The 114107-nt window shown below is 60.6% G+C and carries 106 protein-coding genes (2 of these 106 only partly in view); 42 read left to right on the plus strand and 64 right to left on the minus strand.

Annotated elements, in window-relative coordinates; genetic code table 11:
* From H0I86_RS21480 to H0I86_RS21500, 5 genes are all read left to right on the plus strand, one after another.
* Positions 1-430 carry the 3' portion of a ShlB/FhaC/HecB family hemolysin secretion/activation protein gene (locus H0I86_RS21480; RefSeq protein WP_180922111.1) on the plus strand. Its footprint begins 1295 nt before the window's first position, so 430 of the gene's 1725 nt are visible here — the last part of the coding sequence; the start codon falls outside the window, past its left edge; it ends in the stop codon at positions 428-430.
* A 111-nt stretch (positions 431-541) separates the two neighbouring features.
* Positions 542-5500 (plus strand): hemagglutinin repeat-containing protein, encoded by a 4959-nt coding sequence (locus H0I86_RS21485; protein WP_180922112.1) that lies wholly within the window; start codon positions 542-544, stop codon positions 5498-5500.
* 296 nt (positions 5501-5796) lie between these two features.
* The gene (locus H0I86_RS21490; RefSeq protein ID WP_180922113.1) at positions 5797-6423 is read left to right on the plus strand and encodes a response regulator transcription factor; all 627 of its coding nucleotides are present in this window, start codon (positions 5797-5799) and stop codon (positions 6421-6423) included.
* Between the two features lie 221 nt (positions 6424-6644).
* Positions 6645-8636: an ATP-binding protein gene (locus H0I86_RS21495; RefSeq protein ID WP_258019356.1), complete on the plus strand. Its 1992-nt coding sequence runs from the start codon at positions 6645-6647 to the stop codon at positions 8634-8636.
* Positions 8637-8854: 218 nt separating this feature from the next.
* On the plus strand, positions 8855-11803 hold the full coding sequence (locus tag H0I86_RS21500; protein WP_180922115.1) for an HD domain-containing phosphohydrolase: 2949 nt from the start codon (positions 8855-8857) through the stop codon (positions 11801-11803).
* A gap of 6 nt (positions 11804-11809) precedes the next feature.
* Here H0I86_RS21500 and msrC read toward each other — a convergent pair whose 3' ends face one another.
* Positions 11810-12292, minus strand: coding sequence for a free L-methionine (R)-S-oxide reductase MsrC (gene msrC, locus H0I86_RS21505; protein WP_007931444.1), 483 nt, complete (start codon positions 12290-12292; stop codon positions 11810-11812).
* A complete protein-coding gene (locus H0I86_RS21510; RefSeq protein ID WP_023966250.1) occupies positions 12289-13179 on the minus strand; it encodes an ATP-binding protein in 891 nt (296 codons plus the stop codon). The genes msrC and H0I86_RS21510 overlap by 4 nt, the downstream gene beginning before the upstream one ends.
* Positions 13180-13343: 164 nt before the next feature.
* Here H0I86_RS21510 and H0I86_RS21515 point away from each other — a divergent pair, with 164 nt between their 5' ends.
* The gene (locus tag H0I86_RS21515; protein WP_180922116.1) at positions 13344-15665 is read left to right on the plus strand and encodes a hybrid sensor histidine kinase/response regulator; all 2322 of its coding nucleotides are present in this window, start codon (positions 13344-13346) and stop codon (positions 15663-15665) included.
* Here H0I86_RS21515 and H0I86_RS21520 read toward each other — a convergent pair.
* From H0I86_RS21520 to msrB, 3 genes are all read right to left on the minus strand, one after another.
* Entirely contained in the window at positions 15649-16110 is a 462-nt protein-coding gene (locus H0I86_RS21520) for a MarR family winged helix-turn-helix transcriptional regulator (protein WP_180922117.1), read from the minus strand. The genes H0I86_RS21515 and H0I86_RS21520 overlap by 17 nt on opposite strands.
* Positions 16107-16592: a glutathione peroxidase gene (locus H0I86_RS21525; protein WP_009050113.1), complete on the minus strand. Its 486-nt coding sequence runs from the start codon at positions 16590-16592 to the stop codon at positions 16107-16109. Before H0I86_RS21525 ends, H0I86_RS21520 begins: the two co-directional genes overlap by 4 nt.
* 112 nt (positions 16593-16704) lie before the next feature.
* A complete protein-coding gene (msrB, locus tag H0I86_RS21530) occupies positions 16705-17097 on the minus strand; it encodes a peptide-methionine (R)-S-oxide reductase MsrB (RefSeq protein WP_180922118.1) in 393 nt (130 codons plus the stop codon).
* Positions 17098-17321: 224 nt separating this feature from the next.
* On the opposite strand from msrB, the gene H0I86_RS21535 reads away from it, so the two are divergent.
* On the plus strand, positions 17322-18533 hold the full coding sequence (locus H0I86_RS21535) for a pyridoxal phosphate-dependent aminotransferase (protein ID WP_009050115.1): 1212 nt from the start codon (positions 17322-17324) through the stop codon (positions 18531-18533).
* Between the two features lie 302 nt (positions 18534-18835).
* Positions 18836-19726 (plus strand): protease HtpX, encoded by an 891-nt coding sequence (gene htpX / locus H0I86_RS21540; RefSeq protein ID WP_007931437.1) that lies wholly within the window; start codon positions 18836-18838, stop codon positions 19724-19726.
* A 66-nt stretch (positions 19727-19792) separates the two neighbouring features.
* Here the strand turns inward: htpX and H0I86_RS21545 are convergent, their stop codons facing one another.
* Positions 19793-20449, minus strand: a complete 657-nt coding sequence (locus H0I86_RS21545; RefSeq protein WP_180922119.1) for a thiopurine S-methyltransferase — start codon at positions 20447-20449, stop codon at positions 19793-19795.
* Positions 20450-20550: 101 nt separating this feature from the next.
* Here H0I86_RS21545 and H0I86_RS21550 point away from each other — a divergent pair, with 101 nt between their 5' ends.
* On the plus strand, positions 20551-21318 hold the full coding sequence (locus H0I86_RS21550) for a DODA-type extradiol aromatic ring-opening family dioxygenase (protein WP_180922120.1): 768 nt from the start codon (positions 20551-20553) through the stop codon (positions 21316-21318).
* A 111-nt stretch (positions 21319-21429) separates the two neighbouring features.
* Here H0I86_RS21550 and H0I86_RS21555 read toward each other — a convergent pair whose 3' ends face one another.
* Entirely contained in the window at positions 21430-23103 is a 1674-nt protein-coding gene (locus H0I86_RS21555; RefSeq protein WP_007931434.1) for a DEAD/DEAH box helicase, read from the minus strand.
* Between the two features lie 119 nt (positions 23104-23222).
* Here H0I86_RS21555 and H0I86_RS21560 point away from each other — a divergent pair, with 119 nt between their 5' ends.
* Entirely contained in the window at positions 23223-23558 is a 336-nt protein-coding gene (locus H0I86_RS21560) for a hypothetical protein (protein WP_180922121.1), read from the plus strand.
* A complete protein-coding gene (locus H0I86_RS21565; protein ID WP_180922122.1) occupies positions 23524-24315 on the plus strand; it encodes a crotonase/enoyl-CoA hydratase family protein in 792 nt (263 codons plus the stop codon). Before H0I86_RS21560 ends, H0I86_RS21565 begins: the two co-directional genes overlap by 35 nt.
* A gap of 77 nt (positions 24316-24392) precedes the next feature.
* Here H0I86_RS21565 and H0I86_RS21570 read toward each other — a convergent pair whose 3' ends face one another.
* Positions 24393-25148 (minus strand): spermidine synthase, encoded by a 756-nt coding sequence (locus H0I86_RS21570; protein WP_009050119.1) that lies wholly within the window; start codon positions 25146-25148, stop codon positions 24393-24395.
* Positions 25149-25310: 162 nt separating this feature from the next.
* Between H0I86_RS21570 and H0I86_RS21575 the strand changes: the two genes are divergently transcribed.
* Positions 25311-26657, plus strand: a complete 1347-nt coding sequence (locus tag H0I86_RS21575; RefSeq protein ID WP_097304555.1) for a class II 3-deoxy-7-phosphoheptulonate synthase — start codon at positions 25311-25313, stop codon at positions 26655-26657.
* Positions 26658-26707: 50 nt separating this feature from the next.
* Here H0I86_RS21575 and H0I86_RS21580 read toward each other — a convergent pair whose 3' ends face one another.
* Together H0I86_RS21580 and H0I86_RS21585 are read right to left on the minus strand one after the other, a co-directional pair.
* A complete protein-coding gene (locus H0I86_RS21580; RefSeq protein ID WP_180922123.1) occupies positions 26708-27919 on the minus strand; it encodes a winged helix-turn-helix domain-containing protein in 1212 nt (403 codons plus the stop codon).
* A 64-nt stretch (positions 27920-27983) separates the two neighbouring features.
* Positions 27984-28205 (minus strand): DUF1127 domain-containing protein, encoded by a 222-nt coding sequence (locus H0I86_RS21585; RefSeq protein ID WP_180922124.1) that lies wholly within the window; start codon positions 28203-28205, stop codon positions 27984-27986.
* Positions 28206-28302: 97 nt separating this feature from the next.
* On the opposite strand from H0I86_RS21585, the gene H0I86_RS21590 reads away from it, so the two are divergent.
* Positions 28303-29157 carry a LysR substrate-binding domain-containing protein gene (locus tag H0I86_RS21590; RefSeq protein WP_162136185.1) on the plus strand — a complete coding sequence of 285 codons (855 nt, stop codon included), beginning with the start codon at positions 28303-28305 and terminating at the stop codon, positions 29155-29157.
* On the opposite strand, the gene H0I86_RS21595 is transcribed toward H0I86_RS21590, so the two are convergent.
* Positions 29147-29896 (minus strand): sulfite exporter TauE/SafE family protein, encoded by a 750-nt coding sequence (locus H0I86_RS21595; protein WP_180922125.1) that lies wholly within the window; start codon positions 29894-29896, stop codon positions 29147-29149. The genes H0I86_RS21590 and H0I86_RS21595 overlap by 11 nt on opposite strands.
* Before the next feature lie 108 nt (positions 29897-30004).
* On the opposite strand from H0I86_RS21595, the gene H0I86_RS21600 reads away from it, so the two are divergent.
* From H0I86_RS21600 to H0I86_RS21615, 4 genes are all read left to right on the plus strand, one after another.
* The gene (locus tag H0I86_RS21600) at positions 30005-30955 is read left to right on the plus strand and encodes a LysR family transcriptional regulator (protein ID WP_180922126.1); all 951 of its coding nucleotides are present in this window, start codon (positions 30005-30007) and stop codon (positions 30953-30955) included.
* Between the two features lie 75 nt (positions 30956-31030).
* A complete protein-coding gene (locus H0I86_RS21605) occupies positions 31031-31495 on the plus strand; it encodes a MarR family winged helix-turn-helix transcriptional regulator (protein WP_180922127.1) in 465 nt (154 codons plus the stop codon).
* A 280-nt stretch (positions 31496-31775) separates the two neighbouring features.
* Positions 31776-32195, plus strand: coding sequence for an organic hydroperoxide resistance protein (locus tag H0I86_RS21610; RefSeq protein ID WP_180922128.1), 420 nt, complete (start codon positions 31776-31778; stop codon positions 32193-32195).
* A 41-nt stretch (positions 32196-32236) separates the two neighbouring features.
* On the plus strand, positions 32237-33250 hold the full coding sequence (locus H0I86_RS21615; protein ID WP_180922129.1) for an alpha/beta hydrolase: 1014 nt from the start codon (positions 32237-32239) through the stop codon (positions 33248-33250).
* Between the two features lie 79 nt (positions 33251-33329).
* Here the strand turns inward: H0I86_RS21615 and H0I86_RS21620 are convergent, their stop codons facing one another.
* Complete coding sequence (locus H0I86_RS21620) at positions 33330-33902, minus strand: elongation factor P (RefSeq protein ID WP_023966275.1); 573 nt, start codon at positions 33900-33902, stop codon at positions 33330-33332.
* A gap of 397 nt (positions 33903-34299) precedes the next feature.
* On the opposite strand from H0I86_RS21620, the gene H0I86_RS21625 reads away from it, so the two are divergent.
* The 4 genes from H0I86_RS21625 to H0I86_RS21640 all read left to right on the plus strand — a co-directional run bounded on the left by H0I86_RS21625 (position 34300) and on the right by H0I86_RS21640 (position 37105).
* On the plus strand, positions 34300-35568 hold the full coding sequence (locus tag H0I86_RS21625; RefSeq protein ID WP_180922130.1) for a PAAR domain-containing protein: 1269 nt from the start codon (positions 34300-34302) through the stop codon (positions 35566-35568).
* Entirely contained in the window at positions 35549-36130 is a 582-nt protein-coding gene (locus tag H0I86_RS21630) for a hypothetical protein (RefSeq protein WP_124340573.1), read from the plus strand. The genes H0I86_RS21625 and H0I86_RS21630 overlap by 20 nt, the downstream gene beginning before the upstream one ends.
* A 133-nt stretch (positions 36131-36263) precedes the next feature.
* A complete protein-coding gene (locus H0I86_RS21635; RefSeq protein ID WP_180922131.1) occupies positions 36264-36614 on the plus strand; it encodes a hypothetical protein in 351 nt (116 codons plus the stop codon).
* A 110-nt stretch (positions 36615-36724) separates the two neighbouring features.
* Complete coding sequence (locus H0I86_RS21640) at positions 36725-37105, plus strand: hypothetical protein (RefSeq protein ID WP_180922132.1); 381 nt, start codon at positions 36725-36727, stop codon at positions 37103-37105.
* Between the two features lie 633 nt (positions 37106-37738).
* Here H0I86_RS21640 and earP read toward each other — a convergent pair.
* Positions 37739-38878: an elongation factor P maturation arginine rhamnosyltransferase EarP gene (gene earP, locus H0I86_RS21645; RefSeq protein ID WP_180925891.1), complete on the minus strand. Its 1140-nt coding sequence runs from the start codon at positions 38876-38878 to the stop codon at positions 37739-37741.
* 122 nt (positions 38879-39000) lie between these two features.
* Here earP and H0I86_RS21650 point away from each other — a divergent pair, with 122 nt between their 5' ends.
* Together H0I86_RS21650 and H0I86_RS21655 are read left to right on the plus strand one after the other, a co-directional pair.
* Complete coding sequence (locus tag H0I86_RS21650; protein ID WP_180922133.1) at positions 39001-39396, plus strand: hypothetical protein; 396 nt, start codon at positions 39001-39003, stop codon at positions 39394-39396.
* Between the two features lie 14 nt (positions 39397-39410).
* Entirely contained in the window at positions 39411-39893 is a 483-nt protein-coding gene (locus H0I86_RS21655) for a GreA/GreB family elongation factor (RefSeq protein WP_180922134.1), read from the plus strand.
* Between the two features lie 7 nt (positions 39894-39900).
* Here the strand turns inward: H0I86_RS21655 and cysB are convergent, their stop codons facing one another.
* The 5 genes from cysB to H0I86_RS21680 all read right to left on the minus strand — a co-directional run bounded on the left by cysB (position 39901) and on the right by H0I86_RS21680 (position 43853).
* Positions 39901-40875, minus strand: a complete 975-nt coding sequence (gene cysB, locus H0I86_RS21660; RefSeq protein ID WP_007931387.1) for an HTH-type transcriptional regulator CysB — start codon at positions 40873-40875, stop codon at positions 39901-39903.
* A gap of 112 nt (positions 40876-40987) precedes the next feature.
* Complete coding sequence (locus H0I86_RS21665) at positions 40988-41488, minus strand: universal stress protein (RefSeq protein WP_023966282.1); 501 nt, start codon at positions 41486-41488, stop codon at positions 40988-40990.
* Between the two features lie 93 nt (positions 41489-41581).
* Positions 41582-42487, minus strand: coding sequence for a 5'-nucleotidase (locus H0I86_RS21670; RefSeq protein WP_180922135.1), 906 nt, complete (start codon positions 42485-42487; stop codon positions 41582-41584).
* A 23-nt stretch (positions 42488-42510) separates the two neighbouring features.
* Positions 42511-43467: a putative 2-dehydropantoate 2-reductase gene (locus H0I86_RS21675; protein WP_180922136.1), complete on the minus strand. Its 957-nt coding sequence runs from the start codon at positions 43465-43467 to the stop codon at positions 42511-42513.
* The gene (locus H0I86_RS21680; RefSeq protein ID WP_180925892.1) at positions 43467-43853 is read right to left on the minus strand and encodes a thioredoxin family protein; all 387 of its coding nucleotides are present in this window, start codon (positions 43851-43853) and stop codon (positions 43467-43469) included. Before H0I86_RS21680 ends, H0I86_RS21675 begins: the two co-directional genes overlap by 1 nt.
* Here H0I86_RS21680 and H0I86_RS21685 point away from each other — a divergent pair.
* Complete coding sequence (locus H0I86_RS21685; protein ID WP_180922137.1) at positions 43852-44295, plus strand: PilZ domain-containing protein; 444 nt, start codon at positions 43852-43854, stop codon at positions 44293-44295. The genes H0I86_RS21680 and H0I86_RS21685 overlap by 2 nt on opposite strands.
* Positions 44296-44426: 131 nt before the next feature.
* Entirely contained in the window at positions 44427-45503 is a 1077-nt protein-coding gene (locus tag H0I86_RS21690) for a 3-deoxy-7-phosphoheptulonate synthase (RefSeq protein WP_009044963.1), read from the plus strand.
* A gap of 59 nt (positions 45504-45562) precedes the next feature.
* Here the strand turns inward: H0I86_RS21690 and H0I86_RS21695 are convergent, their stop codons facing one another.
* Positions 45563-45844, minus strand: a complete 282-nt coding sequence (locus H0I86_RS21695) for a GNAT family N-acetyltransferase (RefSeq protein WP_007931380.1) — start codon at positions 45842-45844, stop codon at positions 45563-45565.
* Positions 45845-46519: 675 nt separating this feature from the next.
* Here H0I86_RS21695 and oprI point away from each other — a divergent pair.
* On the plus strand, positions 46520-46771 hold the full coding sequence (oprI, locus tag H0I86_RS21700; RefSeq protein ID WP_003448337.1) for an outer membrane lipoprotei OprI: 252 nt from the start codon (positions 46520-46522) through the stop codon (positions 46769-46771).
* A 126-nt stretch (positions 46772-46897) separates the two neighbouring features.
* Here the strand turns inward: oprI and H0I86_RS21705 are convergent, their stop codons facing one another.
* From H0I86_RS21705 to H0I86_RS21715, 3 genes are all read right to left on the minus strand, one after another.
* Positions 46898-47866 carry a L,D-transpeptidase family protein gene (locus H0I86_RS21705; protein ID WP_009044964.1) on the minus strand — a complete coding sequence of 323 codons (969 nt, stop codon included), beginning with the start codon at positions 47864-47866 and terminating at the stop codon, positions 46898-46900.
* Between the two features lie 116 nt (positions 47867-47982).
* Positions 47983-48276 (minus strand): hypothetical protein, encoded by a 294-nt coding sequence (locus tag H0I86_RS21710; RefSeq protein ID WP_007931378.1) that lies wholly within the window; start codon positions 48274-48276, stop codon positions 47983-47985.
* A 56-nt stretch (positions 48277-48332) separates the two neighbouring features.
* A complete protein-coding gene (locus tag H0I86_RS21715; RefSeq protein WP_180922138.1) occupies positions 48333-48938 on the minus strand; it encodes an arylesterase in 606 nt (201 codons plus the stop codon).
* 10 nt (positions 48939-48948) lie between these two features.
* Between H0I86_RS21715 and H0I86_RS21720 the strand changes: the two genes are divergently transcribed.
* Positions 48949-49632, plus strand: coding sequence for an ABC transporter ATP-binding protein (locus H0I86_RS21720; RefSeq protein ID WP_007931376.1), 684 nt, complete (start codon positions 48949-48951; stop codon positions 49630-49632).
* Positions 49632-52136, plus strand: a complete 2505-nt coding sequence (locus H0I86_RS21725; RefSeq protein ID WP_180922139.1) for an ABC transporter permease — start codon at positions 49632-49634, stop codon at positions 52134-52136. The genes H0I86_RS21720 and H0I86_RS21725 overlap by 1 nt, the downstream gene beginning before the upstream one ends.
* A 16-nt stretch (positions 52137-52152) precedes the next feature.
* On the opposite strand, the gene greB is transcribed toward H0I86_RS21725, so the two are convergent.
* The 3 genes from greB to H0I86_RS21740 form a co-directional block, all read right to left on the minus strand.
* Complete coding sequence (gene greB / locus H0I86_RS21730; protein WP_180922140.1) at positions 52153-52626, minus strand: transcription elongation factor GreB; 474 nt, start codon at positions 52624-52626, stop codon at positions 52153-52155.
* Between the two features lie 372 nt (positions 52627-52998).
* Positions 52999-54729: a coiled-coil domain-containing protein gene (locus H0I86_RS21735; RefSeq protein WP_180922141.1), complete on the minus strand. Its 1731-nt coding sequence runs from the start codon at positions 54727-54729 to the stop codon at positions 52999-53001.
* Positions 54730-54944: 215 nt separating this feature from the next.
* Positions 54945-55235, minus strand: a complete 291-nt coding sequence (locus H0I86_RS21740) for a hypothetical protein (RefSeq protein ID WP_180922142.1) — start codon at positions 55233-55235, stop codon at positions 54945-54947.
* A 146-nt stretch (positions 55236-55381) separates the two neighbouring features.
* On the opposite strand from H0I86_RS21740, the gene H0I86_RS21745 reads away from it, so the two are divergent.
* Positions 55382-56011: a response regulator transcription factor gene (locus tag H0I86_RS21745; RefSeq protein WP_180922143.1), complete on the plus strand. Its 630-nt coding sequence runs from the start codon at positions 55382-55384 to the stop codon at positions 56009-56011.
* An 80-nt stretch (positions 56012-56091) separates the two neighbouring features.
* On the opposite strand, the gene H0I86_RS21750 is transcribed toward H0I86_RS21745, so the two are convergent.
* The 3 genes from H0I86_RS21750 to H0I86_RS21760 form a co-directional block, all read right to left on the minus strand.
* Positions 56092-56400 carry a class I SAM-dependent methyltransferase gene (locus H0I86_RS21750; RefSeq protein ID WP_180925893.1) on the minus strand — a complete coding sequence of 103 codons (309 nt, stop codon included), beginning with the start codon at positions 56398-56400 and terminating at the stop codon, positions 56092-56094.
* A gap of 258 nt (positions 56401-56658) precedes the next feature.
* A complete protein-coding gene (locus H0I86_RS21755; RefSeq protein ID WP_038577146.1) occupies positions 56659-57093 on the minus strand; it encodes a DoxX family protein in 435 nt (144 codons plus the stop codon).
* 101 nt (positions 57094-57194) lie between these two features.
* Positions 57195-58616, minus strand: coding sequence for an MltF family protein (locus tag H0I86_RS21760; protein WP_180922144.1), 1422 nt, complete (start codon positions 58614-58616; stop codon positions 57195-57197).
* Positions 58617-58852: 236 nt separating this feature from the next.
* Between H0I86_RS21760 and H0I86_RS21765 the strand changes: the two genes are divergently transcribed.
* From H0I86_RS21765 to H0I86_RS21775, 3 genes are all read left to right on the plus strand, one after another.
* A complete protein-coding gene (locus H0I86_RS21765; RefSeq protein ID WP_180922145.1) occupies positions 58853-59659 on the plus strand; it encodes a TatD family hydrolase in 807 nt (268 codons plus the stop codon).
* Positions 59660-59744: 85 nt separating this feature from the next.
* Entirely contained in the window at positions 59745-61226 is a 1482-nt protein-coding gene (locus H0I86_RS21770) for a methyl-accepting chemotaxis protein (RefSeq protein ID WP_180922146.1), read from the plus strand.
* Positions 61227-61376: 150 nt separating this feature from the next.
* Positions 61377-61739: an Mpo1-like protein gene (locus tag H0I86_RS21775; protein WP_009050145.1), complete on the plus strand. Its 363-nt coding sequence runs from the start codon at positions 61377-61379 to the stop codon at positions 61737-61739.
* 7 nt (positions 61740-61746) lie between these two features.
* On the opposite strand, the gene H0I86_RS21780 is transcribed toward H0I86_RS21775, so the two are convergent.
* The 3 genes from H0I86_RS21780 to H0I86_RS21790 all read right to left on the minus strand — a co-directional run bounded on the left by H0I86_RS21780 (position 61747) and on the right by H0I86_RS21790 (position 63841).
* Positions 61747-62544: an acyl-CoA thioesterase gene (locus tag H0I86_RS21780; protein WP_180922147.1), complete on the minus strand. Its 798-nt coding sequence runs from the start codon at positions 62542-62544 to the stop codon at positions 61747-61749.
* A 107-nt stretch (positions 62545-62651) separates the two neighbouring features.
* Positions 62652-63419, minus strand: a complete 768-nt coding sequence (locus H0I86_RS21785) for a CHAD domain-containing protein (RefSeq protein ID WP_180922148.1) — start codon at positions 63417-63419, stop codon at positions 62652-62654.
* Between the two features lie 143 nt (positions 63420-63562).
* Positions 63563-63841 (minus strand): hypothetical protein, encoded by a 279-nt coding sequence (locus H0I86_RS21790; RefSeq protein WP_062826262.1) that lies wholly within the window; start codon positions 63839-63841, stop codon positions 63563-63565.
* Positions 63842-64082: 241 nt separating this feature from the next.
* Here H0I86_RS21790 and H0I86_RS21795 point away from each other — a divergent pair, with 241 nt between their 5' ends.
* Positions 64083-65123, plus strand: a complete 1041-nt coding sequence (locus H0I86_RS21795; RefSeq protein ID WP_062825069.1) for a patatin-like phospholipase family protein — start codon at positions 64083-64085, stop codon at positions 65121-65123.
* A gap of 19 nt (positions 65124-65142) precedes the next feature.
* On the opposite strand, the gene H0I86_RS21800 is transcribed toward H0I86_RS21795, so the two are convergent.
* The 6 genes from H0I86_RS21800 to kdpF all read right to left on the minus strand — a co-directional run bounded on the left by H0I86_RS21800 (position 65143) and on the right by kdpF (position 73242).
* Complete coding sequence (locus H0I86_RS21800) at positions 65143-65838, minus strand: response regulator (RefSeq protein WP_180922149.1); 696 nt, start codon at positions 65836-65838, stop codon at positions 65143-65145.
* 113 nt (positions 65839-65951) lie between these two features.
* Complete coding sequence (locus H0I86_RS21805; protein ID WP_180922150.1) at positions 65952-68603, minus strand: DUF4118 domain-containing protein; 2652 nt, start codon at positions 68601-68603, stop codon at positions 65952-65954.
* A 52-nt stretch (positions 68604-68655) separates the two neighbouring features.
* Complete coding sequence (gene kdpC / locus H0I86_RS21810) at positions 68656-69207, minus strand: potassium-transporting ATPase subunit KdpC (protein WP_180922151.1); 552 nt, start codon at positions 69205-69207, stop codon at positions 68656-68658.
* Between the two features lie 114 nt (positions 69208-69321).
* Positions 69322-71379, minus strand: coding sequence for a potassium-transporting ATPase subunit KdpB (kdpB, locus tag H0I86_RS21815; RefSeq protein ID WP_373369436.1), 2058 nt, complete (start codon positions 71377-71379; stop codon positions 69322-69324).
* 55 nt (positions 71380-71434) lie between these two features.
* Entirely contained in the window at positions 71435-73144 is a 1710-nt protein-coding gene (kdpA, locus tag H0I86_RS21820; RefSeq protein ID WP_180922153.1) for a potassium-transporting ATPase subunit KdpA, read from the minus strand.
* A gap of 8 nt (positions 73145-73152) precedes the next feature.
* Positions 73153-73242: a K(+)-transporting ATPase subunit F gene (gene kdpF / locus H0I86_RS21825; RefSeq protein ID WP_007899818.1), complete on the minus strand. Its 90-nt coding sequence runs from the start codon at positions 73240-73242 to the stop codon at positions 73153-73155.
* 394 nt (positions 73243-73636) lie between these two features.
* Here kdpF and eat point away from each other — a divergent pair, with 394 nt between their 5' ends.
* Positions 73637-75001 carry an ethanolamine permease gene (gene eat, locus H0I86_RS21830; protein ID WP_180922154.1) on the plus strand — a complete coding sequence of 455 codons (1365 nt, stop codon included), beginning with the start codon at positions 73637-73639 and terminating at the stop codon, positions 74999-75001.
* Between the two features lie 178 nt (positions 75002-75179).
* Positions 75180-75347, plus strand: a complete 168-nt coding sequence (locus H0I86_RS21835; protein ID WP_009050155.1) for a DUF2897 family protein — start codon at positions 75180-75182, stop codon at positions 75345-75347.
* Between the two features lie 67 nt (positions 75348-75414).
* Here the strand turns inward: H0I86_RS21835 and H0I86_RS21840 are convergent, their stop codons facing one another.
* From H0I86_RS21840 to H0I86_RS21850, 3 genes are all read right to left on the minus strand, one after another.
* Positions 75415-76266, minus strand: a complete 852-nt coding sequence (locus H0I86_RS21840; RefSeq protein WP_081360182.1) for an urea carboxylase-associated family protein — start codon at positions 76264-76266, stop codon at positions 75415-75417.
* Between the two features lie 15 nt (positions 76267-76281).
* Positions 76282-76935 (minus strand): GntR family transcriptional regulator, encoded by a 654-nt coding sequence (locus H0I86_RS21845; protein ID WP_180922155.1) that lies wholly within the window; start codon positions 76933-76935, stop codon positions 76282-76284.
* A gap of 126 nt (positions 76936-77061) precedes the next feature.
* Positions 77062-78281, minus strand: a protein-coding gene (locus tag H0I86_RS21850) for an IS3 family transposase (RefSeq protein ID WP_373369362.1) whose coding sequence is annotated in 2 segments (ribosomal slippage) — positions 77062-77936 and positions 77936-78281 — 1221 coding nt in all. Because the reading frame shifts where the segments join, the coding sequence is not laid out codon by codon here.
* A 182-nt stretch (positions 78282-78463) separates the two neighbouring features.
* On the opposite strand from H0I86_RS21850, the gene H0I86_RS21855 reads away from it, so the two are divergent.
* Positions 78464-79030, plus strand: coding sequence for a TetR/AcrR family transcriptional regulator (locus tag H0I86_RS21855; RefSeq protein WP_180922156.1), 567 nt, complete (start codon positions 78464-78466; stop codon positions 79028-79030).
* A gap of 28 nt (positions 79031-79058) precedes the next feature.
* Here H0I86_RS21855 and H0I86_RS21860 read toward each other — a convergent pair whose 3' ends face one another.
* The 17 genes from H0I86_RS21860 to mtnA all read right to left on the minus strand — a co-directional run bounded on the left by H0I86_RS21860 (position 79059) and on the right by mtnA (position 100164).
* Positions 79059-79853 carry an SDR family NAD(P)-dependent oxidoreductase gene (locus H0I86_RS21860; protein WP_023966338.1) on the minus strand — a complete coding sequence of 265 codons (795 nt, stop codon included), beginning with the start codon at positions 79851-79853 and terminating at the stop codon, positions 79059-79061.
* Positions 79854-80077: 224 nt separating this feature from the next.
* A complete protein-coding gene (locus H0I86_RS21865) occupies positions 80078-80410 on the minus strand; it encodes a ComEA family DNA-binding protein (protein ID WP_180922157.1) in 333 nt (110 codons plus the stop codon).
* Positions 80411-80522: 112 nt separating this feature from the next.
* Positions 80523-82517, minus strand: coding sequence for a polysaccharide biosynthesis protein (locus H0I86_RS21870; protein WP_180922158.1), 1995 nt, complete (start codon positions 82515-82517; stop codon positions 80523-80525).
* Between the two features lie 960 nt (positions 82518-83477).
* Entirely contained in the window at positions 83478-84503 is a 1026-nt protein-coding gene (locus tag H0I86_RS21875) for an MraY family glycosyltransferase (RefSeq protein ID WP_180922159.1), read from the minus strand.
* Entirely contained in the window at positions 84500-85462 is a 963-nt protein-coding gene (locus H0I86_RS21880) for a UDP-glucose 4-epimerase family protein (RefSeq protein ID WP_180922160.1), read from the minus strand. Before H0I86_RS21880 ends, H0I86_RS21875 begins: the two co-directional genes overlap by 4 nt.
* Positions 85459-86382, minus strand: a complete 924-nt coding sequence (locus H0I86_RS21885; protein ID WP_180922161.1) for a glycosyltransferase — start codon at positions 86380-86382, stop codon at positions 85459-85461. The genes H0I86_RS21880 and H0I86_RS21885 overlap by 4 nt, the downstream gene beginning before the upstream one ends.
* A 347-nt stretch (positions 86383-86729) precedes the next feature.
* Positions 86730-86969 carry a LapA family protein gene (locus tag H0I86_RS21890; RefSeq protein ID WP_016704362.1) on the minus strand — a complete coding sequence of 80 codons (240 nt, stop codon included), beginning with the start codon at positions 86967-86969 and terminating at the stop codon, positions 86730-86732.
* 24 nt (positions 86970-86993) lie between these two features.
* The gene (ihfB, locus tag H0I86_RS21895; RefSeq protein WP_003369729.1) at positions 86994-87290 is read right to left on the minus strand and encodes an integration host factor subunit beta; all 297 of its coding nucleotides are present in this window, start codon (positions 87288-87290) and stop codon (positions 86994-86996) included.
* 183 nt (positions 87291-87473) lie between these two features.
* Positions 87474-87755 carry a hypothetical protein gene (locus H0I86_RS21900; RefSeq protein ID WP_180922162.1) on the minus strand — a complete coding sequence of 94 codons (282 nt, stop codon included), beginning with the start codon at positions 87753-87755 and terminating at the stop codon, positions 87474-87476.
* 203 nt (positions 87756-87958) lie between these two features.
* Entirely contained in the window at positions 87959-89653 is a 1695-nt protein-coding gene (gene rpsA, locus H0I86_RS21905) for a 30S ribosomal protein S1 (protein ID WP_007931318.1), read from the minus strand.
* 121 nt (positions 89654-89774) lie between these two features.
* Positions 89775-90464, minus strand: coding sequence for a (d)CMP kinase (cmk, locus tag H0I86_RS21910; protein WP_007931317.1), 690 nt, complete (start codon positions 90462-90464; stop codon positions 89775-89777).
* Complete coding sequence (locus tag H0I86_RS21915) at positions 90461-92668, minus strand: bifunctional prephenate dehydrogenase/3-phosphoshikimate 1-carboxyvinyltransferase (RefSeq protein ID WP_180925894.1); 2208 nt, start codon at positions 92666-92668, stop codon at positions 90461-90463. Before H0I86_RS21915 ends, cmk begins: the two co-directional genes overlap by 4 nt.
* Before the next feature lie 28 nt (positions 92669-92696).
* Positions 92697-93809 (minus strand): histidinol-phosphate transaminase, encoded by a 1113-nt coding sequence (gene hisC, locus H0I86_RS21920; protein WP_180922163.1) that lies wholly within the window; start codon positions 93807-93809, stop codon positions 92697-92699.
* A gap of 10 nt (positions 93810-93819) precedes the next feature.
* Positions 93820-94914, minus strand: coding sequence for a prephenate dehydratase (pheA, locus tag H0I86_RS21925; protein ID WP_009045010.1), 1095 nt, complete (start codon positions 94912-94914; stop codon positions 93820-93822).
* Positions 94914-95999: a 3-phosphoserine/phosphohydroxythreonine transaminase gene (gene serC / locus H0I86_RS21930; RefSeq protein ID WP_180922164.1), complete on the minus strand. Its 1086-nt coding sequence runs from the start codon at positions 95997-95999 to the stop codon at positions 94914-94916. Before serC ends, pheA begins: the two co-directional genes overlap by 1 nt.
* 64 nt (positions 96000-96063) lie before the next feature.
* Entirely contained in the window at positions 96064-98733 is a 2670-nt protein-coding gene (gyrA, locus tag H0I86_RS21935; RefSeq protein ID WP_009050168.1) for a DNA gyrase subunit A, read from the minus strand.
* A gap of 354 nt (positions 98734-99087) precedes the next feature.
* Positions 99088-100164 (minus strand): S-methyl-5-thioribose-1-phosphate isomerase, encoded by a 1077-nt coding sequence (mtnA, locus tag H0I86_RS21940; RefSeq protein ID WP_180922165.1) that lies wholly within the window; start codon positions 100162-100164, stop codon positions 99088-99090.
* Positions 100165-100272: 108 nt separating this feature from the next.
* On the opposite strand from mtnA, the gene H0I86_RS21945 reads away from it, so the two are divergent.
* The 5 genes from H0I86_RS21945 (at position 100273) to H0I86_RS21965 (ending at position 105116) form a co-directional block, all read left to right on the plus strand.
* Positions 100273-101604 carry a TRZ/ATZ family hydrolase gene (locus H0I86_RS21945; RefSeq protein WP_180922166.1) on the plus strand — a complete coding sequence of 444 codons (1332 nt, stop codon included), beginning with the start codon at positions 100273-100275 and terminating at the stop codon, positions 101602-101604.
* Positions 101605-101668: 64 nt separating this feature from the next.
* The gene (gene ubiG / locus H0I86_RS21950; RefSeq protein ID WP_007932212.1) at positions 101669-102367 is read left to right on the plus strand and encodes a bifunctional 2-polyprenyl-6-hydroxyphenol methylase/3-demethylubiquinol 3-O-methyltransferase UbiG; all 699 of its coding nucleotides are present in this window, start codon (positions 101669-101671) and stop codon (positions 102365-102367) included.
* A 4-nt stretch (positions 102368-102371) separates the two neighbouring features.
* The gene (gene mupP, locus H0I86_RS21955; RefSeq protein WP_009045015.1) at positions 102372-103043 is read left to right on the plus strand and encodes an N-acetylmuramic acid 6-phosphate phosphatase MupP; all 672 of its coding nucleotides are present in this window, start codon (positions 102372-102374) and stop codon (positions 103041-103043) included.
* Positions 103044-103080: 37 nt separating this feature from the next.
* Positions 103081-103821, plus strand: coding sequence for a YciK family oxidoreductase (locus H0I86_RS21960; protein ID WP_180922167.1), 741 nt, complete (start codon positions 103081-103083; stop codon positions 103819-103821).
* A gap of 368 nt (positions 103822-104189) precedes the next feature.
* Positions 104190-105116: a GGDEF domain-containing protein gene (locus H0I86_RS21965; protein WP_009050172.1), complete on the plus strand. Its 927-nt coding sequence runs from the start codon at positions 104190-104192 to the stop codon at positions 105114-105116.
* 36 nt (positions 105117-105152) lie between these two features.
* Here the strand turns inward: H0I86_RS21965 and H0I86_RS21970 are convergent, their stop codons facing one another.
* From H0I86_RS21970 to H0I86_RS22000, 7 genes are all read right to left on the minus strand, one after another.
* Positions 105153-105905, minus strand: a complete 753-nt coding sequence (locus H0I86_RS21970) for an iron-containing redox enzyme family protein (RefSeq protein WP_219733907.1) — start codon at positions 105903-105905, stop codon at positions 105153-105155.
* Positions 105906-105983: 78 nt separating this feature from the next.
* Positions 105984-108443, minus strand: coding sequence for an EAL domain-containing protein (locus tag H0I86_RS21975; RefSeq protein WP_180922168.1), 2460 nt, complete (start codon positions 108441-108443; stop codon positions 105984-105986).
* Positions 108444-108647: 204 nt separating this feature from the next.
* A complete protein-coding gene (locus tag H0I86_RS21980) occupies positions 108648-110474 on the minus strand; it encodes an ABC transporter ATP-binding protein (RefSeq protein ID WP_150085776.1) in 1827 nt (608 codons plus the stop codon).
* Positions 110467-111069, minus strand: a complete 603-nt coding sequence (locus H0I86_RS21985) for a DsbA family protein (RefSeq protein WP_180925895.1) — start codon at positions 111067-111069, stop codon at positions 110467-110469. The genes H0I86_RS21980 and H0I86_RS21985 overlap by 8 nt, the downstream gene beginning before the upstream one ends.
* Positions 111070-111105: 36 nt before the next feature.
* On the minus strand, positions 111106-112047 hold the full coding sequence (gene trhO / locus H0I86_RS21990; protein WP_180922169.1) for an oxygen-dependent tRNA uridine(34) hydroxylase TrhO: 942 nt from the start codon (positions 112045-112047) through the stop codon (positions 111106-111108).
* Between the two features lie 101 nt (positions 112048-112148).
* Positions 112149-112448 (minus strand): BolA family protein, encoded by a 300-nt coding sequence (locus H0I86_RS21995; RefSeq protein ID WP_016704374.1) that lies wholly within the window; start codon positions 112446-112448, stop codon positions 112149-112151.
* Positions 112449-112460: 12 nt separating this feature from the next.
* On the minus strand, positions 112461-112976 hold the full coding sequence (locus H0I86_RS22000) for a DUF2059 domain-containing protein (protein WP_009045024.1): 516 nt from the start codon (positions 112974-112976) through the stop codon (positions 112461-112463).
* Between the two features lie 192 nt (positions 112977-113168).
* Between H0I86_RS22000 and H0I86_RS22005 the strand changes: the two genes are divergently transcribed.
* Positions 113169-114107 carry the 5' portion of a class II fumarate hydratase gene (locus tag H0I86_RS22005; RefSeq protein ID WP_096375109.1) on the plus strand. 456 nt of this gene lie beyond the right edge of the window, so 939 of the gene's 1395 nt are visible here — the first part of the coding sequence; its start codon is at positions 113169-113171; its stop codon lies beyond the right edge, outside the window.

Genomic DNA, 114107 nt, shown 5'->3' on the forward strand with positions numbered 1-114107 from the left:
CCTCAGCCAATGGCGCAATGGCCACTTCGGCAGCCAGCCCTGGCAGTGGCAGAGCCAGCTGTCGCTGCAGTACAGCCCCGACCCGCTGCCGGCCATCGAACAACTGCTGGGTACCGACGACTCCGCCGTGCGCGGCTATCGCGAGAACAGCGCCTCGGGCGCCATCGGCGGGATCTGGCGCAACACCCTGCGCCTGCCGTTGCAGAACGATGCGCCCGTCAAGCTGACCCCGCGCCTGGCCTTCGACCACGGCCGGATCAAGGCGCAAGAAGGCGCCAGCAGCGAGCGCCTGAGCAGCGCCAGCATCGGCCTGAACCTGAGCTGGAAGAACGTGCAAGTCGATGTCGACTACCAGCACAGCCTGGAAACACCCCAGCGTTTTCACCATGAATCGCCCGCCTGGCTGACCCGCCTGAGCGTGCAGATCTGAGGTCCCGCGAACCGTGCATCAGCCTGAAAAAAACAGCCGAGCCTGAACACCACAGCAGCGTTGCAACGAACAGCGCGCACCGCCACTCGGCCCACACATAGAGAGCTTCTTATGCCCGACAACACATCTGTGTTTCACCTGTCCCCCAGGGGCAAACTGCGCCTGGCCATCGCCAGCCTGCTCCTGGTCTCCCATCTGCCGCAGGCACTGGCCGGCGGTATCACCGTGGCCCCGGGGCCGGGTGGTATCCCGCAGCTGCAAAACCAGAACGGCGTGCCGATCGTCAACATCGTCGCGCCCAACGGCGCCGGGCTCTCCCATAACCAGTTCCTCGACTACAACGTCGATCGCCAGGGCGTGGTGCTGAACAACTCCCTGCAATCCGGCGCCTCGCAACTGGCCGGGCAGCTGGCCGCCAACCCGCAGTTCCACGGCCAGGACGCCAGCGTGATTCTCAACGAGGTGATCAGCCGCAACGCCTCGGCGCTCAACGGCACCCAGGAGATCTTCGGCCGCGCCGCCGACTATGTGCTGGCCAACCCCAACGGCATCTCGGTCAACGGCGGCAGCTTCATCAACACGCCGAACGCCAGCCTGCTGGTCGGTCGCCCCGAGCTCAACGACGGCAAGCTGCAAGCCCTGAGCACCGGTGACGCCAAAGGCCAGTTGACGGTCGAGGGCCGAGGCCTGAGTAACGACAAAGGCAGCATCAACCTGATCGCCCCGCGCATCGACAGCCAGGGCGACATCACCGCCGGCAACCAGCTCAACCTCACTGTCGGACGCAACCGCGTGGACCCGGCCAGCGGCAAGGTGCTCAGCACCGACCCGGCCGGTAATACCCAGGAGCAGCGCATCGACGCCAGCCTGTTCGGCGCCATGCAGGCCGGGCGCATCAACATTGTCAGCACCGCCGAAGGCGCCGGAGTGCGGGTCGGCGCGGTGCAGGTCAAAGGTCGCGACGGGGTGGATATCGCGTCCGCCGGCGACCTGCACATCAGCGGCCAGGCCAGGCCCGACAGCCTTGACGCCATCCGTGCCGGCGTGCACAGCAGCCAGGGCGACGTGCAGTTGCGAAGTGGCCAGGACCTGACCCTCGCCGCCACCGATGTCAGCGCCCGCGATATCAAGCTCGATGCCGGACGCAACCTCACCCTGAGCGCCATCGAAAGCCGCAAGCTCCAGGAAAAACGCGAGCAGTGGAGCAACAGCACCATCGGCATCACCTGGGAAACCTACGACCGCACCCTGACCGACAGCGACAGCCGCCAGCACGGCAACCAGCTGACCGCCCGCCGCGATGCCGAGCTCAAGGCCCGCGCCAACACCGAACTCAAGGCCAGCCAGATCAAGGCCGGCAACAACCTGACGGTCGACAGCGGCGCCGACCTGCGCCTGACCGCCGCCACCGAAACCCACGAACAACGCGACCAGGGCCACCACCGCAAGCACCTGTGGAAAGCCGACTGGGACAAGTCCAGCAGCGAGCAACGCAGCATCACCAGCCAGCTGCAGGCGGGCAACGACCTGCAACTGACCAGCAGCAAGCAGCTGCAACTGCAGGGAGCCGAACTGGCCAGCAACAACATCAAGCTGACCGGGCGCCAGGTGGAGATCACCAGTGCCAGCCGCACCCAGAGCAACAGCGACAAGTCCTACTCCGGCGACCTGGTCGGCGGCAGCTTCTTCGGCAAGAACGGCGACGGCGACAAGGGCAAGACCCTGAACAAGGGCAGCAAGGTCAACGCCAAGGACAACCTGATCGTCCAGGCCGACGAAGTCCGCATCAGCGGCAGCCAGGCCCGTGGCGGCAAACAGGCCAGCGTGATCAGCGAAAACGGTTCGCTGACCATCGATGGCGTGCAGGACCGCTCCCACGACAACAGCTACAGCAAGGACAGCAAGTTCTTCGGCATCACCAAGGACGAAAGCCGGCAGAACCGCAAGGACAGCACCACCGTCACCAGCGACCTGCGCTCGGACAGCAACCTCAAGCTGCAAAGCGCCAAGGACATCGCCATCAGCGGCGCGCACGTGGCCGCGACCGGCGAGCTCAAGGCCGAGGCCAGCGGTGATATCAAGATCGACTCGGCGCAAAACACCTCGCAGAGCGAAAGCACCACCCACACCCGTGGCTTCGACGCCTATGCCAAGGAGAATGCCCCGGGCACCCGGCAATACCGCGCCGGCGTGCGCTACGAAGACCAGCAGAAGGCGGCCAAGACCGACGACACCCGGCAACAGGGTTCGAGCCTCAGCGGCGGCAGCCTGCAAGTCGCCGCGGGCGGCGACCTGAGCATCAAGGGCAGCGACCTGAAAGCCACCCACGGCGATGCCAGCCTCAGCGGCAAGCAGGTCGAACTGCTGGCCGATCATGACCAAAAGAGCAGCAGCACCGACACCCGTACCACCGGCGGCGGCTTCTACTACACCGGCGGCCTGGACCGCGCGGGCAACGGTGTGGAGTTCGCCCACAGCAGCACCCAGGACACCCATGACACCCGCACAGCCAACACCACCGGCATCACCGCCAGCGGCAACCTGACCATCAAGGCCGGCAACACCCTGGTGACCGAGGGCGCCCAGGTCAAGGCCGGCGACAAGCTGCTGGTGAATGCCGAACAGGTCGACAACCGCGCGGCGCACAACAGCGAGTCCACTAGCCACAAGGAAAACACCTGGAGCGCCGATGTCGGCGCCAACGTCGAATACAAGGGCCTGACCCGCCCCGTGGAAAAAGCCATCGAAGGCGTGGCCCAGCGCAAGTTCCATCAACCGGGCCTGCTCGATGCCCTGGAACAACCCAATGTCGGCCTGGACGTGGAAGTCGGCCACCAGAACAAACAGCACACCGAGCAAGGCAGCAGCGCCGTGGTCAGCCAGTTCCAGGGTGGCCAGGTCGAGGTCAAGGTAGCCGGCCAGTTGCAGGATGAAGGCAGCCGCTACGAGGCCACCCAAGGCGCACTGAAGATCGACGCGGGCAGCCAGGTGACCAAGGCCGCCAGCGATACCCACAGCAGCAGCGAACAGGCGCTGGACGCCAAGGCCGGCGTGCGGGTCTACACCACCACCGGCGAAGACCTGAACCTGCGTGGTAGCGGCGCCGGCGGCAGCAGCGACAAGCGCAGCGACAGCAGCAAGGCGGTGGTCGGCAGCTATGTCGGCAAACAGGGCGTGGACATCGCGCTGAGCGGCGATGGCCAGTATGAAGGCAGCCGCTTCGATGGCGGCGAAGCCGGCGTCAAACTGCACGCTGGCGGCGAACTGGCGCTGAACCAGGCCAATGACCGCCAGAACAGCAGCGACTCCAGCCTGCGCGGCGATGCCTCGCTCACCGTCGGCAGCGCCCCGGGCGCCAATGGCAATAACCTCAACCTCGGTGCCGGCGTACAACTGGACCACAAGCGCCTGGACCAGCAGGACAGCCAGGCGCGGGTTGCGACCATCCAGAGCAAGGGCCCGGTCGAGCTGTCCAGCGGCGGCGATCTGATCCTCCAGGGCACCACCATCGGCAGCAACACCGCCAAGACTGGCGACATCAGCCTGAACGCCGGCGGCAAACTCGACCTGCAGGCCGCGGTCGACACCCACAGCAGCCAGGGCAGCAACCTCGGTGGCGGCCTGACGGGCGGCGCCAGCAAGACCAGCAGCGAGCAGAGCAGCGGCAAGAGCGCCAACCTGAGCGCCAACTTCAACATCGGCCGGGTCTCGGAGCAGGACCAGAGCCAGACCGGCGGGCAACTGCACAGCAATGGCCAGGTAACACTCGCCAGCGGCTCCGACAGCAACACCGCGCTGCACTTGCAGGGTACCCAGGTCGAGGCCAAAAACGTCATCCTCAGCGCTGACCGGGGCGGGATCTACCAGGAGTCGGCGCAATCCACCCAGGCCCACAACAACTGGGGCCTGACCCTGGGCGCCGGCGGCAATGGCGGCAAGACCACCCGCGCCGACGCTGGCGAACACGACTCGCCGAAAACCGATCGCGGTATCCATGCCCGGGCCAAGATCGACGTCGAGCAACTGCACAGCAACACCCAGCACAACAGCCTGATCAAGGCCGACCAGGTGACCCTCGTCAGCAACGGCGACACCCATCTGGCGGGGGCGCGCATCGACGCCAACCAGGTCGATGGGCGGATCGGTGGCGATCTCATGGTGGAGAGCCGCAAGGACCAGCTCAGCAGCACCACGGTCAACCTCGACGCCCGCCTGGACGCCGAGAAGAACCAGCCTGGCGTGGTCGACAAGCTGACCAAGCAGACCGGCCCGCTCAAGGACAAGCTGCAGGCCAAGGCCGAAGGCAGTTTCGACAAGCACCGCGAGAAGCTGGAAAGCGCCGTCGACAAGGGCACCGAGCGCCTGGTGGCGGCCAAGGACACCCTGGTGAACAAGGCCGAAATCGCCAAGGAACGCCTGGGCGAGAAATTCACCCGCAGCGGCAGCTATGACGTCAACCCGGAACCCAAGGGCGCCTTCGGTCGCGGCGTGGACAAAGCCAAGGGCTACCTCGCCGACAAGACCGAAGCCTTGGGCGATCGCTTCTCCAGCCTCAAGGAACGGGTCTGGCCGAAAACCAGCGACAGCTACGCCGTCAGCGAGAAAACCGGCACTGGCAGCAAGCTGACCAACACCGTGCAAGGCGTGCTGTTCGGTGACAAGAGCGGCAACACTTCCTACACGCCGACCCTGAACCTGAATGTCAGCCGTCAGAGCAAGGACAGCGTGGCAGAGGCTTCAGGCATTAGCGGTATCCGCGGGGTCAGCCTGCAGGTGTCGGGCGAGACCCACCTGAGCGGCGCGCGGATCGGCGCCAGCGAGGGCAAGGTCGACCTCGGCGGCTCGACCGTCAGCACCACCGCCCTGGCCGGTACGGATTACCGCGCCGACGTCGGGCTGAACCTGTCGAAGTCGCCGGTCAACCTGGCCCTCGGCGCCAAGGATGAGCTGACCCGCAAGCAGGACGAGGCCACCCAGAAGGATCAGGCGTTCAACCTGGGGCCGCTGCGCGTCGGCGGCCATAGTGACAGCCAGCTGCTGCAGGCCGGCATCGATCAGAAAGCGCCCTGAGGCAAGCGCTCCGTAATCGGCTGCCCCCCATGAACGGGGGGCAGCCTTGGCCAACACCCTCGCCTCCTCAGCGCCCTTTATTGCCCTGCGAAAAAGTGCACTAAACCTCCAACATCTCCTTACCTTTTACATGGCTGGATACTCATTCCTACTTTCAACTGAAAAACCGCTGTAATCCGAAACCGTCTTTCATGTAAGAACTGCCTTATTGTCCCCAACCCCGCCTTACCCCGCATATATCCACTGTCCTGCCTGCGCTAAGGTCCAGCCCTGTATTTATTCCCACGGGTTTGACCATGAGTTCTGTTTTCATCATCGACGACCATCCCGTTATCCGACTGGCCATCCGCATGTTGCTGGAACATGAGGGTTATAAAGTCGTCGGCGAAACCGATAACGGGGTCGATGCTCTGCAGATGGTCCGTGACAGCATGCCGGACCTGATCGTGCTCGATATCAGCATTCCCAAGCTCGACGGGCTGGAGCTGCTGTTGCGATTCGGCGCCCTGGACAAGTCGCTGCGGGTGCTGGTGCTGACGGCGCAGTCGCCGGCCCTGTTCGCCGGGCGCTGCATGCAGGCCGGGGCCTGCGGCTATGTGTGCAAGCAGGAAGACCTGAACGAAGTGCTCAGCGCCATGAAGGCCGTGCTATGCGGCTACAACTACTTTCCGAGTCATGCCCTGCAAACGCCAAGGCAGGATGAAACTTCGAACGACGAACTGAACCGCCTGATGTTGCTCAGTGATCGGGAACTCATGGTGTTGCAACTTTTTGCCAAGGGCAGCACCAGTACGCAAATAGCCAACAGCATATTTCTCAGTGGCAAGACCGTCAGCACCTATAAAAAAAGAATCATGCACAAACTTCGCGCGACTTCCATGGCGGAACTTATCGAGTTGGCACAACGTCACGAACTGGTGTGAGAAACAGGATGTTCAAACACATTTCTTATTATTTAACCCTGACGGCCACGACCGTTCTGGCGGTGCTGTTTCTTGGCCTGGTCGAGGCCGGGCAACGAGAGTCCGGAGTAACATCCGCCCCTCAGTGCACTGACACGGCACCTTGTCTTGAATCGGCTGCCGCCCCACCTCTCGATAACGGCCATCGCAGGCTGCTCCTGCTCATTGGCCTGGGGCTTGGCGTGCCGCTGCTGGCGTCCCTGGGCTGGAATGCCTGGCTACACCGGCGCCTGGCCCGCCAGCAACAGGCCGCGCATGATCTTGGGCAGCAGCTCGCATTCATGCAGGCCTGGATCGACGGCGTGCCGCATCCGACCTACGTGCGCGATCGCCAGGGCCTGCTGCAAAGCTGCAATGCCAGCTACCTGGAAAGTCTCGCCGCCCACCGCGAAGCGCTCATCGGCAAAACCCTGTTGCAGGGCGCCATGGACGATCCCGGGCAGGCCCGCGAATATCACGCCGACTACCAGCACGTCATGGCGCAAGACCGCCCACTGCTGCGTGACCGGCCACTGCGCCTGAACGGGCAGGAACTGACCGTCCAGCACTGGGTCCTGCCCTATCGGGACGCGAACGGCGAGGTCCGGGGTATCATCGGCGGCTGGGTCGATATCAGCGAACGCCATCGGCTCAGCGACAGCCTCGAGGCCGCCCGGCAACAGGCCGAAGCGGCCAGCCTGGCGAAAAGCACGTTCCTGGCCAGCACCAGCCACGAACTGCGCCGCTCGATGAATGCGCTGATCGGTGCGCTGGAACTGCTGCAACAGCGCTCCGCCAGCCAGTCCCAGGACCATCCGGTCATTGAAATGGCTTATCGCTCGGCCCGGACGATGCAGGCCCTGGTCGACGATACCCTCGATATCGCCCGCATCGAATCAGGCAGCCTGGCCCTGAACCCCGAATGGCTCGACCCGCGCCTGCTTGTCGAAGCCGTTGTCAGCGAGTTCGACAGCCAGGTCCGGGAGAAGCACCTCAAGCTGCTGCCGACCTTCCACTCCAGCCACGAGCCGGTCGATGTGCTGCTCGACCCACTGCGTTTCAAGCAGGTCCTGGGCAACCTGCTGCACAACGCGATCACGTTCACCGAACAGGGCCAGATCAGGGTCCATCTCGACCTGCAAGCGGCCACGCAGCCGCAACACGTGCAACTGATGCTGCAAGTGACGGACAGCGGCATCGGCATCGACGAGCAGGATCAGCACAGGCTGTTCGAACCCTTCTTCCAGGCCCAGGCTCGACCCCTTTCCCGGCCTGACGGCGCAGGGCTGGGCCTGACCCTTTGCCGTCACCTCTGCGAGCTCATGCAAGGCGCGCTGCAACTGGCCAGCCAGCCGGGCATAGGCACGGAAGTCCGGGTCCTGTTGCCGCTGGCCTGTCAGCCACGGCGAAAACCCGCAGCCATCGTCGAGCCGCTTATTGCCCCTGCCACCCGGGCCTTGAACGTACTGGTGATCGATGACCATGCGGCGGACCGCCTGCTGCTGAGCGAACAACTGCACTTTCTTGGGCACCGCTGCCGCACCGCCGAAGACGTCGAGCAAGGCTTCGAGATCTGGTGCAAGGGGTTCTTCGACCTGCTCATCGTCAATTGCCATATGCCAGGCATGAATGGCTACGAGCTGATCCGCGCCATCCGCGAGCGCGAACGCCTGGAGCCCTGCGCGGCCTGCCGGATATTGGGGATGACCGCCAGCCCCCGGTCGCAAGAGAGACAGCAGTGCGAACAGGCCGGCATCGATGACTGCCTGTTCAAGCCTGTCGGCCTGGCGACCCTGCGTCACAAACTGGCGGGCCTGCAACCGCGGCCCTGGAATGGCGTGTTCAGCCTGAAGGCCCTGCGCACCCTGTCCCGTGGCAAACCGCAGTTCGCCCTGCGCATCCTCACCGAACTGCTGCATTGCAGCTATCGGGATCGCCAGCAACTGATGGCCCTGCCCTGCGAGCCACCCCCCCGGGCACTGGCGGAACTCGCCCACAAGATCAAGGGCTCGGCGCTGATGGTGCAGGCCAAAGACCTTGAAGCGCAGTGCGAAGCCCTTGAGCAGGCCGCTCTGGAGGGCGCGGACAGGCAAACCCTGATGCAGCGCAGAACCGCCCTGGAACAGGCGATGCTCAAGCTCGAACGGGCCCTGCTGTGGCAAATCGATCAACAGCCCAGCGCGCCCCTGACCTGAGCCCCACCACCAGCGCAACAGCTTGTGTTGCCGCTAGTTGCCAGACAAATATCAAAAAGCCACTATCCTGTCAGTCGGCCACAAAAGACTCACGGCGAGTCTCCATCAGACTGCAATTCGCAACGCCCCCGGCGCCGGCTCCCCTGAGCACAATGCACCTGCCTTAACTATGCTGAAACGTTGAGTTGCGCATCACGCGCCCCCTGGAGAGAGCTGTAATGCCGAGCACGCTGTCGTTCGATAAACGCCGATTTCCTCTCCATGTGCATATCAGCGTGATGTTCACTTGCCTGCTTCTGCTGACCGGCGTGGTGCTGGGCGTTTTCAATTACCAGCAAACCACCCGCATCATCCTTTCCAGCAGCGAAAAACTGTTCCAGCGCATCGAACAGGACGTGCAGCTGGACCTGAAAGCGACCTACGAACCGATTCGCCATCTGCTCAGCCTGCTGGTGGGCAATCCGGCCGTCCAGGCCACCGACCTGGGGCAACGCCTGGCGCTGCTCGGGCCTTTCAGCCAATCGCTCAAGGACAATCCCGAGTTGGCTTCTCTCTATGTGGGTTATGCCGACGGGGATTTTTTCATGGTCCGGCCCCTGCGCAGCCAGGCCTTGAAGGAGGCCCGCCAGGCCCCCGAACCCGCGGCCTATGAAGTCTGGAGCATCGAGCGCGACCGCCATACCGGGCAACTGCATTCACAGTCGCTGTTCTACGACACCGACCTCGCCCTGGTCAGCCGCCGGGACAATTCCCAGGAAGCCTACGACCCGAGCAGCCGTAACTGGTTTGCCAACGCCAAGGACGACACCGATCAGATCACCACCGAGCCGTACGTCTTTTTCTCCACGCGCAACGTCGGTACCACCCTCGCCCGCCGCAGCGGCCATAACGCGGTGATGGGCGCCGACCTGACCCTGGAACAGCTCTCGGCCACCCTGGCCAAGCATCGGGTCACGCCCAGCACCGAAATCGCCCTGGTGGATGGCAATGGCCATGCCGTGGCTTATCCGGACAGCCGTCGCCTGATCGTCGAAGAACAGAGCGCCCGGCTGATCCGCGCCAACGACCTGAACCCGGCCCTCGATGCGCTGTTGCAGGGCAAGGCCCAGGGCAATCACCTGCGACTCAAGGATCGCCAGTGGATAGTGGCCAGCCGTCATCTGCAGGAAGGTGGGCCCCGTGGCTTGCAACTGGCGCTGCTGGTGCCCGAGGACGAGTTGCTGGCGGACGCCTATCGCATGCGCTGGCAAGGCGCGCTGATCACCCTGAGCATTCTGCTGCTGTGCCTGCCGCTCGGCTGGCTGACCTCACGAGTGCTGGTCAGGCCGTTGCGTGCCCTGGTGCAGGAAGCCGACGCCGTCCGCAGCTTCGACTTCAACTACCCACTGACCCGCCGCTCGCCGGTGCTGGAAGTCGACCAGTTGAGCGTGTCGATGGCTCGCATGAAAGACACCCTGGCCAGCTTTTTTGAAATCACCGCCAGCCTTTCCGCGGAAACCCGCTTCGACCCGCTGCTGCAACGGGTGCTGTTTGAAACCATGAAGATCGGCCAGGCCCAGGCCGGGCTGATCTACCTGCGGGAAAACCAAGGCATGAGCCTGGAGCCCCATGGCCTGATCATCGCCGGCAATGTCCAGGACCTGCAGGCGTTCGACATACAGAGCCAGGACGCCCAGCACGACGCAAGCCCGGTGTGGCTGCGGCAACTGGCGAACAGCGAGAACGTAGTCACGACCCTGGGGTTCGAGCAGGCGGCCGACCTGCAAAGCGTGCTGCTGGCCATGAACTGCCCCAGCGTCCATCTGATCGGTATCCGCCTGCACAATCGTCACAACGAAACCGTCGGCATCCTTGTCCTGCTGTTGGCCGACAGCGGCCAGGAAGCCGACCTGGAAAAGCTACGCCCGGACCGCATCGCTTTCCTGCAGGCGGTCTCCGGCGCCGCGGCGGTCAGCATCGACAGCCAGCGCCTGCAGAACCGGCAAAAGCAATTGCTCGACGCCTTCATCCAGCTACTGGCCGGGGCGATCGATGCCAAGAGCCCGTACACCGGCGGGCATTGCCAGCGGGTGCCGGCGCTGACCCTGATGCTGGCCCAGGCCGCCGCGGCCAGCCAGCAACCGGCGTTCAGCGCCTACCAACCCACCGAGGACGAATGGGAGGCGCTGCATATCGCGGCCTGGCTGCACGATTGCGGCAAGGTCACAACCCCCGAATACGTGGTGGACAAGGCCACCAAGCTGGAAACCCTGAACGACCGCATCCACGAGATCCGCACTCGCTTCGAGGTGCTCAAGCGCGATCTCTGGATCGACTACTGGCAGGCTCGCGCCCAGGGTGGCGATGAGGCTTCGCTGGTGGCGATCCGCGATGCCGGCCTGGCGGAGCTGGACGACGACTTTGCCTTTATCGCCCGCTGCAACCTCGGTAGCGAAGCCATGGCCGAGGCCGATCTGCAACGGCTGGAAAGGATTGCCCGGCGCACCTGGAGCCGCACCCTGGACGATCGCCTGGGTGTGTCCTGGGAAGAAAACCGCCGCCAGCAACGCACCCCGGCGGCGACCCTGCCGGTCACCGAACAACTGCTGGCCGACAAGCCCGAGCATCTGATCGAGCGCAACCCCGCCGAACTGATACCAGCGGACAATCCCTGGGGCTTCAAGCTCGATGTGCCGCCCTACAAGTACAACCGCGGCGAGCTGTACAACCTGAAAATAGGCAAAGGCACCCTGACCCGTGAAGAGCGCTACGTGATCAATCATCACATGGTGCAGACCATCCTGATGCTCAGCCACCTGCCCTTCCCCAGCCACTTGAACACCGTCACCGAGATCGCCGGCGGCCATCACGAGAAAATGGATGGCACCGGTTATCCCAAGCAGCTGAAACGGGAGCAGATGAGCCTGCCGGCGCGGATGATGGCGATCGCCGATATCTTCGAAGCGCTGACGGCGGCGGATCGCCCTTACAAGAAGGGCAAGACCCTGAGCGAAGCGCTGGGCATCATGGCGACCATGTGCCGTGATGCCCATATCGATCCGCAGCTGTTCGAGCTGTTCATCCAGACCGGAATCTACCAGCAGTACGCCGACCGTTTCATGGAACCGCAGCAGATCGATGGGGTAGACCCCGAGGGCGTGCTGGGCAAGGCCGGGCTCAGGGTCTGACGGGGTTCAGCAGTCGGTCAGGCGCAGGAAGATCGCCGCCAGACGCTCGATACCGGCCTGATCCTCGAGGGTGAAACGGGCGATTTTCGGGCTGTCCAGGTCCAGCACGCCGATCAGCCGTCCATCCTTGACCAGGGGCACCACCAGCTCACTGTTGGAAGCGCTGTCGCAGGCGATATGCCCGGGGAACGCGTGCACATCCTCGACCCTCTGGGTCTGCAGGCTCGCCGCGGCCGCACCGCACACGCCACGCCCGAAGGGAATGCGCACACAGGCGATCTGGCCCTGGAACGGGCCGAGCACCAGTTCCTCGTTGCGATTGAGGTAGAACCCGGCCCAGTTCAAGTCGTCCAGCTGGTTGAACAGAAACGCCGAGAACTGCGCGGCGTTGGCGATGAAATCGCGCTCGTCGGCCAGCAACGACTCCAGCTGGGCGCACAGCAAGGCATAGCCGTCCAGGCCTTTGCCGGTGTTCTGCAGATCGATCATGCTTTTTGCTCCAACAACTGCAAACCTACCCAGTAGCGCGCGAACTGATACGCGCAGCGACCATTGCGATTGCCCCGGCCGGTGGCCCAGCGCACGGCGAGGATGTCCAGGGCTTCGTCACGCTGCCATTGCAGGCCGGCCTTGCTTCCCAACTCGCCGATCCAGTGCTCGACCACGTTCAGGTAGTGCTCCTGGGTGAAGGGATAGAACGACAGCCACAGGCCGAAGCGGTCCGACAAGGCAATCTTGTCTTCCACTGCCTCACTCGGGTGCAGCTCGCCATCGACACGCTTCCAGTTCTCGTTGTCGCTTTCCTTCTCCGGCACCAGGTGCCGGCGGTTGGAGGTGGCGTACAGCAGCACGTTGTCCGGGGCCTGCTCCAACGAGCCGTCGAGTACGCTCTTGAGTACCCGGTAGTCGCCCTCGCCCGACTCGAACGACAGGTCATCGCAGAACAGCACGAAACGCTGCGGCAGCTTGACCAGTTGCTCCACCACCCGCGGCAGGTCGGCCAGGTGATCGCGCTCGATTTCGATCAGGCGCAGGCCATGTTGGGCATGCTCGGCCAGCAGTGCGCGGACCAGCGACGATTTACCGGTGCCGCGCGAGCCCCACAGCAAGGCGTGGTTGGCCGGCAAGCCATCGAGAAACTGCCGGGTATTGCGCCCCAACTGGTCACGCTGGTTGTCGACCCCGATCAGGTCGGACAAGCGCATGTCCAGGCTGACCTCCAGCGGCAGCAGAAAACCGCTGCGGCCTTCACGCTGCCAGCGCGCGGCCAGGCATTGGCTCCAGTCGATGGCTTGTCGCGGCGCGGGCAACAGCGGCTCGATACGCGCCAGAACCGCGTCGGCGCGCTCAAGAAAAGCATTCAATCGAGATTCCACGACTTCTCCTCGGGCAGGTTCCCAGTAATGATGTGGCGCGCAGACGAAACGACCTTCCGCCGGCCGGGTCTACCGCAGGCGAACGGCGCCGGGCCCTGCCGGCACACACTGACGATCAGCTATGCTTGCCCAGCGAAGGGAAACGGAAATTGGTTCAACACCCCATGGACATCAAGTTCACCAACCGCCTGTCTTACAAGCAAGCCAGGCTCACTGTGCTGGTCGGGCTTGTCCTGGGGACGGCGCTCAGTCTGCTGCAAATCGGCATCGATTATGCCAGCGAAGATGCCTCCATCAACCGGGAAATCAACGCCCTGCTGGAAATCAGCCACAATCCGGCCTCGCGTATCGCCTACAACATCGACTCCGAACTCGCCCAGGAGCTGACGCTCGGCCTGCTGCGCTCGCCGGCGATCATCCGCGCCCGGCTGATCGACAACAACGACACCTTGCTGGCCAACGTCACCCGGCCGGCCCAGCAAAGCCCCTACCGGATGCTCAGCGACTTCCTGTTCGGCGCCAAACGCGAGTTCCAGGACCGCCTGTACCTCGATCACCTGCCCTCGGAATCCCTCGGTGTCCTGCACCTGGAAGTCGACACCTACTCGTTCGGCAGCCGCTTCCTGCGCCGTGCGGAAATCACCCTGATCAACGGTTTCGTGCGCAGCCTGATCCTCACCGGGCTGCTTCTGGCGCTGTTCTACGTGATGCTGACCAAACCCCTGGTCGGCGTCATTCGCGAACTCAGCGGCCGCGATCCGCGCAACCCCGACCAGACGCGGCTGGACTTCCCCCCCAGCCACGAACAGGACGAGATCGGCGTGCTGGTCAAGGTCGCCAACCAGCAGTTCGACAACATGGCCACCGAGATCCAGCAACGGCGCAACGCCGAAAACCGCCTGACCGACTACCTCGGGCAGTTGGAAAACATCGTCTCGGCGCGCACCACCGAGCTCAAGGCGATCAACGACCGGCTGAGCCAGTCCAACGAAGAGCTGGAAATCGCCCGTAGCACTGCCCTCGACATGGCCCAGGCGCGTGCCGCTTTCCTGGCCAACATGAGCCATGAAATCCGCACTCCGCTCAATGGCTTGCTGGGCATGATCGCCTTGTCGCTGGACAGCCCGCTGAACGCCGAACAACGCCAGCAACTGTCGATCGCCCACGACTCCGGCAAAGTGCTGGTGGAGCTGCTCAACGATATCCTCGATATGTCCAAGTTCGACGCCGGCCAGCTGGAGCTGGAACGCATCCCATTCGACCTCGGGGTGCTGGTGGAGGACACCGCCAACCTGCTGTCGCAGAACGCCGCGCCGAGCGTCGAGCTGGCCTGCCTGATCGAGCCGGAGTTCCCGGCGCTGGTGCTCGGCGACCCCACGCGCGTGCGGCAGATCGTCAGCAACCTGCTGTCCAACGCCCTCAAGTTCACCCGCTTCGGCCGTGTCGATGTGCGCCTGCGTACGCTCGAAGACGGGGTCAGGATCGAAGTCTGCGACACCGGCATCGGCATCGCCCGCGAGGCCCAGGTGAAGATCTTCCAGCCCTACACCCAGGCCGGCGCCGGGATCACCCGGCAATACGGCGGCACCGGCCTGGGCCTGGCACTGACCTACAACCTCTGCGAAGCCATGCAGGGGCGCCTGAGCATCAGCTCGGAAGTGGGTTTTGGCAGCCAGTTCTGTGCCGACCTGCCGCTGCCCTGCCACACACCGGCCAGCCCACCACAGCCACTGCACGGCCAGGTCCTGGCCATTACCTCCGAAGGCAGCGGCCTGGCCGAACTGTTGAGCGTGCAGTTGCCGTTCTGGGGGTTGGAATATCGGCGCTGCGATCTCGATGAGTCACTGCTCGGGCAGAAGCCGGATCTGTTGATCACCGACTGCCCGGAATGCCTGTTCGGCCTGCGCCCGAGCATCAGCGCGCCGATTCTGCTGGTCACCGCCTACGGCAGTTTCCTGCCCAGCGAAGAAGCCAGCGCCCTGGCGCCGTTGCAGCAACAGGCGCGGCCATTGGCGCGCAACGCCCTGTATCAGACTCTGCGCCGGGCCCTGTTGGCCGAAACCGCGGTGATCAATGAAACCCAGTTGGAAACCCTGGCGCCCCTGCGCCGGGCCTTCATCCTCTTGGTGGAAGACAACCCGGTGAACCAGCTGGTGGCCAAAGGCATGCTGAGCAAGCTCGGTTGCGAAGTGACGGTCGCCTCCCAGGGCGCCGAAGCCCTGGACGTGCTGGAGCACCAGCATTTCGACCTGGTGCTGATGGACTGCAACATGCCGGTGATGGATGGCTACGAGGCCAGCCGGCAGATCCGCCGCAGCGGCCGCTGGCCGGACCTGCCGATCGTCGCCCTGACCGCCAACGCCATGCCCGAAGAACGCGAGCGCTGCCGGGCCGCGGGCATGAGCGACTACCTGGCCAAACCCTTCCGCCGTGAAGAGCTGATTGCCCTGCTGGACCTCTGGGTGCCGACTACGACAGCGCTTTGACCTGGGCCAGCAGACGGTCCAGGCCATTGCGCAACTCGCTCAGGCTGTCGAGATCGACACCGCTGTCGCATAACAACGCGGCCTTGAGCGGCGGCACCTGATCGCGCAGGGCCAGGCCGGCCTCGCTCAGGCTCAGGTGCACCTCGCGCTCGTCGCGGGACGAACGCTGGCGCTGCACCAGTTGCAGCTGTTCAAGGCGCTTGAGCAGCGGCGTCAGGGTCCCGGAATCCAGCGCCAGGCGTTCCCCCAGCGCCTTGACCGTCGGCAGCTCTGGCGGCATGGTCTGCCATTCCCAGAGCACAAGCATCACCAGGTACTGCGGGTAGGTCAGGCCCAACTGGTCGAGCATCGGCTTGTAGCCCCGCACCACGGCCCGCGAGGCGGCGTACAGCTTGAAGCACAGCTGGCTGTCGAGTTTCAGCGAATCGGCGGACAGGTCGGTCATTGGAGCAGGGCTTCGATCTCGCGGGTCAGGTCCTGGGGCTTGGTGGCCGGGGCGAAACGCTTGACCAGCGCGCCGTCCTTGCCGATCAGGAACTTGGTGAAGTTCCACTTGATGCCCTGGGAACCCAATACCCCCGGCGCGCGTTTTTTCAACTGCACGAACAGCGGGTGCGCCTCGGCGCCATTGACGTCGATCTTCTTGAACAGCGGAAAGCTGACGCCGTAGTTCAGCTCGCAGAACTCGGAAATCGCCCCTTCGTTGCCCGGCTCCTGCTTGCCGAACTGGTTGCAGGGAAAGCCCAGCACCACCAGGCCCCGGTCCTTGTAGGTCTGCCACAGTTCTTCCAGCCCCTTGTACTGCGGGGTGAAACCGCACTTGCTCGCGGTGTTGACCACCAGCACGGCCTTGCCGGCGAAGTCGGCCAGGGTCTTTTGCTCGCCCTTGATGGTGGTGCACGGAATGTTCAGCAATGTGTCACTCATGGCGCGGACTCCAGAAACGAAAGGTGCGATAAAAATAGCGCTCAATTAAATTGCATGCAATTTAATTAGCCGGAAAGCGATTCCGAAAAATCGCCTTGGGCGCCCACTACGATCAGCGTGGAACCAGGTCCAGGCACACCGAGTTGATGCAGTAGCGCAGGCCGGTCGGCGGCGGGCCGTCCGGAAATACATGCCCCAGGTGTGCATCGCATTTGGCGCAGACCACTTCGGTACGGATCATGCCGTGGCTCAGGTCACGGATCTCGACCATGGCGCTCTCGCCGATCGGCTCGTAGAAGCTCGGCCAGCCGCAACCGGAGTCGAATTTGGCCTTGGAGTCGAACAGCGGCGCATTGCAGCAGATGCAGTGATACACACCGTCGGTCTTGGTGGCGTTGTACTTGCCCGAGAACGGCCGCTCGGTGCCTTTGAGGCGACAGACGTTGTACTGCTCTGGATCGAGCATGGCACGCCATTCTTCAAGGGGTTTTTCCAGCTTTTCCATGGTCCTTCCTCTGCAACTGAAAAAGCCCGATCTGTATCTTTTCCACGGATCGGGCGGCACGTATGATTGCGCCTCGTTAGACGCCAGTCTGGCAGCCGTGTTACACGGGTTCAAACGGATTTTGCCGCCGCGAACCCAGGCTTCAGGCCTGTGTGCAAACGCAGGATTCCCAGTACGGTAGCTCACTCACCGTCTGGATCGTTCATTTTCGGGAACACATCGCCATGCAGGTCAGCAAATCGAACAAGCTCGCCAACGTCTGTTATGACATTCGCGGCCCAGTGCTCAAGCACGCCAAACGCCTGGAAGAGGAAGGCCATCGCATCCTCAAGCTGAACATCGGCAACCCGGCGCCTTTTGGTTTCGAAGCGCCGGACGAAATCCTCCAGGACGTGATCCGCAACCTGCCGACCGCACAGGGCTACAGCGACTCCAAGGGCCTGTTCAGCGCCCGCAAGGCGGTCATGCAGTACTACCAGCAAAAGCAGGTGGAAGGCGTCGGCATCGAAGACATCTACCTGGGCAACGGCGTTTCCGAACTGATCGTCATGGCCATGCAGGCCCTGCTCAACAACGGTGACGAAGTGCTGGTACCGGCTCCGGACTACCCGCTGTGGACCGCGGCCGTGAGCCTGGCCGGCGGCAACCCGGTGCACTACCTGTGCGACGAGCAGGCCAATTGGTGGCCGGACATCGCCGACATCAAGGCCAAGATCACCCCGAACACCAAGGCCCTGGTGATCATCAACCCGAACAACCCAACCGGCGCGGTGTACCCCAAGGAAGTGTTGCTGGAGATGCTCGAACTGGCGCGCCAGCACAACCTGGTGGTGTTCTCCGACGAGATCTACGACAAGATCCTCTACGATGACGCCGTGCACGTCTGCACCGCCTCCCTGGCGCCGGACCTGCTGTGCCTGACCTTCAACGGCCTGTCCAAGTCCTACCGGGTGGCCGGTTTCCGTTCCGGCTGGGTGGCCATTTCCGGTCCCAAGCACCACGCCCAGAGCTACATCGAAGGCATCGACATGCTGGCCAACATGCGCCTGTGCGCCAACGTGCCGAGCCAGCACGCCATCCAAACGGCGCTGGGCGGCTATCAGAGCATCAACGACCTGGTGCTGCCGCCGGGCCGCCTGCTGGAACAGCGCAACCGCACCTGGGAACTGCTCAACGACATCCCCGGCGTCAGTTGCGTCAAGCCCATGGGCGCGCTGTACGCCTTCCCGAAAATCGACCCGAAAGTCTGCCCGATCCACAACGACGAGAAGTTCGTCCTGGACCTGCTGCTCTCGGAGAAACTGCTGGTGGTTCAGGGCACCGCCTTCAACTGGCCATGGCCGGACCACTTCCGTGTCGTGACCCTGCCGCGGGTCGATGACCTGGAACAGGCGATCGGCCGTATCGGCAGCTTCCTCAAGTCGTATCGCCAGTAAGCTTGCAACGCAGTGCGACCGCCCCGGGTCGCACTGCGATTAATTCAGCAACACTTCTGTACTCCCTGCTGCGCCTACCCTTCTGTATCTTTGCCTTGCACCTCGTGCCCAGTGGTAACACGCCTCTGAAGCGCTGGTCAGCTTCCGGTGCCTTCCCCACCTGCGACAGAAAGCTCATGCAAGCGTCTAAAATCAGCCTGCAGGACACAGTTTGAAATAGTCACCCGGTTGAATAGGCTGGTGCCGCACCTTATATACCCCGCAGAACGCTACATCTTTAGCATGAGGAGATTTCTACAACCATGATGCGCATCCTGCTGTTCTTGGCCACTAACCTGGCGGTCGTGCTGATTGCCAGCATCACCCTGAGCCTTTTCGGCTTCAACGGGTTCATGGCGGCCAATGGGGTTGATCTCAACCTCAATCAGCTGCTGGTTTTCTGTGCGGTCTTTGGTTTCGCCGGTTCCCTGTTCTCGCTGTTCATCTCCAAGTGGATGGCGAAAATGAGCACCAGCACCCAGATCATTACCCAGCCTCGTACTCGTCATGAACAATGGCTGCTGCAAACCGTCGAGCAACTGTCCCGCGAAGCCGGGATCAAGATGCCCGAAGTCGGTATTTTCCCGGCCTACGAGGCCAACGCCTTTGCCACCGGCTGGAACAAGAACGACGCGCTGGTCGCGGTGAGCCAGGGCCTGCTCGAGCGCTTTTCGCCCGATGAAGTGAAAGCCGTGCTGGCCCACGAGATCGGTCACGTGGCCAACGGCGACATGGTCACCCTGGCGCTGATCCAGGGCGTGGTGAACACCTTCGTGATGTTCTTCGCGCGCATCATCGGCAACTTCGTCGACAAGGTGATTTTCAAGAACGAAGAAGGCCAGGGTATCGCCTACTACATCGCGACCATCTTCGCCGAACTGGTCCTGGGCATCCTGGCCAGCGCCATCGTCATGTGGTTCTCGCGCAAGCGCGAATTCCGTGCCGACGAAGCCGGTGCGCAACTGGCCGGTACCGCGGCAATGATCGGCGCCCTGCAACGCCTGCGCTCGGAACAGGGCCTGCCGGTGCACATGCCCGACACCCTGAATGCCTTCGGCATCAACGGTGGCCTCAAACAAGGCCTGGCTCGCATGTTCATGAGCCACCCGCCGCTGGAAGAGCGTATCGACGCACTGAGTCGTCGTCGCGGATAACGCTGGCGCAACACAAAAAAGGGCGACCCAGGTCGCCCTTTTTTATTGCCCGTGGAAAACCGGAACTCAGCGTGCTAGCAAGCGATAGACCCGCTCTTCGAGGCGGGTCACGCCACCCTGGAGAAACTTCCAGCTCTCGCCAAGGATGTCCCGCTCCTCCTCGACCCGCAGCTGCCAGCGCTTACCGAGCAAGGCCTTGGCCTCGTCATCGAGCACCGCGAAAGGCGGCCCCGCCATCAGCGCCTGGTCGTAATCCAGGGCGATCAGCAGCCCTTGGCAGCCCTGGGCCAGGATGGACTGCAGATGCACCGCATACCGCTCGCGCATCTCCGGCGGCAAGGCGATCAGCGCCGCACGGTCGTACAACGCCTGGCAGTCGGCGACATCCGTAGCCTGCAGGGCAAAAAAGTCGCCACACCAGAGCTGGATCGGGCCGTACTCATAGACCTTGAATCCACCTCGAAGGCTGACCTGCGGCTGCAACTGCTGTTCGCTGAAAAAGTCCTGGATGGCCTTCTCCGACAACTCGATACCCAGCACCTGATGCCCCTGGCTGGCCAGCCAGCTCAGGTCCAGGCTCTTGCCGCACAGCGGCACCAGCACCCGCGAACCCGGCGCCAGCCCCAGCTGAGGCCAGTAGCGCTGCAGATAAGGATTAACCTCGGACAAATGGAAGCCGATCTGATTCTGCTCCCACCGTTTGTGCCAAAACTCCGGCTGCATAAATCACCCTGAAATTCGATCAAAAACCACAAAAACTTATATTAGATTTAGATCAATGATCTGATTGAAGATGGTGCATCTTAACGCTCAGGACCTCATTCATGCTCCCTAGCCTGTTCATCTCCCACGGATCGCCGATGCTTGCCCTGGAACCCGGCGCCAGCGGCCCGGCCCTTGTCCGCCTGGCCGCCGAGCTGCCGCACCCCAAGGCTATAGTGGTGGTGTCGGCCCACTGGGAAAGCCAGAACCTGCGGGTCAGCAGCAACCCCCAACCGCAAACCTGGCATGACTTCGGTGGTTTCCCCGCGGCGCTGTTCGCCGTGCAATACCCGGCTCCCGGCCAGCCTGAGCTCGCGGAACAGGTGGCGCAGCTGCTCAGGGCCGACGGCCTGCCGGCGCAGCTCGACGACCAGCGCCCGTTCGACCATGGGGTCTGGGTGCCGCTGTCTCTGATGTACCCACAGGCGGACATTCCGGTGGTCCAGGTTTCCCTGCCCAGCCGAATGGGTCCGGCCTTGCAGACTCAGGTCGGCCATGCCCTGTCCAGCCTGCGGCAACAAGGGGTGCTATTGATCGGCTCGGGTAGCATTACCCACAATCTGCGCGAACTGGACTGGCACGCCGGCCCGGAAAGCGTCGAGCCCTGGGCCAAGGCTTTTCGCGACTGGATGATCGAGAAACTCGCCGCCAACGATGAAGCCGCGCTGCACGATTACCGTCGCCAGGCACCCAATGCGGTGCGCAGCCACCCCAGCGACGAACACCTGCTGCCGCTGTATTTCGCCAGAGGCGCCGGCGGCGACTTCAGCATCGCCCATCAAGGTTTCACCATGGGCGCGCTGGGCATGGATATCTATCGTTTCGGTTGATGCCGCTGCCAGGCCTGACGCATGGCGAGCGACAGCAGGTCCAAACACCAGGCAAAAAAATCCCCGCACCAGGCGGGGATTTTTTCGTTCAACCCATCAGCTCGGCGCCGATCAGTCTTCGCGATAGCGACGCAGCTTCAGCTGCTTGCCGGCCACGCGAGTGTCCTTCAGTTTGGTCAACAGACGCTCCAGACCTTCCTCCGGCAGCTCGACCAGGCTGAAGCTGTCACGCACCTGGATGCGACCGATGGCTTCGCGGGCCAGGCCGCCTTCGTTGAGGATGGCGCCCAGCAGGTTCTTGGCCGCGATACCGTCACGCGCGCCCAGCGCGGTACGGCAACGGGCACGACCTTCAGCCAGAGGCATCGGCGCGCGACGCTCACGCTCGCCGCGATCAGGACGATCGCCGGAACGCTCGGGACGGTCGCCACGTGGCGCACTGTTCGGCACCAGTGGGCGTTCCTTCTCGATCGCTGCCAGGTTCAGTGCCTGACCGTTGGTGGCCTTGCGCAGCAGGGCCGCGGCCAGGGCACGCGGGCTGCAACCGATATCGGCGGTCAGGCGATCCAGCAGATCACCGTGGGTCGATTCAGCGTCAGCCACCAGCGGCGACAGGCTGTTGGTCAGCTTCTTGATGCGCGCATCGAGAACGGCTTGGGCGTCCGGCAGGCGAACCTCGGCCACCTTTTGACCGGTTACACGCTCGATCACTTGCAGCATGCGGCGCTCGCGTGGAGTCACCAGCAGCAGCGCACGACCTTCGCGACCGGCACGGCCGGTACGGCCGATACGGTGCACATAGGATTCCGGGTCGTACGGCATGTCCACGTTAAATACGTGGGTGATGCGCGGTACGTCCAGGCCACGGGCGGCAACGTCGGTCGCCACAACGATGTCCAGACGGCCATCCTTGAGGGAATCGATCACGCGCTCACGCTGGTTCTGGGCGATATCGCCGTTCAGCGCAGCGGCTTTGTAGCCTTTGGCTTCCAGGGCGCTGGCCAGGTCCAGGGTCGCTTGCTTGGTGCGCACGAACATGATCAGGGCGTCGAAATCTTCCACTTCCAGCAGGCTGAGAACGGCAGAAGTCTTCTGGTCAGCGTGAACCAACAGGTGAGCCTGTTCGATCGCGGTGACGGTCTGGGTCTTGCTCTGGATCTTGACGTGTTTCGGGTCCTTCAGGTGACGCTCGGCGATCGCACGGATCGACTGCGGCAAGGTGGCCGAGAACAGTACGGTCTGGCGGGTTTCCGGCATGGCCTTGAAGATCACTTCCAGGTCATCCATGAAGCCCAGCTTGAGCATTTCGTCGGCTTCGTCGAGAACCAGGTGGTTCACGGTCGCCAGGACTTTTTCGTCGCGACGCAGGTGGTCGCACAGACGGCCCGGAGTGGCGACAACGATCTGTGCGCCATTACGGATTGCTTTCAGTTGTGGGCCCATCGGCGCGCCGCCGTAGACAGCCACAACAGTTACGCCCGGCATTTGCTTGGCGTAGGTTTCGAAAGCGGTTGCAACTTGCAGCGCCAACTCACGGGTTGGGGCCAGGATCAGAGCTTGCGGCTCGCGCTTGGACGGATCAATGCGGTGCAGGATAGGCAGGGCGAACGCGGCGGTCTTACCGGTACCGGTTTGCGCCTGGCCAATCATATCGTGACCGGCGAGGATGATCGGGATCGACTGCTGCTGAATGGCCGAAGGCTCTTCATAGCCGGTAGCGACTACTGCAGCGACAATATTGGGATGAAGTTCAAGAGCGGCGAAGCCGCCGATTTCCTGGGTCATGGGTCTGCCTCTAAGTGCATCCGCAAAGACCCATGCTCCAAAGCTGCGCATGCCGTGTAAGACTCAAGAGTCACCCTGGCAGCTTTGTCGGCGGGGATTTGCGAAAACGATTGAAAGAAATGAACGTCAAGGATAGTCCGCGCAGCGGACAAGCAGCCGAAGCTGACTTCGGGGAATTGCATCACCTAAACGAGGCCCGGTTAAAGGCCGGCGCGCACTATACCGGAATTACTCAAAAAAGGGAGTTTTTTTTATCGGAAAAACCCGCTGAATACCTAGTTGTCACAGGCTTTGCGGATAATCCGGCAAAGGTCTATTTTGCACAGGCCCACGCCTGTCGGGGGATGACGCTTAAACGGTTCATCTTGCCGACCGATACCGTCGGTCCGAGACACTCTTTACCGTCCGAGGAAATGCCCCATGAGCCAGCCCAGTTGCAGTCGCGTCAGCCGTGAACAACGTGGTCATCTCTTCCTCATCGGCCTGGACCGGGTCGCCAAGCGCAACGCCTTCGACCTGCAGTTGCTCGATCAGCTCAGCCTGGCCTATGGCGAGTTCGAGGCCAGCAGCGAGGCCCGGGTCGCCGTGGTGTTCGGCCATGGCGAGCACTTTACCGCGGGGCTGGACCTGGCCAACGTCGGGGCCAAGCTCGCCAAAGGCTGGCAGGCACCGGCCGGTGGCTGCGACCCCTGGGGTGTCTTCGCCGGGCCACGGGTCAGCAAACCGGTAATAGTCGCGGTGCAGGGCTACTGCCTGACCATAGGCATCGAGCTGATGCTGGCGGCGGATATCAACCTGTGCGCCAGCAATACCCGCTTCGCCCAGCTGGAAGTGCAACGCGGCATCTTTCCCTTCGGTGGCGCCACCCTGCGTTTGCATCAGATCGCCGGCTGGGGCAACGCCATGCGCTGGCTGCTCACCGGCGACGAATTCGACGCCCATGAAGCGCTGCGCCTGGGGCTGGTGCAGGAGGTGATGGCCAGCGAAGACCTGTTGCCCCGCGCCCTGGCTCTCGCCGAACGGATCGCCAGCCAGGCCCCGCTGGGGGTTCAGGCGACCCTGATGTCGGCCCGGCAAGCCCGGCTTGAAGGGGAAAGTGCGGCGGCACAGGGGCTGCCGCCGCTGGTGAAGAAGCTATTGAACAGCGAGGACGCCAAGGAAGGTGTGCGAGCGATGGTCGAAAAGCGCCCGGGGGTGTTCAAGGGGTGTTGAGCGGTCCGGACAGGTGGCGAATGTGAGGCCTTATCGCGGGCAAGCCTCGCTCCTACAGATGCGCTCGGCCAGCAAACTCAGGTCGCCGGCCGGATGCACTTGATCAACGACTGCAACGAATAGCCCAGGCGCGGCGCCAGCGCCTCGGCCCGGGCGCTCAAGCCGTCCATGTCCAGATCCTGGTCCAGGTCGGACGGAACGATCAGAATCACGTTGCCCTCCTTCACCGGCAGCTCCCAGTAATGCCGGTGGTAAAGCCCGCGCAGCAAGGCCGCACCGAGTGGCTTGCCATCGTCGGTGGCCCACTGGTTGATCACCAGCCAGCCGCCCGGATTGAGGCGCTTCTGGCAGTTCTCCAGGAAACCCCAGGCCAGGTGCCCGACGCCCGGCCCGACGTCGGTATACAGGTCGACGAAAATCAGGTCCGCCGACTCGGCGCTGTCCAGCAGTTCGAGCGCATCGCCGACCCGGATATAGAGACGCGGATCGTCATCCAGCCCCAGGTACTCGATGGCCAGGCGCGGTACGTCCGGGCGCAGTTCGATGGCCTCGACATCTTCCAGCGGCAGGAACTTGAGGCAGGCCTGGGTCAGGGTGCCGGCGCCCAGGCCGAGAAACAGCGCGCTCTCGGGCTGTTCATGGCACAGCGCCCCAATCAGCATGGCCCGGGTGTAGTCGTACTCCAGCCAGCTCGGGTCGGCGGTAAACACGCAGCTCTGCTCGATGGCATCGCCAAATTCGAGGAAGCGGTAATCCGCCACTTCCAGTACCCGAATCATGCCGAACTCATCGTGCACTTCGGCGAGCAGGCGCTCGACGCGCTCCTCAGTCATCTCTTCTCCTAGCCGCGACGGGGCTCAACCTCGCCGTCGCGATAAACCGGCCGCTCGGCGCCGAGCGGGAAAGGCGCGATTGTCCGCGAACCGGCGGGAACAGGTCACGCACTAATTGCTGATAACATGCCTGTCCGACCTTAAAAAACACCCGAGTCCATGATGAGCCAACCCTGGAGTCCTGACAGCTGGCGCGCCCTGCCGATCCAGCAACAACCCGCCTACCCCGACGCCGCCCACCTGTTGCAGGTCGAGCAGACCCTGGCCAGCTACCCGCCGCTGGTGTTTGCCGGCGAAGCCCGCGAGCTGCGCCGCCAGTTTGCCGAGGTGACCCAGGGCCGCGCCTTTCTGCTGCAGGGCGGCGATTGCGCCGAGAGCTTCGCCGAGTTCTCCGCGGCGAAGATCCGCGACACCTTCAAGGTCCTGCTGCAGATGGCGATCGTCATGACCTTCGCCGCCGGTTGCCCGGTGGTCAAGGTCGGGCGCATGGCCGGCCAGTTCGCCAAGCCGCGCTCGGCCAATGACGAAACCATCAATGGCGTGACCTTGCCGGCCTACCGCGGCGATATCGTCAACGGCATCGGCTTTGACGCAAAAAGCCGGGTGCCGGACCCGGACCGCCTGCTGCAGTCCTACCACCAGGCCACCGCCACCCTGAACCTGCTGCGCGCCTTTGCCCAAGGCGGCTTTGCCGACCTGCACCAGGTGCACAAATGGAACCTGGACTTCATCGCCAACTCCGCCCTGGCCGAGAAGTACAGCCAGCTGGCCGACCGCATCGACGAAACCCTGGCCTTCATGCGCGCCTGCGGCATGGACAGCTCGCCGCAATTACGCGAGACCAGTTTCTTCACCGCCCACGAGGCGCTGCTGCTGAACTATGAAGAAGCCTTCGTCCGTCGCGACAGCCTGACCAACGACTACTACGACTGCTCGGCGCACATGCTGTGGATCGGCGATCGCACCCGCCAGCTCGACGGCGCCCACGTCGAGTTCCTGCGCGGGGTGAATAACCCGATCGGGGTCAAGGTCGGCCCGAGCATGAACACCGAGGAGCTGATCCGCCTGATCGACATCCTCAACCCGGACAACGACCCGGGCCGCCTGAACCTGATCGTGCGCATGGGCGCGAACAAGGTCGGCGACCATCTGCCACAGCTGATCCGCGCGGTGGAAGGCGAAGGCAAGAAGGTGCTGTGGAGTTCCGACCCGATGCATGGCAACACCATCAAGGCCAGCAGCGGTTACAAGACCCGCGACTTCGCGCAGATCCTCACTGAGGTGAAGCAGTTCTTCCAAGTCCATGAAGCCGAGGGCAGTTATGCCGGCGGTATCCACATCGAGATGACCGGGCAGAACGTCACCGAGTGCATCGGTGGCGCGCGGCCGATTACCGAAGATGCCTTGTCGGATCGCTACCACACCCATTGCGACCCGCGGATGAACGCCGATCAGTCGCTGGAACTGGCGTTCCTGATTGCCGAGACCTTGAAACAGGTCAAGCGTTGAACCCGTAGCGCTCGATCATCCAGGAAACGGTGCTGGATGATCGACGCTCTTCAAAGAAACGCACGCAAGCGCTGGGCGCTGGCCCTCGGGCAATTGAGCTGGACGTCGGCGAGCCCCAACCAATTGGCCATATCCCGCAAGTTGCTCGCCAGCGCCTGCATTCCCTGCTCGTCCAGCCCCTGCTCTTCCTCATGCACGGCATGCACCGCCAGGCGCCCCTGCGCCCTTTCTGCCCGCAGGTCGACCCGCGCGGCGATCCGTTCGTGGTGCAGAAACGGCAGCACGTAATAGCCATACACCCGCTTGTGCTGCGGCGTGTAGATCTCCAGCCGATAGCGAAAGTCGAACAGGCGCTCGGTGCGGCTGCGCTCCCAGATCAGCGAGTCGAAGGGGGAAAGCAAGGCGCTGGCCGGCACGGTGCGCGGCACCTTCACCTGCGGCAGGCAATAGGCCGCTTGCTTCCAGCCCGCCACCTCGCAGGCCAGCAGTTCGCCGCCTTCCAGCAATTCCGCCAGGCGTGCCCGGCTGTCTGCCGGTTCCAGGCGAAAGTAGTCACGCAGATCCTTCTCGGTGGCCACGCCCAAGGCACTGGCGGCATGCAACAGCAAACCGCGCTGGGCGTCGGCTTCGCTGAGCTGCGAATGTTGCAGGATGCTCAAAGGAATCACCCGCTCCGGCAAGTCGTACAAGCGCTCGAACCCACGTCGGCCGGCGACCGTCACCTCACCGGCGGCGAACAGCCATTCCAGTGCGTGCTTCTCCGCGCTCCAGTCCCACCAGGGGCCGGCGCGCTCCTCGCGGGTCGACAGGCTGCCCGCGCCGAGGGCGCCCTGTTCCTCGACCGCGGCCAGCACCCGGCAGATAGTCGCCTGCTGCTCCTGGCCGAAACGCGCCAACTGCTGGTAGATCCCCAGCCCCTGGCTGGCCCGCCGCATGCGCCAGCGCATCAGCGGGTACAGCGACAGCGGCAGCAACGAGGCTTCGTGCCCCCAGTACTCGAACAACGTGCGTTGCCGGCCCTGGCTCCAGGCAGCCTGGTCCAGCAGTTGCGCGGGATAGTCGCCCAGGCGGGAAAACAGCGGCAGGTAGTGCGAGCGCACCAGGGCGTTGACCGAATCGATCTGCAGGATGCCCAGGCGCGCGATCAGGCGATTGACCTGTGCCGGCCTGATCGTCGCAGGCAGCGGCCGCCCGGAAAAACCTTGGGCGGCCAGCGCCAGACGTCGAGCCTGCTTGAGGGAAAAGGACAGTTCTGCGGGCATGGCAATCTCCTTGTCTGCCCGCAAACTACCTCAGTGAGAAGTGGCTTGTGTAGCGCTTTGACATTCACTTGTGCATCGGGTCGTCCCAGAACGGCCGCACGGTCTCCCGTTCCACATCCGCGCGACTGAGGCCGATATCCTTCAGCGCCTCGTCACTCATGCCGGCCAGCATGATCCGTTCACGGTGCAGCTCATGCCAGCGGACAATCCGTTGCAGCAGATGCCGCAAGGAAAAGCCATGCCATGCAAACCGGTGAGCCAGTACAAAACCTTTTTGACCTTTCATCGTCTTGCCCTCCAGTGGGGATGGCTCAAGTCTCCCCCCAGGGCTAAGATCAATCCAACGAATGTTTCTTATGCAATACATCTCGGAGTTTGATGAATTGTCCAGCTACCCAAGCATTGATACCGAGGTCTTGCGCACCTTCGTCGCCATCGCCGATCAGGGCGGCTTCACCAAGGCCGGGGAGCAGGTCAATCGCACCCAGTCCGCGGTGAGCATGCAGATGAAGCGGCTCGAGGAGGACGTGCTGCAACGCCAGTTGTTCCAGCGCGAGGGTCGCCAGGTGCGCCTGACCGCCGAAGGCCAGGTGCTGCTGGGTTACGCGCGGCGCATCCTGAAACTGCACAGCGAGGTATTCAACACCCTGCGCGAGCCGCACATGGTCGGCACCGTACGTATCGGTACGCCAGACGATTACGTGATGCGCTTTCTACCGGGGATCCTGTCGCGGTTTGCCCAGGCCTATCCCTTGATCCAGATCGAAGTGCATTGCGAGTCGTCCAAGCAATTGTTGCTGCGCCAGGACCTGGACCTGTCCATCGTCACCCGCGAGCCGGGCAGCGAAATTGGCCAGTTGCTGCGCAAGGAGCGTTTCGTCTGGGCCGAGGCCCAGGGTTTCTGCCCCCACGAACAGACGCCGCTGCCCCTGGCGATGTTCAACAGCGATTGCTTTTGCAGGCAGTGGGCCTGCAATGCACTGGACGCCGCCGGTCGCGACTATCGTATTGCCTATAACAGCTCCAGCCTGTCGGCACTGATGGCCGTGGTCAGCGCCGGCCTGGCGATCACTGCGCAACTGGAAAGCCTGATCACCCCCGACATGCGCATCCTGGGCGCCGCCGAAGACCTGCCCCTGCTGCCCGAAGCCAGCATCATGCTGGTGCGCAACCTCAACACGCCCTCGCCCATCACCGAATGCCTGGCCGAACACATAGTCGAAGGCTTCAAACTTTAAAGGCGAGCATCACCGCACAGACCACCAGGAAGCCGCAGAACAGCCCGCGCAGCATTCGCTCGGGCAGCGCATGGGCGATTTTCACGCCCCAACTGATGCTCAGCAGGCCACCTGCCGCCAACGGCAGGCCGATCATCCAGTCCACTTCCTGATGCACCCCGTAGGTCACCAGCGTCACCCCGGTGCTCGGCAGGGCCAGGGCCAGCGAAAGCCCCTGGGCGACCACCTGGGTGGTGCCGAACAGGCTGGTCAGCACCGGCGTGGCGACCACTGCGCCGCCGACGCCGAACAGCCCGCCCATGGTTCCGGAAGCCGCACCCAGCACGCCGAGCCACGGCCAGGGGTAACGCATCTGCGCCGAAGCCGGGACATTGCCCAGGAACATGCGCAACAGGTTGTAGGCCGACAACGCCACCAGGAACGCAACGAAGCCTATCCGCATGACCTGGGCATCGATGCCCACCGCCCAGATCGAACCGAGCCAGGCAAAACAGAAGCCCATCAGGGCCAACGGCAAGGCATGCCGCGCCTCGATCCGGTTGCGCTGGTGATAACGCCACAACGCGAGCATCACGTTAGGGACCACCATCACCAACGCCGTGCCCTGGGCGATCTGCTGGTCCAACCCGAACAGCACGCCCAGCACCGGGATCGCGATCAGGCCGCCACCGATCCCGAACAAGCCGCCCACCGTGCCCAGCGCCGCGCCCAACACCACATACATTGCTAAATCGATCACCGCCGCTCTCCTCACCTCAGGCCTTGCATGCTACGCAGTCGGCTCTGGTGCGGAAACGCACAGCAACGCACAATGGCTTTGCCAAATTCGCATAAGCAAGTGCCTGCCATGAACCCTAATGCCCTCACCGACCAGCTCGGCCTGTTCCTCGATGTGCTGGAAACCGGGAGTTTTTCCGCCGCCGCGCGCCGGCATCCCCTGACTCCTTCGGCGGTGGCCCGGCGTATAGACAGCCTGGAAAACGCCATCGGCAGCAAGCTGTTCATGCGCACCACCCACGCGGTGGTGGCGACGGCGGCTGGCCAGGCCTTCGCCGAACGCGCCCGGCGCATCGTCGCCGAACTGCAACTGGCGCGAGCGGAAGCCGTGTCCTTGAGCCACGCGCCGGAAGGCCTGATCCGCATCGACGCTCCCGCGGCGTTCGGCCGGCGACACCTGGCGCCGGCGATCGCCGATTTCCTGATGCTCTATCCGGGGCTGGATGTGCAGTTGCACCTGATCGACAGCTTCGTCGACATGCAGGGCTCGCACCTGGGCAAGGTCGACCTGGTGCTGCGCGCCGGGCAAAGGGTCGATACCCGCATGGTGGCGACCTCACTGGCGAGCATCGTGCGCATCGCCTGCGCCAGCCCGGCCTACCTCAAGCTTCGTGGCACTCCGGTCCATCCCGCCGAACTGAGCCAGCACGACGGCCTGGACTGGGACGGCCTGGCTCCGCTGTTCGCCTGGCGCTTCGAACTGGGCGGGCAACTGCAGACCCACCGCCCACAACGCATCCGCCTGAGCGCCAACAATGCTGAAGCGCTATTGTCCGGTGCCCTGGCCGGGCTGGGCATCGCCCACCTGCCGACCTGGCTGGCCAGCGAATACCTGCTGCGCGGTGAACTGTTGCCGTTGTTCTGCGAAACCGGCCTGCCCAAACCGGAAAGCGCCGGCATCTATGCCTTGCGCCTGGAACAGCACACCAACGCCCGCAGCCGCCTGTTGCTGGAATACCTGAAGACTCGCTTCAGCCCGATTCCGCCCTGGGATCTGGCCCTGCAGAGCGCCATGGGCTGAGGGCCGGCGAGAATTATCTGGCGCATTAAAGATTTGCCCGCTAGATTCAGGGCGAGTATCGATCAAGGCCCGACCATGAACACCAAAGGCTCCACCCCGGAAAAAAAATGCGACGATCTGCTGCTGGACAACCAGCTGTGCTTCGCCCTGCACTCGACTTCGCTGCTGATGACCAAAGTCTATAAACCGCTGCTGCAGGAGCTGGGCCTGACTTATCCCCAGTACCTGGCGATGATGGTGCTCTGGGAGCAGGACGGCCTGACCGTCGGCGAGATCAGCAGCCGCCTGCTGACCGATCCCGGTTCATTGACGCCCTTGCTCAAGCGCCTGGAGGCCGAGGGCCTGCTGAGCCGTACCCGCAGCCGCGAAGACGAACGGGTGGTGATCATCGAGCTGAGCGAGCAAGGGCGGGCCCTGTATGACCGGGCGCGCGGCGTTCCCCAATGCATCCTCGGCGCCAGCGGCCTGACCCTGGAACAGCTGCGCAAACTGCAGGCTGACCTGCTGAACCTGCGCGGCCATCTGCAAGACAGCCTTTAACCGCGCTCTCGCGAGCACGCCCTGCCCCTCCTGCAGCGGCGCTTGCTCGCGATCCTCTCTGTTTCGACACCGCCAACAGCGTATCGACGAAAAAATTTCTCGATAAAAATATTATTTAAATCAGCCGCTTAGACAAAAAACCTGGGCTGCCGGCAAGCATTTCCGAGTTTTTTTCAAAAATTTATCTTGCGCGCTAAATATTTGAGCGGTACATTTATTTCGCACTTACTTAGCGCGCAAATATTTAGCGCAAAAATTCGAAAACCAAGAGGCTCACATCATGCAAACTCTCTATACCGCAGTCGCAACCGCAACCGGTGGCCGTGATGGTCGCGCCGTCTCCAGCGACAACATCCTCGACGTCAAGCTCGCCACCCCCAAAGAACTCGGTGGTGCCGGCGGCCAGGCCACCAACCCTGAACAACTCTTCGCCGCCGGCTACTCCGCCTGCTTTATCGGCGCCCTGAAATTCGTCGCCAGCCAGAGCAAACGCAAGATCCCGGACAACGCCTCGATCACCGCCCATGTCGGCATCGGCCAGATTCCTGGCGGATTCGGCCTGGACATCGACCTGCACATCAGCCTGCCAGGTCTTGAACAGAGCGATGCGCAATCTCTGGTCGAAGCAGCTCACCAGGTCTGCCCTTACTCCAACGCCACCCGCGGCAACGTCGACGTACGTCTGCACGTGACTGTCTAACCCAACTGCGTACCAGCACCCGCACCGCCCAGGAGACGAACATGAACACTTTCAGCAAGGTCTTGACCGGTAGCCTTCTCGCCCTGTCCATCAGCACGGCCTCCGCCGAAGGCGGGGTCGAACACAACACCCAGGCGTTCCTCGACGCCTTGAACGCCGGCAGCGGCAAGCCGATGGAGCAGATGACGCCAAAAGAGGCCCGGGCCGTGCTGGTCGGTGCCCAGGCCGGGGTCAAGCTGACGCTGCCCAAGGCGGATGTCAGCCAGAAGACCATCAAGGTCGACGGCCAGGACATCAGCCTGACCATCGTCAGGCCGGCCGGGGTGAAAGGCACGTTGCCAGTGTTCATGTTTTTCCACGGCGGCGGCTGGGTACTGGGCGACTTCCCGACCCACGAGCGGCTGGTGCGGGACCTGGTGGTGGGCTCCGGGGCGGCGGCGGTGTTCGTCAATTACACGCCGTCTCCGGAAGCTCATTACCCGGTGGCGATCAATCAGGCTTACGCGGCAACCAAGTGGGTGGCCGAGCATGGCCAGGAAATCAACATCGACGGCAAGCGCCTGGCGGTTGCCGGCAACAGCGTCGGCGGCAACATGGCGGCCGTGGTCAGCCTGATGGCCAAGGACAAGGGCACGCCGGCGATCCGGTTCCAGCTGCTGCTGTGGCCGGTGACCGACGCGAATTTCGAGACGGCGTCGTACAACCAGTATGCCGAGGGGCACTTCCTCAGCAAAAACATGATGAAGTGGTTCTGGGACAACTACACCACCGACGCCCGGCAGCGTAACGAGATCTACGCCTCGCCGCTGCGCGCCACCAGCGCCCAGCTCAAGGGCCTGCCTCCCGCGCTGGTCCAGACGGCCGGTGCCGATGTGCTGCGCGACGAAGGCGAAGCCTACGCCCGCAAGCTGGACGAAGCCGGCGTGACCGTGACCTCGGTGCGCTACAACGGGATGATCCACGACTACGGCCTGCTCAACGTGGTCAGCCAGGTACCCGCGGTGCGTTCGGCCCTGCTGCAAGCCAGCGAAGAGCTCAAGCAACACCTGAAGTAAGGCTGTCACTGATCTTCGGCCACAAAAAAGCCCGACTCGATGGTCGGGCTTTTTTGTACGCGAGAATTCAAGCAGTAGCTTAAACCTTGGCGCGGCCTTTGTAGGAACCGCCGTCGCGAGTGTCGATCTCGATCCAGTCACCGATTTCAACGAAATCAGCAACGCTCAGCTCGGTACCGTTTTTCAGTTTGGCAGGCTTCATCACCTTGCCCGAAGTGTCGCCGCGAGCGGAACCTTCGGTGTAGTCAACCTGGCGAACGATGGTGGTCGGCAGGTCAACGGAAACCAGACGGTCTTCGAAGAACACGGCTTCGCAAACGTCGGTCATGCCTTCTTCGATGAATGGCAAAACGGCTTCGATGTCTTCGGCGTTCAGCTCGTACATGGTGTAGTCAGTGGTGTCCATGAACGTGTAGGTGTCACCGCTGATGAACGACAGGGTCGCTTCTTTGCGATCCAGGATCACGTCGTCCAGCTTGTCGTCCGCACCGTAAACGGTTTCGGTCTTGTAACCGGTCAGCAGGTTCTTCAGCTTGGTCTTCATGATCGCGCTGTTACGACCGGACTTGGTGAATTCAGCTTTCTGAACCAGCCAAGGATCGTTGTCGATACGGATCACGGTACCGGGTTTGAGTTCTTTACCAGTTTTCATTGCGAATATCCGAATTTGGATGGGATTTACAAAAATCTAGGCCGCGTATCATATCCAATTTAGGTAAAACTGGGCAATGAAAGAGCTGGGCGGCCATCGTAGCGGGATCATTGGGCTCGGTAAAGTTCCTTGTAACGCCCTTGGGACAAGGCTTGGTACTTCCTTGGTGTGCCCTTGGTGATCGATTGTAACGCTTCATCCAGAGGCGCACAGGTCCGCGATAAGGACCCCAGAGGGGAGCCTGGGCGCATATGCGTATTGAGGTGGTCATTCAGATTTTTCTGCCAGATTCTCGAAGGGATCAGCAAAGTTCAGAATCGTCCTACAGCCTTTCTTGATGATCCTTGATAGGCTCGCGAGGCTCTAAAAAGGACCTTACACGCAAGGATGATGTTCAGTGCTTTCTTCTGCTCGTCTGGGCGACAAACACCTCTGCCCGCTTCCCGGTCACGGCACGACACCTATAGCCTCCGCTTCTGGTGACATCAACATCAACTTCATGGGAGCAGCCCGAGTCGGTGACTCTTGCGGTTGTGGCGCGGTCATCACCACGGGGTTTCCCTCGATCATCCTGAATGGTCGCCCTATGGCCCACTTAGGGAGCCCTACCAGTCACGGAGGGACAATCATCACGGGGTCGGGTGACACCTTCGGCGGGTTCGTAATGGGCCCCGCTCCTGGGGCTGCAATCATCAACTTCGCAACCCTTGGGGCAATCCGCCCAGACGGCTCGGTAGACGATGAAAAGATGGCGACCTTGCTGGCCGACCCGAAGCTGACCGAGAAGGCAATCGCTGCAAATGCTTTGGTTGATCCCAATGAGGCCTCTAAGACGCCTGAAGAACCGCTGACTCCAGAGCTAATCGCAGTTGCCGGAAGCCAGCACGACAAAAGCGGGGGCAACCAAATGATGTTCGTCGGCCAAGCCGTGCGCGAACTGGCCGAGTTCAAACGCAACAAGCCTGACCTGACGCGCACGCTGGTGATATTCACCCCGTCGTACAGCGAAGCAATGCTCAGTGCGGCACGCGATTCAGCCGATACCTATGGTGCTGGTGTTGTCACCGTAACGAACGTCCAAGAGCTGATCGACTACCTGAACCAAGGCAAGGACCGCAAGCAATCACCCATCGAACACCTATCACTGTTCAGCCACGGCGTGCCGCATCGGATCGCCTTCGGCTATCAGCTCGCCGGGGACTTCCAAATGTCCCTGGACGTACTGAGCTACGACAAGATTTCACCTACGGCGTTTTCCAGTTCGGCACAGATCGACAGCTACGCCTGTAGGACCGGTATGGGCAATCGGTCGGACTTCCCTGTCGAAGATGGCATCCAGTTCTTCCCGCAGACCAACGAGAGCCTGGCGCAGTTGCTGGCCAACCACCTACGGATCAAGGTGCATGCCTTTGTTAGGCGCTCGGACTACAAGAACACCTGGGGGTCGTTCGAGGAGCGCCAGCTGGGCAAACTGTGCGATGTCAGCGATAACGCCGCACCTGAAGAGGAATGGTGTCAACAATGGAACAAGCTGAAGGGCGAGCGAAAGAATTACAACAAAGCTGGCGGGTTCACCTATCAGGAAATGGGAGCAATCAACCCCGTGATTTCTGGCAGCACCCCATTAGGCATACCCGGAGGCCACTTTGAATTTTCGCCAAAATAAAAGGGTGTGGATTGCCCTCGCTATTTTCTCCCCACTGCTGCTGATCTGGGGTTACTACGAGCTGAAGACTATGACGAGCGTATATAAGCAAGATTATGGCAATGGTGTGGTTGTCTACGCGGACAAATATGTAAATACAGGACGCTGGGTCTTCGACTGCGAATATTCACGGTTGATCAGCCGAGAGCCTCTGCCTGTACCATTATCTGAGTTGGAGAGCGCCGGGAAACTCACCATCGGCAAAGCGTTCTTTTTGAAGGACTCGGACAAGGAGCCCGCCAAGGAGGCGCTGAGAGCCATAACGGGCATACGCGACTGGTATAAGAACCTGCGCTACCGCTACTCTGCACTGGATGAGAACAGCGATTTGAATTCCCATGAGTTCTATCTGGTTGCACAGCACGCTGGCCGTACATGGGCCGTGGTGGTTGACCAATCAATCAGCTACTACGGCAAATCCAGCTTTAGCGTAACCGCTGAGCCTTACGATCCAAAAACCTTCGTGGACTACGCCAAGGCGTATCAGGCTGCCGCTAAGAGCTGCCCAGCGCTACCACAGTAAAGACATCAGTCTGCCGATTGTTCTCTACCAGTGCCGCTGTGAGGTCACCAACCAGCACCTCCAGCACAGCCACCAAGTAGAACGCAGACGACATCCCCCAGGCCTTTACAACTGGTGATGGAGCATCACGACAATGAAGTGGCCCAAGCGACGCCTCGAACTTCGCGATTTCGGCATGGCCCTGTACCTGCTTAGCCTTGCACTACCAGCGGTGTATCAAGAAGATGATAACTGGCTGCATGGGACGCTCACCCAAGACACTTTACCTGGATGGTTTGCATTCATATCGGGGTTACTGTTAATGGTCTACGGTTACGCTGCTTGGTTAGCAAACCCCTTATTCATCGCTGCTTACCGGACTCGGAACGTCAAGCGAAGCTTCATCTATGCCGTACTCGCATTACTAGCGGGACTGTCGGTGCAATTACAGCTCGTTACTTGGTACGACGAAGACGGCAGGTTCACTGTTACTGGTTATACCTAGGGTTACTACGTCTGGTTGCTTTCCTTCGCTTGGATGGCCGGATTGGCTATAAACTTATTGGAGAAAAGGTGTCCGGGTCCACGTATGTAAATAAACTGAGCAAAGGGCGCATGCTGCTCCTGCTCCTATTAGCGTCATGTGCATTTTGGTACGTGACGTTGCCGAGAGTGGCCGTTAATTACTCCAAGGATGGCAAGGAGAAGTTCCGCTATATCTGGAACACCCAGCACCGTATTGACAAAGGGGGCATGCTCCCCGGTCAAACAACCGCAGATATTGGCCATGTCTTCCCCAATAAGGACTTCTTCATGATGTTCGATTGGTGGTCTGCCAAGGAGCTGCGGAGGTGCATCTCCATAACGCCAAAATGGGGGCGAACGACAGACATCTACCTTGGTGAAAAAGGAAGAATCGACACCACTAAAACCGGCCCTGACGTCATTTCTCGCTTGAAACAATGTGCGGGTGAGTCTGACCCCTTCCGGACCTAAAGTTCTCTAGCAGTGCCGCTATGAGCTCATTCTTCACGTCTCCCTCACGCTCTTTCAGGTAGACCGGCCAAAGGTCATCCCAATGGAGTGGCTCACGGGCGGCCTTGAGGGACGCAGCAGGCTCAGCCCCCACGATGCAGACTATCCACGATGTCCACAAGAGCCTTGGAGTCGCCTCGTAGGCGCTCAGCGGCTGCTTCGAGTATCCGTTGGGCCCCTCTACTGCTCCCCTGTGCTGATTCAGTGAGAGAGGCAGTAAGGCAGCGGCTTTGCTGATGTTCGTGTGATGGTCCCCATAGATCGGCTGATAGGCGACCAGAGAGGCGTCCGTGTGGGACATAGAGAGCGCGTCAAGAGCCACCAGGGATAGACGGTCACGGATATCAGCCCATGAGGCTTCAGGGTCGCCCAGGTGGAATACTGCAAGGGATGCAAGGATGTCTTTCGTCAACTCGTTGGCCTGTGATCTTTCAGAAGTCGTGAAGAATCCAGTAGTCGAACCCACAGGCCGCATACGAAGGTGATAGACCCCATTACGCCTATACAGATAGGGACGGGCAAGGATGGTTTGTAACAGGCTTGGTGTGGCCTTGGTGCGCATAGAGGATTTCGTCCCGTGTTCATTGGGTCCTCTCAGTGCCCACCCTGATTGAGGTAAAACTGCACCAGCGCCGCAGCAAGATCGGGCTGCGAGCCCTGTTCCAGACACCACTTTTCGCCGTGGGCGGCCACTTCCGGCCAGTGTTCCAGCAGCTTTTTCCAGCCTTGCGCCATTTCTCCCCCGGCATTCCAGGCCCGCCACAGGTCGATCAGCGCCGCCTTGGCCTCTGGCGACAGCCCCTGAGTATAAAGCTCGAGAAAGGCGTCGAGCTTGTCCAGGTGGATGTCTTCGTCCTGTTGATAAATGTGCCAGAGCATCGGTCGGCCAGCCCACTGAGCGCGCACGAACGAATCCTCGCCACGTACCGCGTTGAAATCGCAGGCCCACAGGAGCTGGTCGTATTCCTCCTGTCGGACGAACGGCAGTACCTGCACCGTCAGAGCGCCCCGCACTTGCACGGCACCCGTCGTCAGCGCCTCGACACCCAGCCACCTTTGCACGTCACCAAGGATCCGCCCTTCGGGAACCAGCAGATGGGTAGCCCGCGAATCGGCGGCCAGCGCGTCCAACCAACTGGCCAGGCCGGCGTTCTCATAGGCGAACAGCGACATCAGGCGGGCCTCGGGTGCAGCAAAAACGCCCAGTCCTTCAAGGAAATGTTGCCGAGCCAGCGGGTCCTGCTGAAACGCCCTGCGTCGCTCCAACAATCCGACCTCGCGCAGCAAGCCGCCGGTACCGGCCTGAAAGCCAGGGAAAAAGAAGTACTTCTGCACGCCCTTGAACTTCACCGAGGGCAGGCCGTGGCAGCCGGTCACCCAGGCCTCGGCGCTGAGGTAATCGAGGTTCAGCCACAAAGGGCTATGTTCACGTTCGGCCATCGCCTCCATATAAGCCGGTGGCAGCTGGCAGGCAAAGGCCGCGATCACCACATCCGCAGCCGCCACCGGCGACCACTCGGCCGGCCAGTGGCGCACATCGACGCCTTCCTGCCATTGCTGAGGCAAGGCGACATCAATGGGCGGACACAAACGCTCGAAGGCACGCAGGTCATCCACCCACAGCCGCACCGCGCACTGATGCTCGGCCACCAGTTGTCGGGCCAGCCGCCAGGTCACGCCGATATCGCCGTAGTTGTCGACGACGCTGCAGAAAATATCCCAGGAGGCTTTCATTCCGGGCTCCGTTTGGCAAAAGCGCCGATTGTCCGCATAAATCGCCGCAGACAGAAGAGCCAATGCCGATAATCTTCGTGCGACAATCACGGCTTGCCGACACCGCCTGCCAGGAGGCTGCCATGCCCTATCGTCCGACATTCCGTCGATCATTACGTATCAGCGTAAACGCACTTCAACTCAGCGGCAGTATTGCCCTGGGATTGTGGCTGGGTTTTCTGGCAATCGCCCTGACCTGCTGGCTGGCCTGGCGTTTTCTGTTCGACCAGCAATTGGCGCCCGTCGCCCAGGCCGTGCAACAGCTGGCCAAACCACCCAGCACGGAGTCGGCCGCCTCCAACCGCATGTTCGAGCAATACCAGGAAAACCTGCGCAAGAACGAACAGCAGCAGGCACTGGATAATGCACGCAGCAACCTGCGCAACCAGTCCAACCCGAAATGCCAGTTCTGGTTGCAACAGGACCAGACGGCGCCGAGCGAAAAGAGCCGGGCCAACGTCCTGCAATTCTGCGATTGATCATGAACCTGACCATGCATAAGCCTACTGTCCACCAACTGATTCTCGACAAGCTCCGCGGCGATCTGAAGATCGCCCAGCGTGCGGCTCAGACCGCCTATGAGGCAGCGACCCACGAAGAGAACATTGCCGAAAACAAGTACGACACCCTGGGGCTCGAGGCGTCCTATCTCGCCGCCGGCCAGGCCAGGCGTGTCGAGGAAATCCGGCAGGCGCTGGCGCTCTGCCAGAACCTGACCCTGCCCCCGTACGACGAGCAGGTTGGTATCCAGATCGGCGCGCTGCTGGGCCTCGAAGACGAAAACGGCCACGAACAATGGCTGTTCCTGGCGCCGGATGGGGCGGGACTTAAGGTCGAGGTGGTGGGGCAACCGGTGACCGTCATCACCCCTCGTTCACCGCTGGGCAAAGGTCTGCTGGGCAAGTTCGAGGGGGATGAGCTGGAGATCGTTGTTGCGGGCACTCGGCAACAGTTCGCTGTCACCGAGGTCAAGTAAGCCCGACTTAGTGGACAGGCAGTTCGACGCCGTCGAACAGCTCTTCGAGTTCCTGCTTGTTGTGGCACTGAATGGCCTTGGCCATCACTTCGCGCGTCAGGTGCGGCGCGAACTTCTCGATGAAGTCGCACATGAAGCCACGCAGGAAAGTGCCACGGCGGAAACCGATCTTGGTGATGCTCGACTCGAACAGCTCGCTGGCATCCAGTACCACCAGGTCGCTATCAAGCTTGGTATCGACCGCCATCTTGGCGACGATGCCCACACCCAGCCCCAGGCGTACGTAAGTCTTGATCACGTCGGCGTCGGCGGCGGTGAACACCACCTTCGGCGTCAGGCCGCGATGGCTGAAGGCTTCGTCGAGCTTGGAACGGCCGGTGAAACCGAACACGTAAGTCACGATCGGGTATTCGGCGAGGGTTTCCAGGGTCAGCTTCGGCAGCTTGGTCAGCGGATGGCCCTGCGGTACCACCACGCAGCGGTTCCAGCGGTAGCACGGCATCATCACCAGATCGCCGAACAGCTCCAGCGCTTCGGTGGCGATGGCGAAGTCGACGGTGCCATCGGCGGCCATTTCGGCGATCTGCATCGGCGAGCCCTGATGCATGTGCAGCGCCACATCCGGGTACTGCTTGATGAAGCTGCTGATCACCGGCGGCAAGGCATAACGGGCCTGGGTGTGGGTGGTGGCGATCGACAGGGTGCCCTTTTTCTCGTTGGAGAATTCCTGGGCGATCTGCTTGATGCTTTCGACCTTGCGCAGGATCTCGCCAGCGGTGGTGATGATGCGTTCGCCAGCCGGGGTGACGCGAGTCAGGTGCTTGCCGCTACGAGCGAATACCTCGACCCCCAGCTCGTCCTCGAGCAGGCGAATCTGCTTGCTGATACCCGGTTGCGACGTATAAAGGCTTTGGGCTGTAGCGGAGACGTTGAGGTCGTGGTGCGCCACTTCCCAGATGTAGCGCAATTGTTGAAGCTTCATATGAATCCCTCAAAGCAGGTAGACGCCACGGGCATCAGCGACGGTATATAACTATATTAATGGTCCGAAGAATAAATCTAGAACTTTTCTTAAGAAAATTCCAATAACCGCGTCAGATATCTCCGAGCCGCCGACGCTGCACCAAGGGCACCAGGTAAACCGGAACCTTGGCCAGTTGCAGTACCCTGGCGGCCGTCCTGCCCAATGGAGTTTCACCGCCCGCCCCATGGCTGTGACTTCCTACGATCAACAAATCCACAGAGAGTTTCGACGCCTGCTCGAGAATGACGTGCGAGGGGTCCCCCTGAAAGACCCGGACCGACTGAATCAGCGCGAGATCCTGCATGCCCTCCCCCAACTCTTCGCGAAAGCTGTCGAGTACCCGTTGCTCGATATTCGCCATCACCGTGCTCAGGCCCTGACTGTGAAACTCATTCAGGGCCTGCTCGTCGAGATAACTCTGCAACACCGATTCGGCAAACAGCCCCATGGGCTCCACCGCATGAACCACGTGCAAGTCGGCATTGAATGTTCGAGCCAGCTCCAGGGCATGTTGCATCACATAGGGCGCATACAGACCGAGGTCAGTGGCATACAGCATCGAACGAATCATATGACCTCCTCGACTGCCAATATGGCGGAGATTGATTCAGCTTAGCAGTGCCAAGGCGACTACGACGTCCCGCGCAAGCCCGTGAACATTGAGCTAAACCTTGGTTTCGTTGCTGATGCCATGGGGCACATGGCCGGTGGCGACCACTTCGCGAGCCAGTTCGCAATGGCCCGCCTGATCGTCGAAGAACACATCGGCGGCGAAGGCTTCGAGAAAGGCAGCCTTCTCCAGGCCGCCCAGGAACAACGACTCATCCAGGCGGATGTCCCATTCGCGCAAGGTGCGGATTACCCGCTCATGGGCCGGCGCCGAACGTGCCGTCACCAGGGCGGTACGGATCGGACAATCATCGTCGGGGAATTCGCGCTGCAGCAAATTGAGCGCGGCGAGGAAGCCTTTGAACGGCCCCCCGCGCAACGGCTCGCGGGCGGACTCGCGCTCCTTGGCCTGGAAGGCTTCCAGGCCACCGAGCTGATAGACCCGCTCCGACTCATCGGAAAACAGCACGGCGTCGCCGTCGAAGGCGATCCGCAGTTCAGCGCTGGCAGCGCGCCGGGCGCCACCGGAAAGAATGGTCGCCGCGGCGAACCCGGCGTCCAGTGCACTACGCACATCTTCGGCGTGGGTGGAAAGAAACAGGTCGCAGCCAAAGGCCGCGAGATAGGGATAAGGGCTACGGCCACCGACAAAAGCGGCCCGGGAAATATCCAGGCCGTAATGCTGGATCGAGTTGAAGACCCGCAGCCCCGTGTCAGCACTGTTACGCGACACCAGCACCACTTCGACCCGCGCCCGGCCGAGGCTGGCATTGAGGCTCAAGAGCTTTTTCACCAAGGGGAAAGCATCGCCCGGTTCGAGGGATTCCTCCTCGTGATCGATCTGATACTTGCGGTAGGCTTCGACCCCCTCGGCCAGATAGACCTTATGGCTTTCGCTGAGATCGAACAGGGCCCGCGATGAAATCGCCACCACCAGTTTACCGTCCAAGCCCTTTGCCATATCGCATCCCCCCGATGCTGAGATCAACCGTTATGCCGGTCGATAAAACTCAACGCCTGATACAAGACTTCCATTTTCGGCAGCTCGCATCCTGCTGCCTTGGCCGCGGCCAATGGCGCGGCGTAGATGGCCGACAACTCCAGCGCACGCTTGTGCCGGTAGTCGTGGTACATGCTCGGCCAATAGTCCGGCATGCTCTCGGTCACCTTGAACAAGTGCTCAGCATAGCCGTCCGGCATGCTGTGACCACAAGCCAGGGCACCTTGCACCACTTCACGCATCAAAGCCTGAATCAGCTCGCGGCTGGCGGCATCGGCCATCAGCGGCGTGGTGCTGGCGTTGAGCAATACCGACAAACCGTTGTACGGCACATTCCACACCAGTTTCTGCCAGCGCGCCTGCTGCAGGTTGGCCATGGCGTGGGAACCGATACCGGCCTTGCGGAATAGCGCGGCGCCCTCTTCCACTATGGCCTGGCGCTGCGATTCGTCCTGTGCGGCCGGGCCACTGTGATACCCCAGGCTCACCGAGCCCAGCGCCTGATGCTCGATCACCCCGGGCCCGGCACGGTGCACGCAGATAAAACACAGGCCGCCCAACAGATGCAGCGAGTCGGGAAGCAGGCCGCGCAAGCCGTCTTCCACATCCAGGCCATTCTGCAACAACAGCACCTTTGCGCCGGGAGCCGCCGCGCGAAGAATCGCCGGAGCCAGCTCGGCGTTGCTGGTGGTCTTGGCTCCCACCAGCAGCCAATCGCAGGACGGCATGTCTTCGGCACTGGCATAGGCCTGGACCGGGTTCAAGGCCAGCTCACCATGCACCGCACTATGCAGTTGCAAACCCCGCTCGGTGACCGCGGCGAATTCGCTGCGCAGCAGGAAATGCACATCCAGGCCGACTCGCGCCAGCAGCATCCCGTAGAAACCACCGATCGCTCCGGTACCGATAATGCCGATTCGCGGCGTGTGGACTGCTTCCATCAAGGCAACTCCTCTGGAATTCGATTCAGCGCCTGTGCCAGTCGCTCGCTGAGCTCGCCGGGTGTCAGGCGCGACTGCAAGGCCCCATAAAACTCACCATCGCGCACCACGAACAGTGCCGGCAAGTGAAACACCTGATAACGCTCGACCGCGCCGCCATTGTTTCCCGCATCGACCCAGCACAACCGCTCGATCGGCAGATCGAAGCCGGGCAACTGCTGCCGGGCCCAGCGACAACTGGCGCAACCGACGCTGGTGAATATCACCAGCGAAACACCGCTCATCGCCAACAGCCGCTGATCGATATCGAAATCAGTCAGCTCCAATTCGACCACTATACTGGGGGAAACCATGTCACATAGCCGACACTCGGAGTCCGCGTTCATGGGACGTTTCATTCCTCATCCTGACGATGTTCCGGTTGAGCTGACCTTACGCAAGCACGCATGCATTTCGCGTCAACAGCTGCACACTATCAGCCTCGGCGGCATGGCTTGCAATTATCACCGCGCCTGGCGCCGCGGCACTGCACTGGAAATCTGCATCCCCACTCTGGGTGAAAACGCCCGCTACAACGGCTATGTGGCCTGGTGCCTGCGACGCAAGCGTGGCTATCTGGTAGGGATCGCCTTTATCGACGAACAAACCCTGTTCCGTGCCCGGATGAGTGAGCAGGTGTGCCAGATCGCCCACTACTGCCACCTGCATGAACCCCAGGCCGAGCAGCGACAGATCGAAACCCTGGCCCAGCAATGGGTCGAACAGCACGCCGCCGAGTTCTCCCACGACCGGGTTCATCAGGCTTTTATGCAGCCAGCGCTGGATTAAACCCGCCTCTGCCCATTGTCGAGCCCCGGTGTAACGCGCTAAGGTTCGGCTCCCCGACGCGCTTAAATCCGCTGTGCACCGCCGCGCGGGGATCGCTGGCGGCCGGCACCCGTGACCTGACGAGTAACACGATGGCTGATTTACCGATCAACGACCTTAACGTCGCCTCCAACGAAACCCTGATCACTCCCGACCAGCTCAAGCGCGACATCCCGCTGAGCGACGCCGCCCTGCGCACCGTGACCAAGGGTCGCGAAGTGATCCGCAATATTCTCGACGGCACCGACCACCGTCTGTTCGTCGTCATCGGCCCTTGCTCGATCCACGACATCAAGGCTGCCCACGAGTATGCCGAGCGCCTGAAAGTCCTGGCCGCCGAAGTCTCCGACACCCTTTACCTGGTGATGCGCGTGTACTTCGAGAAACCACGGACCACCGTTGGCTGGAAAGGCTTGATCAACGACCCGTACCTGGACGACTCGTTCAAGATCCAGGACGGTCTGCACATCGGTCGCCAGCTGCTGCTGGACCTGGCCGAGATGGGCCTGCCGACTGCCACCGAAGCGCTGGACCCGATCTCCCCGCAATACCTGCAGGACCTGATCAGCTGGTCGGCGATCGGTGCGCGTACCACCGAATCCCAGACCCACCGCGAGATGGCTTCCGGCCTGTCTTCGGCAGTAGGTTTCAAGAACGGCACCGACGGCGGCCTGACCGTTGCCATCAACGCCCTGCAATCGGTTTCCAGCCCTCACCGCTTCCTCGGCATCAACCAGGAAGGTGGCGTATCCATCGTCACCACCAAGGGCAATGCCTACGGTCACGTGGTTCTACGCGGTGGCAATGGCAAGCCGAACTATGACTCGGTCAGCGTCGCCCTCTGCGAGCAGGCCCTGAACAAGGCGAAGATCAAGCCGAATATCATGGTCGACTGCAGCCACGCTAACTCCAACAAGGACCCGGCCTTGCAACCGCTGGTAATGGAGAACGTGGCCAACCAGATTCTCGAAGGCAACCAGTCGATCATCGGTCTGATGGTCGAAAGCCATCTGAACTGGGGCTGCCAGGCCATTCCCAAGGACCTGGCCGAACTGCAATACGGCGTGTCGATCACCGATGCCTGCATCGATTGGGAAAGCACCGAGAAAACCTTGCGCAGCATGCACGCCAAGCTCAAGGACGTCCTGCCGAAACGGGTTCGCACCTGATCCCGTATCGCAGACACAAAAACGCCGGGCCAAGCCCGGCGTTTTTTTGGTGTCCCCGCTCAGAGTTTCGCGGCGTGGCGCTGATGGCGCTCCATGTAGCGCTCCACATATGAGCACGACGGAATCACCGTGTACCCCATGCGATCAGCATATTCCAACGCCTGCTCGGTCAGTGCCGCAGCAATACCACGGCCACGCAGCGCGTTAGGCACGAACGTCCGATAAATATCCAGGGTCTGCTTACCCAGGTCCATATAGGTCAGGTAGGCACGATGACCGTCCACATTGGTCTCGAATTGATGACCAGCCTGGTCATGGTGGATGGACAACGCCTCGCTCATCACTACTCCTCGCGGGTCTTGGATTCTGACCCCTACCTTACCGATGTTTTTCCGGCGAAGGAACAACTACGCCACCCCGTGCCTGTCTGGACACCGAGCAGAGCTTGCCGCTCTCGCATGACCGAGCACGTTTCAAATAGTAGGCACCATTGGCACCAATGCTCAAGGGACGCTTGCGTTCAAGCTACTGGCATCAGGCCGGTTTAGTGTCGATGCTTCCCCCGGACGTGTTCCCGGATACATGCAAAGCACTCGATCCAACCACCTGATGATCAACAACCTGAACATCGCCGGATGTTGAGATTTAAGACGAGCCCACCCATTTAAAGTCACCTCAACATGGACAAAGACGCGTGAGGCGCCCCACAGATTCTGAACAAAAGTGTAGACGAATCGATATAGATAGACTTTAGCCTACACTCCGCGAGCGCCGTGCAAAGGGACTCTGCGGCAGATGCGCTTAACAAGCGCAACCTCCCAACAGGGTGACAAGGTTGCGTATTTTTTATACAGATCGATAAAAAGTTGCTCGAAAAAGATTCAACGCCTAGAATTTTTTTTGCTTCTTGCGCTACGTCAGTTTACTTACTACAAGTAATGGGTAGTATGTACGCCGGCCATTTCATCACTCGGATGAGATAGCTACTTAATAGAAAGTCCTTGAAGGGGAACACGATGAACAACGTTCTGAAATTCTCTGCTCTGGCTCTGGCCGCAGTTCTGGCTACCGGTTGCAGCAGCGTATCCAAAGAAACCGAAGCTCGTCTGACTGCAACTGAAGACGCAGCAGCTCGCGCCCAGGCTCGTGCAGACGAAGCCTACCGTAAAGCTGATGAAGCTCTGGCTGCTGCTCAAAAAGCACAACAGACTGCTGACGAAGCTAACGAGCGCGCTCTGCGTATGCTGGAAAAAGCTAGCCGCAAGTAATAATCCCTCGGGATTGTTATCGAGCCGACCCATTTATTGGGTCGGCTTTTTTATTGCCCGAATTTTCTTGCGGCAATAAAAAACCCGTCGACGCCCTGAAGCATCGACGGGTTGCTGTTCCTGCCGTTACTGCTGCATATCGATAGGCACCGCCGATACCACCGGTGCATTGGTCGGTATGGCGATCTCTACTGGCAAACCATCTTCGGCCGCCACCACGTCGCGCACTACATCCCAATTCATCCGCAGGTTATTGGCCAGGTCTTCACGCTTGAGCAAGGCGTTGATCACCGCGGTGTGTTTGTCCACGACCGACGGATTGCCCTTGTCATCGAGCGGCGTGTGAGCCTCCAGATAAACTTTGCCAGCGCTGATACCGAACTTGTACGGATCGTTGAGGATGCGCACCGATGTCCCCACCGGCACCATGCTCGCCATTTCCAGGACGTTGTTGTTGAACATCCGGAAGCAGCCGTGGCTGGTGCGCATGCCGATACCGAACTTCTTGTTCGAACCGTGGATCAGGTAGCCCGGCGTGCCTAGGGTGAACTTGAATGGTCCCAACGGGTTGTCCGGCCCCGCCGGCACCACGTTCGGCAGTGGATCACCATCAGCCGCGTGCTCGGCCTTGATCGAGGCAGGCGGCGTCCAGGTCGGATTCGGGGTCTTGGCGACAATGCTGGTATGGGCGATCGGCGATCCCCAACCTTCCCGGCCGATACCCAGGGGGAAGGTGTACACCACGTTCCGCCCTTTCGGGTAGTAGTACAGGCGATATTCGGCGAGGTTGATCACGATGCCTTCACGAGGTCCCGGCGGTAGGATGAAACGTGTCGGCAACACCACTTCAGTGCCCGCGCCCGGTAACCAGGGATCGACCCCCGGGTTGGCCGCGACCATCTCGTAATAGCCCAGGTCGTAGGTCGTGCCCAGGTCGGCAAAGGTGTCTTCGTACTTGGCCTTGATCACCTGTACCTGACCGACGATATCTTCGCCCGGTGGAGGTAGAGGCAGTTCCAATGCGGCAACGGGGCCAGCCACACAGAAGGCGGCAAGCGTCAGGCAACGGGTGACGACAGGAAAGCGCGGCAACATCCGGAAAATCCTTCGCATGATCAACGAGTAAAAAAGTGATTGTACACCCGCCCCCTTGGCTGCGGGAGCGACAGCTGCATCAGCGCAAGAAGGGAGCCGGGCGAGAACTTGCTGCCTTACAGTTCGAAACGCAACTCTGGCCAGATCGGTGGCGTGCCGCGCTTTTGCGATTCGAGGATCGCCCGGCACAGCGGACACAGGCGCTGGTCCTGGAAAATGGTCCGGTCGACACTCGACCAGCGCGGTTGCGCGGGCAGCAAGGTGCCGCACAACGTGCGATCGGCAGAGCCGCCCAACTCCAGCTGACGCGTCACCAGATGCACCCGGACTTCCTGGCAGGCGAACAGGTCGAGCTGTTCGTCAGGCTCGATCAGTTGGTAGGCAAACAGGGACCAGGCGGGACGCGGCATCGGGGGCTCCAAATCGGGGGCGCCACATTAGCCGAAACACTGCCGGTAGAAAAGCGTCAAAGCAGCGGTTTTAGCGTCGGCCAGACATTTTCCAGCAACTTGCCCTGAGCAGCGACTGCGGGGTGGATGCCATCGGCCTGCATCAGCTCGGGATTACCGCCGACCCCTTCCAGAAAAAACGGCACCAGCGCCACGTCTTTTTCATTCGCGAGCTTGCTGTACACCTCGGCAAACGCCTGGGTGTAGCGCACGCCGTAATTGGGTGGCAGCTGCATGCCAAGCAACAGCACCTTGGCACCGCTGGCCTTGGAGCTGTCGATCATCGAAGCAAGATTTTGTTGCAATTGCGTGGGCAGCTGCCCGCGCAGGCCATCGTTGCCGCCCAACTCGAGAATCACCAGCTCCGGCTTGTGCTCTGCAAGCAGCGCCGGCAGCCGCGCCTGGCCACCTGCGCTGGTATCTCCACTGATGGAAGCATTGACCACCTTATCGTCGAAACCTTCGCTCTTGAGCCGCTGCTCGAGCAATGCCACCCACCCCTGACGGGTATCCAGGCCGAAAGCCGCGCTGATACTATCGCCAACGATCAGGACTGTACCCGCCGCTGCGTTCTGGGCCATGCACATCAAGGCCAGGCCAGCACTCAAAAACCACACACGCATCGGATTCTCCATGGGCGCAAGCATTCTCACTGCGCGGAACCTTAGCAAAGTGGTTCCCAGCGCGGAAGGTGAACTGACCATCCTGCACGAACTCAGCCTGGAACTGAACAAAGGCGACAGCCTGGCCATCGTCGGCAGTTCCGGCTCAGGAAAATCCACCCTGCTCGGCCTGCTGGCCGGTCTCGACCTGCCCAGCAGCGGTGAGGTCACCCTGGCCGGTCGCAGCCTGGGCACATTGGACGAAGACCAGCGCGCCCGAATCCGCGCCGAGCATGTGGGCTTCGTCTTCCAGTCGTTCCAACTGCTCGACAGCCTCAATGCCCTGGAGAACGTCATGTTGCCCATGGAGCTGGATGGCCGCCGGGATGCCCGCGAGCGTGCGACCGAGCTGCTCCAGCGCGTCGGGCTCGGGCAACGCCTGAGTCACTCGCCTCGCCAGCTCTCCGGTGGCGAACAACAGCGGGTAGCCATCGCCCGCGCCTTCGCCGCCGAACCTGACGTGCTGTTCGCCGACGAGCCGACCGGCAACCTCGACAGCCACACCGGCGAGCGCATCAGCGACCTGCTGTTCGATCTGAACAAGGAAAGCGGCACGACGCTGGTCCTGGTCACTCACGATGAACGCCTGGCCCATCGTTGCCGGCGCCTGATCCGCCTTGAAGCCGGCCTGCTGGTCGCCCCCCTGGAGCCTTGATGGCACGCCTGCCGCTGTTGCGCCTGTTCAGCCTTGCCGTTCGCCAACTTCTGCGCGACGCCCGCGCCGGAGAACTGCGGGTATTGTTCTTCGCCCTGGTGGTGGCGGTGGCCGCCAGCACCGCCATCGGCTATTTCGGTGCCCGCCTCAACGGCGCGATGCTGCTGCGCGCTACGGAGTTCCTCGGCGCGGACCTACTGCTTGAAAGCAGCTCTCCGGCAAGGCCCGAACAGATCCAGAGCGGCCGGGAACTGGGCCTGCAACATGCGCAGGTGGTGGAGTTTTCCAGTGTGATCGCCACCGACAATGGCATCCAGCTGTCCAGTATCAAGGCCGCGGATGACGCCTACCCGCTGCGCGGCCAGCTGAAAAGCGCCCCGGCCCCTTACGCGGCGGAAGAAATCGGCGGCGGTCCACAACCAGGCGAAGCCTGGGTCGAAGCCCGATTGTTGACCGCGCTGGACCTGAAAATCGGCGACAGCATCGACGTCGGGATGAAAACCCTGCGCCTGAGCCGGGTACTGACTTACGAGCCGGATCGCGCCGGCAACTTCTATAGCCTGACGCCCAGGGTACTGATCAACCTGAGCGACCTGAACGCCACCGGCGTGGTGCAACCGGGCAGCCGGGTCAGTTACAAGGAGCTCTGGCGCGGTCCGGGAAGCGCCCTGGAAACCTATCGCCAATTGATCAAGCCAGGCCTGGCGGCCAATCAGCGCCTGCAGGATGCCCGAGATGGCAACCGCCAGATCGGCGGGGCCCTGGGCAAGGCCGAACGCTACTTGAACATGGCCAGCCTGGTGGCGGTGCTGCTGGCAGGCGTGGCGGTTGCCCTGTCCGCTGCGCGCTTCGCCTCCCGCCGCTTCGACGCCAGCGCGCTGCTGCGCTGCCTGGGCCTGTCCCGCCGGGAAACCATGCTGCTGTTCACCCTGCAACTGGCCCTGCTCGGCATCCTGGCCAGCATCGTCGGCGCGCTGCTCGGCTGGCTCGCCCAGCTTGGGCTGTTTTACCTGCTGCATGACCTGCTACCAACCGATGTACCTCCCGGAGGATTGCTCCCCGCCGTCGCCGGTATCGGTACTGGCCTGGTGGCGCTTGGAGGTTTCGCCCTGCCGCCCCTGGCGGCGCTGGGGCGTGTCCCGCCCTTGCGGGTATTGCGTCGTGACCTGCTGCCGATCCCCCCAAGCACCTGGATGGTGTATGGCGCCGCCTTGCTGGCCCTGGGCCTGATCATGTGGCGCCTGAGCCTGGATCTGCTCTTGACCTTCGCCTTGCTCGGTGGCGGCGTCATTGCTGCCCTGGTCCTGGGTGGATTACTGCTGCTGGCCCTGCAAAGTCTGCGTCGCTTGCTGGCCAAGGCGTCGCTGCCATGGCGCCTGGGTTTGGGCCAGTTACTGCGGCATCCCTTGGCCGCTGCCGGGCAATCCCTGGCCTTCGGCTTGATCCTGCTGTCGATGGCCTTGATTGCGCTGTTGCGTGGAGAACTGCTCGACACCTGGCAAAACCAGTTGCCCAAGAACGCGCCGAACTATTTCGCCCTGAATATCCTGCCCGCGGACAAGCAGGCCTTCACCGACAAACTGGTGGCGCTTTCCGCCCCTTCTGCGCCGTTGTACCCGGTAGTGCCAGGGCGGCTGATCAGCATCAACGGCGAACCGGTCCGGGAAATCGTCAGCAAGGACTCCAGTGGCGACCGCGCCGTACAGCGGGACTTGAGCCTGACCTGGGCCGCGGATCTGCCAGAAGGCAATAAGATCACCAGCGGCTCGTGGTGGGCGCAACAGCCCGAAGGGGATTTGCCTGGCGTCTCGGTCGAGGCCCAGGTGGCCGAAAGCCTGAAACTCAAACTTGGCGACCAGATGACGTTCAGCGTCGGCGGAGTCAATCGCGAGGCCAGGGTGACCAGCCTGCGGGAAATCAACTGGGACAATTTCCAGCCCAACTTTTTCATGATCTTTCAGCCCGGCACGCTGCGGGATCTGCCTGCCACTTACCTGACCAGCTTCTATCTGGCTGCGGGTCACGACCAACAGGTGGTCGAGTTGTCCCGGGCCTTCCCGGCAGTGACCATCCTGCAAGTGGAGGCGTTACTCGAACAACTGCGCAGCATCCTGGCCCAGGTCACCCTGGCCGTGGAATACGTGCTGCTGTTTGTACTCGCCGCCGGCATGGCAGTGCTGTTTTCCGGACTACAGGCCACCCTGGATGAGCGAATTCGTCAGGGCGCCCTGCTACGGGCGCTGGGGGCGGAACGACAATTACTGGTCAAGGCCCGGCGTATCGAGTTCGGGCTGCTGGGAGCGGTCAGTGGGCTGCTGGCCGCATTGGGATCGGAACTGGTGAGCCTGGTGTTGTATCAGTTTGCCTTCGACCTACCCTGGCATCCACATCCCTGGCTGTTGCTCCTGCCTGTTATCGGTGCCCTGCTGATCGGCGGTGCCGGTGTCTATGGAACGCGCCGGGCATTGAATGCCAGCCCGCTGACAGTACTGCGCGAGGGGTAAGCCCCTCGCAGGCAGGTCATTTCATGTATTCGATCTGATTGATCCACCAGCACATTTCTCCACCGGGCGTCTGCACTATTGCCTCGTCGCCGACTTCTTTCTTCAAGAGCGCCCGAGCCATGGGCGAATCGATGGAGATGTAATCCTTCTGCCCGTATATCTCGTCGTAACCGACGATACGGAAACGCTTGGTTTCGCCCTCTTCATTTTCGATATCGACCCAGGCACCGAAGAAAACCCGCCCCTCCTGTTCCGGCGAATAAGACACGACCTTCATGTCTTCGAGTCGCTTGCGCAGGTAACGAACCCGACGATCAATTTCCCTCAGGAGTTTCTTGTTGTACTGATAATCCGCATTTTCACTCCTGTCCCCCAGGGAGGCCGCCCAAGTGACTTTCTGCGTCACATCCGGACGTTTCTCCCGCCACAGGTAATCCAGTTCGTTTTTCAGAGCCTCGAAACCTTCCTGCGTAATGAGCTTGGTACTCAATTGGTTAAATCCCCCATGCAGAGCCTTATGAGCAGTTCAGCATTATGGTTGAATCGAGACCTTGAGAACCAATGCTAAGCGAGATAAACCCACTTGCAGCAAGCCTGCTCATGGGGATGGCCTATCCAGAACGAACAGGCCAATAATACTACCGCTTGGGCGTTGTACGAAAAAGCGGTCGCGCTTGGTCAATGGGGCCTCAAACCCACGTGCGAATCCACATCAGGATGCACATAATCTAAAACCGGATACGTCACATCAGTTCTATCCAGTGTGCCCCGCCTGACTGCACTCTCCGCCTTTTCATACAGGTTAAATACTGCTTTATTAAAATACCCAACACACTAAAAGAAAAACTCCAGCAGAAATGCTTTACTCATCATCGTTGAGCAATGTACTGGATATGCTATGCAGACTGTTATTGAAGGTCACTGTCTCATTGAAACCTTTTACAATATTGCTGAGCTTCTTACGGGTGCTGGACAACTGCGTTAGTTTTTCTACCAGCTCTGCATTTTTTTGCTGGATTCCGACGTCTCTCTTTTCCAGTTCGGCTGCGCGGATATTTTGCTTAGCGGAAATTTCATCAAGACGTTGCTGCTCGAGCTGCATTAGTTCAGAGCGCCGAGCAACGCTTCGTTCTCTGGACTCGACACTTTCAGCCAGCTGTTGAAGTGCAGCACTGCGCTCTGCAATCACTCGGGAATTATGCTCAGCGGATTTATCGATCGCGCTCTTCTCTTGCTGAAGCAGGCTTTGTAGCTGGCGCAGGTGCTCATCTTTTTCATGAAGCTTACGCTCTCGCTCTTGCAACTGTTCCTTCAAAAGTTCCAAAGCTTCCTGTTGTTTCACAGCAGCCAATTTTTGCTGTGTCAACTCCTGCGCCATAAGTGCAAGATTCGACAAAGTGCTCTCCACATCAAGAAGCAAATGATCGGTATCCGCCCCTTGAAGTGCAGCTTCAGCCTCAGGAAGCGTCGCCATCAGAAACTGCGTTTCATCCAATGAGTTCTCTAAATCAGCCAACTCATCCTGTGTTACATCTCCGGCGAGTTGAACAGATTGATCGATATCTGTGGTGACCTGAACCTGCCTATCCATCAAAGTTGGAACACTGTCAGATATCGACAGATCGTACTCATCACTCTGGATTAATTTCACCTCTTCCTCCGAAGCCAAATCGCGAACCACCTCCGCCAAGCCAGCCAATGTGTTCTGCATACCTTCGGACAGGCATCCAATGTCGACCTCCGAGTCGGCAGACTGGTCAGCGTCAACCTCAGGCGCCAAATGGCCAGACAAGGGAGCATCACTTTCAGATGAGTCGACATATTTTTCGGCATTCGCAGTTGGCATTACAGTCATATCGTGTTGAAAACTCTCAGTAAATAATGAAGCATCAGCAAGAACCTCCCCTATCTCAGTCTCAGCTTCTCCTGGCTTTTGAGATAGTTCCTCTGGATCTCCAATCGGAGAGAATCCGGATGGAACATCATCGAATGCATCGCCTTCAGGCTCCTCAACGGTTCCTGGCGAACGGTGCCCATTCGAATCAGAAACCTCATCGATACACTCCGCAGCAGCCTGTGCGGCAGGAATATTTTGAGAAGACATCGAAATAGAGGTATCAAGCACAGGAACGCCGAGTTCAGCGCTGTCAATTGCAGGCAGGCAAGCAACCGAGGCTTCTGACGAGATAAGCTTCAGCACCAAATTTTTCTTGATGGTGAGTGAACGATGATCCGATAGATTCCCTGTCGGTATCACACAATCCTTAAGGTCAATCAGATGGTAAGGAATATCAGTACTACCACCAGCACCTTGCTGTCGCCCCTCAGGCAGGCTCGCATGGGTGACTATTTCCTTGAAGACTTGAATAACCTGACGCCAATCTTCTTCGGCCTCGATTGAGCTCAGTGAATAACTCTGCCCTGCCTTATTTAGCATCGCCAAATAAACTCGCGACTCTCCGACTTCAGCGCCCTCGTTCAAGCTATAGGCAAGAAAATTACGGCTCAGCATAGGAATTGCAAAACTGCAGAGCACCGCACCGTTCAGAACTTCCTGTTCTGCGTTTTTTATGGAAATAGTTCGTAGCAGCATCGCTGGCTCAGGCTCCGTTATATATCGCAAGGAGCAAAAAATACACCTTACAACACCTACCCGAAAACCAGACTTTTCCGATCCTCAAGTAGAATTATCCGATACCATCGATAAGCCGCCGAATCACATAGCGACGAGACCCACATTGAAACATCTTAAAAACATACAGATCACTGACATCTGAAGTTATTGCATCAATATTTCCAGCTCAGATTTTACTTAAGAGGGATGTTCAACCCCTTCTGCGGACTGAGCTTGAACAGCCACCACTCATAATTCGACCAGAGCATGGTTACTCCTGCAGCCATTAATATCAGGACCGCCCCACCTACCCCTGTCAATATCAGTTGCTGCTGCCAGGCTAGAAAACACAACGCGATACCAGCCACCCCCATCAACATAGCCAGAGAAGGGGCAAACCAATAGATGAAACGATCAAGACGCAAAAGCAGATTGAATAGCCAGGAGCCTTTAAGCTGGGCCGGTCTGAAGATAATAACGTGCATGGAGAGCTAGTCTTTTCCAGATTAAAACTGTGCTCAACCATAACTTAGCTACCCAATGCCAACTATCAGATTCGTCTGATTTAGTTTTCAGAGTGCTCGGATAATATGTAGAAAACACACCCAACCCTAAACATTGAGATGCCTGCATGGGAAGTATCATCATCGTCGACGACCATCCGTTGATTCGACTCGCCATAAGAACCGTTCTGGAACCTCATGAGCACAACATCGTCGCGGAGGCGGACAACGGGGCCGACGCCGTCCAGCTGGTACGCAAGCATCTTCCAGACTTGCTCATCCTGGACTTGAACATACCCAACCTGGACGGATTTTCCGTTATCTCCCACATAAAGTCCGCTGGGTTGCCTATAAAAACACTGGTGCTGACCTCCAGCAACTCCAAGAACTTCGCCTTGCGCTGTTTGCAGGCCGGTACAGCCGGCTTCCTGTGTAAGAACGATAACCTGAACGAACTGGCCAATGCGGTAAAAGCCATCCTATCGGGGTATAGCTACTTCCCCGAAGATACGATCAGCACCTTGCAACAGAATACAAATGCCGCCTGCCAGGAAAGTGTCTTGATTGCCCAGCTGACCGACCGGGAAATCACTGTCCTGAAACTGCTGGCAAGCGGCCTGAACAATCAGAAAATCGCGGATGCGCTGCTGATCAGCCACAAGACGGTAAGCACCTATAAGGTCAGGCTGCTAAAACGGTTCAACGTTTCCAATCTGGTAGCACTGGCGGAGCTGGCCAAACGCAACTCCGTAGTTTGAAACCCTGATCTCGATGGAGCCTTTAGCCGGGATTCAGGATCATCAGCCCCCTCGACAACCGGGTTGATCACTCACGGTACTTATCTACGGGTGATCAGCCCCTGTCGAGCCACACGGGTCAGATGCCGGATGACTTCAGCGGCATTTTCCGAGCTGGGTGCCTGTATCACCGCAAGGTCAAAACTGTCGTTGGCAAAACGTACCAAGGACTCGCCGTCTTCGATGAACTGGATCAGAAAGGCCGAAGGGCCTGTGCTGCGACGTGGCCAGCCATCGAGATAACGCAGCAATGTCGGCTGGTGTGTACCGCCAAGAAGAATTTTTGGATTGCGCTGAACAAGATTCGCCGTGATTGGCGCAAGACGTACAGGAGGGTGGAGTGCATTCATCGTGTCGTGTCTCTGCCTCAATTTTCTGCCGGGCAGGTGAGAGGCAACACCGAACCAGCGCTTTAGCGGTATTTCGAAGCCGGTAGAGCTTCTATCGGTGATATTCCGGATCACCTGGCGCCCCGCAAGTAGCTGTTTAAATCGGCGCATGGGCAACAATCCTAGAGAAGCCGACGGGGTAGTGTCAAGAATCCCCAATAACGAAATCAGCAACGAAAAAGGCCCGCTACAAGCGGGCCTTTGAGTGTTTGCCGGAAGCTACTTGGCAATCGCGGCATCGAGTGACAATTTGCCCGCGCCTTCGATCAGAACCGCAATGGTGCCGCCGAGCAAAGCCAGGGCGAACTCATAACCATTGTTCGCCATGAACAGGCCATTGCTGATGTGTACGGAGAAAATCGCTACCAGCAAGGTGAAGCTCAACCCCAGCGCGGCAGGACGTGCCAACAGACCGATAATCAGCGCCAGACCGCCAAAGAACTCGGTACCGCCCGCCAGCAACGCCATCAGGTGTCCGGGTGCCAGGCCTATGCTCTCCATCCACTGTGCCGTCCCTGCCAATCCGTAACCACCAAACAGGCCAAAAAGCTTTTGTGCACCGTGTGCGGCGAAAATGATACCGACAAAAACTCGCAGGACAGTCAGGCCATAGCCTGCACGGGTGCTCAGTACGGTTTTGATCAGTGTGCTCATGTATGTAGTCCTTTGTGGTGTTGGATATTGGGTCGCTATATTAATCACAAAAATTCATGTTAAAAGTGCAAAAATAGCAAGATAACAATCTATTTTTTCGATTATTTCCGTGAGACGACCTTACGCGCTTGCGGCTCCAACGATTCGCGTTCCCGGTCAAAGGCCAAATAGTATTTGTTGACGCTATTAACATAGCTGACGGCGCCCATTCCGACCTGCTCCATGGCAATGCGCTCGACCTGGAAAAACCACTGATTGGGGTTCAACCCGCGCCGCCGGGCTTCGGTGCGCATCCCCTGCACACGCTCCGGCCCCATGTTGTAAGCCGCCAGGACGAACGCCATACGCTCGCGCTCGTTGAGCTTGGGACTGGAAAAGAACTTGCGCCGGATCAACGCCAGGTACTTGGCTCCGGCCAGCACATTGTTATCGAGGGTCTGAATGTTATTGACCCCGACCCGCTGGGCGGCTGACGGGGTGATCTGCATCAGGCCGGTCGGACCGCTGCCGCTCCTGGCAGTGGGTTGCAACGACGATTCCTTGAAGGCCAGGGCCGCCAGGTTCAACCAGTCCATGCTCTGCGCATCGGCATGCTTCTGTAATACCGGGCGCAGCTTTTCCAGACGCTGGCGATCGGCCCGGGTCAAAGGGTTATGCACCTGATACAGGCGCCGATAGATGCGCAAGAACGCAACGTCCTGATCCGCCGGCGCCTTGTAGACCTTCAGGAAACGATCGATGCTCGCCCGCAGCATCGAGGCGTCGCGCCGCACGAACCAGTGCTCCTCGCCCGACTCGCTGATGACCAGTTGCCGATCGAAACGCAGCTTCGGCAGGACCTTGCCCCAGCGCTCGGCAATGGGCTTCTCGACGATGGTCAGATGAAAGATCCCGCCCTGGACCATTTCCAGGACATCTTCGACTGCCAGGCTCGGATCGACCCACTCGACCTTGATCGGCGCCAGCTTATGCAGCGCCAGCTTCTGATTGATCTGGCTCACCGCCTCCCCGGCGGCGCTGCCGGTGGTCAGCGCCAGGGTCTTGCCGGAGAGTTGTTCGGGTCGGGTGTAACGCCGCTCGCCCTTGATTCCCACCAGCAGCATCGGCACGTTGCTGGCAACCGGTTCACTGGGGCTCACCGCTTGCCCCGGTAGCGCCTCCAGCAATTCTCCCGGAGCGACCAGGTCGCCCTCACCGCGCTGCAACGCACCGAGCAGTTGATCCTTGGCTTTGGGGATGATCTTGAGACTGATTTCCTGCCCGTCGCGAGCATGACCATTGAGGTACTGCTCAAAGGCACGCAGGCGGTGGTATTCGACGCCGATGGCCTGGCCCTGGACTTCACCGGAACTGTTGCGACTCTGGTTGACCAGCACCCGCAGGACCCGGCTGCTACGAATCTCCGCCAGGTCGCGGACCTTGCCCGTTACGGCGGCTTCCGGAGGGCCGGCCAAGCGCGCGACCGCCGGCAGGGGCAGCAGCAACGACAAGCACAACGCTAGCAAAACCAAGGGTCGCGTCATCCGCTCTCCGGGAAGAATACTGTCCGAGTTATCAGGGACTGACGAAAAATCGGGCGTCAGAAACAGAGCGCCTAGAGCGCCGACAAGATGCGAAAGACTGGCATAACCTCGGCGGGCAAACCAACCGCGGCCTTTCTCCCGGCATCAAGAGACAGCTCCAACTCGTTGTAGTTCTTGGCTTTTCTTATAAATCTACAGCTCTGATATGCTTTCCGGCCGCAGGCGGAGATAGCACCATGCAACTCATCGATATCGGCGTCAACCTGACCAACCCGAGTTTCGCCGAAAAACATCGCGCAGTACTGGACCGAGCCTATGCCGCCGGTGTCTGCCAATTGGTGCTCACCGGCACCAGCGTCGAAGGCAGCGAACAGGCGCTCGAGCTGTCGCGACAACTGGACGAAAGCGGCCGCCAACTGTTCTCTACCGCCGGTATTCATCCGCATTGCGCCAGCGACTGGAATGCCGACAGCGCACAGCGCCTGCGCAGCCTGCTCAAGGAAAGCAGCGTCAAGGCCGTTGGGGAATGCGGCCTGGACTTCAATCGGGACTCCTCCCCCCGCCCGCAACAGGAAAAAGTGCTGGAGGAACATCTGGCCCTGGCCGTCGAGCTGCAACTGCCGGTCTTCCTCCACGAGCGCGACGCCAGCCAGCGCCTGCTGGAAATAGTCCGCGATTTCCGAGACCGCTTGCCGGCCGCGGTGGTGCATTGTTTTACCGGTGAACAGCGCGCGCTGTTCAACTACCTGGACCTGGACTTGCACATTGGCATCACCGGGTGGATCTGCGACGAGCGTCGTGGCACTCACTTGCACCCTCTGGTGCGAGAGATTCCCCGCGGTCGCCTGATGCTCGAAAGCGACGCCCCCTATCTGTTGCCCCGCAGCCTGCGCCCCAAACCGAAGAACGGTCGCAACGAACCGGCCTACCTGACAGAGGTATTGCGCGAGGTGGCCCTGCATCGCGGTGAGAGCCAGGAAGAGCTGGCGGCCCATAGTACCGCCAGCGCCCGTGCCTTCTTCGCCTTGCCCGAGATTGCTTGACGCATATCAAGATTTGACTCTCTGCATAGCGGCACAATAATGGCACCTTGCCAATACTGTTCCGCTTAATCAGAGAAGACCTTCCATGGGTGCCTGGCTCAGCAATATCTCACTGAAATACAAGTTCTGGGCGGTCAATGCAGTCGCCTTCGTGACCACCCTGCTACTGGTCCTGTACGCCGTCCAGCTGGAGCAACACGCGCGTAGCCAGGCCTCACAAAACAACGCCCGGGCCCAGGCCAACCTGCTCGGTGCATGGCCCTCCGGACAGGCACTACCCAATACTGAAAACCTGCTGGGCTTCGCTGCCGGCCAGATCCCCAGCCTCGACCAACGCTCCCTGCCAGAACTGAGTAACGCCAACGGATGGGTGGCCTTCGACGAGATGCCGCTGTTCGGCGAAAACCCACTGATCGGCGCGCAAGTGCTGCCTCGGGCCAATGGCCAACGGGTTGCGGTGCTTGCCCATGGGCCAAGCCTGCAACAGGTGTTCAGCGAACGCTTCAGCCAATACGCGGTGGCCGTGTTCATTCTGATGCTGGCGATGCTCGGTGCTTCGCAACTGTTGATCCGTTTCCTGCTCAGCCAACTGAACACCCTCAAGGATGTGATGCTGCATGTGGAGAAGACCGGCGACCTGTCGGCCCGCGTGCCGCTGTCGTGCACCGACGAGGTCGGCCAGATGGCCAATGCCTTCAACGCGATGCAGGCCGGTTACCAGCGGGTGGTCAACACCGTCGCCAACACTGCCCGGCAACTGGATATCGGCGCTGCGCGCCTGGCGTCGAGCATGAACGACGTGCGTCACGGCATGCTGGGCCAGCAAAGCGAAACCGATCAGGCCGCGACGGCGATCAACGAAATGTCCGCCACCGTCTATCACATCGCCCAGCACGCCGGTGCCACCCGGGATCGCTCTCAGGCCGCCGACGCCCTGGCCGGCAGTGGCCAGGAAGTGGTGGGGCGCGTGCAGAAGTCCATCTCCGGGCTTTCCACCGGCGTGCAACAGACCGCCGAGATGATCCAGCGCCTGGCCGAGGACAGTCAGAAGATCAATGGTGTGGTCAACGTGATCCACAGCATCGCCGAGCAAACCAACCTGCTGGCGCTCAACGCCGCGATCGAAGCGGCGCGCGCCGGTGAAATGGGCCGGGGGTTTGCGGTGGTCGCCGATGAAGTACGCAACCTCGCCAAACGGGTGCAGGACTCCACCGACGAAATCACCCGGATGGTCGCCGCCCTGCAGGCCGGCACCCGCGACGCGGTGGACTTCATGCAGGAAAGCTCGTTCAAGGCAGACGATTGCGTGCAGCAGGCACAGGAAGCCGGCACAGCGCTGGCGGAAATCACCGCGGCCGTGGCGCAAATGCGTGAAAGCAATACCCAGATTGCAGTGGCCGCCGAGCAGCAAAGCCAGGTGGCCGAAGAAATGAATCGCGCCGTGGTGAGTATTCGCGACGTCACCGAAAACACCGTGCAACAGACCGTCGACTCGGCGACCACCAGTAACGAACTGGCGACCCTGGCCGGAGAGTTGAGCAAGGCCATCGGTCAGTTGAAGCTTTAAAACCGCGAGTTTCGCCCCGGCAGGAATCGCCTGCCTGCCGCGGCGAACCCCTTGCCAGCCTATCGCCCTCATAGCCAGCCTTGATTCGCCGAAGCCCCACGCGAGACCTATCCTTGATACATAGCTTTCTACGAATCAAGGATCACCGTCATGGGTAAACGTCACCCCAACCTCCCCGCCTGGCAATGGCGCTCCTACCCGCATAACCACCGCAACCCGACCAACCTGGTGTTGCACCTGATTGCGGTGCCGCTGTTCATCGTCGGCTTCCTGTTGCTGGTTTCAGGGGTATTCGGCTTGAGCTTCACCAACGTCGCCATCGGCGTGGTCGGCCTGATTGCAGCCTTGGGCCTGCAGCGTCATGGCCATAGCCTGGAGGCGCAAGCCGCCGAACCGTTCAGTGACCGTAAGGATGCGGTCCAGCGCCTGCTGGTGGAACAATTCGTGACCTTTCCACGCTTCGTTCTCAGCGGCGCCTGGTGGCGTGCCTGGCGCGAGCGCCACCGGCATTGAGAGGGTGTCAGCCGAAGATGGTTACTGTCTGTCGGCTGAGCGCGATCAACTGACCTTCCGCGCTCCAGAGTGCCGCGGCCGCATGGCCATAACCATCACGGGCATGCTCGATATGCACCCGGTACTTGCACCAGTCCAGGGTGCTGAGCGCCAGCAGCGGCTGCACGAATTCAATGGTCCAGGTCAGGGTGCTGCCGGGTACCGGGCTGGTCAGATGCGGTAACAAGGCCGGCGGCCAAGCGTCCACCAATGCAAGGATATGCGCCTCGGCCAGGGGTTCTTCCTTCACATCGCCACGCAGGCGCACCCAGCCGCCCATGTCTCGCGACTTGTTGCCGGTGAAGGGCATGCCCCCGATGCTCCAGCGCATTGCCAGATGGCGCATGAACTCCGGCGTCATGTCCTTGACGTAAGGCAACTCCGGGCATTCGTCCCAATGTTTCATGGCAGGCGCTTCCTCGGCGACAACCGTCACCTCGGACGGACGAGAGGCACCAAAACTGCCCTGCACCAGGGTCACTACCTGACCGTTCTGCACCGCACGCCCCAGCACCTGGCTGACAGCCTTGCCCTCGCGCAGCACCTCGACTTCAAAGCTGACCGGCACATCGGGGGTGACCGGACCGACAAAGGTGATCGCCAACGAACGCACCGGACGCTCGGTGGGGACCTTTGCGCGCATGGTTTCATACTGCAAAGCCGCTACCAATCCGCCGAAACTGGCCCGCCCCTGCGCCCACTCGGTTGGAATCGACAGATCCAACGGATGTTGGCGGACGGCATCGAGCAAATCGGAAAAGCCCATGAGCACCTCTGGTCAAAGGAAAGATTCGAGGATCTTAACCAGCAGCGCACAAGGGTAAAGCACTTATTCCCGCCAAAAAGACTGACAGATAAGCCGCCAGACGCCTTTCAGCTACGGAAGCAGGCAGCGCTCAGCTTGTCGAGTACCCGATCGGCACGGACTTCGGCCTTGTGCATGGTGGCGTGCCAGACCGGAACACAAGGCAACAGGTCCGCCTGCCGTTCGGCCTGGGCCAGCCATTGCCAGCAATCATGCCAGTCGCCCAGCGCGCCTTGTGCAGCCTTCAAGTGCGAGACCGCCTTGGGCGACAGTTCGGCAAGTGCGGGGTAAGCCTCGGCGGCGTAGCGCACCCGCTTGATCAGCAGGCGTAAACGGTGCCGGTCATGAGCCGGATCATGCAGGGCCTGGTCCAGTGCCTTCCATTGCTTGGCCAGGCGCTTTTCGATGCGTTTGCGCAAACTGCGCAACAGTTCCTGACGTTGCGCCGCCCGCAGGAAGCGCGGGAAGGCATCCAGCACCAGCAGCAATTGCTTGAGTTCGGCGCCCGTCGCCACTGTCCGGTATTCATCCGCCAGCCCCGCGGTACGGCGTTCCGCGGCCTGATGGTAGTCATGCTGATGCAGGTACGCGGCCAGGACCTCACGGTCGCGCAACGGCGTCGTCAGTTGCCCGACCGCCGAGGCAGCCGCTTCCAGTTGCTCGACGCCTGGCAAGCCACGCAGCGCTCGCAACAGGCTGCGCAAGCGGCGCACCGTGGTACGCAGATCGTGCAGCGCCTCGGTGTCGGTCACCGCCTGCAAACGTGCCTGGCACGCCAGCAAGCGCACCTCCAGCCCCAACACCTGAGCCACCAACTGATCAACCAAGGCAGACATCATTGACTCCCGAAACGAATGACCCGGCCCGAGCACAAAGACTGCGGCCGGGCCCTGGCATGACTGGCAGGCGCAACCACGGCGCCTGCGAGACGGAAACTGAAGAGCGCTCTTCAGTCTAGCGGCAAACGGCAGCCTTGCGATCAGCGGCCGGCGCGCGACTCACGAATATAGAAACGAGCCTTCTCGGCTTTTTTGGTACAGCCCTCGAAGGCTTCGAATTGCTGCTGGGTCTTGGCCCCGGTCAGCAGCGACAAGGCTTTGGAATAACTGACCGTTCCCGCAAAACCTTCGGCCTTGGCCAGATCCAGTTCATGCCAGGCCGCATCCAGTTGCGAACCACAACTGTCGCGATAGGCGGTCTTGCCAGCACAACCAGCGAGTACCAATGCAATCAACGGTAGACAGATCCAGGCTTTCATCAATGACACCTCAAAGTAGGGGGAAACAGTCTTGAACAAAAAAACAATCGTGAACCTAAGACGATCGCCGCCGCTAAAAGTGCCTTGGCCCGTCAAGGGAAAATATAGTCGCGCGAGCATAACCTCATGCGTCAAGACAGTGGAAAAATCCCTTTGCCCAGGGCTCGCAGCGGCAGTCAGTGATTGAACCGAAACCCTCGATGGGTGCATTGTGGAAACCTGTCTGGCGAAGGATCGAGTCATGAAGAAGCGTGTCGCACTGGTCCTGGGCTCTGGTGGTGCCCGGGGTTACGCCCACATCGGGGTGATTGAAGAAATCGAAAGACGTGGTTACGACATTGCCTGTGTCGCAGGTTGTTCCATGGGGGCCGTGGTCGGTGGCATCTACGCCGCCGGCAAACTGGACGACTACCGCAGCTGGATCGAAAGCCTGGACTACCTGGATGTGCTGCGGCTGGTGGACGTCAGCTTTCGCCTGGGGGCGATACGCGGAGAGAAAGTATTCGGCCAGATCCGCAAGATCGTCGGCGAAATCAACATCGAAGACCTGCGCATCCCTTACACCGCCGTGGCCACCGACCTGACCAACCAGCAGGAAATCTGGTTCCAGGAAGGCTGCCTGCACCAGGCCATGCGGGCTTCGGCGGCGATCCCCAGCCTGTTCACCCCGGTCATGCAAGGCAATCGCATGCTGGTGGATGGCGGCTTGCTCAACCCGCTGCCGATCGTGCCGGTGGTCTCCAGCCATTGCGACCTGATCATCGCCGTCAACCTCAACTCGACCAACCAGCGTCGTTATCAGTTGCCGGTGATCCAGCGCCCCGCCGCCTTCAAGATCCGCTTCGACAGCCTGATCAACTCCCTGGGCTCGCACCTGCCCTTTCGCCGCAAGCAAGCCGAACAACTGCTGCTGCTCGAACAGGAAGCGCTGCGCAGCGAGGCGGCCGACATCGGTAACCCCTGGATCGAATCCGCCGAGCCCGAGGCCCAGCAACCGGCCGCGGCTCCGGAAACCGACGGTGCCCCGAAATCGGCCACCGGCTCATTCATTATCGATAACGTCGGCCCCGCGTCCCTGCTGGACCTGATCAACCAGAGCTTCGAGGTGATGCAGACCTCGCTGGCGCAGTACAAGATCGCCGGCTACCCGCCGGACATCCTGATCAACGTGCCCAAGCGGGTGTGCCGTTTCTTCGAGTTCTACAAGGCTCCGGAGCTGATCGCACTGGGGCGAGAGATTGCCAGCGACACCCTGGACCGCTACGAGAACGAGCTGAACTGAAAGAGGGCCGCGAGCCCGCTCACTCCTCCGCCCCCAGCAACCGGTAGCCCACGCCGGCCTCGGTCACGATAAAGCGTGGCCGGGTCGGATCGTCCGCCAGTTTCTGCCGCAGATGGCCGACCACGATACGCAGGTAATGGCTGTCCTCGGTGTGCGTCGGCCCCCAGATATCCTTGAGCAGTTGCTGCTGGGTGATCACCCGCCCCGGGTGCCGCGCGAGCTGCGCCAGCACGGCGTATTCCTTGCGCGTCAGCGCCACTTCGACGCCGTCGAGCAACACCCGGCGATACGCCAGGTCCACGGTCAGCGGGCCGAAATTCAGCGCTGCTTCCTGGGCTTCGCCGACGGGCGCCTGGCGCAACAAGGCCCGAATACGCGCCAGGAATTCCTGGATACCAAAGGGTTTGGTCACGTAGTCGTTGGCGCCACCGTCCAGCGCTTCGACCTTCTGCCCTTCGCTGGCCCGCACCGACAACACCAGCACCGGCACGCCCGACCACTCGCGGAACTCGCGCAGCACCTGCTGGCCGTCCATGTCCGGCAGGCCGAGGTCGAGTACCAGCAGGTCTGGCTTGTTCAGCGCCGCCTGGGCCAGGCCTTCGTTGCCGGTGCCGGCTTCAAGCACCTTGTAGCCCTGGGACACCAGGCTGATGCGCAGGAACTTGCGGATCTGCGGTTCGTCATCGATGACCAGGATGGTCGCGGTCTGGCTCATGGTTTCGGTTCAAGGCAAATAAGTGGCGCAAGAGTAGCGCAGGCGTCGCTGTAGATTGTAAAGAACATGTGCGGCCCTCCTGGCCTCGTTGGGTTGACGCTTTTTACCGGCACTCAGGCCTCTCCTTCAAGCTCGGGTTGCGCCTGCAGCGGCAGGCACAGGGTGATGCAGGTACCACGCCCGTCGATCCCCTCGCCCACCGTGATGCGCCCACCATGAGCACCGACCATGCCCTGACAGATCGCCAGCCCCAGGCCGGTGCCCTGCCCGCCGCGATCGCCCCGGGCGGCGGTGTAGAACATGTCGAAAATCCGCGGGCGATCCTCCACCGGAATCCCCGGCCCCTCGTCACTCACGGCAAACAGCAGCTCGGTGTCGCTGGTCCCGACGCTCAGTTGCAAGCGGCCGTTGGCTGGCGAAAAGCGCGCGGCGTTTTCCAGGACATTGATCAGCGCCTGTTCGATCAGCGCCGCATGCACGAAAAGCAACGGCAGTTCGGCCGGCAGGTCGGTGCTGACCCGCAGCGGCGCCAGCACCACCCGCAGGCGATTCAGCGCGCTGCCAACGATATCGGCAGGCGCCACCCAATCTCGCGCCAGTTTCAATGCCCCATGCCCGAGACGAGTCATGTCCAACAGATTCTGAATGTAGCGATCCAGACGCTCGGCCTCATCGCGCGTGCCTTCGAGCAGTTCGCGCCGGTCTTCCAGGGGGATCGCCTCCCCCAGCGCCAGCAGGCTGTCGATGCTGCCGCGCATCGAAGTCAGTGGCGTGCGCAGGTCATGGGACACCGAGGCCAGCAGCGCACTGCGCAATTGCTCGGTTTCGCCGTGCAGGCGCGCCGCTTCCAGATCCTCGGCCAACTGTGCCCGGGCCAGGGCCTGGGCCAGGGGCTGGCTCAGTGCGCTCAACAGGCGTCGACGCTGAGCGTTGAGCTCCTCGCCCTCTTTCGGGCACACCCCGAGCAAACCCAGCGGACCTTCATCGACGGATAACGGCCACCACCACCAGCGGCCGAACGGCAGGGTTCCTGTGCCCATCCCAGCCGGTTGATCGTGTTGCCAGGCCCAGTCGGCGGCAGCCCGTTCGGACTCGGAAAACTGCAAGGGCCCGCCCGTCTCGACCTTCCAGCCGCCCTGCCCGTCGCGATTGAGCAGGCACAGCTGCAGTTCCTTCCAGCCATTGAGATGCTGCGCCGCGGCACTGATCACCGCCTGCCGGTCGGTGGCGGCCGTGAGTTTGCGCGACAGGTCCAGCAGCTCGCTGGTTTCTTCCTGGGTGTCGCGCAATGCCTGTAACTGCCGACGCTGGCGCGCCGCCAGGTTGCCGGTCAATGCCGCCATCAACAGGAAGAACAGCAGCGTCAGCACGTCTTCCTCACGCTGGATGGCGAAGGAGAACGTCGGTGGTATGAACAGGAAATCGTATGTCAGGAATGACAGGGCCGCACACACCAGCGCCGGCCCGAGACTGCTGCGTACCGCCACCAGCAGCACCGCGGCGAGGAACACCAGGGAGATATTCGGCAACGCCAGCACACTCGCCACCGCCCACGACAGCCCCGTAGCCAGGACTGTCGCCAACACCGCCAGGGCGTAGTCGAACCAGACCAGCGAACGTTCCGCCCGCAGGCGCGGCTGGCCGGGATCATCCTCACTGTCGAGCACGTTGATTTCCAGGCCCTGGGCATTGCGCAGCAGACGCGCCGCCAGGCCACCGCCGAACAGACGGCGACGCAAGCGTTTGCGTGACTGCCCCACCAGCACCAGGCTGGCGCGCCGCTCCGCGGCATGCTGGATCAGGGTTTTCGCCACCTCGCCGGCCCGCAGCAGGACCACCTCGCCACCCAGGCGCTCGGCCAGTTGCTGAGCGCTTTGCAGGCGCTGGCGGGACTGCTCGTCGGGAGCGCGGCCGTTATCCACATGCACCAGGCTCCAGGGCAGATGCCGCCGCCGGGCGACATGGCTGGCATGGCGTACCAGGCGCTCGGCCTGGGCATCGCCGTCGACCCCCACCAGCAAGCGTCCGCGCACCGCCGGCGCGGCCTGCCCGAGCTTGCGATAACCCTGGGCCAGGTCGTCGTCGACCTGCGCCGCCGCGGCCTGCATCGCCAGCTCGCGCAGCGCGGTGAGATTGGTCTGGGTGAAGAACGCATCGATCGCCGCCCGGGCCTGCTCCGGCACATACACCTTGCCTTCTCGCAGGCGCTCCAGCAGTTCTCGCGGCGGCAGGTCCACTAGCAGCAATTCATAGGCTTCCTGCAGTACCCAGTCGGGCAAGGTCTCGCGGACCTGCACCCCGGTGATACCGCGGACCTGATCGTTGAGGCTTTCCAGGTGCTGCACGTTGACCGTGGTGAAGACGTCGATGCCAGCCGCCAGCAGCTCCTGGACATCTTGCCAGCGCTTGGCGTGCCGGCTACCTGGGGCGTTGGTGTGGGCCAGCTCGTCCACCAATACCAGCTTGGGTTTGGCCTTGAGCAAGCCGTCGAGGTCCATCTCTTCAAGCATGACCCCGCGGTATTCAGAACGCACCAGCGGCTGTTGCGGCAAACCGCCGAGCAAGGCTTCGGTTTCCGCCCGGCCATGGGTTTCCACCACCCCGGCCAGGACCTTCACCCCCTGGCGCAATTGCGTGTGCGCCGCCTGCAACATGGCGTAGGTCTTGCCGACGCCCGGCGCGGCGCCGAGAAAGACCTTGAGCCGGCCGCGGCCGTCGTGGGACAGATCGGCTAACAGGGCATCGGCGCGGCCGGAATCACTCATGCATTTTTCTCTCTGGACTCAAATCATCGACATACAGACTTTTAGCAGCTGGCTACAGGGCGAGCTTTTCCAGCGCCATGTTCAAGGCCAGCACATTCACCACCGGCGGGCCGACCAGAGGCTGCTCGACATGAGCGTCCACCAGTTGCTGCAGCGTAGCGACCGGCAGGTTGCGCGCCGCCGCGACCCGCGCCAGTTGATAGTCAATCGCCGCCGGTGGCAAGTGCGGATCCAGGCCGCTGCCCGAAGTCGTCAGCAACGCCAGCGGTACCGGCCCCTGCCCTGGCACCGCCAGCTTGTTGGCGTCGTCGATCACGCGGGTGGCCAGCGCCGGGTTGCTCGGCGCCAGGTTGCTCGCACTGCTGGACACCGTGGCAAAGGCCCCGGCCGATGGACGCGGGTGGAACCAGCTGTCGCCGCTGAAATCCTGGGCGATCAGGGCCGAGCCACGGACCTGGCCTACGCCATCGAGCACCAGGCTGCCATTGGCCTGTTTCGGGAACGCCACCTGGGCCACGCCAGTGACCACCAGCGGATAGGCCACGCCAGTGATCAGGGTCATCAACACAATCAGGCTCAAGGCCGGACGCAATACAGTGGACATCATCAAATCCTCGATTCGGTTAACAAGTTCACCCCAAACATTGCAGGAGCCGGCCTGCTGACGGCGCGTCAGTGACACCGCCTCGCCAGCAGGCTCGCTCCTCCAGGAATGCGGTTACACCAAGTGCAAAGCCGTCAGCAGCATGTCGATCAACTTGATGCCCAGGAATGGCACCAGGATCCCGCCCAGGCCATAGATCAGCAGGTTGCGGCGCAGCAGATGGGCCGCGCTGGCTGCCTGCACCCGCACCCCGCGCAGGGCCAGCGGAATCAGCACGACGATGATCAGGGCGTTGAACACGATCGCCGAGAGAATCGCGCTCTGCGGGCTGCTCAGTTGCATGACATTGAGCACGCCGAGCTGTGGATAAATCGCCGCGAACAGCGCCGGCAGGATCGCAAAGTACTTGGCGATGTCGTTGGCAATGGAAAAGGTGGTCAGGGCGCCACGGGTCACCAGCAGTTCCTTGCCGATCTGCACCACGTCCAGCAGCTTGGTCGGATCGCTGTCGAGGTCGACCATGTTCGCCGCTTCGCGCGCCGCCTGGGTGCCATCGTTCATCGCCATGCCGACGTCGGCCTGGGCCAGCGCCGGGGCGTCGTTGGCGCCGTCACCGCACATGGCGACCAGCCGGCCGTCGTTCTGCTCGTGGCGAATGCGCGCCAGCTTTTTCTCCGGCGTGGCTTCGGCCAGCACGTCATCCACCCCGGCTTCCGCGGCGATGGCGGCGGCGGTCAGCGGGTTGTCACCGGTCACCATCACAGTGCGGATCCCCAGCTTGCGCAGCTCGGCGAAGCGCTCGCGAATACCGGGCTTGACCACGTCCTTGAGGTGAATGGCGCCGAGCAGCTTGCCCTCGGCGCACACCAGCAACGGCGTGCCGCCACTCTGGGCGATCTTGTCGATCTCCCGGGACAGCGCCGAGGCCAGGTCACCGCGTTGCAGACCGACGAAGGCCAGTACCGAATCCACCGCGCCCTTGCGATAGACCCGTCCCTGATAGTCGACACCGGACAACCGGGTTTCAGCACTGAAGGGCACGGCGGTCAGCGCATCGGCGCCCGGCTCGGGCTGTGGATAAAGTCCACGCAGGTATTCGACGATGGATTTGCCTTCCGCCGTGTCGTCCGCCAGCGAGGCCAGCAAGGTGGCCTCGGCCATTTCCTGGTGGTTGACCCCAGGCGCCGAATGGATGGCCGCGCAACGACGGTTACCGAAGGTGATAGTGCCGGTCTTGTCCAGCAACAGCACATGCACGTCGCCCGCTGCTTCCACCGCGCGACCGGATTTGGCGATCACGTTCAGCCGCACCAGGCGGTCCATCCCGGCGATCCCGATGGCCGACAGCAGGCCACCGATGGTGGTCGGAATCAGGGTCACCAGCAACGCCACCAGGAACACCAGCGGCAGGCTGCCATTGGCGAAGTGGGCGAACGGCTGCAGGGTCACGACCACGATCAGGAAGATCAGGGTCAGACCGATCAGCAGGATGTCCAGGGCCACTTCGTTGGGGGTTTTCTGGCGCTTGGCGCCTTCCACCAGGGCGATCATGCGGTCGAGGGTCGATTCGCCCGGATTGCTGGTAATACGCACCAGCAACCAGTCGGACACCAGCCGCGTATTGCCGGTCACGGCCGAGCGATCGCCGCCGGACTCGCGAATGACCGGTGCCGACTCGCCGGTGATCGCCGCTTCGTTGACCGCGGCAATACCTTCGATGACTTCACCATCACCGGGGATCATCTCCCCGGCCTCGACCCGCACCACGTCGCCTTTGCGCAGATTGGCGGCGGGGATCACCTGGAAGCTGCCATCGGCCTTTTTCAGCCGCGCACTCAGGCCTTCGCTGCCAGCCTTGAGGCTGTCGGCGCGGGCCTTGCCACGACCTTCGGCCAGGGCCTCGGCGAAGTTGGCGAACAGCACGGTGAACCACAGCCAGAGAGCGATCTGCGCGGCGACGAAGGTTGGCACCGCGGTGTCCGGTACAAGGCACAGTACCGTGGTCAGGATCGCGGTCAGCTCGACCACCAGCATCACCGGCGAACGTTGCAGTTGGCGTGGGTCGAGCTTGACGAAGGCCTGTACCAGCGCTGGACGCCACAAGGCTGCGATCGAGGTTTTCTGTTGTTCGTCGGTCGTGTGTTTCGAGGCCACGGTTTTAGCGCCGGGCATTTTTTCAGTTACAGCCTTCTTGGAGGCAGGAACAGGCATATTCATCATTAAGTCCTCAGCCCTTCATTCCAAAGGCAGCCAAGCTCAAGTGGTCGGCAATCGGGCCCAGCGCCAGGGTCGGCAAAAAGGTCAGCCCGCCCACCAGCAAAATGGTCATGGTCAGCAGCGTGACGAACAGCGGACCGTGGGTCGGGAAGCTGTTCTGGCCGATCGGCGCGGTCTTTTTCAGCGCCAGGCTGCCAGCCAGGGCCAGCACCGGCAGGATGTAACCGAAGCGGCCGATCAACATGCCCAGGCCCAGCATCAGGTTATGGAACGGGGTATTGGCGCCCAGGCCGGCGAAGGCCGAACCGTTATTGGCGCTGGCCGAGGTGTAGGCGTACAGCAACTGGCTGAAACCATGGGCACCGGGGTTACTCACCGCTGCCACCGGCCCCGGCAGGCTCGCGGCGATAGCACTCAGTACCAGCACGCCGACCGGCATCACCATCAGCGTCACCACCAGCAACTGCACTTCCTTGGCCTGCAGCTTCTTGCCCAGGTATTCCGGGGTGCGCCCGATCATCAGGCCGGCGAGGAACACCGCGATCAGCACGTTCAGCAACATGCCGTAAAGGCCCGCGCCGACGCCGCCGAAGATCACTTCGCCGACCATCATGTTGATCAGCGCGACCATGCCGCTCAGCGGGCTGAGGCTGTCATGCATGCCGTTGACCGAACCGTTGGAGGCCGCGGTGGTGGTCACCGACCAGAGCACGGTGGCGGTGGTCCCGAAGCGTGCCTCCTTGCCCTCGAGCGGCGCGGTCTGCTCGACCGCGACATTGTTCAGGGTCGGGTTGGGCTGGTACTCGGCCCACAGCGAAGTCGCACCGCCAATCAGGAACAGCGCGAGCATGCAGGCGATGATCGCCCGGCTCTGGCGCAGGTCCTTGACGTAGTGGCCGAAGGTGAACACCAGGGCTACCGGGATCAGGATGATCGAGGCCACCTCGAACAGGTTGCTCCAGGCCGTCGGGTTCTCGAACGGATGCGCCGAGTTGACGCCGAAGAAGCCCCCGCCGTTGGTACCCAGTTGCTTGATGGCGATCTGGCTGGCGGCCGGGCCCAGTGGAATCACCTGATCGGCGCCTTGCAGGGTCACGGCGTGGACATACTGGGCGAAGGTTTGCGGTACGCCCTGCCAGACCAGGAACAATGCCAGCAGCAGGCACAGCGGCAGCAGGCCGTAGAGGGTGGCGCGGGTCATGTCGACCCAGAAGTTGCCCAGGGTCCGCGCCGAGCGCCGGCCGATGCCGCGGCACAGGGCAACCAGCACGGCCAGGCCGGTGGCGGCGCTGACAAAGTTCTGCACGGTCAGGCCGATCATCTGACTCAGGTAGCTCAACGAGGCTTCACCGCTGTAGGACTGCCAGTTGGTGTTGGTCATGAAGCTGACCGTGGTGTTGAAGGCCAGCGTCCACTCCTGCCCCGGCAGGTTCTGCGGGTTGAGCGGCAAATAGTCCTGGAACAGCAGAATCGTGAACAGCACCAGGAAGCCGGCCAGGTTGAACGCAAGCAAGGCCAGGGCGTATTTCTGCCAGCTCTGTTCGCTCTGCGCATCGACGCCCGAGAGCCGATAACAGGTGCGCTCCACCGGCCCCAATAGCGGTGTCAGCCAGGTGCGCTGGCCCTCCATCACCTTGTAGTAGAACCGCCCCAGAAAAGGCGCGGGCAGCAGCACCAAGGCAAAGAAGCCGAGGATCAGCCAATAGTCATAACTGTGCATAGCCGCTCCTAGTTCCGATCCGCGCGCAACAGCGCAACCAGTAGATAGATGAACAGCCCCACTGCCAGCAGCAGGGACACCCCGTCCAGAACGCTCATGGAATCTCTCCGTCGTACGGCAATCGCCGCGTGTGGGGCATTGTCCGCAGGGAGGCTGTAAAGGAACGAGATCGAGGCCGTGGGCGGTACATAAAGAAAGCGTAAAGATAGGCTTTACGCGGGATTTACAACGGCAATCGGCGTGGCCTGGAGGATCGGGTAGCCCATCGCGAGCCGCCCGGCTGCAATGAGAGACACGATGCATAGGGAAACATGCGGGCCGCCGCCCTCCTCTGTTGCACGACTGTGCACCAATCCAGACGCCTTCAGCCCCGAAACAACTGAAAACATCCTCGATACGACAGCTTCTGGCGCTTTACGACGCCCGTTTTCGCTCTGGCATGAGCGGTGCAGTGAGCAGCCCGAGCACTTCTTTCCGTTTCGGGAGCCACGCATGAACACACAACTCAAACCAACGCTGGGCACGCTGCATTTATGGGGGATCGCGGTCGGGCTGGTGATCTCCGGGGAATACTTCGGCTGGAGTTATGGCTGGGGTGTCGCCGGCACCCTGGGCTTTCTGCTGACCTCGCTGATGGTCGCGGCCATGTACACCTGTTTCATCTTCAGCTTCACCGAGCTGACCACCGCCATTCCCCATGCCGGCGGACCCTTTGCCTACAGCCGCCGGGCCTTCGGTGAAAAAGGCGGGCTGATCGCCGGACTGGCGACCCTGATCGAATTCGTCTTCGCGCCACCGGCCATTGCCCTGGCGATCGGTGCCTACCTGAATGTGCAGTTCCCGGCCCTGGACCCGAAGCATGCGGCGGTCGGTGCCTATATCGTGTTCATGGGGCTGAATATTCTCGGGGTCAAACTCGCCGCCACCTTCGAGCTGGTGGTCTGCGTACTGGCGGTGGCGGAACTGCTGGTGTTCATGGGCGTGGTCGCGCCGGCGTTCAGCTTCAGCAATTTCGCCCTCAACGGCTGGGCGGGCTCGGACACCTTCGGCGCGCCGGCGATTGCCGGGATGTTCGCGGCGATTCCATTCGCCATCTGGTTCTTCCTCGCCATCGAAGGCGCAGCCATGGCCGCCGAGGAAGCCAAGGACCCGAAACGCACCATCCCCAAGGCTTACATCAGCGGCATTCTGACCCTGGTGCTGCTGGCCATGGGTGTGATGTTCTTCGCTGGCGGCGTGGGCGACTGGCGCGCCCTGTCGAACATCAACGACCCGCTGCCCCAGGCAATGAAAGCCGTGGTCGGGGACAACTCCGGCTGGCTGCATATGCTGGTATGGATCGGCCTGTTCGGCCTGGTGGCGAGCTTCCACGGCATCATTCTTGGCTACTCGCGGCAGTTCTTCGCCCTCGCCCGCGCCGGCTATCTGCCGGCGTCGCTGGCCAAGTTGTCGCGCTTCCAGACGCCACATCGCGCCATCATCGCCGGCGGCCTGATCGGCATCGCCGCCATCTACAGCGATGGCCTGATCAACCTGGGCGGCATGACCCTGACCGCGGCGATGATCACCATGGCCGTTTTCGGCGCCATCGTGATGTACATCATGAGCATGCTCAGTCTGTTCAAGCTGCGCAGGGTCGAGCCGCACCTGGAACGCACCTTCCGCGCCCCGGGCTACCCGCTGGTCCCGGCCATTGCCCTGGCACTGGCCGTGGTCTGCCTGGTGGCCATGGCCTGGTTCAACAGCCTGATCGGCCTGATCTTCCTCGGTTTCATGGCCGCCGGTTTCGTCTACTTCCAACTGACCGCACAACTGCGTGCCAATGCGCCGGCGGATGCGATGCTGACCGGGCTCTGAGTGAGTAGCATGTCTCTGTAATTGGCTTGCGTAGCCACATGGAAGATTGATGCAAGAGAGGTTACCGGGGCAGATCAGGCCTACAATGGAACCACTGCGAAACGCTGTAACTCGAAGTGGTATGGCAGCTTGACGGGCGAAACTCCTCGCCCGCCGGTATGCCCTCAAGGAGAGCCCTATGCCCTGGTATGCCTGGTTGATTCTGATCGTTGCAATCGGCTCGATCGTTGGCGGTTTGATGATGTTGCGCGACACCGCCAACAAGGTGGAACTGACCGATGAGCAACGCAAGCGCGTTGCTGAGCGCAACGCGGAAGCGGACGCCAAGGACGCGCAGGACCGCTGACTGGATAACCCGATCGAACAGCCCCGCCCTTCACACAATGGCGGGGCTTTTTATTTCCTCAGCGGCATTATTTCTCCCAGGCAGCCTTGGCGATATGCAGGCCATGCAAACCTTTGTAGGCAGCCCGCTCTGGCTGGCTCCAGCCTTCGAGCAATGCTTCGTCGAGCCGATAGATTTCCACGCCCAACGGCCGACAGACACTGAGTGGATCCTGAGCCTCCGGCCCCCACATGGGTAGCGACAGGTCGCCGCCCGGGCAGGTCGACAGCGCACACAACAGATCGATTTCGGCAAAGAACTCCAGGTAATCGCCCTTCTGCGCAGGACAGGCCTTCATGAAATACATGTCGTCATGATTGAGGCCTGTGCATTGGAAGATATTCAGCACATCGTGCACATCGAACTCGGTCAGGCCGTGGGGCAGGACTGCACGTGTCAGGTTGGAGTGGCAATGGTGATGGAAGTCCTCCCCGGTGAGCATGCGGTTCACGTAGGGGTCGCAGCGTGTGCCGAGCAGGTCGTGCAAGCGCCCGCCATGTTCGTCGATACCGTAACCGGCCAGGCTGTCATCGGTGATGGTCACCAGTGGCCGCAGGAACGGCAGGTTCGACCACAGCCGGTCATGGGTACTGACATGCGCGCCCTGCAACTGTCGGGTACGCGCCGCCCACAAACGCTCTCGCGGATCGTTGGCATTCCAGACGTTGAAGTCCCCGACCTGCGGGCCAGCCGGCGTGGTCACCCGGAACACGTGCCCAGCCGGCACATGCCAGGCGCGCCCGGTGCGGATCGGCACCTCGAATTGCTCGATCAAGGTGCGTTGGTCCTTGCTGTCGCGGACCCGCTCATAAAAAGCCGTGTCCACCTGCAGGGCCGAGCCTTTGCTGACCTGATATGCCGCGGGATAGTCTTTGTACATGGTTGAAACCCTCGATCAGTGGTGGGAAGAGTGGCTAAGGATGTCGAGCAACAGCCGTTCGGAATCGTCCAGGTAAACCGCCAGGGTCTCGCCGACGGCCTGCTTGTCGCCATCGGCGAGCAAGTCATGGATCTGCCGGTCCCGGGCCAGCCAGGGCGACTGGAAACGCTGCTCGTCAGGGGCGGCACAGAACACCAGGCGCAGCTGCGCCACGACGTTGGTGAAGAACTCGTCGAACAAGGGGCTGCGCATCAGCCCGACGATGTGTTGATGAAACGCCAGGCTGTGAGTGCCCACCGAGCGCCAGTCCTCGCGCTCGCGGGCGAGTTCGCTGGCCTCGATAGCCTCGAGCATTCGATCGGACTGGTAGTCGCGCAACGGTTTGCTGGAGGCAATGGCCTGTAACTCCAGGGTACGACGCACCTGGAACAGGTCACGCACCTCATCAATCCCCAACTGTCGCACCGTGACGCCTTTGTTGCGTGCGTAGCGGGTCAGGCCTTCCTGCCCCAGACGATGCAAGGCCTCGCGGATGGTGTTGCGCGAGGCGTTGTAGGCGGACACCAGATCGCCTTCCACCAGGGCCATGCCCGGCAACAGGCGACCGCCGATGATATCGGCACGTAACTCCAGGGTTATCTGGTCAGCCAGGGACAATACGTTGCTCATGAATATCGCCTTGCGATTGTTGAACAATCCATGGACATCCAATAATCACTATTCATGCCAACTGATACTGGGCTCACCGGCAAACCATGTGGACTTGCCCCTACAAAACCGGACACCAACTCCCCGTTAAATTGATGCTGGCGCCAAGCGCCTGAACTCCCTCGGTGAACGGTAATTCAAGGCGCTGTGCGGATGCTGCTCGTTGTAATGCTCGAAGGCAATTGCCAAGTTACGCAACGCCGTTTCTCGATCCGGCTTGGGCATGTGCGCCACGTAGTCACGCTTGATCGTCTTCACGAAGCTCTCGGCCATGCCGTTGCTCTGCGGGCTGCGCACCGGGGTGGTCACCGGCTGCAAGCCGATCTGTCGAGCAAACAGGCGTGTCTGTTCGGCGGTGTACGCCGAGCCGTTGTCGCTTAGCCATTGCACCGGCGTGACGGGCAGTTGATCACCAAAGCGCTTCTCCACGCTTTCCAGCATCAAGTCGCGGATATCATCGCCGCTGTACCCGGTCGGGCTCGCGACCCAGCCGATGGCCTCGCGATCACAGCAGTCCAGGGCGAAGGTCACGCTCAGTTTGGCCCCGTCCTCGCAGCGGAACTCAAAGCCGTCCGAGCACCAACGCGTATCGCTGGTTTTCACCGCAATACGGCCTTCGTGCCGACGCGGCACGCCGGGCTGTTTGAGTCGACGTTCCAACAGCAAGTTGTGATCACGCATGACCCGGTAAACTCGTTTCACGTTGATCGCCGGCAGCGACTGGGTTTCACGGGCGCGACGCAGCAATCCCCAGACACGACGGTAGCCATAGCTGGGAAGCTCGCTGACCTGTTGCTGGATTTCGACCACCAGCGCAGCATCGTCCACAGGCCTACTTCGCCGTACTTTGGGCGATACCGATTGCTTGATTCGAACCGTTAATTGCGAGCGCGCCACACCGAGACATTCGCTGACCAGCTTCACTGGTCGTCCCCCGGCAACAAGGGTGAGTGCGCAATCCATTTTCGCGACCGGGCGATCTCCACGGCCTCTTTGAGGATTTCGGCTTCCATCGTTTTCTTGCCCAGCATCCGTTGCAGTTCACGGATCTGCTTGAGCGCATCGCTCAGCTCGGAGGCAGGCACCACGGCTTCGCCAGCACTGACCGCCGACAGGCTGCCGTCCTGATACAGCTTGCGCCACAAGAACAGCTGATTGGCATTGATGCCGTTGCGCCGAGCGACGACCGACACACTTTGTCCTGGCTCAAGGCTCTCGCGAACCATGGCCAGCTTTTGCTCTGGGCTCCAGCGGCGCCGCCGCTCCTGGCCCAAAAGCTCCCCACTCTTATCGTTGCTGTTAGTCATAAACATAACCGTTTGCCTATCCCTTATCGTAAGGGGGAAACAGTGTCCTGTCTTTCATGGGGCTCGTTCACCATGACTTTCTAGTCATTCAGTGGGGAAAATGAGGTTTCTGGGGTTAAAAGTGCAATCCCCCTCCCTTCAACCTTGGGTAAGATGACTCCCTAGCTGTGGAGACTTCCCCGATGCGTTACTCGCAAGACCATAAAGCCCAAACCCATCAACGCATCATCAAGGAAGCCGCCGAGCGCTTTCGGCGCGACGGCATCGGCGCGACAGGCCTGCAACCGCTGATGAAAGCCCTGGGCCTGACCCATGGCGGTTTTTACTCGCATTTCAAATCCAAGGACGATCTGGTCGAAAAAGCCCTGCAGGCCGCGGCCGCAGAACTCGATGCCCACTGCACCACACTGTTTGCCCAGCAACAGCCACTGCAGGCCTTTATCGACAGCTACCTGTCCGAGTGGCATCAGACCTCTCCCGGTCAAGGCTGCCCGCTGCCCACCATGTCTTCGGAACTGGGCCTGCGCGGGCAAGCCAGCCCCACCACCGATGCGGTGCTCAATGCCCGACTCGCGCAGGTAGAGGCCAATCTCGAGGGAGAAAATGCCGCCGACCAGAGCCTGGTGATCATGTCGACCCTGGTCGGGGCCCTGGTGCTGTCACGCAGTGTCGAGAACCCCGACCTGGCCAAACGGATACTGGAGGTAACACGCGAGCATCTGAAAAAGCAGGATGGGCAGGCGGAGTGAACCGCACCACCCTCCGGCCTCGACACGGTTATTTGTAGCGAGCAGCCGCGCTGCTTTTCGACAGGTTGGGCCCCAGGGCAAAACGCGCAGCCACGAAGGCGTCCCAATCAGCCGAGTCGGGTAGCGAGGGGATGGTGATCAACTCACCCTGGTCAAAACCGGCCAGAGCCGCATCCACCATCTCGGTGGCGTCCATAACCATTTCGGCTGGAATCCCCTGGGCGTCTATACCCGAGCGTTCCCAGATCTCAGTGCGGGTTACCCCGGGCAATACCGCCTGGACCTGCACGCCTTTACCGTCCAGTTCCGCAGCAAGCGACTGAGTCAGGCTCAGGACATAGGCCTTGGTCGCACTGTAGGTCGCATTAAAACGCTCGGGAATCAGCGCCACCACCGAAGCGATATTGATGATCGCCCCTCTTCCCGCTGCCGAGAAGCTGGCGGCAGCAGCGGCAGCCAGACGAGTGACCGCGATCACATTGAGCTGGATCATCGCCTCTAACTGATCCGCATCGGCAACGGCCAGGCTTCCGTCGGCAGCGATACCGGCATTATTCAGCAACAGACTGATACTCGAGTCGGAACGCAATCGCTGCTCGACCTTCAACACATCGGCCTTGAGCGTCAGATCGGCTTTCAACACTTCAACCTGCACCTTGTGCTCGGCCCGCAGCCGGGTAGCCGCGGTTTGCAGGCGCTGCTCATCTCGTGCAACTAGCAACAGATCGTAACCACGAGCGGCCAACCGCTCGGCATAAACCGCACCGATGCCAGATGAAGCACCGGTGACAAGTGCCAGCCCCTTGGGGGAAATCGAGTTCATAACGGCTCTCCAGAAAAGTGCTTGAGTAGGGAAAGAGAAGGAATTGATACGCTGCTTGGGAAGCGGTTTGATTATAGTCATAATTCAATAAAATATTACGATCGTAATTCTATCGAAGCGATAGACAACATTGAATGGCGCAATCCTGCTTATGGTGTTTTGCGTACTAGAGCCCGAAAAACACAAGGCCGATCACTGATCGGCCTTGTGCATGAATTGAAGCGTCAGTTGACCTTCAATTTTTCCCGGTTGCTTTCCAGAATCGCCTTGCCGATGCCCTTGACCTCGAGCAGTTCGTCCACCGAGGTAAAAGGTCCATTGCTCTCACGATATTTAACGATCGCTTGCGCCTTGACCGCACCAATGCCGGACAGCTCACGCTGCAAGGCCGCTGCATCGGCGGTGTTCAGATCGATCTTGCTCGCTTGCTCCGAAGAAGCCACCTGCGCCACTGCCGGAGCCTTGGCCTCGGTATTGACCGCTGGTGCTGCGTAGGTAATGGAAGAAAGACTGGCCATCAGAGCGAAGACCAGAGAGGGGAAATAAGCGATACGCATAAGTGACACTCCATCACATCGATTAGGAAAAGCAGCTTTTCCAAAGCTGCTCTCCAAACCTAGGCGGTGCCACGGGCAAGTCAAAAGTGACTGGGTTACAACGTATGTAAGCTCAGGGTTCGAGGCGACGCTGCTGGTAAATCCAGTCGACAATATCGCCATCCGGGGTGTAACCGCTGACAGTCTCGCGCAGCAGTTGCCGAACCCTGGAATAGTCATCCTGCTCAACGGCCGCCAGTAATTCCGCCAGCTTGGCTTTCAGCAAGTCCCAAGGCAGATGATCCTCACTGGCGCTCATGATCATCGGGTGCTGAGTGGCAGAAACGTTGTCGCCAATCAGTAACTCTTCGTAAAGCTTTTCGCCCGGGCGCAAGCCCGTGAACTCGATGGCGATGTCGCCCTGGGGGTTCCTCTCCGAACGAATACTCAACCCAGAGAGGTGAATCATCTTCTCGGCCAGCTCGACAATCCTCACCGGCTCACCCATGTCCAACACAAACACATCGCCGCCCTGCCCCATGGAACCGGCCTGAATCACCAGTTGCGCCGCCTCGGGGATGGTCATGAAGTAACGGGTGATCTTCGGATGGGTAACGGTCAGTGGACCACCAGATTTGATCTGGCTGTGGAACAACGGAATTACCGAGCCTGAAGACCCCAGCACATTGCCAAAACGCACCATGGTGAAACGGGTTTTGTTGACACGCGATACGTTGGCCTTGTCGCCGAACAGAACCGGTGCGATTTCACGACTTAGAGCCTGTAGGGTCAATTCAGCGAGACGCTTGGTGCTCCCCATCACATTGGTTGGGCGTACCGCCTTGTCGGTGGAAATCAGCACAAAGTTGGCCACGCCGGCCTGTAATGCAGCCTGAGCAGTGTTGAGCGTACCCATCACATTATTCAGGACGCCTTCGGAAATATTGTGCTCGACCATCGGCACATGCTTGTAGGCCGCCGCGTGATAGACCGTATCGACATTCCAGGTCTTCATCACATCCAGCAGCTTATGCGGATTGCGGATCGAGCCAAGAATAGGCAGCAACCGAACAGGCGACGACTCGCGGGAGAGACGCTGTTCGAGTTCCGACAGGATGTTGTAGAGATTGAACTCACTGTGATCGAACAACAGGAGCGTGGTCGGTCCCAACGAAAAGATCTGCCGGCAGAGCTCGGCCCCGATCGAACCGCCTGCGCCGGTCACCAGAACCGTCTTGCCCTTGATACAACGGGCCAGCAGGTCAGGCTGAGCAGGTACAGCATCGCGCCCTAGCAAGTCTGCAATATCGACTTCCTGAATATCGTCGACCTTCACACGCCCGCTGGCCAGGTCGGTGAAATTCGGAACACTGCGCACATGGAGCGGAAAACCCTCAAGCAGATTGAGAATTTCCCGGCGCCGCGCACGAGTCGACGACGGCAATGCCAAGAGAATTTCCTGAGCGCCGGTTACCTCAATCATCTGTTGGATGTGCTTGGGCTTGTAAACCTGCAGGCCAGCAATGGAGCGATCCGCAATACTCGGATCATCATCGACAAAAGCCACGGGACGCATTACTCGCCCCATGCGCAGCGCCGCAACCAGCTGGTTGCCTGCAACGCCAGCACCATAAATGGCGACCTTGGTCAGCCCGTCATCGCGATTGGTAAACGGCACGTGTTGGGCTGCGGTGAACCAGTCGCCCATGAAATACTGGCGCATGCAGAGACGTAGGCCGCCGATGATGACGAGGCTTAACCACCAGTAGTTGAAGATGATGGAGCGAGGGACTACGGCCGAGTGGTTGCTGTACCAATAGACAATGACTGCCAAAATGAGTGATGAAAGACTGACAGCCTTGATGATGGCAATAAGCGCATCATTACCAAAATAGCGCATGACGGCCCGGTACATACCAAAACGGATGAAAAGTGGAATTGCAACGAGAGGAGCGCAGAGGAACAGCCAGAGATGTATTTTTAAGGGGTTGACCATCTCATCAATGCCTAGCCGTACTATAAACGCCAACCAGAGCGCAACCCAAACCAGGACAATGTCTGCAAAGACCTGAATCAGCCTTTTTTGTCTGCGAGGTAGGCCTAGCAAAAAAACACGTATTTTATCCATATACCTCAACCGGGTTGGTTTGATCCCTCTCGAATCCCCTATCATTGTACTATAAGGTCAAATCGAACCTAGCCTTTTGATACCAGATGTCTACCCTCCGTCCTGGAGACCCAGCCCAACAGCACAATGCCACTATTTGCAACAAAATACAGGCAGTCCTTACCGCAAAGACAGAGCCAGAGTTACAGCCTACCGATATTATCACCCTCTGAAACAAACGAAAAACTTACCCAGTTAAATTGCAGCATCCTCAATGAGCCATACAGAAAAAATCTAGCAGCCGTGGCTACAGCAAAAAAGGCCAGTGTTACTTAATACTAAGTTATGGGACAACCCAATTTAAACCCTATCTGTTTTTTCATATCAACGGAATGCACCTTAAATTTTTTATAAACCATCAACCTTATTCAAGCTATGGTAAAAAAATAATACACCCCCACAAAAAATAGAAAGATTAATTCTCAGGACTTTCTCGAAGCCACCTAATACCGAAGACACTCTTAATTTCAGACAAAGACAATATAGAACAGCATATCAAAATACCGCACAATTACACTTCAAAACATTCAAACCAATAGGAAATCATTACAATCAGCTTTCCCGTTAGCATCAAAAAAACGATACTCTCGACCAAGGCAGGAAATCACCACTCAAGCGCTGCATTACCCACTGAAGAGCGGTCACCCGATGCTATGAGCACAATAGGAATGACTGGCCCTCAAAAGCTCCTATATATGAAACTATCACATATGACTACTGCTTTGAATCAAAGCGAATTATGGTATGAGAATGCATAGTTAGATTACGCAAATAGGAGGCTTAATTTGATGTTGCGCTAAGATCTTTCTGGGGCCATCCATCTCATGATGAAATCATGGGTATAGCGTCAGACTGCAACTGGAAGGATTAAATATAAATGCAATGGATCGCTTATGCTGGGTATGCGGTAGTATATACTTATCAAGCTTGGTTACTATCCTCCAGTGCGCCAGCATTGAATACATAACCAAGAACAAATAAAGGAAAATACGCTAACAACATACCTTCAACTCCATGCAAGCCTCCCTTAGCTACAATAACTGCCCATGGAGTCAGCCACACAATGTTTATAACCGCAACGCTATATGTAACGACTTTATGACTAGAAAAACGACGCGATGCATATTGATAAGCATGGCTTCGATGAGCTTGAAATACTTTATCTCCACGAGCAAATCGCCTAATCAATGTCCAAGTGGCATCGACGATAAATACCCCTAGCAAAATCATCCAACTCCAGAATATTTCAGGAACTATCCAGGCCGCCTGAAGCGCTAACCCTCCTAGAAGAAAACCAAGGAAGCCACTCCCCGCATCACCCATGAAAATCCGCGCCGGGGGGAAGTTCCAGCAAAGAAAGCCTGCCACTGAGGCTGCCAGAATCAGCGGCATCCAGATCAGCTCAGCGACCCCGCCAAGCCAATAAACCAGACAAATTCCCAGGCAAGCGCTGATCGCTTCGACACTGGCCAAACCATCAATGCCATCCATGAAATTATAAAGATTAAGCATCCAGACCAGATAGACCAGGGCCAAAACATTACCAAACCACCCCAGATCAAGTATGACTCCAAAGATCGACATTGGTGGGAGACCGTTTAGCCAAAACAGCCCCCATACCGCCGCAATGAAGTGCCCCAGCAGTCGCCATTTGGCAACGATATGCCCATGGTCATCGGCGAAACCAATCACCGCAACAAGTAGACCGGAGCCCAGAAGGCCATACAATACGGCAAAGCTCAGCAGGTTGAGGCTAGTAAGAATGGGAAGCGCCAGCACAAAGGCGACAACGATTGCCACCCCCCCACCACGAGGCGTAGGGATTGAGTGAGAACTGCGCTCGTTGGGTATATCCATCAAACTCTTAGCCAGAGCGTAACGTCGCAGGACGAGTGTCAGTACACAAGAAGTTGAAAATACCGCAAGTAGCAGCCACCAAAAAATCATTTCACTTGTTTATCCAGATAATGGCTAGCAGTCTGCCGCATAGCTTTGTCCATATTAATGGGAGGAGTCCACCCCAACAACTCGCGGTTCTTGCTGATATCAACCTGCAACGACCCACATATTCGCTGGGCAACGGCTTGTTTCCCCAGTATTGAAGCTGCCAGTTTCAATAGAGACTCAGGCAGCCACAGCAATTGGGCATTTTTGCCCAACGCCTTGGCCAGACGTCGCAACAATTGGGTTGTAGATAAGCATTCACCGTCGCAGACTAAAAAAGTGTGATTCGCAGCAGCAGGATGATCGATGCAAGTAACTACCAAGTCTACCAAGTTTCCGATTGCCACCAGACTCCGCTGGTTACGAATCGCACCCAATGGCAATGGTATACCTCTATTGAGCCAACTTAGCATACTCAGGAAGTTAGCTTTGACTCCCGGCCCATAGACCAATGGCGGGCGGATGATCACCACCTCCATGCCAGTCTCTTGACCAAGCTTTCTCAAGGCTTCCTCCGCTTCGTGCTTGGACACGCTATAAGGATCAACTGGGGCCGGAGAATCATCGGCTTTAAACGATTTGCCCGGGATAGTGCTTTCACCGTTGACCTTGATAGAACTGATGAAGATGAAGCGCTTTACTCCTGATGCGGCAGCGCGCTGTGCCAGCCGGAAAGTCCCTTCCACGTTAATCTTGCGAAATTCAGCCAAAGCGTCCACCGCCGTTTCATTCATCACATGAACGCGGGCGGCAGCATGAATGATCGCATGTACATTATTTAATAAGGGCAAAGGCTTGGGGTTGGTCAGATCGAAGGTGGCTACCGAGCATAAGCCACACAGTCGCGTTACCCCTCGAGCCGCCGCGATTGGGGTGAACTTCTTGTCCAGTAATAGACGAAAGACTACCGCTTCACCGACAAACCCATTTGCCCCTGTCACCAATACCTTTAGGGTTGTCATTGCGTTTTATTCCCTATCAACGCAGTGGCCCAGCAGATAAAAAAGAAAAATACCTTGTCGCGGACCCGGCGTCGGCATTTCCAAGCGCTGAAGGACAACTTGATCAGTTGCCGGCGTCGCAACTGCAACCAAGTTTTCACGAACGGATCGGCACCCTGCCCCACCAGACGAGCTATCAGTTGTACTTGATTGAACCACCAACCGTCATGAATGGTTTTATAGCGAGCTATCAATGGGCTCAACCCAGTATTGGCACCAACCTGATTACGCTCGTGCTGGCGATAGTCCATTGATGGTACGAGATCGATGAACCAGCGGTAACCATGGCTACGAGCAAAGGCATAGCAGTACCAGTCATGTAAGCTGACATCCTGCAGTGGCTGCCAGTTTGCGAGCATCGAAGCCTTCAACGGCCCCACAAGGCTTTGGCTCATTACGTAAGTACAGCCGGGGCCGGCCGCTTCAAACAGAAAGTCCCAGGCAACCTGAGGCTGCGCTTTATCCAGCAGAAGAGTTCTGCCGTCTGGCCAAAAGGCAGTGACGTTGCTGGAGTAGGCATCCACATGATGGGTTTGAAGCACCCGGGTTGCACGCCGCAGTTTGTCCGAATGCCAAACGTCATCCTGATCGGCAAAGGCGATGAAATCGTACCCTTCAAAATCGACATCGCGGATCAGCCTGAAGAAATTACGCGAGGCGCCACCAAAGCTGCCAGCATCCGGCAGCACGACAACGCGAGGATGTTCCGCAGCATAGAGCGCGCACCAAGCTTCTGTTCCGTCAGTAGAAGGGTCAATACTTATGTAGATGGTTATATCGACTGCTGATTGACCAAGGATCGAGACCAACTGTTCTTCGATCCACTGCATGCCATTATAGGCAGCCAGCAAAACTGCGATCTTAGGATATTTCACCGACATATCATTCCTACTTGTACCAACTGAACCTTACTATTCGAAAAGATGAAACGCTCAATTCAGCGCAAGTTATGAATGACTACAGAGCCGATAAATTCAGCTGCATTGGTTACTAGAGTTTTCACGCGACACCATACCCTTGAGCTGACAACAGAACCACCTTAATAGCACCGTCTTATCCATGAATGCAGGATATACCACCGAATCAGTCTGCTATGAAATAGCCCATTTGGATAGGTATCGTAATCACTCACTATCTGTGCAAACGCTACATTTTACATTTAGAAGGTCTTACAAGGATATGGTTAATCTCACGCAACAAAAAGGAGCGAGCCGTGCCGCCAATCCAGTTAGACCAAGCGCCTACGCCGCCCTCTAATAGCAAAGCCAACTAGCCAACCCAACAGCGGACCGATTAGCATGCCAAACAATAAGGCAGTGATTGCGACCAACGATACCGGAAGCTGTGGCCCAACCCAGCCAAGGAATAACAAAGAGACGGATTGCTGATTCTCAAGCACAAAAGCAAGGATCGCCAGAACAAGCAAAAGAATAAGCGCCACGAGAAGTACACGCTTGAGATTACGCATGAACCGCCCCTTGAACCGACCTGGTCAAAGCCCTTCCTCCTCATCTTCGTTCACACGATCGCGCAGCTCTTTGCCTGGCTTGAAATGCGGAACGAACTTGCCATCGAGACTGACAGACTGACCAGTCTTCGGGTTACGCCCGACACGCGGTGCACGATAGTGCAGAGAAAAGCTACCAAAGCCCCGAATCTCAATACGATCTCCGGTTGCCAGGCACTGGGACATTTGCTCAAGCATGGTCTTGATGGCCAGCTCCACATCCTTGGATGAGAGTAGCCCTTGATGGGTGACAATTCGTTCGATCAACTCCGACTTCGTCATATTTTTCCCTTCTTTTTCAAGCAGCTAGATAAGCGCTTCAAAGGTTTTAGCACGACCGAGGGATTTTGAACAGCCCAAGCATTGACTTATCTCGCCCCTTGCGAAAACGCCACAAACGAAGGCATTCAACAGCGCACGAAACGAAAACCCTGCAGCGATTTGACCTCCCACCACGCCATTCTACTAGCGGCATATGACAAGCATGGTTCGCGTGAGGTAACCCGCAGGATTCCAGCCAAAGGGATAGTCACCCTCCTCGTCCTTGGCATCACTGGACCTGGTGATGACTTTGTAGCCATCCCCCTTGCATTCACGCTCAGCGCGCTTGTAGCACTTATCCCATCCAGCCCCAAGACCGGAGCAGTCGATCTCGATGCCACTGACACCACGGACCGCATGGACCTTGGCATTGGTCGTACAACCCACCAAGACTAGAACCGTAAAAACCACGAGGAGATTTTTCATCTACTTCCTTATACCGGGCAATCGCCCCACCTTCATTCAGCTCAAGCAAGCCTGGCCCTGAATAGGTTATTGATCCGCTTAAGAAAATAGACACTCGAATGACTCTATTGGTTTCCCTTCCCCTGATAGAAGCAAGCCAAACCCCAAATCTCAGACACAAAAAAGGGCGACCGAAGTCGCCCTTTTCTATGGCCTGACAGAACTTAGTTCTGCTTTTCCATCTGTGCACGCAGCAGGTCGCCCAGAGTGGTAGGACCAGCAGCGATATCCGAAGCGGCTGGCTTGTCGCGCAGGCTCTGGATAGCTTCTTTCTCGTCTTCAACGTCTTTCGACTTGATCGAGAGCTGGATTACACGGCTCTTACGGTCAACGCTGATGATCTTGGCTTCAACTTCTTCGCCTTCTTTCAGGACGTTACGAGCATCTTCGATGCGATCACGGCTGATTTCGGAGGCTTTCAGAGTCGCTTCGATATCGTTGGCCAGGGTGATGATGGCGCCTTTGGCGTCAACTTCTTTTACAACACCCTTAACGATTGCACCCTTGTCGTTCTCTTGAACGTACTCGGAGAACGGATCGCTTTCCAGTTGCTTGATACCCAGGGAGATGCGCTCACGCTCTGGGTCAACCGACAGGATAACGGTGTCCAGCTCGTCGCCCTTCTTGAAGCGGCGTACGGCTTCTTCGCCCACTTCGTTCCAGGAGATATCGGACAGGTGAACCAGACCGTCGATGCCACCGTCCAGACCAATGAAGATACCGAAATCGGTGATCGACTTGATGGTGCCGGAGATTTTGTCGCCCTTGTTGAACTGGCCAGAGAAATCTTCCCATGGGTTAGATTTGCACTGCTTGATGCCCAGGGAGATACGACGACGCTCTTCGTCGATGTCCAGAACCATAACTTCCACTTCGTCGCCGACTTGCACGACTTTCGAAGGATGGATGTTCTTGTTGGTCCAGTCCATTTCCGAAACGTGCACCAGACCTTCAACGCCTTCTTCCAGCTCAGCGAAGCAGCCGTAGTCGGTCAGGTTGGTTACACGAGCGGTAACGCGAGTGCTTTCTGGGTAACGGGCTTTGATAGCAACCCATGGATCTTCGCCCAGTTGCTTCAGGCCCAGGGAAACACGATTGCGCTCGCGATCGTACTTCAGAACCTTGACATCGATCTCGTCGCCAACGTTGACGATTTCGGAAGGATGCTTGATACGCTTCCAAGCCATGTCGGTGATGTGCAGCAGGCCATCGACGCCACCCAGATCGACGAATGCGCCGTAATCGGTGAGGTTTTTGACGATACCTTTGACTTGCTGACCTTCCTGCAGGGATTCCAGCAGAGCTTCACGCTCAGCGGAGTTCTCGGCTTCGAGGACGCTACGGCGGGAAACGACAACGTTGTTGCGCTTCTGGTCGAGTTTGATGACTTTAAACTCGAGCTCTTTGCCTTCCAGGTGCGTGGTGTCGCGCACTGGACGGACGTCAACCAGAGAACCTGGCAGGAACGCACGGATGCCGTTAACGTCGACAGTGAAGCCGCCTTTAACCTTACCGTTGATAACGCCCTTGACCACTTCTTCGGCTGCGAAGGCTGCTTCCAGAACGATCCAGCATTCAGCGCGCTTGGCTTTTTCACGGGACAGCTTGGTTTCACCAAAGCCGTCTTCAACCGAATCCAGAGCAACGTGAACTTCATCACCAACATTGATGGACAGTTCGCCAGCATCGTTGTAGAACTGCTCAAGCGGGATCAGCGCTTCAGACTTCAGACCAGCGTGAACGGTTACCCAACGCGCTTGGTAGTCGATGTCGACGATAACACCGGTGATGATGGAGCCTGCCTGAAGGTTCAGGGTTTTTAGGCTTTCTTCAAAGAGTTCCGCAAAGCTTTCGCTCATTTTAATTCCTGTTGATAAGGGCGAAGAATACGCCCATCTGCCACATCCCAGACAATGTGGGTTACGTTCATATAAAAGAAGGACCGCAGGACTATGACTGGTCCCCTGCGCTCCTCCTTGGTCACCCGGCGATATCGCGGATGGCGATTTCACTCAAGATGCGTTCCAGCACCTGCTCGATGGACAACTCCGTGGAATCCAGCTGTATAGCGTCAACCGCCGGCTTGAGCGGGGCGACTGCTCGCTGGGTGTCACGCTCATCGCGCGCACGAATCTCATCTAGCAGACTCGACAGACTAACACCATCGACTTTTCCCTTCAACTGCAAGTAACGGCGACGCGCGCGCTCCTCGGCACTTGCAGTGAGAAATATCTTCAGGGGTGCATCGGGAAACACCACTGTCCCCATGTCACGCCCATCGGCCACCAGCCCCGGCGGCTCCTGAAAAGCCCGCTGACGCTGCAGCAGCGCATCACGCACGGCCGGCAGCGCCGCGACCTGGGATGCCCAGGCCCCCACCTGCTCGTTGCGCAAATCGTCGGTGACGTCATCACCTTCCAGGATGATGCGTTGCGGATGACCTTCGGTCGCGCCGACGAACTGCACATCCAGATGAGCCGCCAACAGTTTCAGCGATTCCTCATTGGTCAGGTCGACACCATGATTGCGCGCGGCAAAAGCCAGCAAACGGTACAAGGCACCGGAATCCAACAGACACCAACCCAGGCGCTTGGCCAGAATCCCGGCGATAGTGCCCTTGCCCGAGCCACTTGGCCCATCGATGGTGATGACTGGCGCCTTGATGTTCACGACTGAGCCTCTTGCGCAACACGAATGCCGACCTGCGCGCATAGCGCGAGGAAGTTCGGAAAGGACGTGGCAACGTTGGCGCAGTCATGGATGCGGATTGGCGCATTGGCGCGCAACGAGGCCACGCTGAAGGCCATGGCGATACGGTGATCGCCATGCCCGTGCACTTCGCCGCCGCCAATCTGGCTGCCATCAATGATGATACCGTCCGGCGTCGGCTCACACTTGACGCCCAGGGCCAGCAAGCCGTCGGCCATCACCTGGATGCGGTCGGACTCCTTGACCCGCAGCTCTTCGGCGCCACGCAGCACGGTCCGCCCTTCGGCGCAGGCTGCAGCAACGAACAGCACCGGGAATTCGTCGATCGCCAACGGGACCAACTCTTCCGGAATCTCGACCCCCTTAAGCTTCGCCGCGCGAACACGCAGGTCCGCCACAGGCTCGCCGCCGACTTCACGCTGGTTTTCCAGGCTGATATCAGCCCCCATCAGGCGCAGGATATCGATGACCCCGGTGCGAGTCGGGTTGATGCCAACGTGCTCGAGCACCAGCTCGGAACCTTCGGCGATGGACGCAGCCACCAGGAAGAAGGCCGCCGAGGAGATATCCGCAGGCACCTCGATATGGGTCGCCTGCAGCTTGCCACCGGACTCGACCGAGGCCGTGGCGCCGTCGACCGCTACCGGGTAACCGAAGCCACGCAGCATGCGCTCGGTATGATCACGGGTTGGCGCAGGCTCAGTCACCGTGGTCTTGCCCTCGGCATACAGGCCAGCCAACAGCAGGCAGGACTTAACCTGGGCACTGGCCATTGGCATGGTGTAAGTCAGGCCCTTGAGCTTGTGACCACCACGGATGGTCATCGGCGGACGCCCTTCCGCGGCGGTTTCAATCACCGCCCCCATCTCGCGCAGCGGATTGGCTACGCGATTCATCGGACGCTTGGACAACGAGGCATCGCCCGTCAGCACGCTATCGAAACTCTGCGCAGCCAACAGGCCGGACAGCAGCCGCATCGAGGTGCCGGAGTTGCCCAGGTAGATCGGGCCCGGAGCCGGCTTCAAGCCATGCAGGCCGACACCATGGATGGTCACGCGACCATGGTGCGGGCCTTCGATCACCACGCCCATGTCACGGAAAGCCTGCAGCGTCGCCAGGGCGTCCTCGCCCTCGAGGAAGCCTTCGACTTCGGTAGTACCTTCAGCCAGGGAGCCGAGCATGATCGAACGGTGAGAAATCGACTTGTCGCCTGGTACACGAATCCGCCCAGTCAGGCGGCCACCAGGATTTGCCAGGAAAATCAGGTTATTGGAGTTCATAGCGTCCACATAGGCCCGACGGGCCAGGATTTTACTGAAATGCTCGCGAGCAACCCGGGCGCGAGTGAATACGCCCAACAACTGGTGCCCATCCCCTGCATCGACCGCGTCGCGCAAGGCGTCGAGGTCATTGCGAAATGTATCGAGTGTGCGCAGGACAGCTTCGCGATTGGCGAGGAAGATGTCGTGCCACATGACCGGGTCACTACCGGCGATTCTCGTGAAATCACGGAAACCGCCCGCAGCGTAGCGGAAGATGTCCAGATTTTCACTGCGCTTGGCCAACGAATCGACCAGACCGAATGCCAGCAAGTGCGGCAGATGACTGGTCGCCGCCAGCACTTCATCGTGGCGCTCGACCTGCATGTGCTCGACATCGGCCCCCAGCTCTCGCCAGAGCTTGTCGACCACCGCCAGCGCTGCCGGGTCGGTCTGCTCCAGCGGCGTCAGGATCACCTTGTGGCGACGGAACAACTGGCCATTGGCGGCCTCCACCCCACTCTGCTCGGAACCGGCGATCGGATGCCCCGGGACGAAGCGCGGTGGCATGCTGCCAAAAGCCTCGGTCGCCGCCCGCACTACATTGCCCTTGGCACTGCCGACATCGGTCAGGATCGCCTGCCCCAGATCCATGCCGGCCAGAATCGCCAGTAGCTTTTCCATGGCCAGAATCGGTACCGCCAGCTGGATCACGTCAGCGCCCTGGCACGCCAGCGCCAGGTCTTCTTCACAGCGATCCACCACACCCAGCTCAACGGCCAGCTTGCGCGATTGCGGGTCGAGATCGACGCCGACAACCTCGCGGCATACGCCACTTTCACGCAGGCCCTTGGCAAAGGAACCGCCGATCAGTCCCAGACCGACCACCACCAGGCGACCGATCATAGGCACCGCAGGTTGCACTGGAATGACATCAACCACGAGCCAGAACCTTGGCCAAAGCCTCGAGGAAACGCGTGTTTTCAGCCGGCAAGCCAATGGTCACGCGCAGGTGATTCGGCATGCCGTAGTTGGCCACCGGACGCACGATCACCCCTTCACGCAACAAGCCCTGGAACACCGGCGCGGCAACCCGACCGACATCCACAGCGATGAAGTTGCCCCTGGAAGCGATCCAGCTCAGGCCCAGTTCCCGGAAACCGGCCTCCAGTTGCTGCATGCCCGCCTCGTTCAGGCGACGGGTCTCGGCCAGGTAATCGGTATCCTCCAGCGCCGCACACGCCGCCGCCAGGGCCAGACTGTTGACGTTGAATGGCTGGCGAACGCGATTGAGCACATCAGCCACTGTCGGAGTCGACAAGCCATAACCCACCCGCAACGCGGCCAGGCCGTAGGCCTTGGAAAAGGTTCGCGAAACCAGCAGGTTCGGATAGGCCGCCAGGAAATCCAGGCCATCCGGCAGATCGCTGCCTTCGGCATATTCGATGTACGCCTCGTCCAGCACCACCAGCACATGCGCCGGTACGTCCTGGAGGAACTCGTCCAGCGCCTCGGCGCTGAACCAGGTACCGGTCGGATTGTTCGGGTTGGCGATAAAGACCACCCGGGTATCGGCATCGATGGCCAGCAGCATGGCCGGCAGGTCATGCCCCCAGTCCTTGGCCGGAATCACGCGAGCTTCGGCACCCACGGCCTGGGTAACGATCGGATAGACCGCAAAGGCGTGTTCGCTGAACACCGCATTCAGGCCAGGCGCCAGGTAGGCACGGGCGACCAGTTCCAGGATGTCGTTGGAGCCATTGCCCAGGGTGACCTGCGCCAGCTCGACGCCACAGCGCTCGGCCAGCAGAGTCTTGAGCGCAAAGCCATTGCCATCCGGATAGCGGGTCAGCTCGGCCAGCTCTTCGCGAATCGCCGCCAGCGCCTTGGGGCTGGCGCCCAGCGGGTTTTCGTTGCTCGCCAGCTTGACGATTTTCGCCGGATCGATATCCAGCTCGCGTGCCAGTTCGTCCACGGGCTTGCCCGGAACGTAAGGCGAAAGTTGTTGCACGCCCGGCTGTGCCAGAGCGAGGAAGTCGCCACTCATTGTTAAAGCCTCAGAGAACCGCTTTCGGGTAGGAACCCAGCACCTTGAGTGCCACTGCTTCCTGACTGATCTTTTCCAGCACACCCTTGATCAATGGATCGCGGTGGTGGCCGACGAAGTCGATGAAGAACACATAGGTCCACTTGCCGCTGCGCGAAGGCCGGGTTTCGATACGCGTCAGATCGATGCCGTTGTCATGGAAAGGCACCAGCAGCTCATGCAGGGCGCCAGGCTTGTTGCTCATGGAAACGATGATCGAGGTCTTGTCGTCGCCGGTCGGCGGCACTTCCTGGTTGCCGATCATCAGGAAGCGCGTGGAGTTGTCCGGGCGATCCTCGATTTTCTCGGCCAGACGGGTCAAGCCATACAGGCTCGCCGCCATGTCGCCGGCGATGGCCGCCGAGTTCCACTCGCCCTTGACCCGCTTGGCCGCTTCGGCGTTGCTGGAAACCGCAACCCGCTCGACATTCGGATAATGCGCATCCAGCCACTTGCGGCACTGCGCCAGGGACTGGGCATGGGAGTAGATACGGCTGATGCTGTCGGTCTTGGTGTTTTCACCGACCAGCAGATGATGGTGGATACGCAGCTCGACTTCGCCACAGATCACCATGTCGTGCTCCAGGAAGCTGTCGAGGGTGTGGTTGACCGCACCCTCGGTGGAGTTTTCCACAGGCACCACGCCAAAGTTCACCGCACCCGCCGCCACTTCACGGAACACTTCGTCGATCGCCGCCATCGGCTTGCTGATCACCGCGTGACCGAAGTGCTTCATGGCCGCGGCCTGGGTGAAGGTGCCTTCCGGACCGAGGTAGGCCACTTTCAGTGGCTGCTCGAGCGCCAGGCAGGACGACATGATTTCACGGAACAGCCGCGCCATCTCTTCGTTGCCCAACGGCCCCTGGTTGCGCTCCATCACCCGCTTGAGCACCTGAGCTTCACGCTCAGGACGATAGAACACCGGCACTTCGCCTTCGGCCAGCGAGGCCATCTTTACTCGCGCGACTTCCTGGGCGCAGCGCGCGCGCTCACTGATCAACTCCAGGACTTTCTCGTCCAGAGCGTCAATGCGCAGGCGCAGTGCCTTGAGTTCTTGCTCAGACATTAGCCGTGTTCCTTCTCGAACTCTGCCATGTACGCCACCAGCGCGTTGACCGCATTGATGTCGACGGCGTTGTAGATGGAGGCGCGCATGCCGCCTACCGAACGGTGACCCTTGAGGTTCAACAGGCCACGCGCGTCGGCACCGGCCAGGAACGGCTTGTCCAGACGGTCATCGGCCAGGCGGAACGGTACGTTCATCCACGAGCGGTCCGACTTGTTGATCGGGTTGCTGTACAGGCCGCTGGCGTCGATGAAGTCGTACAGGGTGCGCTGCTTGACGTCATTGAGCTTGGCGATGGCTTCCACCCCACCCTGCTCCTTGAGCCACTCGAACACCAGGCCGGACAGGTACCAGGCCAGGGTCGGCGGAGTGTTGTACATCGAACCGTTGTCTGCCGCGACCTTGTAGTCGAGCATGGTCGGGCACAGCGAACGCGCACGACCCAGCAGGTCCTCGCGAACGATATTGACCAGGATGCCGCTCGGGCCGATGTTTTTCTGCGCACCGGCGTAGATCATGCCGAAACGGGAGATATCCACAGGGCGCGAGAGGATGTCGGAAGACATGTCGGCCACCAGCGGAACGTCGCCGGTTTCCGGGATCCACTGGAATTCCAGGCCGCCGATGGTTTCGTTCGGTGCGTAGTGCACGTAGGCCGCGTCTTTCGACAGCTGCCATTCGTTCTGGCCAGGGATAGCGAAGTAATCGTAAGGCTTGGCGGTGGCAGCCACATTGACATGGCCGTAGCGCGAGGCTTCTTCAATGGCCTTCTGCGACCAGATACCGGTGTCGATATAGTCGGCAGTGCCATTTTCCGGCAGCAGGTTCAGTGGAGTCTGAGCAAATTGCTGGCTCGCGCCGCCTTGCAGAAACAGCACTTTATAGTTCGAGGGGATATTCAGCAGATCACGCAGATCCTGCTCGGCCTTGGTGGCGATGGAGACGAACTCATCGCTGCGATGGCTCATCTCCATGACCGACAGGCCCTTGCCATGCCAATCCAGCAATTCGGCCTGGGCACGCAACAGGACAGCTTCAGGTAGCGCAGCGGGACCTGCGCAGAAGTTATAGGCTCGTTTGCTCACATCCACTCTCGCTATGCATTCACGGTAGCGGACAGAGCAAACACTCTGCCCTGCTACGATTTATTTAGTCTTGCGACTCTTCTTCGCCTGCGGCGTCAGCCTGTTGGCCTTCGACGGCATCATCCGAGTCGGTCGCCGCATCCAGCACGGCGCCCTCGAGCACCTCGCCATCTTCGTCTTCCAATTCGTCGCCTTCGACTTCGGACGGCTCCTGAACCCGCTCCAGGCCTACCAGCGTTTCGTCGTTGGCCAGCTTGATCAAGGTCACGCCCTGGGTGTTACGGCCCAGGCTGGACACTTCGTCGACCCGGGTGCGCACCAGGGTGCCCTGGTCGGAAATCAGCATGATTTCCTCGCCGTCGAGCACCTGAACCGCGCCGACCAGGCGGCCGTTACGCTCGTTGCTGACCATGGCGATAACGCCCTGACCGCCACGCTTGTACTCAGGGAACTCGGTGATCGCCGTACGCTTGCCATAACCACGCGCCGAAGCGGTGAGGATCTGGCTGCCTTCTTCCGGGATCAGCATGGAGATCAGCTTCTGCCCTTCCGGCAGACGCATGCCGCGCACACCGCGGGCGGTACGACCCATGGCACGAACGTCGGACTCCTTGAAGCGAGTCACCTTGCCACCATCGGAGAACAGCATGACTTCGCGCTCGCCATCGGTGATCGCGGCGGAAATCAGCACATCGCCCTCGTCCAGTTCCAGCGCGATCAAACCGACGCTGCGCTGACGGCTGAAGGATTCCAGCGGGGTCTTCTTCACGGTGCCGTTGGCGGTCGCCATGAAGATGTAGTGACCTTCGGTGTACTCCTCGACCGGCAGCATGGTGGTGATGTATTCACCATCGTCCAGCGGCAGCAGGTTGACCAGCGGACGGCCGCGGGCGGCACGGGAAGCCTCGGGGATTTCGTAGGTTTTCAGCCAGTAGACCTTGCCCTTGCTGGAGAACAGCAGCAACGTGGTGTGACTGTTGGCCACCAGCAGGTGAGCGATGTAGTCCTCATCCTTGACGCCGGTCGCCGACTTGCCTTTACCGCCACGACGCTGGGCCTGGTACGCAGCCAGCGGCTGGGTCTTGGCATAGCCGCCGTGGGAAATGGTCACGACGCGCTCTTCTTCCGGAATCATGTCGCCCAGGGTCAGGTCGAGACGGGCATCGAGGATCTCGGTGCGGCGCACGTCGCCGTATTCGGCGCGAATCACTTCCAGCTCTTCGCGGATCACTTCCATCAGGCGCGTGGCGCTGTTGAGGATGCGGATCAGCTCGCCGATCTGGTTGAGGATCTCCTGGTACTCGGCCAGCAGCTTTTCATGCTCGAGGCCGGTCAGGCGGTGCAGGCGCAACTCCAGGATGGCCTGTGCCTGCTCTGGCGACAGGAAGTACTTGCCGTCGCGCAGACCGTATTGCGGATCGAGGTTCTCCGGACGGCAGGAGTCCGCGCCGGCACGCTCGACCATGGTCATCACCGCACTGGACTCCCAAGGTGTGCTGACCAGCGCCTCCTTGGCTTCCGACGGGGTCGGCGAGGCCTTGATCAGGGCGATGACCGGGTCGATGTTCGACAGGGCAACGGCCTGGCCTTCGAGAATATGGCCACGCTCACGAGCCTTGCGCAGTTCGAATACGGTGCGGCGGGTCACCACTTCACGGCGGTGACGCACGAAGGCTTCCAGCAAGTCCTTCAGGTTGAGGATCCGCGGACGACCGTCGATCAGCGCAACGATGTTGATACCGAACACGCTCTGCAGCTGGGTCTGGGCGTAGAGGTTGTTGAGGATCACCTCCGGCACTTCGCCACGACGCAGCTCGATCACTACGCGCATACCGTCCTTGTCGGACTCGTCGCGCAGCTCTGTGATGCCTTCGAGCTTCTTCTCCTTGACCAGCTCGGCGATCTTCTCGATCAGGCGCGCCTTGTTCAACTGGTAAGGCAGCTCGGTGATGACGATCTGCTGGCGGCCACCGACCTTGTCGATGTCCTCAATGATCGAGCGGGCACGCATGTAAATGCGTCCGCGACCGGTACGGTAGGCTTCGATGATGCCTTCGCGACCGTTGATGATCGCCGCGGTCGGGAAGTCCGGGCCCGGGATGTGCTGCATCAGCTCATCGACGGTCAGTTCCGGGTTGTCGATCAGCGCCAGGCAACCGTCGATGACTTCGCCGAGGTTGTGCGGTGGAATGTTGGTCGCCATGCCCACGGCGATACCGCTGGAGCCGTTGACCAGCAGGTTGGGGATCTTGGTCGGCATGACCGCGGGGATCAGTTCGGTGCCGTCGTAGTTCGGCACCCAGTCCACGGTTTCCTTGTGCAGGTCGGCCAGCAGCTCGTGCGCCAGCTTGGTCATGCGCACTTCGGTGTATCGCATGGCCGCCGCGTTGTCGCCGTCGACCGAACCGAAGTTACCCTGGCCGTCTACCAGCAGGTAGCGCAGGGAGAATGGCTGGGCCATACGAACGATGGTGTCGTACACCGCGGTATCACCGTGCGGGTGATACTTACCGATCACGTCACCGACAACACGGGCAGATTTCTTGTACGGCTTGTTCCAGTCGTTACCGAGCTCGCTCATCGCGTACAGCACACGCCGGTGCACAGGCTTCAAGCCATCGCGCGCATCAGGCAGTGCCCGCCCGACGATTACGCTCATCGCGTAGTCGAGATAGGACTGTTTCAGCTCGTCTTCGATATTGACCGGGAGGATTTCTTTGGCCAGTTCGCCCATGAGAAGCCTGATTCCTTTTTCTGGTGAAACTTCGTCACATCCATATGGGACGAACGAAGCTCGCCGCTGCAGGCCTAGTGCCATGCACCGACTTACGACAAATCAACAAGTTATGCCATGGATTTGCGCAGTGAAGGCGGTCACTTCGGACCACCTTGGAAACCGCCGGATTTTATCACAATCGCCGCCACGCACCTATCCCCCTGATGCGCATGGAGCATAGTTAGTTGACCGGTGACAGGCTGATAAGAGACGAGAGAAGCTCAGAGGCGGATTTCGCGCATAAACGCGGACATTTTCCGGACTGACGACCGCCCCTCGACAGCCGCCAGCGAAACTTTTTGCAAAATGACCTCAGTGCAGGCGCTTGCGGCACATCAATTGGGTCATTTTTGCGGTGTCGGGACGCTCGACTATGCCTTTCTCGGTGACGATGGCGTCGATCAGGTCCGCCGGGGTGACGTCGAATACCGGGTTGTAGGCCTCCACATCCGCCCCTACCCGCTTGCCGCCGATCTCAAGCAGCTCCTTGCCATCACGCTCCTCGATCGGAATGTCGTCGCCGCTGGCCAGGGCCATGTCGATGGTCGAACTCGGCGCGACCACCATGAAACGCACCCCGTGGTGCATCGCATTGACCGCCAGTTGATAGGTGCCGATCTTGTTCGCCACGTCGCCGTTGGCGGTAATGCGGTCGGCGCCGACGATCACCCAGGTCACGCCCTTGGTTTTCATGATGTGCGCAGCGGCGGAGTCGGCATTCAAGGTCACAGGGATGCCTTCGTTGGCCAGCTCCCAGGCGGTCAGCCGCGAGCCTTGCAACCAGGGACGGGTCTCATTGGCATACACTCGCTCGACCATACCCTCGATAAAGGCCCCGCGAATCACCCCCAGGGCCGTGCCGAAGCCTCCGGTCGCCAGGGCGCCGGTGTTGCAATGGGTCAGGATGGCCTGGGCATTGCCCTGATGCCGGCGAATCAGATCGACACCCAGCTGGGCCATGGTCAGGTTGGCTTCGCGGTCGCTTTCATGAATGGCCAGGGCTTCCGCTTCCAGCACCGCCAACGGGTCGGCGTGGTCCTTGAGGCGCTCCAGGCGCTCATGCATGCGGTTCAGCGCCCAGAACAGGTTGACCGCGGTCGGGCGCGAGTCGGCGAGCAGCGTGAAGTCTTCTTCCATCGCCGCCTGCCAGTCGCCACCGGCGGCAAAGCGCGCACGCGCCGCCAGGACCACGCCATAGGCGGCGCTGATGCCGATCGCCGGCGCGCCACGCACTACCATTTCGCGAATGGCCTGTGCGACGCCGGCCGCACTGGTGTAGGCGATCCAGCTTTCTTCGAAGGGCAAAATACGCTGATCGAGCAGATACAGGGCGTCATCCCGCCAATCGATGGCCTTCACCTTCTCCGCAGCCAACAGTCGGTCGCGCATCCTTCACCCCGCACTCATGAACAAAAGCCGCCGATTATAGCGATCCCCCGGCGAAGACGCTCGGGTATACTTCGCCATCCTCCACAAACGCCCTGGAACCGATCTTCGATGCCGAACCCTGTCGTTGCGCTCGACCTACTCCTGTTGCCGACCTGGCTGGTGCCTGTTGAACCGGCCGGCGTAGTGCTCAAGGAGCACGGCCTGGGCATCCGCGACGGCCGCATCGTGTTCATCGGCCCGCGTGCCGACGCCTTGAAGCTGCAGGCTACCGAGGTCCGCGAGCTGCCTGGCATGCTGCTCAGCCCCGGCCTGATCAATGCCCACGGCCACGCGGCGATGACCCTGTTCCGCGGCCTGGCCGACGACCTGCCGCTGATGACCTGGCTGGAAAACCACATCTGGCCCGCCGAGGCCAAATGGGTCGATGAAGCCTTCGTCCGCGACGGTACCGACCTGGCCATCGCCGAACAGCTCAAAGGCGGCATCAGCTGTTTTTCCGACATGTACTTCTTCCCGAAGGTTGCCAGCGAACGCGTGCACAACAGCGGCATTCGGGCGCAGATCGCCATTCCGATCCTCGACTTTCCGATTCCGGGCGCCCACAGCACCGACGAGGCCATCCGCCAGGGCGTCGAGCTGTTCAGCGACCTCAAGCATCATCCGCGCATCAAGATCACCTTCGGCCCCCACGCGCCCTATACGGTCGGCGACGAAAACCTGGAGAAGATCCGGATCATTGCCGAAGAACTCGATGCATCCATTCATATGCATGTCCATGAAACCGCCTTCGAGGTGGAACAGGCCATCGCCCGGCATGGCGAACGGCCCCTGGCCCGCCTGGCCCGGCTGGGACTGCTCGGGCCGCGCTTCCAGGCCGTACACATGACCCAAATCAGCGATGACGACCTGGCTTTGCTGGTAGAAACCAACAGCAATGTCATTCATTGCCCGGAGTCGAACCTGAAACTGGCCAGCGGCTTCTGCCCGGTGGAACGGCTGTGGCAGGCTGGCGTCAATGTTGCAGTAGGCACCGACGGGGCCGCCAGCAACAACGACCTGGACCTGCTCGGCGAAACCCGCACCGCCGCGCTGCTGGCCAAGGCCGTGGCGGGCTCGGCCACCGCCCTGAATGCCCACCAGGCACTGCGCATGGCCACGCTCAACGGCGCGCGGGCCCTGGGCCTGGAGAGTGAAATCGGCTCGCTGGAACTCGGCAAGGCCGCGGACCTGGTGGCCTTCGACCTGTCCGGCCTGGCGCAGCAACCGATCTACGACCCGGTTTCGCAGCTTATATATGCCACCGGCCGCGATTGCGTGAAACACCTTTGGGTCGCCGGCAAGCAATTGCTCGACGACCGGCGCCTGACGCGCCTGGACGAACAACAGCTGCACGCCACGGCGACAGCCTGGGGCCGGCGCATCAGCGGCCATACCGAATAGCAGGAACCCTCGAGCCGCGGCTCGAGACCGATAGCAAGCATTTTCCAGATTCAGAGGATTACCCATGAGCAACGTCGACCACGCCGAAATCGCCAAATTCGAAGCCCTCGCCCATCGCTGGTGGGACCGCGAAAGCGAATTCAAACCGCTGCACGATATCAACCCGCTGCGGGTCAACTGGATTGACGAGCGCGTCAACCTGGCCGGCAAGAAAGTCCTCGACGTCGGTTGCGGCGGCGGCATCCTCAGCGAAGCCATGGCCCAGCGCGGCGCCACGGTAACCGGCATCGACATGGGCGAGGCCCCGCTGGCGGTGGCACAGCTGCATCAACTGGAGTCCGGGGTGAACGTCGAATACCGGCAGATCACCGCCGAAGCCCTGGCCGAGGAAATGCCCGAGCAGTTCGACGTCGTCACCTGCCTGGAGATGCTCGAGCACGTACCGGATCCGTCCTCGGTGATCCGCGCCTGCTTCCGCATGGTCAAGCCCGGCGGCCAGGTGTTCTTCTCCACCATCAACCGCAACCCGAAGGCTTACCTGTTCGCCATCATCGGCGCCGAATACATCATGAAGCTGCTGCCACGCGGCACCCATGACTTCAAGAAATTCATCCGTCCTTCCGAACTGGGCGCCTGGAGCCGCGACGCCGGCCTGACCGTCAAGGACATCATCGGCCTGACCTACAACCCGCTGACCAAGCACTACAAGCTGGCCGCCGACGTCGACGTCAACTACATGATCCAGACCCTGCGAGAGGAATAAGCCCATGCGTATCAGAGCAGTTCTTTTCGACATGGACGGCACCCTGCTCGACACCGCGCCGGACTTCATTGCCATCTGCCAGGCCATGCGCGCCGACCGCGGCCTGGCGCCGATCGCGGACAAGCATATCCGTGACGAAATCTCCGGCGGCGCGCGGGCGATGGTGGCCGTGACCTTCTCGATGGACCCGGAGTCCCCGGGCTTCGAGGAGCTGCGCCTGGAGTTCCTCGAACGCTACCTCAAGCATTGCGCGGTGCACAGCAAGCTGTTCGACGGCATGGCCGAGCTGCTGGCCGATATCGAAAAGGCCAATCTGATCTGGGGCGTGGTCACCAACAAGCCGGTGCGCTTTGCCGAGCCGATCATGCAGCAGCTGGGCCTGGCGGAACGTTCCGCCCTGCTGATCTGCCCGGATCACGTGAAGAACAGCAAACCTGACCCGGAGCCGTTGATCCTGGCATGCAAGATGCTCGACCTCGACCCGGCCAGCGTACTGTTCGTCGGCGACGACCTGCGCGACATCGAATCGGGCCGCGATGCAGGCACCAGGACCGCCGCCGTGACCTACGGCTACATCCATCCGGACGACAATCCCAAGCATTGGGGCGCCGACGTGGTGGTCGATCACCCACTGGAACTGCGCCAGGTCCTGGATCAGGCGCTGTGCAGCTGCTGACCGCCCAGGCTTTCGCTTCTGATTTCCCGAGGTTTTTATGTTTGATTATTCCGCCCGCCCCGAACTGCTCAAGGATCGGGTCATTCTGGTCACCGGCGCCGGCCGCGGCATCGGTGCCGCAGCCGCCAAGACCTTCGCCGCCCACGGCGCCACCGTGCTGCTGCTGGGCAAGACCGAAGCCAACCTGACCCAGATCTACGACGAGATCGAAGCCGCCGGCCATCCTCAGCCGGTGGTGATTCCGTTCAACCTGGAAACCGCCCTGCCGCACCAGTACGACGAACTGGCCGCCATGGTCGAAGCCGAGTTCGGCCACCTCGACGGCCTGCTGCACAACGCCTCGATCATTGGCCCGCGCACACCGCTGGAACAACTGTCGGGCGAGAACTTCATGCGCGTGATGCAAGTCAACGTCAACGCCATGTTCATGCTGACCAGCACCCTGCTACCGCTGCTCAAGCTGTCCCAGGACGCCTCGGTGGTGTTCACCTCCAGCAGCGTTGGCCGCAAGGGCCGTGCCTACTGGGGCGCCTACGGCGTTTCGAAGTTCGCCACCGAAGGCCTGATGCAAACCCTGGCCGATGAAGTCGACGGCGTCGCGCCGGTGCGCGCCAACAGCGTCAATCCGGGCGCCACCCGCACCAGCATGCGCGCCCAGGCCTACCCGGGGGAAAACCCGAGCAACAACCCGGCCCCCGAGGAGATCATGCCGGTCTACCTGTACCTCATGGGTCCGGACAGTACCGGGATCAACGGGCAGGCATTCGACGCCCAGTAACCCTGCCTTTGCCCGCGGCGGAATACCGTCGCGGCGCTCCTTTCTTCGCCGGCCTTTGCCGAGCCATCGCCAGACAAATGCCACCCTTGGCCACGCCAAACCTCGGTACTGTCAGCCAACCCGCTGAATTCAAAAGCATTTTTCTCAAATGAAGCAAATGGCACGCCTTTCGCTCTCATCTCCCTCAGATAGGCAGTGTATTAGCGAAACTCGGCGGCGATCGGGTCGGGGCTTATAACGGGCTCTAAAGCGGATTAGACTGTGGGCACTTTGTCCTGCGGGACTGATGGAACAGTATGACGTGCAGCCATGAGCCGCTCTCACCCAGCCAGTAAAGATTGCATTACGTGCTCAGGGGCTCACGCCATATGAAAACACCGACCCAGACCAACGCAATTGACTTCGATAGTGCCAAATTGCAACGCCTGGGCTTTGGCCAGCAGTCACCACTCCTGCAACGCCCGGTCAGCCTCGCCCAGCTGCGCCAGCAACTGAGCCTGCAATTGCAGACCAGCCTGGAACCGCAACGCATTCTCGGCCTGTTCTTCCGCGAAACCCAACGCCTTGTGCCCCTGGACGCCCTGGTTTACCAGCACAAGCCCAGCGACCTGCGCCTGGAATTCGGCCAGCGCGGCCACCACTCCATCAGCTACAGCCTGAGCCATGAAGGCGAAACCATGGGCGAGCTGGTGTTTCGGCGCAATCAGCGCTTCAGCGACCAGGAACAGAGCCACCTGGAATCCCTGCTGTCCACCCTGCTTTACCCGATGCGCAATGCCCTGCTCTATCGGGCCGCCACCCGTAGCGCCCTGCGCGATCCCTTGACCGACACCGGCAACCGGATCGCCATGGACCAGACGCTGCAACGGGAAATTGAAATGGCCCGCCGCCACCTGCATCCACTGTCGCTGCTGATGCTGGATATCGATCACTTCAAGAGAATCAACGACAGCCACGGCCACAGCGCTGGCGATGAAGTGCTCAAGGCCGTTGCCGCGGCCATCAAGGCGCAGTTGCGCAACGTCGACATGGTGTTTCGTTTTGGCGGCGAAGAGTTCCTGATCCTGCTATCCAACACCGGACGCGATGCCGCCGCCATGGTGGGAGAACGGCTGCGCCAGGCGGCCCAGGCCAAGGATTACTGGGCGGATGGCAAGTTGATCGAGCTGACGGTCAGCCTGGGTTGCTCGACCCTCCTGCCGGGGGAATCAGCCGAGAGCCTGCTGCGCCGTGCGGACAGCGCGCTGTACGTGGCCAAGCGCGAAGGCCGCAATCGCCTGGCGATGGCCGGCTGAGAGAACGGCTGGGCCGCCTCCATCGGAGGCAGCCACTCAACCTTCGACCAGCGCCATCCGCTCACGGGCCGCCGGGGTCTTTTCCTGTTGCAGGCAACGCTCCAGGAACAGGTACATGTAGTCATAACTCTTGCAGATCGCCTGGCGTAGTTCGCTCTGCAAGGCTTTGCTCGGCTTCATGCCGGCCAGGGTGCAGATGATTTCCAGCGCCTCCCAAGGATGCGCATCGTCGTACTGGGCATGCATTTTCAGCCACTTCATCGCCCGCTTGCGCTCTTCTTCGGGAAAGGCCGCCGCATACACGCCAGTGGAGCAGACCAGCGCCGACCACTCGCCCGTTGCACCCTCGATTGCGTAGTTGGTCGCAGCGATTGCCACGATCAGCGAGTCGGCGGAGCTGGTGTGCCAGCACCAATGACTCAAGGCATGCAGCTCCGGAGGGACCTGTTGCGCCTGCAGATCCTCCAGGCTCACACCGTGGGCGCGGCTCCAGTTCACCCAGTAATCGGCATGATTGAGCTCGACCCGGATATTGCGCATCAGCCAGCGTCGCGCCATGTCTTCCCCGGGGTGACGGGCAAAACGGGTCTTGGTCAGGTTCTGCGCCATGTACAGGGCGAATTGCTCGACAACCGGCCAGCCGCCGATCAGGTACTGGCGCATGGTCTTGTTGCTGAGCTTGTTGTCGCGCATGCGCTGGTACAGTTCGTGGTCGACCACGCGGCGCTTGCTCTCGCTGCAATCCTGGATCAGCTGCTGGGCCCAGGCCGGATAGCTTGCAGCGTCCATGAGCGGACCGGTCCTGTTGAATGCGTCGATCACTGTCGGGGCTCCTTTTGATGGTGATGGTACGGATCAGCGAGAGATTCAACGGAACGTGCCAGGAGCCTTGAATAGCAGAGGCTGTGGTCGTGAAGGCCGGCACTGCAGGCTGTCGCAGGTAAAGAGTTGCGGGCGCTCGATCAGGTAACCCTGAGCGTAATCCACGCCAATCTCCAACAATGCCTGCTCAATCTGCGGTGTTTCGACAAACTCGGCAATCGTGCGTTTGCCCATCACATGACCGATATGGTTGATCACCTCGACCATCGCGCGATTGATCGGGTCGTCCAGCATATCCTTTACGAAACTTCCATCGATCTTGAGGAAGTCTACAGGCAAATGTTTGAGATAAGCGAATGACGACATTCCCGCGCAAAAGTCGTCCAACGAAAAATGGCAGCCCAAGCCCTTGAGCTCGTTGATAAATCGAATCGCACTACCGAGATTGGAAATGGCGCTGGTCTCGGTGATTTCAAAACAAATCAGGTCCGGTGGCACGCCATGGACGATGAACTGCTCGCGCAGGAAGTCCAGGAAAGCCTCGTCACCGATGGTCGCGCCCGACAGATTGATCGCACACATCGCCAGCGGCCCTTCGCGTTCCTCGCGGATGCATTCGGCGATGATCTTGAACACATTTTCCACCACCCAACGGTCCAGAGAGGTCATCAGGCCGTAACGCTCGGCGGCAGGAATGAAGCTGTCGGGCAGGATCATCCGCCCGGCCTCGTCGTGCAGGCGCAGCAGAATCTCGATATGCCCGCCAAGCCGGTCCACATGACCCAGGGCGGCTATTTCCTGGGCATAAAGACAGAAGCGGTTCTCCTCCAGGGCCATGTGCAGGCGCTGGACCCAGGCCATTTCACCGAACCGCAGGGACAGCTCCGAGTCGTCCGCGTGATAGACTTGGACCCGGTTGCGCCCTTTCTCCTTGGCCATGTAGCACGCCATGTCCGCGGCCCGCAGTGACGCTTCGAGGGTGGTCGGGGTTTGCGCCACATGCACCAGGCCGATGCTGACCGTGGTCACGAAGGGCCGGCCCTTCCAGACAAAATGCAGGTTCTGCACCGTCTGGCGCAGGCCTTCGGCGATCTTTTCCGCCGCTTCCGGCGAGCAGTTCTCCAGCAGGATGCCGAATTCGTCGCCGCCCAGGCGCGCCAGGGTATCGCCCTCGCGCAGGCCTGACTGGAGCAAGGCGCAGATATGCCGGAGCAACTCATCCCCTGCCGCATGACCGCAGGTGTCGTTGACCAGCTTGAACTGGTCCAGGTCGAGGAACATCAGTGCATGCCGTCCCGACTGCCGGCTCAGGTTGTGCAGCGCCTGCTCCAGGCGGTATTCGAACTCGCGACGGTTCGCCAGGCCGGTCAAGGCATCGTGGGTCGCCTGCCAGGACAGATTGGCAATGTACTGGCGTTCCTGGGTCATGTCGTGCAGCACCAGCACCGTGCCGCTGACCTTGCCGGCGTTCTGGATAGGCGCGCCGACCAGGGTCACCGACACCGTGCTGCCATCCAGGCGCTGGATCAGCTTCGAGTGCTCGCTGCCGCCACTGAGCTGGCCGCTGAGGATGTGTTCGATCAGGGTGAAGTCGTCGGTCTGGGCATTTTCATCGAGCAGATTGAACAAGGCCGCCAGCGGCAGCCCCACGGCCTGCTCGGCCTTCCAGTGGGTCATTTCCTCGGCGGCCGGGTTCATGTAGGCGATGGCGCCGTCCACGTCGGTGGTGATGACGCCGTCGCCAATGGATTGCAGGGTGATCTGCGCCCGTTCCTTTTCCAGTTGCAGGGCGCTGGCGAACTCATGGCGCTGGGCCAGCAGCTTATGGGTGCGTAGCAACGCCAGGACAATCAGCCCCAGCGCGGTGGCCAGGTTGGTGATCAGCAACAGCCGCAGAATCATCCGCGACCCCTCGCCCAGTGCGTCGCTAAAGGCCTTGGCAGCGGGCGTCACGCCATCGTTGATGGCGAAAATCTGGTTCTTCCAACGCTGGATATCGGCTTCGGAGGCCTGGTTGCTGGTAATGCTGCGGTGCATTTCATGGGCCACGCTATCGAGCTGCACCAGATAACTGTCGCCCACGGTCCACAGGTCGATGGCTTTTTCCAGGTAACTGAAATGGCGGAAGTTCAGGTACAGCCAGATCACGCTGTCACTGTCGTCGGGGTGGTTGCCGCCCTTGAGAATCCCCGCCCGCGCGGCATTCAGGTCGGGCGGTTGCTGATCCAGCGCGACCCGTAGCTCATGCCCGCCCTGAGGCACGGCTATGGCGTTCTGGTACTTCAGGAAGATCGATTCGTCGCGGCTGTCAGCGTAGAGATTGAGATAGTAGATAGCGTCCTTCTGGCCCTTGGACCAAAGGCTCTCCCCGGCAACGTAACCACGTACCGCCGAAAGGACATATAAGCTGAGGCCACCCAACAGCGCTTGAAACAACACCACCGCAATAAATGGCCAGACGATGCCCAATAACCGTGGCGTTCCGAGAGTCCGCTTTTGCTTCATGAGGTCCCTTGCATAAGCACTGCCAGATGAACACCCGAGAAAATAACGCTCCTGACAGCACAGACTAGGCTAATTTCCGCGGCCTCGAACGCACAGGCCGTGACGTTCGAGCACGCTGCCAGTCGAGACACGACAGGGCCATGCCCCAGGAGGGTCATTTCCACCAGAGAATTCAAGCACTAAGCACAGAAAACCGGATAAAACTCAAGGTCGTTGGACTTGCTGCAAATGCCCGTAAAGCTTGGCGTAAAGGCCGCCGTCGGCAATTAGCTGCTGATGGTCGCCATCTTCGGCAATCTGCCCGCCATCGAACACCAGAACCCGATCCGCCTGTTTTACCGCGGACAGGCGGTGGGCAATGATCAGCGTGGTCCGGCCATGCAGGAAACGCGTCAGCGCCTGGTGCAGGTTGTACTCGGTGGCAGCGTCCAGGGCGGAAGTGGCTTCATCGAGGATCACCACCTTGGGTTCGGCCAGGACCATCCGCGCGATCGCCAGGCGCTGGCGCTGCCCGCCGGACAGACGCACGCCGGAACGGCCGACCACACTGTCCAGGCCGTTGGCCAGGGCGCGGACCGTCGAGTCCAGCTGGGCAATCTCCAGCGCCCGCCAGCAGGCTTCGTCGCTGCGCTCGCGGCCCATGGTCAGGTTGGCGCGGATGCTGTCGTTGAACAGTGCCGGATGCTGCAACACCACCGCCACGTTTTCGCGCAGGGTTTCCAGGCCGATTTCCTGCTGGGTCTTGCCGCCAAAACGAATCACGCCCGCCTGCGGTGTATAGAGCCCCAGCAACAGCTGCACCAGGGTACTTTTGCCGCCGCCGCTGGCGCCGACGATCGCCACCTTCTCCCCCGGCTCGATCGACAGGTTCATCTGGTCCAGCACCAGCTCGTCGCCGTAGCCGAAGCTCAGGCCACTGACTTCGATCCCCACGGTCTCACGCCCCTGGAACGGGTCGACACCGCCGGCATATTGCGGCTCGTCGGCCCGCGACAGCAGCTCGTTGATCCGCGACAGCGCGCCACCGGCGGCGTAGTAGGCGTATTGCAGGTTCAGCAGTTGTTCCACCGGGCCGATCATGAACCACAGGTAGCTGAACACAGCCAGCATCTGGCCGATGGACAGGTCGGAAAACAGCACGGTGAGCATGGCCGCCGCGCGGAAGATATCGATCCCGAACTGGAACAGCAGCCCGCTGGCGCGATTGGAGGCGTCGCTCTTCCATTGCGAAGCCACCGCATAGTCCCGCACATCCTGGGCACGCCGGCCGAGACGGCCGAGGAAAAAGCCCTGGCGGTTGCCTGCGCGCACTTCCTGGATCGCATCCAGGGTTTCGGTCAGGGCCTGGGTGAAACGCGAGGTGCTGTCGTTCTCGAGCTTTTTCAGGTGTTTGACCCGCTTGCCCAACTGCACCGTGGCGTAGATCACCAGGGGGTTGAACAACAGGATCAGCAGCGCCAGTTGCCAGTGCATCCACATCAGGATGCCCGCGGTGCCCACCAGCGTGAGCATGGCCACCAGAAAACGGCTGAGGGTTTCGCCGACAAACTTGTCCAGGGTGTCGAGGTCGGTGACCAGGTGAGTCGTCACCGTACCGCTGCCCAGGCTTTCGTACTCGCCCAGGGAAATGCGCTTGAGGCGCTCGATCAGCCGCACGCGGATGCGATAGACGATGTCCTTGGCCAACCCGGCAAACAACCGGGCCTGCAACACGTTGAACAACAGCGCCGAGCAACGCAGCATCAGGGTGATCAGCAACATCAGGCCGATGTAGCCGGCGGCGCTCTGCCAGCTCGCGGGCAAAGCGTGGTTCATCACCTTCAGCGCGGCATCGCCGTGCCCCAGCAGCACTTCGTCCACCAGCAGCGGCAGCAGCAACGGGATCGGCACGCTGCACAGCGTCGCCAGGACGGCCACGCCATTGGCGATCCACAAGGCTTTTTTATGCTGCAGTGCCAGCCGGCGGACTTCCGCCCAGCTCAGGCGATCGACGGGTTCCGGCGCTTGTGGATCACCAACCAGGTCACGCACAGGCGGCACGCTCCAGCCAGCGGCCGAGCAGTGGAGACAGCTCACTCAGGGGCTGGTAGCCATTGGTCAACAAGGCCAGTTGGCCATTGCGTTCGGCGAGCAAGGTCGGGAAGCCAGCGATCCCCAGGTCCTGGACCCAGGTAAAGTCGGCGGCGGTGGCGGCATGCTGCTCGGCGCGATCGAAAGCCTCGGCAAACTCGATGCGCGGCACGCCTGCTGCTTCAGCCAGTTCCACCAGAATGCTGGCGCGAGTGACATCCCGGCCCTCGACGTAAAAAGCCCGCTGGATCAGCCGCAAAAGTTTCCAGGCGCAATCCGGTGCCAGGCTGCGTGCCGTCACGATGGCGCGGCACGCGGGCTCGGTGTCATAGACAAAACCGTCGGGCAAGGCGCCCTCGAACTTGAACGGCTGGCCAGTGGCCTCGGTGACCGCCTGCCAGTGTTCGATGATGTAGCGGCGAGTGGTCGGCTCCAGCGCCGAGCCGCTGCCGGTACGCAGGCCGCCCACCACCAGATGCAACTCGACGCCCGCTGCCCGCGCCTGCTCGACCAGGGCCTCGGCCACCGGAGCGAAGCCCCAGCACCACGAACACATCGGGTCCATCACATAGAGCAGGCGGGCAGACATGGCTCAGGTCTCGGAAGAAGATTGCTTGTAGTTGTAACCGATCGGGTGCGGCATGTTGCGAGCCTTGGCCAGTTCAATCTGCTTCTGCCGGTCGATGGCGCTGCGGCGGGTTTTCTCGCTCAGCGTGTCCCAGCAATGCGGGCAACTGATACCCGGCACATAGTGCTCGCTGGCGCGATCCTCGATGCTTACCGGTGTGCGGCAGGCATGGCATTGATCGTAGTCGCCTTCGCTGAGGTCGTGACGCACGGTCACCCGATTATCGAAGACGAAGCAGTCGCCCTGCCATTTACTCTCCTGCTGCGGCACCTCTTCGAGGTACTTGAGGATGCCACCCTTGAGGTGGAAGACCTCGTCGAAACCTTCGCTGAGCATATAGCTCGAAGCCTTCTCGCAACGAATGCCGCCGGTGCAGAACATCGCGACCTTCTTGTGCTTGCTCGGGTCGAAGTTGGCTTTGATGTAGTCGGGGAACTCGCGAAAACTGGTGGTCTTCGGGTCGATGGCGCCTTCGAAGGTGCCGATCGACACTTCGTAGTCGTTGCGGGTATCGATCAGCAGCACTTGCGGGTCGCTGATCAGCGCGTTCCAGTCCTGCGGCTCGACATAGGTGCCGACCTTCTTGTTCGGGTCGACGCCGGGCACGCCCAGGGTCACGATCTCTTTCTTGAGCTTGACCTTGGTGCGGTAGAACGGCTGCTCGTCGCAGTACGATTCCTTGTGATCGATGTCGACCATGCGCGGGTCGTTCTTGAGCCAGGCCAGCAGCCCGTCGATGCCTTCGCGGCTGCCGGAAACGGTGCCGTTGATGCCTTCTTCGGCGATCAGCAGGGTGCCCTTGATGCCGTTGTCGAGCATCGCCTTGAGCAGCGGTTCGCGCAGGGAAATGTAATCTTCGAGGGTGACGAACTTATACAGTGCCGCCACGACAATCTGTTGTGTCATGGGTAACTCTCCAGGTGGCTACCCTCGTAAAGGGTGAACCGGATGCAAAAAAAACGCGCCGGCTGAGCGGCGCGTTGCGGATTCTAACAAAAAACCTGTGGTTAATGCTTGCTGCCGCCAGCGCAGGTCGGCGAGGCCGGGGCCGCGCCAATCTTCGCCCATTCTTGCGGCGTGTAGGTATGCAGCGCCAACGCATGGAACTGGCCCATCAGCTCGCCCAGGGTCGCGTAGACCTTCTGGTGACGCTTGACGCTGTTGAGCCCGGCAAACTGCTCGCTGACCAGCACGGCCTTGAAGTGGGTCTCCAGGCCGCGGCTGTGCATATGGCTTTCATCCAGCACCTGCAAATGCTCAGGCTGCAATGCGCCCAGTGCCGATTCGATACGTTGTTGCATGGTCATTCCTGGCTCCGCTTACTTCTTCTTCGCCGGTGCGGCCTTAGGCTCGAGTTCGGCGGTCATGTCGGCCAGCAGCTTGTTGACTACCGGTACCGCGCTTTCCAGCTTGGCCTGGGTCATCTGGGCCGATTGCTGGGTCAACTGCGGCATTTTTTCCAGGACTTTCTTGCCCAGCGGCGACTGGTAGAACGCCACCAGGTCCTTGAGCTCGGATTCACTGAAGTTGCTGGTGTAGAGCTTTACCATGTCCGGCTTCAGCTTGTTCCAGCCGATGGCCTGGTCCAGGGCGGCGTTGGCCTTGGCCTGGTAGGTTTCCAGCACGGCTTTTTTCGACTCTGGGGCTTTGGTCTGTTCAAAACGCTGAGCGAACATTTGCTGCACTTGCATGTACACCGGAGTGCCCAGCTTGTCAGCGTGCGCCAGGGTCAGGAAAGCTTCGGCACTGGCGTTGTGGCTGGCGGTATCGGCAAGCACCTGGCCGCTGGCGCAAACCAGAGCAACCGCGGTACAGATGGCACGAAGACGAGTCATCGAGTTTCCTTTTCTAGCAGGCGAGGTATAACCCCAAGGGCGACCATTCTGCGCCTAAAAAACTCTGTCGCTCAACCCCAAGCCTTGTGGTGCCTGCATTTGCTCGACCAAATGACACAAAAGGCGCTTTATGGAACCCAGGCGATGGATCACAGCCTAAACTGCGCAATCAGACCTACAGGAGTGAGCACGATGAGTCGAATCGAAACCGACAGCCTTGGCCAGGTTGAAGTCCCGGACGACGCCTATTGGGGCGCCCAGACCCAGCGCTCGCTGATCAACTTCGCCATCGGCAACGAGCGCATGCCGCTGTCGGTCCTGCATGCCCTGGCGTTGATCAAGAAGGCCGCGGCCCGGGTCAACGACCGCAACGGCGACCTGCCGGCCGACATCGCTCGCCTGATCGAACAGGCCGCCGACGAGGTGCTGGACGGCCAGCATGACGACCAGTTCCCACTGGTGGTCTGGCAGACCGGCAGCGGCACCCAGAGCAACATGAACGTCAACGAGGTGATCGCCGGTCGCGCCAACGAACTGGCCGGCAACCCGCGCGGCGGCAAGGCCCCGGTGCACCCCAACGACCACGTGAACCGCTCGCAAAGCTCCAACGATTGCTTCCCCACGGCGATGCACATCGCCGCGGCCCAGGCGGTGCAGCACCATCTGTTGCCAGCGATCGCCGAACTGTCCGGCGGCCTGGCCGAACTCTCGGCGCGGCACATGAAGCTGGTGAAGACCGGGCGCACCCACATGATGGATGCCACGCCCATCACCTTCGGCCAGGAGCTGTCGGCCTTCATCGCGCAGCTGGACTACGCCGAGCGCGCCATTCGTGCGGCCCTGCCGGCGGTGTGCGAACTGGCCCAGGGCGGTACCGCCGTCGGTACCGGGTTGAACTCGCCCCACGGTTTCGGCGAGGCGATCGCCGCCGAGCTGGCGGCCTTGTCCGGGCTGCCGTTTGTTACCGCGCCAAACAAGTTCGCCGCCCTCGCCGGTCATGAACCCCTGACCACCCTCTCCGGCGCCCTGAAGACCCTGGCAGTGTGCCTGATGAAAATCGCCAACGACCTGCGCCTGCTGGGCTCCGGGCCACGGGCCGGGCTGGCCGAGGTCAGGCTGCCGGCCAACGAG

Origin of the sequence: Pseudomonas chlororaphis subsp. aurantiaca (assembly GCF_013466605.1) — a bacterium.
Lineage (GTDB): Bacteria > Pseudomonadota > Gammaproteobacteria > Pseudomonadales > Pseudomonadaceae > Aquipseudomonas > Aquipseudomonas chlororaphis_I.

Bases quoted from the DNA above. Each gene is read 5' to 3' on its own strand.
- H0I86_RS21485 (WP_180922112.1), top strand. From the start codon at position 542: ATGCCCGACAACACATCTGTGTTTCACCTGTCCCCCAGGGGCAAACTG.
- H0I86_RS21490 (WP_180922113.1), top strand. From the start codon at position 5,797: ATGAGTTCTGTTTTCATCATCGACGACCATCCCGTTATCCGACTGGCC.
- H0I86_RS21500 (WP_180922115.1), top strand. From the start codon at position 8,855: ATGCCGAGCACGCTGTCGTTCGATAAACGCCGATTTCCTCTCCATGTG.
- msrC (WP_007931444.1), bottom strand. From the start codon at position 12,292: ATGATCGATCTGCAGAACACCGGCAAAGGCCTGGACGGCTATGCCTTG.
- H0I86_RS21515 (WP_180922116.1), top strand. From the start codon at position 13,344: ATGGACATCAAGTTCACCAACCGCCTGTCTTACAAGCAAGCCAGGCTC.
- H0I86_RS21520 (WP_180922117.1), bottom strand. From the start codon at position 16,110: ATGACCGACCTGTCCGCCGATTCGCTGAAACTCGACAGCCAGCTGTGC.
- H0I86_RS21525 (WP_009050113.1), bottom strand. From the start codon at position 16,592: ATGAGTGACACATTGCTGAACATTCCGTGCACCACCATCAAGGGCGAG.
- msrB (WP_180922118.1), bottom strand. From the start codon at position 17,097: ATGGAAAAGCTGGAAAAACCCCTTGAAGAATGGCGTGCCATGCTCGAT.
- H0I86_RS21535 (WP_009050115.1), top strand. From the start codon at position 17,322: ATGCAGGTCAGCAAATCGAACAAGCTCGCCAACGTCTGTTATGACATT.
- htpX (WP_007931437.1), top strand. From the start codon at position 18,836: ATGATGCGCATCCTGCTGTTCTTGGCCACTAACCTGGCGGTCGTGCTG.
- H0I86_RS21545 (WP_180922119.1), bottom strand. From the start codon at position 20,449: ATGCAGCCGGAGTTTTGGCACAAACGGTGGGAGCAGAATCAGATCGGC.
- H0I86_RS21550 (WP_180922120.1), top strand. From the start codon at position 20,551: ATGCTCCCTAGCCTGTTCATCTCCCACGGATCGCCGATGCTTGCCCTG.
- H0I86_RS21555 (WP_007931434.1), bottom strand. From the start codon at position 23,103: ATGACCCAGGAAATCGGCGGCTTCGCCGCTCTTGAACTTCATCCCAAT.
- H0I86_RS21560 (WP_180922121.1), top strand. From the start codon at position 23,223: ATGAACGTCAAGGATAGTCCGCGCAGCGGACAAGCAGCCGAAGCTGAC.
- H0I86_RS21565 (WP_180922122.1), top strand. From the start codon at position 23,524: ATGAGCCAGCCCAGTTGCAGTCGCGTCAGCCGTGAACAACGTGGTCAT.
- H0I86_RS21570 (WP_009050119.1), bottom strand. From the start codon at position 25,148: ATGACTGAGGAGCGCGTCGAGCGCCTGCTCGCCGAAGTGCACGATGAG.
- H0I86_RS21575 (WP_097304555.1), top strand. From the start codon at position 25,311: ATGAGCCAACCCTGGAGTCCTGACAGCTGGCGCGCCCTGCCGATCCAG.
- H0I86_RS21580 (WP_180922123.1), bottom strand. From the start codon at position 27,919: ATGCCCGCAGAACTGTCCTTTTCCCTCAAGCAGGCTCGACGTCTGGCG.
- H0I86_RS21585 (WP_180922124.1), bottom strand. From the start codon at position 28,205: ATGAAAGGTCAAAAAGGTTTTGTACTGGCTCACCGGTTTGCATGGCAT.
- H0I86_RS21600 (WP_180922126.1), top strand. From the start codon at position 30,005: ATGAACCCTAATGCCCTCACCGACCAGCTCGGCCTGTTCCTCGATGTG.
- H0I86_RS21605 (WP_180922127.1), top strand. From the start codon at position 31,031: ATGAACACCAAAGGCTCCACCCCGGAAAAAAAATGCGACGATCTGCTG.
- H0I86_RS21610 (WP_180922128.1), top strand. From the start codon at position 31,776: ATGCAAACTCTCTATACCGCAGTCGCAACCGCAACCGGTGGCCGTGAT.
- H0I86_RS21615 (WP_180922129.1), top strand. From the start codon at position 32,237: ATGAACACTTTCAGCAAGGTCTTGACCGGTAGCCTTCTCGCCCTGTCC.
- H0I86_RS21620 (WP_023966275.1), bottom strand. From the start codon at position 33,902: ATGAAAACTGGTAAAGAACTCAAACCCGGTACCGTGATCCGTATCGAC.
- H0I86_RS21635 (WP_180922131.1), top strand. From the start codon at position 36,264: ATGAAGTGGCCCAAGCGACGCCTCGAACTTCGCGATTTCGGCATGGCC.
- H0I86_RS21640 (WP_180922132.1), top strand. From the start codon at position 36,725: ATGCTGCTCCTGCTCCTATTAGCGTCATGTGCATTTTGGTACGTGACG.
- earP (WP_180925891.1), bottom strand. From the start codon at position 38,878: ATGAAAGCCTCCTGGGATATTTTCTGCAGCGTCGTCGACAACTACGGC.
- H0I86_RS21650 (WP_180922133.1), top strand. From the start codon at position 39,001: ATGCCCTATCGTCCGACATTCCGTCGATCATTACGTATCAGCGTAAAC.
- H0I86_RS21655 (WP_180922134.1), top strand. From the start codon at position 39,411: ATGCATAAGCCTACTGTCCACCAACTGATTCTCGACAAGCTCCGCGGC.
- cysB (WP_007931387.1), bottom strand. From the start codon at position 40,875: ATGAAGCTTCAACAATTGCGCTACATCTGGGAAGTGGCGCACCACGAC.
- H0I86_RS21665 (WP_023966282.1), bottom strand. From the start codon at position 41,488: ATGATTCGTTCGATGCTGTATGCCACTGACCTCGGTCTGTATGCGCCC.
- H0I86_RS21670 (WP_180922135.1), bottom strand. From the start codon at position 42,487: ATGGCAAAGGGCTTGGACGGTAAACTGGTGGTGGCGATTTCATCGCGG.
- H0I86_RS21675 (WP_180922136.1), bottom strand. From the start codon at position 43,467: ATGGAAGCAGTCCACACGCCGCGAATCGGCATTATCGGTACCGGAGCG.
- H0I86_RS21685 (WP_180922137.1), top strand. From the start codon at position 43,852: ATGGGACGTTTCATTCCTCATCCTGACGATGTTCCGGTTGAGCTGACC.
- H0I86_RS21680 (WP_180925892.1), bottom strand. From the start codon at position 43,853: ATGAACGCGGACTCCGAGTGTCGGCTATGTGACATGGTTTCCCCCAGT.
- H0I86_RS21690 (WP_009044963.1), top strand. From the start codon at position 44,427: ATGGCTGATTTACCGATCAACGACCTTAACGTCGCCTCCAACGAAACC.
- H0I86_RS21695 (WP_007931380.1), bottom strand. From the start codon at position 45,844: ATGAGCGAGGCGTTGTCCATCCACCATGACCAGGCTGGTCATCAATTC.
- oprI (WP_003448337.1), top strand. From the start codon at position 46,520: ATGAACAACGTTCTGAAATTCTCTGCTCTGGCTCTGGCCGCAGTTCTG.
- H0I86_RS21705 (WP_009044964.1), bottom strand. From the start codon at position 47,866: ATGTTGCCGCGCTTTCCTGTCGTCACCCGTTGCCTGACGCTTGCCGCC.
- H0I86_RS21710 (WP_007931378.1), bottom strand. From the start codon at position 48,276: ATGCCGCGTCCCGCCTGGTCCCTGTTTGCCTACCAACTGATCGAGCCT.
- H0I86_RS21715 (WP_180922138.1), bottom strand. From the start codon at position 48,938: ATGCGTGTGTGGTTTTTGAGTGCTGGCCTGGCCTTGATGTGCATGGCC.
- H0I86_RS21720 (WP_007931376.1), top strand. From the start codon at position 48,949: ATGGGCGCAAGCATTCTCACTGCGCGGAACCTTAGCAAAGTGGTTCCC.
- H0I86_RS21725 (WP_180922139.1), top strand. From the start codon at position 49,632: ATGGCACGCCTGCCGCTGTTGCGCCTGTTCAGCCTTGCCGTTCGCCAA.
- H0I86_RS21735 (WP_180922141.1), bottom strand. From the start codon at position 54,729: ATGCTGCTACGAACTATTTCCATAAAAAACGCAGAACAGGAAGTTCTG.
- H0I86_RS21740 (WP_180922142.1), bottom strand. From the start codon at position 55,235: ATGCACGTTATTATCTTCAGACCGGCCCAGCTTAAAGGCTCCTGGCTA.
- H0I86_RS21745 (WP_180922143.1), top strand. From the start codon at position 55,382: ATGGGAAGTATCATCATCGTCGACGACCATCCGTTGATTCGACTCGCC.
- H0I86_RS21750 (WP_180925893.1), bottom strand. From the start codon at position 56,400: ATGAATGCACTCCACCCTCCTGTACGTCTTGCGCCAATCACGGCGAAT.
- H0I86_RS21755 (WP_038577146.1), bottom strand. From the start codon at position 57,093: ATGAGCACACTGATCAAAACCGTACTGAGCACCCGTGCAGGCTATGGC.
- H0I86_RS21760 (WP_180922144.1), bottom strand. From the start codon at position 58,616: ATGACGCGACCCTTGGTTTTGCTAGCGTTGTGCTTGTCGTTGCTGCTG.
- H0I86_RS21765 (WP_180922145.1), top strand. From the start codon at position 58,853: ATGCAACTCATCGATATCGGCGTCAACCTGACCAACCCGAGTTTCGCC.
- H0I86_RS21770 (WP_180922146.1), top strand. From the start codon at position 59,745: ATGGGTGCCTGGCTCAGCAATATCTCACTGAAATACAAGTTCTGGGCG.
- H0I86_RS21775 (WP_009050145.1), top strand. From the start codon at position 61,377: ATGGGTAAACGTCACCCCAACCTCCCCGCCTGGCAATGGCGCTCCTAC.
- H0I86_RS21780 (WP_180922147.1), bottom strand. From the start codon at position 62,544: ATGGGCTTTTCCGATTTGCTCGATGCCGTCCGCCAACATCCGTTGGAT.
- H0I86_RS21785 (WP_180922148.1), bottom strand. From the start codon at position 63,419: ATGTCTGCCTTGGTTGATCAGTTGGTGGCTCAGGTGTTGGGGCTGGAG.
- H0I86_RS21790 (WP_062826262.1), bottom strand. From the start codon at position 63,841: ATGAAAGCCTGGATCTGTCTACCGTTGATTGCATTGGTACTCGCTGGT.
- H0I86_RS21795 (WP_062825069.1), top strand. From the start codon at position 64,083: ATGAAGAAGCGTGTCGCACTGGTCCTGGGCTCTGGTGGTGCCCGGGGT.
- H0I86_RS21800 (WP_180922149.1), bottom strand. From the start codon at position 65,838: ATGAGCCAGACCGCGACCATCCTGGTCATCGATGACGAACCGCAGATC.
- H0I86_RS21805 (WP_180922150.1), bottom strand. From the start codon at position 68,603: ATGAGTGATTCCGGCCGCGCCGATGCCCTGTTAGCCGATCTGTCCCAC.
- kdpC (WP_180922151.1), bottom strand. From the start codon at position 69,207: ATGTCCACTGTATTGCGTCCGGCCTTGAGCCTGATTGTGTTGATGACC.
- kdpB (WP_373369436.1), bottom strand. From the start codon at position 71,379: ATGCCCGGCGCTAAAACCGTGGCCTCGAAACACACGACCGACGAACAA.
- kdpA (WP_180922153.1), bottom strand. From the start codon at position 73,144: ATGCACAGTTATGACTATTGGCTGATCCTCGGCTTCTTTGCCTTGGTG.
- kdpF (WP_007899818.1), bottom strand. From the start codon at position 73,242: ATGAGCGTTCTGGACGGGGTGTCCCTGCTGCTGGCAGTGGGGCTGTTC.
- eat (WP_180922154.1), top strand. From the start codon at position 73,637: ATGAACACACAACTCAAACCAACGCTGGGCACGCTGCATTTATGGGGG.
- H0I86_RS21835 (WP_009050155.1), top strand. From the start codon at position 75,180: ATGCCCTGGTATGCCTGGTTGATTCTGATCGTTGCAATCGGCTCGATC.
- H0I86_RS21840 (WP_081360182.1), bottom strand. From the start codon at position 76,266: ATGTACAAAGACTATCCCGCGGCATATCAGGTCAGCAAAGGCTCGGCC.
- H0I86_RS21845 (WP_180922155.1), bottom strand. From the start codon at position 76,935: ATGAGCAACGTATTGTCCCTGGCTGACCAGATAACCCTGGAGTTACGT.
- H0I86_RS21855 (WP_180922156.1), top strand. From the start codon at position 78,464: ATGCGTTACTCGCAAGACCATAAAGCCCAAACCCATCAACGCATCATC.
- H0I86_RS21860 (WP_023966338.1), bottom strand. From the start codon at position 79,853: ATGAACTCGATTTCCCCCAAGGGGCTGGCACTTGTCACCGGTGCTTCA.
- H0I86_RS21865 (WP_180922157.1), bottom strand. From the start codon at position 80,410: ATGCGTATCGCTTATTTCCCCTCTCTGGTCTTCGCTCTGATGGCCAGT.
- H0I86_RS21870 (WP_180922158.1), bottom strand. From the start codon at position 82,517: ATGGATAAAATACGTGTTTTTTTGCTAGGCCTACCTCGCAGACAAAAA.
- H0I86_RS21875 (WP_180922159.1), bottom strand. From the start codon at position 84,503: ATGATTTTTTGGTGGCTGCTACTTGCGGTATTTTCAACTTCTTGTGTA.
- H0I86_RS21880 (WP_180922160.1), bottom strand. From the start codon at position 85,462: ATGACAACCCTAAAGGTATTGGTGACAGGGGCAAATGGGTTTGTCGGT.
- H0I86_RS21885 (WP_180922161.1), bottom strand. From the start codon at position 86,382: ATGTCGGTGAAATATCCTAAGATCGCAGTTTTGCTGGCTGCCTATAAT.
- H0I86_RS21890 (WP_016704362.1), bottom strand. From the start codon at position 86,969: ATGCGTAATCTCAAGCGTGTACTTCTCGTGGCGCTTATTCTTTTGCTT.
- ihfB (WP_003369729.1), bottom strand. From the start codon at position 87,290: ATGACGAAGTCGGAGTTGATCGAACGAATTGTCACCCATCAAGGGCTA.
- H0I86_RS21900 (WP_180922162.1), bottom strand. From the start codon at position 87,755: ATGAAAAATCTCCTCGTGGTTTTTACGGTTCTAGTCTTGGTGGGTTGT.
- rpsA (WP_007931318.1), bottom strand. From the start codon at position 89,653: ATGAGCGAAAGCTTTGCGGAACTCTTTGAAGAAAGCCTAAAAACCCTG.
- H0I86_RS21915 (WP_180925894.1), bottom strand. From the start codon at position 92,668: ATGATCGGTCGCCTGGTGGTGGTCGGTCTGGGACTGATCGGCGGTTCC.
- hisC (WP_180922163.1), bottom strand. From the start codon at position 93,809: ATGAGTGGCGACTTCCTCGCTCTGGCACAGCCGGGCGTGCAACAACTT.
- pheA (WP_009045010.1), bottom strand. From the start codon at position 94,914: ATGTCTGAGCAAGAACTCAAGGCACTGCGCCTGCGCATTGACGCTCTG.
- gyrA (WP_009050168.1), bottom strand. From the start codon at position 98,733: ATGGGCGAACTGGCCAAAGAAATCCTCCCGGTCAATATCGAAGACGAG.
- mtnA (WP_180922165.1), bottom strand. From the start codon at position 100,164: ATGCGCGACCGACTGTTGGCTGCGGAGAAGGTGAAGGCCATCGATTGG.
- H0I86_RS21945 (WP_180922166.1), top strand. From the start codon at position 100,273: ATGCCGAACCCTGTCGTTGCGCTCGACCTACTCCTGTTGCCGACCTGG.
- ubiG (WP_007932212.1), top strand. From the start codon at position 101,669: ATGAGCAACGTCGACCACGCCGAAATCGCCAAATTCGAAGCCCTCGCC.
- mupP (WP_009045015.1), top strand. From the start codon at position 102,372: ATGCGTATCAGAGCAGTTCTTTTCGACATGGACGGCACCCTGCTCGAC.
- H0I86_RS21960 (WP_180922167.1), top strand. From the start codon at position 103,081: ATGTTTGATTATTCCGCCCGCCCCGAACTGCTCAAGGATCGGGTCATT.
- H0I86_RS21965 (WP_009050172.1), top strand. From the start codon at position 104,190: ATGAAAACACCGACCCAGACCAACGCAATTGACTTCGATAGTGCCAAA.
- H0I86_RS21970 (WP_219733907.1), bottom strand. From the start codon at position 105,905: ATGGACGCTGCAAGCTATCCGGCCTGGGCCCAGCAGCTGATCCAGGAT.
- H0I86_RS21975 (WP_180922168.1), bottom strand. From the start codon at position 108,443: ATGAAGCAAAAGCGGACTCTCGGAACGCCACGGTTATTGGGCATCGTC.
- H0I86_RS21985 (WP_180925895.1), bottom strand. From the start codon at position 111,069: ATGTGTTCGTGGTGCTGGGGCTTCGCTCCGGTGGCCGAGGCCCTGGTC.
- trhO (WP_180922169.1), bottom strand. From the start codon at position 112,047: ATGACACAACAGATTGTCGTGGCGGCACTGTATAAGTTCGTCACCCTC.
- H0I86_RS21995 (WP_016704374.1), bottom strand. From the start codon at position 112,448: ATGACCATGCAACAACGTATCGAATCGGCACTGGGCGCATTGCAGCCT.
- H0I86_RS22000 (WP_009045024.1), bottom strand. From the start codon at position 112,976: ATGACTCGTCTTCGTGCCATCTGTACCGCGGTTGCTCTGGTTTGCGCC.